Origin of the sequence: Methanothermobacter sp. K4 (assembly GCF_022014235.1) — an archaeon.
Taxonomy (GTDB): Archaea; Methanobacteriota; Methanobacteria; order Methanobacteriales; family Methanothermobacteraceae; genus Methanothermobacter.
Window position 1 is genome coordinate 539,499 of sequence record NZ_JAKLTD010000001.1, and the last position, 115,343, is coordinate 654,841.

112 protein-coding genes, 7 tRNA genes and 1 CRISPR repeat array (1 of these 120 only partly in view) are annotated in these 115,343 nt (G+C 48.1%); of the genes, 56 read left to right on the forward strand and 63 right to left on the reverse strand.

The window, feature by feature from the left end; translation table 11 throughout:
- Window positions 1-43 precede the first annotated feature (43 nt).
- From L5462_RS02960 to hmd, 4 genes are all read right to left on the reverse strand, one after another.
- The gene (locus L5462_RS02960) at window positions 44-805 is read right to left on the reverse strand and encodes a DUF1188 domain-containing protein (protein ID WP_237779319.1); all 762 of its coding nucleotides are present in this window, start codon (window positions 803-805) and stop codon (window positions 44-46) included.
- A complete protein-coding gene (locus L5462_RS02965; RefSeq protein ID WP_237779320.1) occupies window positions 802-1,281 on the reverse strand; it encodes a DUF3236 domain-containing protein in 480 nt (159 codons plus the stop codon). Before L5462_RS02965 ends, L5462_RS02960 begins: the two co-directional genes overlap by 4 nt.
- Window positions 1,282-1,415: 134 nt before the next feature.
- Window positions 1,416-2,447 (reverse strand): 5,10-methenyltetrahydromethanopterin hydrogenase cofactor biosynthesis protein HmdB, encoded by a 1,032-nt coding sequence (gene hmdB / locus L5462_RS02970; RefSeq protein WP_237779321.1) that lies wholly within the window; start codon window positions 2,445-2,447, stop codon window positions 1,416-1,418.
- 100 nt (window positions 2,448-2,547) lie between these two features.
- On the reverse strand, window positions 2,548-3,582 hold the full coding sequence (gene hmd / locus L5462_RS02975; protein ID WP_237779322.1) for a 5,10-methenyltetrahydromethanopterin hydrogenase: 1,035 nt from the start codon (window positions 3,580-3,582) through the stop codon (window positions 2,548-2,550).
- Window positions 3,583-4,190: 608 nt separating this feature from the next.
- Here hmd and L5462_RS02980 point away from each other — a divergent pair.
- The 13 genes from L5462_RS02980 to mcrA all read left to right on the forward strand — a co-directional run bounded on the left by L5462_RS02980 (window position 4,191) and on the right by mcrA (window position 17,759).
- On the forward strand, window positions 4,191-4,550 hold the full coding sequence (locus tag L5462_RS02980; RefSeq protein ID WP_237779323.1) for a hypothetical protein: 360 nt from the start codon (window positions 4,191-4,193) through the stop codon (window positions 4,548-4,550).
- A gap of 8 nt (window positions 4,551-4,558) precedes the next feature.
- On the forward strand, window positions 4,559-5,584 hold the full coding sequence (locus L5462_RS02985; RefSeq protein WP_237779499.1) for a molybdopterin-dependent oxidoreductase: 1,026 nt from the start codon (window positions 4,559-4,561) through the stop codon (window positions 5,582-5,584).
- Window positions 5,580-6,728 (forward strand): Coenzyme F420 hydrogenase/dehydrogenase, beta subunit C-terminal domain, encoded by a 1,149-nt coding sequence (locus L5462_RS02990; RefSeq protein ID WP_237779500.1) that lies wholly within the window; start codon window positions 5,580-5,582, stop codon window positions 6,726-6,728. The genes L5462_RS02985 and L5462_RS02990 overlap by 5 nt, the downstream gene beginning before the upstream one ends.
- Before the next feature lie 10 nt (window positions 6,729-6,738).
- Window positions 6,739-7,149 carry a hydrogenase iron-sulfur subunit gene (locus tag L5462_RS02995; RefSeq protein WP_237779324.1) on the forward strand — a complete coding sequence of 137 codons (411 nt, stop codon included), beginning with the start codon at window positions 6,739-6,741 and terminating at the stop codon, window positions 7,147-7,149.
- 115 nt (window positions 7,150-7,264) lie between these two features.
- Window positions 7,265-8,782, forward strand: coding sequence for a 5,10-methenyltetrahydromethanopterin hydrogenase cofactor biosynthesis protein HmdC (gene hmdC, locus L5462_RS03000; RefSeq protein WP_237779325.1), 1,518 nt, complete (start codon window positions 7,265-7,267; stop codon window positions 8,780-8,782).
- 168 nt (window positions 8,783-8,950) lie between these two features.
- Window positions 8,951-9,376 (forward strand): hydrogenase iron-sulfur subunit, encoded by a 426-nt coding sequence (locus L5462_RS03005; RefSeq protein WP_237779326.1) that lies wholly within the window; start codon window positions 8,951-8,953, stop codon window positions 9,374-9,376.
- Window positions 9,377-9,388: 12 nt separating this feature from the next.
- Window positions 9,389-10,315 carry a F420-non-reducing hydrogenase subunit MvhG gene (gene mvhG / locus L5462_RS03010; protein WP_237779327.1) on the forward strand — a complete coding sequence of 309 codons (927 nt, stop codon included), beginning with the start codon at window positions 9,389-9,391 and terminating at the stop codon, window positions 10,313-10,315.
- Window positions 10,316-11,734, forward strand: a complete 1,419-nt coding sequence (mvhA, locus tag L5462_RS03015) for a F420-non-reducing hydrogenase subunit MvhA (RefSeq protein ID WP_237779328.1) — start codon at window positions 10,316-10,318, stop codon at window positions 11,732-11,734. It abuts the gene before it with no gap.
- 24 nt (window positions 11,735-11,758) lie between these two features.
- Complete coding sequence (gene mvhB, locus L5462_RS03020; protein ID WP_237779329.1) at window positions 11,759-12,997, forward strand: polyferredoxin protein MvhB; 1,239 nt, start codon at window positions 11,759-11,761, stop codon at window positions 12,995-12,997.
- A gap of 451 nt (window positions 12,998-13,448) precedes the next feature.
- The gene (gene mcrB, locus L5462_RS03025) at window positions 13,449-14,780 is read left to right on the forward strand and encodes a coenzyme-B sulfoethylthiotransferase subunit beta (RefSeq protein ID WP_237779330.1); all 1,332 of its coding nucleotides are present in this window, start codon (window positions 13,449-13,451) and stop codon (window positions 14,778-14,780) included.
- A 19-nt stretch (window positions 14,781-14,799) separates the two neighbouring features.
- A complete protein-coding gene (gene mcrD, locus L5462_RS03030) occupies window positions 14,800-15,285 on the forward strand; it encodes a methyl-coenzyme M reductase operon protein D (RefSeq protein ID WP_237779331.1) in 486 nt (161 codons plus the stop codon).
- A gap of 15 nt (window positions 15,286-15,300) precedes the next feature.
- Window positions 15,301-16,098, forward strand: a complete 798-nt coding sequence (gene mcrG, locus L5462_RS03035; RefSeq protein WP_013296303.1) for a coenzyme-B sulfoethylthiotransferase subunit gamma — start codon at window positions 15,301-15,303, stop codon at window positions 16,096-16,098.
- On the forward strand, window positions 16,098-17,759 hold the full coding sequence (gene mcrA / locus L5462_RS03040; protein ID WP_237779332.1) for a coenzyme-B sulfoethylthiotransferase subunit alpha: 1,662 nt from the start codon (window positions 16,098-16,100) through the stop codon (window positions 17,757-17,759). Before mcrG ends, mcrA begins: the two co-directional genes overlap by 1 nt.
- Window positions 17,760-17,873: 114 nt before the next feature.
- Here mcrA and L5462_RS03045 read toward each other — a convergent pair whose 3' ends face one another.
- Together L5462_RS03045 and pyrC are read right to left on the reverse strand one after the other, a co-directional pair.
- A complete protein-coding gene (locus tag L5462_RS03045) occupies window positions 17,874-18,056 on the reverse strand; it encodes a CooT family nickel-binding protein (protein ID WP_237779333.1) in 183 nt (60 codons plus the stop codon).
- A gap of 67 nt (window positions 18,057-18,123) precedes the next feature.
- Complete coding sequence (gene pyrC, locus L5462_RS03050; RefSeq protein WP_237779334.1) at window positions 18,124-19,413, reverse strand: dihydroorotase; 1,290 nt, start codon at window positions 19,411-19,413, stop codon at window positions 18,124-18,126.
- 47 nt (window positions 19,414-19,460) lie between these two features.
- On the opposite strand from pyrC, the gene L5462_RS03055 reads away from it, so the two are divergent.
- The 3 genes from L5462_RS03055 (at window position 19,461) to L5462_RS03065 (ending at window position 22,577) form a co-directional block, all read left to right on the forward strand.
- Window positions 19,461-20,558 (forward strand): nucleotidyltransferase family protein, encoded by a 1,098-nt coding sequence (locus L5462_RS03055; protein ID WP_237779335.1) that lies wholly within the window; start codon window positions 19,461-19,463, stop codon window positions 20,556-20,558.
- Window positions 20,549-21,280: a peptidylprolyl isomerase gene (locus tag L5462_RS03060; protein WP_237779336.1), complete on the forward strand. Its 732-nt coding sequence runs from the start codon at window positions 20,549-20,551 to the stop codon at window positions 21,278-21,280. Before L5462_RS03055 ends, L5462_RS03060 begins: the two co-directional genes overlap by 10 nt.
- A gap of 151 nt (window positions 21,281-21,431) precedes the next feature.
- Window positions 21,432-22,577, forward strand: a complete 1,146-nt coding sequence (locus L5462_RS03065; RefSeq protein WP_237779337.1) for a sensor histidine kinase — start codon at window positions 21,432-21,434, stop codon at window positions 22,575-22,577.
- A 63-nt stretch (window positions 22,578-22,640) separates the two neighbouring features.
- Here L5462_RS03065 and L5462_RS03070 read toward each other — a convergent pair whose 3' ends face one another.
- Genes L5462_RS03070 through L5462_RS03085 form a run of 4 tightly spaced genes read right to left on the reverse strand, consistent with a single transcriptional unit; the run spans window position 22,641 to window position 25,655 of the window.
- Window positions 22,641-22,997: a hypothetical protein gene (locus L5462_RS03070; RefSeq protein WP_237779338.1), complete on the reverse strand. Its 357-nt coding sequence runs from the start codon at window positions 22,995-22,997 to the stop codon at window positions 22,641-22,643.
- Window positions 22,998-23,011: 14 nt separating this feature from the next.
- Window positions 23,012-24,553, reverse strand: coding sequence for a serine--tRNA ligase (gene serS / locus L5462_RS03075; protein WP_237779339.1), 1,542 nt, complete (start codon window positions 24,551-24,553; stop codon window positions 23,012-23,014).
- 40 nt (window positions 24,554-24,593) lie between these two features.
- Entirely contained in the window at window positions 24,594-24,836 is a 243-nt protein-coding gene (locus L5462_RS03080; RefSeq protein WP_237779340.1) for a KEOPS complex subunit Pcc1, read from the reverse strand.
- Between the two features lie 36 nt (window positions 24,837-24,872).
- Entirely contained in the window at window positions 24,873-25,655 is a 783-nt protein-coding gene (locus tag L5462_RS03085) for an AAA family ATPase (RefSeq protein ID WP_237779341.1), read from the reverse strand.
- 169 nt (window positions 25,656-25,824) lie between these two features.
- Between L5462_RS03085 and rplJ the strand changes: the two genes are divergently transcribed.
- The 4 genes from rplJ to L5462_RS03105 all read left to right on the forward strand — a co-directional run bounded on the left by rplJ (window position 25,825) and on the right by L5462_RS03105 (window position 30,432).
- Window positions 25,825-26,307, forward strand: coding sequence for a 50S ribosomal protein L16 (rplJ, locus tag L5462_RS03090; RefSeq protein WP_013296292.1), 483 nt, complete (start codon window positions 25,825-25,827; stop codon window positions 26,305-26,307).
- A gap of 58 nt (window positions 26,308-26,365) precedes the next feature.
- Window positions 26,366-28,636, forward strand: coding sequence for a phosphoenolpyruvate synthase (gene ppsA, locus L5462_RS03095; RefSeq protein ID WP_237779342.1), 2,271 nt, complete (start codon window positions 26,366-26,368; stop codon window positions 28,634-28,636).
- A gap of 40 nt (window positions 28,637-28,676) precedes the next feature.
- A complete protein-coding gene (gene mfnA, locus L5462_RS03100; RefSeq protein WP_237779343.1) occupies window positions 28,677-29,822 on the forward strand; it encodes a tyrosine decarboxylase MfnA in 1,146 nt (381 codons plus the stop codon).
- A gap of 112 nt (window positions 29,823-29,934) precedes the next feature.
- Complete coding sequence (locus L5462_RS03105; RefSeq protein ID WP_237779344.1) at window positions 29,935-30,432, forward strand: fumarate hydratase C-terminal domain-containing protein; 498 nt, start codon at window positions 29,935-29,937, stop codon at window positions 30,430-30,432.
- A 214-nt stretch (window positions 30,433-30,646) separates the two neighbouring features.
- Here L5462_RS03105 and upp read toward each other — a convergent pair whose 3' ends face one another.
- Genes upp through cobZ form a run of 4 tightly spaced genes read right to left on the reverse strand, consistent with a single transcriptional unit; the run spans window position 30,647 to window position 33,431 of the window.
- Entirely contained in the window at window positions 30,647-31,282 is a 636-nt protein-coding gene (upp, locus tag L5462_RS03110; RefSeq protein ID WP_237779345.1) for a uracil phosphoribosyltransferase, read from the reverse strand.
- The gene (locus L5462_RS03115; protein WP_237779501.1) at window positions 31,257-31,817 is read right to left on the reverse strand and encodes a tRNA (cytidine(56)-2'-O)-methyltransferase; all 561 of its coding nucleotides are present in this window, start codon (window positions 31,815-31,817) and stop codon (window positions 31,257-31,259) included. Before L5462_RS03115 ends, upp begins: the two co-directional genes overlap by 26 nt.
- A gap of 24 nt (window positions 31,818-31,841) precedes the next feature.
- A complete protein-coding gene (gene cobS, locus L5462_RS03120; protein WP_237779346.1) occupies window positions 31,842-32,585 on the reverse strand; it encodes an adenosylcobinamide-GDP ribazoletransferase in 744 nt (247 codons plus the stop codon).
- Window positions 32,586-32,597: 12 nt separating this feature from the next.
- Window positions 32,598-33,431, reverse strand: coding sequence for an alpha-ribazole phosphatase CobZ (cobZ, locus tag L5462_RS03125; protein ID WP_237779347.1), 834 nt, complete (start codon window positions 33,429-33,431; stop codon window positions 32,598-32,600).
- A 132-nt stretch (window positions 33,432-33,563) separates the two neighbouring features.
- On the opposite strand from cobZ, the gene L5462_RS03130 reads away from it, so the two are divergent.
- The 4 genes from L5462_RS03130 (at window position 33,564) to L5462_RS03145 (ending at window position 36,386) form a co-directional block, all read left to right on the forward strand.
- Entirely contained in the window at window positions 33,564-33,896 is a 333-nt protein-coding gene (locus L5462_RS03130) for an MJ1244 family protein (RefSeq protein ID WP_160322990.1), read from the forward strand.
- A 16-nt stretch (window positions 33,897-33,912) separates the two neighbouring features.
- The gene (larC, locus tag L5462_RS03135; protein WP_237779348.1) at window positions 33,913-35,124 is read left to right on the forward strand and encodes a nickel pincer cofactor biosynthesis protein LarC; all 1,212 of its coding nucleotides are present in this window, start codon (window positions 33,913-33,915) and stop codon (window positions 35,122-35,124) included.
- Between the two features lie 121 nt (window positions 35,125-35,245).
- Window positions 35,246-35,917 carry a 7-cyano-7-deazaguanine synthase QueC gene (queC, locus tag L5462_RS03140; RefSeq protein ID WP_237779349.1) on the forward strand — a complete coding sequence of 224 codons (672 nt, stop codon included), beginning with the start codon at window positions 35,246-35,248 and terminating at the stop codon, window positions 35,915-35,917.
- Window positions 35,918-36,086: 169 nt separating this feature from the next.
- Window positions 36,087-36,386, forward strand: a complete 300-nt coding sequence (locus tag L5462_RS03145) for a hypothetical protein (protein ID WP_237779350.1) — start codon at window positions 36,087-36,089, stop codon at window positions 36,384-36,386.
- 269 nt (window positions 36,387-36,655) lie between these two features.
- Here L5462_RS03145 and oadA read toward each other — a convergent pair whose 3' ends face one another.
- Window positions 36,656-38,362, reverse strand: coding sequence for a sodium-extruding oxaloacetate decarboxylase subunit alpha (gene oadA, locus L5462_RS03150; protein ID WP_237779351.1), 1,707 nt, complete (start codon window positions 38,360-38,362; stop codon window positions 36,656-36,658).
- 174 nt (window positions 38,363-38,536) lie between these two features.
- On the opposite strand from oadA, the gene L5462_RS03155 reads away from it, so the two are divergent.
- Window positions 38,537-38,722, forward strand: a complete 186-nt coding sequence (locus L5462_RS03155; protein WP_237779352.1) for an ATP-binding protein — start codon at window positions 38,537-38,539, stop codon at window positions 38,720-38,722.
- Window positions 38,723-38,812: 90 nt separating this feature from the next.
- Here L5462_RS03155 and L5462_RS03160 read toward each other — a convergent pair whose 3' ends face one another.
- The 5 genes from L5462_RS03160 to L5462_RS03180 form a co-directional block, all read right to left on the reverse strand.
- Window positions 38,813-39,910 carry an inositol-3-phosphate synthase gene (locus L5462_RS03160; protein WP_237779353.1) on the reverse strand — a complete coding sequence of 366 codons (1,098 nt, stop codon included), beginning with the start codon at window positions 39,908-39,910 and terminating at the stop codon, window positions 38,813-38,815.
- A 121-nt stretch (window positions 39,911-40,031) separates the two neighbouring features.
- A complete protein-coding gene (locus L5462_RS03165; RefSeq protein WP_237779354.1) occupies window positions 40,032-40,889 on the reverse strand; it encodes a hypothetical protein in 858 nt (285 codons plus the stop codon).
- 36 nt (window positions 40,890-40,925) lie between these two features.
- Window positions 40,926-41,705, reverse strand: a complete 780-nt coding sequence (locus tag L5462_RS03170; RefSeq protein WP_237779355.1) for an MBL fold metallo-hydrolase — start codon at window positions 41,703-41,705, stop codon at window positions 40,926-40,928.
- Complete coding sequence (locus L5462_RS03175; RefSeq protein ID WP_237779356.1) at window positions 41,677-42,279, reverse strand: thymidylate kinase; 603 nt, start codon at window positions 42,277-42,279, stop codon at window positions 41,677-41,679. Before L5462_RS03175 ends, L5462_RS03170 begins: the two co-directional genes overlap by 29 nt.
- Entirely contained in the window at window positions 42,276-42,935 is a 660-nt protein-coding gene (locus L5462_RS03180) for a diacylglycerol/polyprenol kinase family protein (protein WP_237779357.1), read from the reverse strand. Before L5462_RS03180 ends, L5462_RS03175 begins: the two co-directional genes overlap by 4 nt.
- A gap of 115 nt (window positions 42,936-43,050) precedes the next feature.
- Here L5462_RS03180 and L5462_RS03185 point away from each other — a divergent pair, with 115 nt between their 5' ends.
- A complete protein-coding gene (locus L5462_RS03185) occupies window positions 43,051-43,899 on the forward strand; it encodes a UbiA family prenyltransferase (RefSeq protein ID WP_237779358.1) in 849 nt (282 codons plus the stop codon).
- Window positions 43,900-44,113: 214 nt separating this feature from the next.
- Here L5462_RS03185 and L5462_RS03190 read toward each other — a convergent pair whose 3' ends face one another.
- The 7 genes from L5462_RS03190 to L5462_RS03220 form a co-directional block, all read right to left on the reverse strand.
- On the reverse strand, window positions 44,114-44,590 hold the full coding sequence (locus tag L5462_RS03190) for a pyridoxamine 5'-phosphate oxidase family protein (RefSeq protein WP_237779359.1): 477 nt from the start codon (window positions 44,588-44,590) through the stop codon (window positions 44,114-44,116).
- Window positions 44,591-44,592: 2 nt separating this feature from the next.
- Window positions 44,593-45,939, reverse strand: coding sequence for a rhodanese-like domain-containing protein (locus L5462_RS03195; RefSeq protein ID WP_237779360.1), 1,347 nt, complete (start codon window positions 45,937-45,939; stop codon window positions 44,593-44,595).
- A gap of 152 nt (window positions 45,940-46,091) precedes the next feature.
- Window positions 46,092-46,445 carry a hypothetical protein gene (locus tag L5462_RS03200; RefSeq protein WP_237779361.1) on the reverse strand — a complete coding sequence of 118 codons (354 nt, stop codon included), beginning with the start codon at window positions 46,443-46,445 and terminating at the stop codon, window positions 46,092-46,094.
- A gap of 28 nt (window positions 46,446-46,473) precedes the next feature.
- Window positions 46,474-48,447 (reverse strand): MEDS domain-containing protein, encoded by a 1,974-nt coding sequence (locus tag L5462_RS03205; protein WP_237779362.1) that lies wholly within the window; start codon window positions 48,445-48,447, stop codon window positions 46,474-46,476.
- An 11-nt stretch (window positions 48,448-48,458) separates the two neighbouring features.
- The gene (locus L5462_RS03210; protein ID WP_237779363.1) at window positions 48,459-48,737 is read right to left on the reverse strand and encodes a circadian clock KaiB family protein; all 279 of its coding nucleotides are present in this window, start codon (window positions 48,735-48,737) and stop codon (window positions 48,459-48,461) included.
- Window positions 48,731-49,645 carry an ATPase domain-containing protein gene (locus L5462_RS03215; RefSeq protein ID WP_370637007.1) on the reverse strand — a complete coding sequence of 305 codons (915 nt, stop codon included), beginning with the start codon at window positions 49,643-49,645 and terminating at the stop codon, window positions 48,731-48,733. Before L5462_RS03215 ends, L5462_RS03210 begins: the two co-directional genes overlap by 7 nt.
- Window positions 49,531-50,139, reverse strand: a complete 609-nt coding sequence (locus L5462_RS03220) for an ATPase domain-containing protein (RefSeq protein ID WP_370637001.1) — start codon at window positions 50,137-50,139, stop codon at window positions 49,531-49,533. Before L5462_RS03220 ends, L5462_RS03215 begins: the two co-directional genes overlap by 115 nt.
- Window positions 50,140-50,279: 140 nt before the next feature.
- On the opposite strand from L5462_RS03220, the gene L5462_RS03225 reads away from it, so the two are divergent.
- Together L5462_RS03225 and L5462_RS03230 are read left to right on the forward strand one after the other, a co-directional pair.
- Entirely contained in the window at window positions 50,280-51,218 is a 939-nt protein-coding gene (locus L5462_RS03225) for an ATP-binding cassette domain-containing protein (RefSeq protein ID WP_237779364.1), read from the forward strand.
- 50 nt (window positions 51,219-51,268) lie between these two features.
- Entirely contained in the window at window positions 51,269-52,033 is a 765-nt protein-coding gene (locus tag L5462_RS03230; RefSeq protein WP_237779503.1) for an ABC transporter permease, read from the forward strand.
- Here the strand turns inward: L5462_RS03230 and L5462_RS03235 are convergent, their stop codons facing one another.
- The 3 genes from L5462_RS03235 to L5462_RS03240 form a co-directional block, all read right to left on the reverse strand.
- A complete protein-coding gene (locus tag L5462_RS03235) occupies window positions 52,034-53,404 on the reverse strand; it encodes a hypothetical protein (protein WP_237779365.1) in 1,371 nt (456 codons plus the stop codon).
- A gap of 113 nt (window positions 53,405-53,517) precedes the next feature.
- The gene (locus tag L5462_RS09260; protein WP_255772412.1) at window positions 53,518-53,652 is read right to left on the reverse strand and encodes a hypothetical protein; all 135 of its coding nucleotides are present in this window, start codon (window positions 53,650-53,652) and stop codon (window positions 53,518-53,520) included.
- Window positions 53,653-53,726: 74 nt separating this feature from the next.
- Window positions 53,727-55,928, reverse strand: coding sequence for an MrcB family domain-containing protein (locus L5462_RS03240; RefSeq protein WP_237779366.1), 2,202 nt, complete (start codon window positions 55,926-55,928; stop codon window positions 53,727-53,729).
- A gap of 245 nt (window positions 55,929-56,173) precedes the next feature.
- On the opposite strand from L5462_RS03240, the gene cas6 reads away from it, so the two are divergent.
- The 15 genes from cas6 (at window position 56,174) to L5462_RS03315 (ending at window position 72,350) form a co-directional block, all read left to right on the forward strand.
- Entirely contained in the window at window positions 56,174-56,860 is a 687-nt protein-coding gene (gene cas6, locus L5462_RS03245; protein ID WP_370637008.1) for a CRISPR-associated endoribonuclease Cas6, read from the forward strand.
- A complete protein-coding gene (locus L5462_RS03250) occupies window positions 56,857-58,671 on the forward strand; it encodes a hypothetical protein (RefSeq protein ID WP_237779367.1) in 1,815 nt (604 codons plus the stop codon). Before cas6 ends, L5462_RS03250 begins: the two co-directional genes overlap by 4 nt.
- On the forward strand, window positions 58,671-58,988 hold the full coding sequence (locus tag L5462_RS03255) for a cytochrome P450 (RefSeq protein WP_237779368.1): 318 nt from the start codon (window positions 58,671-58,673) through the stop codon (window positions 58,986-58,988). The genes L5462_RS03250 and L5462_RS03255 overlap by 1 nt, the downstream gene beginning before the upstream one ends.
- 1 nt (window position 58,989) lies before the next feature.
- Entirely contained in the window at window positions 58,990-60,159 is a 1,170-nt protein-coding gene (gene cas7i / locus L5462_RS03260; RefSeq protein ID WP_237779369.1) for a type I-B CRISPR-associated protein Cas7/Cst2/DevR, read from the forward strand.
- A 1-nt stretch (window position 60,160) separates the two neighbouring features.
- Window positions 60,161-60,970 (forward strand): type I-B CRISPR-associated protein Cas5b, encoded by an 810-nt coding sequence (gene cas5b / locus L5462_RS03265; protein ID WP_237779370.1) that lies wholly within the window; start codon window positions 60,161-60,163, stop codon window positions 60,968-60,970.
- On the forward strand, window positions 60,970-63,453 hold the full coding sequence (gene cas3 / locus L5462_RS03270; RefSeq protein ID WP_237779371.1) for a CRISPR-associated helicase Cas3': 2,484 nt from the start codon (window positions 60,970-60,972) through the stop codon (window positions 63,451-63,453). Before cas5b ends, cas3 begins: the two co-directional genes overlap by 1 nt.
- 56 nt (window positions 63,454-63,509) lie before the next feature.
- A complete protein-coding gene (gene cas4 / locus L5462_RS03275; protein WP_237779372.1) occupies window positions 63,510-64,034 on the forward strand; it encodes a CRISPR-associated protein Cas4 in 525 nt (174 codons plus the stop codon).
- A 95-nt stretch (window positions 64,035-64,129) separates the two neighbouring features.
- Complete coding sequence (gene cas1b / locus L5462_RS03280) at window positions 64,130-65,098, forward strand: type I-B CRISPR-associated endonuclease Cas1b (RefSeq protein WP_237779373.1); 969 nt, start codon at window positions 64,130-64,132, stop codon at window positions 65,096-65,098.
- A gap of 2 nt (window positions 65,099-65,100) precedes the next feature.
- Window positions 65,101-65,364 carry a CRISPR-associated endonuclease Cas2 gene (gene cas2, locus L5462_RS03285; protein ID WP_237779374.1) on the forward strand — a complete coding sequence of 88 codons (264 nt, stop codon included), beginning with the start codon at window positions 65,101-65,103 and terminating at the stop codon, window positions 65,362-65,364.
- Between the two features lie 217 nt (window positions 65,365-65,581).
- Entirely contained in the window at window positions 65,582-68,014 is a 2,433-nt protein-coding gene (gene cas10, locus L5462_RS03290) for a type III-A CRISPR-associated protein Cas10/Csm1 (RefSeq protein ID WP_237779375.1), read from the forward strand.
- Window positions 68,011-68,421: a type III-A CRISPR-associated protein Csm2 gene (gene csm2 / locus L5462_RS03295; protein WP_237779376.1), complete on the forward strand. Its 411-nt coding sequence runs from the start codon at window positions 68,011-68,013 to the stop codon at window positions 68,419-68,421. The genes cas10 and csm2 overlap by 4 nt, the downstream gene beginning before the upstream one ends.
- An 11-nt stretch (window positions 68,422-68,432) precedes the next feature.
- Entirely contained in the window at window positions 68,433-69,137 is a 705-nt protein-coding gene (gene csm3, locus L5462_RS03300; RefSeq protein ID WP_237779377.1) for a type III-A CRISPR-associated RAMP protein Csm3, read from the forward strand.
- A 5-nt stretch (window positions 69,138-69,142) separates the two neighbouring features.
- Entirely contained in the window at window positions 69,143-70,054 is a 912-nt protein-coding gene (gene csm4 / locus L5462_RS03305) for a type III-A CRISPR-associated RAMP protein Csm4 (RefSeq protein WP_237779378.1), read from the forward strand.
- Complete coding sequence (gene csm5 / locus L5462_RS03310; RefSeq protein WP_237779379.1) at window positions 70,055-71,155, forward strand: type III-A CRISPR-associated RAMP protein Csm5; 1,101 nt, start codon at window positions 70,055-70,057, stop codon at window positions 71,153-71,155.
- Entirely contained in the window at window positions 71,148-72,350 is a 1,203-nt protein-coding gene (locus tag L5462_RS03315) for a TIGR02710 family CRISPR-associated CARF protein (RefSeq protein ID WP_237779380.1), read from the forward strand. Before csm5 ends, L5462_RS03315 begins: the two co-directional genes overlap by 8 nt.
- 1,005 nt (window positions 72,351-73,355) lie before the next feature.
- A CRISPR array of direct repeats spans window positions 73,356-74,121; the repeat unit is 30 nt; unit sequence GTTAAAATCAGACCAAAATGGGATTGAAAT.
- Window positions 74,122-74,139: 18 nt separating this feature from the next.
- Here L5462_RS03315 and csx2 read toward each other — a convergent pair.
- The 3 genes from csx2 to L5462_RS03330 all read right to left on the reverse strand — a co-directional run bounded on the left by csx2 (window position 74,140) and on the right by L5462_RS03330 (window position 76,508).
- On the reverse strand, window positions 74,140-75,378 hold the full coding sequence (gene csx2 / locus L5462_RS03320; RefSeq protein WP_237779381.1) for a TIGR02221 family CRISPR-associated protein: 1,239 nt from the start codon (window positions 75,376-75,378) through the stop codon (window positions 74,140-74,142).
- Window positions 75,379-75,474: 96 nt separating this feature from the next.
- Window positions 75,475-75,828 (reverse strand): hypothetical protein, encoded by a 354-nt coding sequence (locus tag L5462_RS03325; protein ID WP_237779382.1) that lies wholly within the window; start codon window positions 75,826-75,828, stop codon window positions 75,475-75,477.
- Window positions 75,829-75,854: 26 nt separating this feature from the next.
- Window positions 75,855-76,508 carry a class I SAM-dependent methyltransferase gene (locus L5462_RS03330; protein ID WP_237779383.1) on the reverse strand — a complete coding sequence of 218 codons (654 nt, stop codon included), beginning with the start codon at window positions 76,506-76,508 and terminating at the stop codon, window positions 75,855-75,857.
- 230 nt (window positions 76,509-76,738) lie between these two features.
- On the opposite strand from L5462_RS03330, the gene L5462_RS03335 reads away from it, so the two are divergent.
- Both L5462_RS03335 and L5462_RS09295 read left to right on the forward strand, forming a co-directional pair.
- Window positions 76,739-79,681: a DUF11 domain-containing protein gene (locus L5462_RS03335; RefSeq protein ID WP_237779384.1), complete on the forward strand. Its 2,943-nt coding sequence runs from the start codon at window positions 76,739-76,741 to the stop codon at window positions 79,679-79,681.
- A gap of 5 nt (window positions 79,682-79,686) precedes the next feature.
- On the forward strand, window positions 79,687-81,201 hold the full coding sequence (locus L5462_RS09295) for a DUF11 domain-containing protein (RefSeq protein ID WP_237779505.1): 1,515 nt from the start codon (window positions 79,687-79,689) through the stop codon (window positions 81,199-81,201).
- 22 nt (window positions 81,202-81,223) lie between these two features.
- Here L5462_RS09295 and L5462_RS03345 read toward each other — a convergent pair whose 3' ends face one another.
- Window positions 81,224-82,165 carry a calcium/sodium antiporter gene (locus L5462_RS03345; protein ID WP_237779385.1) on the reverse strand — a complete coding sequence of 314 codons (942 nt, stop codon included), beginning with the start codon at window positions 82,163-82,165 and terminating at the stop codon, window positions 81,224-81,226.
- Window positions 82,166-82,257: 92 nt separating this feature from the next.
- Here L5462_RS03345 and hypD point away from each other — a divergent pair, with 92 nt between their 5' ends.
- The 6 genes from hypD to pscS are packed head-to-tail and all read left to right on the forward strand — an operon-like array spanning window position 82,258 to window position 87,940.
- Window positions 82,258-83,313 carry a hydrogenase formation protein HypD gene (gene hypD, locus L5462_RS03350; RefSeq protein WP_237779386.1) on the forward strand — a complete coding sequence of 352 codons (1,056 nt, stop codon included), beginning with the start codon at window positions 82,258-82,260 and terminating at the stop codon, window positions 83,311-83,313.
- Window positions 83,313-83,984, forward strand: a complete 672-nt coding sequence (locus L5462_RS03355; protein ID WP_237779387.1) for a phosphoglycolate phosphatase — start codon at window positions 83,313-83,315, stop codon at window positions 83,982-83,984. The genes hypD and L5462_RS03355 overlap by 1 nt, the downstream gene beginning before the upstream one ends.
- The gene (locus L5462_RS03360; protein WP_237779388.1) at window positions 83,984-85,276 is read left to right on the forward strand and encodes a TldD/PmbA family protein; all 1,293 of its coding nucleotides are present in this window, start codon (window positions 83,984-83,986) and stop codon (window positions 85,274-85,276) included. Before L5462_RS03355 ends, L5462_RS03360 begins: the two co-directional genes overlap by 1 nt.
- Before the next feature lies 1 nt (window position 85,277).
- Entirely contained in the window at window positions 85,278-86,270 is a 993-nt protein-coding gene (locus tag L5462_RS03365; protein ID WP_237779389.1) for a radical SAM protein, read from the forward strand.
- Between the two features lie 12 nt (window positions 86,271-86,282).
- Window positions 86,283-86,801: an NTPase gene (locus L5462_RS03370; RefSeq protein ID WP_237779390.1), complete on the forward strand. Its 519-nt coding sequence runs from the start codon at window positions 86,283-86,285 to the stop codon at window positions 86,799-86,801.
- Window positions 86,802-86,803: 2 nt separating this feature from the next.
- On the forward strand, window positions 86,804-87,940 hold the full coding sequence (pscS, locus tag L5462_RS03375; protein WP_237779391.1) for an O-phospho-L-seryl-tRNA:Cys-tRNA synthase: 1,137 nt from the start codon (window positions 86,804-86,806) through the stop codon (window positions 87,938-87,940).
- Window positions 87,941-87,970: 30 nt separating this feature from the next.
- On the opposite strand, the gene L5462_RS03380 is transcribed toward pscS, so the two are convergent.
- From L5462_RS03380 to L5462_RS03395, 4 genes are all read right to left on the reverse strand, one after another.
- Complete coding sequence (locus L5462_RS03380) at window positions 87,971-88,378, reverse strand: transcriptional regulator (protein WP_237779392.1); 408 nt, start codon at window positions 88,376-88,378, stop codon at window positions 87,971-87,973.
- 18 nt (window positions 88,379-88,396) lie between these two features.
- Complete coding sequence (locus L5462_RS03385; protein ID WP_237779393.1) at window positions 88,397-88,843, reverse strand: universal stress protein; 447 nt, start codon at window positions 88,841-88,843, stop codon at window positions 88,397-88,399.
- Entirely contained in the window at window positions 88,843-89,316 is a 474-nt protein-coding gene (locus L5462_RS03390; RefSeq protein WP_237779394.1) for a TIGR00288 family NYN domain-containing protein, read from the reverse strand. Before L5462_RS03390 ends, L5462_RS03385 begins: the two co-directional genes overlap by 1 nt.
- Window positions 89,317-89,397: 81 nt before the next feature.
- A complete protein-coding gene (locus L5462_RS03395; protein ID WP_237779395.1) occupies window positions 89,398-90,051 on the reverse strand; it encodes a TetR/AcrR family transcriptional regulator in 654 nt (217 codons plus the stop codon).
- Window positions 90,052-90,193: 142 nt separating this feature from the next.
- Here L5462_RS03395 and mtrA point away from each other — a divergent pair, with 142 nt between their 5' ends.
- A complete protein-coding gene (gene mtrA, locus L5462_RS03400; protein WP_237779396.1) occupies window positions 90,194-90,739 on the forward strand; it encodes a tetrahydromethanopterin S-methyltransferase subunit A in 546 nt (181 codons plus the stop codon).
- A 72-nt stretch (window positions 90,740-90,811) separates the two neighbouring features.
- On the opposite strand, the gene L5462_RS03405 is transcribed toward mtrA, so the two are convergent.
- From L5462_RS03405 to L5462_RS03510, 22 genes are all read right to left on the reverse strand, one after another.
- Window positions 90,812-90,896 (reverse strand) — tRNA-Ser (locus tag L5462_RS03405).
- Between the two features lie 36 nt (window positions 90,897-90,932).
- Window positions 90,933-91,017: transfer RNA gene (locus L5462_RS03410), tRNA-Ser, on the reverse strand.
- An 82-nt stretch (window positions 91,018-91,099) separates the two neighbouring features.
- Window positions 91,100-91,408: a 30S ribosomal protein S10 gene (gene rpsJ, locus L5462_RS03415; RefSeq protein WP_237779397.1), complete on the reverse strand. Its 309-nt coding sequence runs from the start codon at window positions 91,406-91,408 to the stop codon at window positions 91,100-91,102.
- Between the two features lie 35 nt (window positions 91,409-91,443).
- A complete protein-coding gene (tuf, locus tag L5462_RS03420) occupies window positions 91,444-92,685 on the reverse strand; it encodes a translation elongation factor EF-1 subunit alpha (protein WP_013296239.1) in 1,242 nt (413 codons plus the stop codon).
- A 110-nt stretch (window positions 92,686-92,795) separates the two neighbouring features.
- Window positions 92,796-94,988 (reverse strand): elongation factor EF-2, encoded by a 2,193-nt coding sequence (locus L5462_RS03425; RefSeq protein ID WP_237779398.1) that lies wholly within the window; start codon window positions 94,986-94,988, stop codon window positions 92,796-92,798.
- A 17-nt stretch (window positions 94,989-95,005) separates the two neighbouring features.
- Entirely contained in the window at window positions 95,006-95,566 is a 561-nt protein-coding gene (gene rpsG, locus L5462_RS03430) for a 30S ribosomal protein S7 (RefSeq protein ID WP_013296237.1), read from the reverse strand.
- A 5-nt stretch (window positions 95,567-95,571) separates the two neighbouring features.
- Complete coding sequence (locus L5462_RS03435) at window positions 95,572-95,997, reverse strand: 30S ribosomal protein S12 (protein WP_237779399.1); 426 nt, start codon at window positions 95,995-95,997, stop codon at window positions 95,572-95,574.
- A gap of 21 nt (window positions 95,998-96,018) precedes the next feature.
- A complete protein-coding gene (locus tag L5462_RS03440) occupies window positions 96,019-96,450 on the reverse strand; it encodes a NusA-like transcription termination signal-binding factor (RefSeq protein WP_013296235.1) in 432 nt (143 codons plus the stop codon).
- 6 nt (window positions 96,451-96,456) lie between these two features.
- Complete coding sequence (locus tag L5462_RS03445; protein WP_013296234.1) at window positions 96,457-96,753, reverse strand: 50S ribosomal protein L30e; 297 nt, start codon at window positions 96,751-96,753, stop codon at window positions 96,457-96,459.
- Between the two features lie 10 nt (window positions 96,754-96,763).
- Entirely contained in the window at window positions 96,764-98,119 is a 1,356-nt protein-coding gene (gene rpoA2, locus L5462_RS03450; RefSeq protein WP_237779400.1) for a DNA-directed RNA polymerase subunit A'', read from the reverse strand.
- 9 nt (window positions 98,120-98,128) lie between these two features.
- Window positions 98,129-100,741: a DNA-directed RNA polymerase subunit A' gene (gene rpoA1 / locus L5462_RS03455; protein WP_237779401.1), complete on the reverse strand. Its 2,613-nt coding sequence runs from the start codon at window positions 100,739-100,741 to the stop codon at window positions 98,129-98,131.
- A gap of 38 nt (window positions 100,742-100,779) precedes the next feature.
- Window positions 100,780-102,591, reverse strand: coding sequence for a DNA-directed RNA polymerase subunit B (gene rpoB, locus L5462_RS03460; RefSeq protein ID WP_237779402.1), 1,812 nt, complete (start codon window positions 102,589-102,591; stop codon window positions 100,780-100,782).
- Between the two features lie 23 nt (window positions 102,592-102,614).
- Window positions 102,615-104,159, reverse strand: a complete 1,545-nt coding sequence (locus L5462_RS03465; protein WP_237779403.1) for a DNA-directed RNA polymerase subunit B'' — start codon at window positions 104,157-104,159, stop codon at window positions 102,615-102,617.
- A gap of 59 nt (window positions 104,160-104,218) precedes the next feature.
- Window positions 104,219-104,452 carry a DNA-directed RNA polymerase subunit H gene (locus tag L5462_RS03470; RefSeq protein ID WP_013296229.1) on the reverse strand — a complete coding sequence of 78 codons (234 nt, stop codon included), beginning with the start codon at window positions 104,450-104,452 and terminating at the stop codon, window positions 104,219-104,221.
- Window positions 104,453-104,494: 42 nt separating this feature from the next.
- A tRNA-Lys gene (locus L5462_RS03475) sits at window positions 104,495-104,568 on the reverse strand.
- Between the two features lie 8 nt (window positions 104,569-104,576).
- Window positions 104,577-104,648: transfer RNA gene (locus L5462_RS03480), tRNA-Asp, on the reverse strand.
- Window positions 104,649-104,776: 128 nt separating this feature from the next.
- Window positions 104,777-104,849, reverse strand: a tRNA-Tyr gene (locus L5462_RS03485).
- 44 nt (window positions 104,850-104,893) lie between these two features.
- A tRNA-Pro gene (locus L5462_RS03490) sits at window positions 104,894-104,968 on the reverse strand.
- Between the two features lie 7 nt (window positions 104,969-104,975).
- Window positions 104,976-105,049: transfer RNA gene (locus L5462_RS03495), tRNA-Thr, on the reverse strand.
- 91 nt (window positions 105,050-105,140) lie between these two features.
- Complete coding sequence (locus L5462_RS03500; RefSeq protein ID WP_237779404.1) at window positions 105,141-106,361, reverse strand: phosphoglycerate kinase; 1,221 nt, start codon at window positions 106,359-106,361, stop codon at window positions 105,141-105,143.
- Between the two features lie 10 nt (window positions 106,362-106,371).
- Window positions 106,372-107,040 carry a triose-phosphate isomerase gene (gene tpiA, locus L5462_RS03505; protein WP_237779506.1) on the reverse strand — a complete coding sequence of 223 codons (669 nt, stop codon included), beginning with the start codon at window positions 107,038-107,040 and terminating at the stop codon, window positions 106,372-106,374.
- Between the two features lie 184 nt (window positions 107,041-107,224).
- Window positions 107,225-107,887, reverse strand: coding sequence for a transglutaminase domain-containing protein (locus L5462_RS03510; RefSeq protein WP_237779405.1), 663 nt, complete (start codon window positions 107,885-107,887; stop codon window positions 107,225-107,227).
- Window positions 107,888-108,462: 575 nt separating this feature from the next.
- Here L5462_RS03510 and twy1 point away from each other — a divergent pair.
- The 3 genes from twy1 (at window position 108,463) to L5462_RS03525 (ending at window position 111,589) form a co-directional block, all read left to right on the forward strand.
- A complete protein-coding gene (gene twy1, locus L5462_RS03515) occupies window positions 108,463-109,374 on the forward strand; it encodes a 4-demethylwyosine synthase TYW1 (RefSeq protein ID WP_237779406.1) in 912 nt (303 codons plus the stop codon).
- A 130-nt stretch (window positions 109,375-109,504) separates the two neighbouring features.
- A complete protein-coding gene (locus tag L5462_RS03520; protein WP_237779407.1) occupies window positions 109,505-110,365 on the forward strand; it encodes a DUF1002 domain-containing protein in 861 nt (286 codons plus the stop codon).
- 138 nt (window positions 110,366-110,503) lie between these two features.
- The gene (locus L5462_RS03525) at window positions 110,504-111,589 is read left to right on the forward strand and encodes a hypothetical protein (RefSeq protein WP_237779408.1); all 1,086 of its coding nucleotides are present in this window, start codon (window positions 110,504-110,506) and stop codon (window positions 111,587-111,589) included.
- 60 nt (window positions 111,590-111,649) lie between these two features.
- On the opposite strand, the gene L5462_RS03530 is transcribed toward L5462_RS03525, so the two are convergent.
- Together L5462_RS03530 and L5462_RS03535 are read right to left on the reverse strand one after the other, a co-directional pair.
- The gene (locus L5462_RS03530) at window positions 111,650-112,030 is read right to left on the reverse strand and encodes a 4Fe-4S dicluster domain-containing protein (RefSeq protein ID WP_237779409.1); all 381 of its coding nucleotides are present in this window, start codon (window positions 112,028-112,030) and stop codon (window positions 111,650-111,652) included.
- A gap of 5 nt (window positions 112,031-112,035) precedes the next feature.
- Entirely contained in the window at window positions 112,036-114,405 is a 2,370-nt protein-coding gene (locus L5462_RS03535) for a 4Fe-4S dicluster domain-containing protein (RefSeq protein WP_237779410.1), read from the reverse strand.
- A gap of 63 nt (window positions 114,406-114,468) precedes the next feature.
- Between L5462_RS03535 and cdhB the strand changes: the two genes are divergently transcribed.
- Window positions 114,469-114,978 (forward strand): CO dehydrogenase/acetyl-CoA synthase complex subunit epsilon, encoded by a 510-nt coding sequence (cdhB, locus tag L5462_RS03540; protein ID WP_237779411.1) that lies wholly within the window; start codon window positions 114,469-114,471, stop codon window positions 114,976-114,978.
- A 66-nt stretch (window positions 114,979-115,044) separates the two neighbouring features.
- Here the strand turns inward: cdhB and sucC are convergent, their stop codons facing one another.
- Window positions 115,045-115,343, reverse strand: the final stretch of a protein-coding gene (gene sucC, locus L5462_RS03545; protein WP_237779412.1) for an ADP-forming succinate--CoA ligase subunit beta. It continues 802 nt past the right edge of the window; the window shows 299 of its 1,101 coding nt (coding positions 803-1,101); its start codon lies beyond the right edge, outside the window; the stop codon is at window positions 115,045-115,047.

The window sequence follows — 115,343 nt, forward strand, 5'->3', positions numbered from 1 at the left end:
TTCTATTCCGATGGTATCACCTTCAAACTGCTAACAGAATTTGTTATTCAGGGATTATCCTTGATTTTATCATCTCAAGGTTTCCTTCTATGATCCCATCACAGTCAAGGTCTTCAAGTGATGAAACCACGAGGGCAGGCGATTCAAGGCGTTTCAGGAATCTTTCAGGGTCCCTGTCCTTAAAGAGTATCCTCTCAAAGAATTCAAGGGTTGCTGTTGCATAGAGCACACCTTCAAATTCAAGTGCATCGGCCATTGACCTTCTCATAACATCCACGGTAAGCGTCATTGTACCTGAGGTCTTGGAACCGATACCATAGGTGTGGAGGACCCCTGAAATGTCAGATTCAACCATCCTGAGCCTTTCATATGTCCTGTTGAATTTCCTTATCGTGTCATCGCTGCCATCTGATGTTGGGTCCTCAACGATGAACGCTTTCGCAGTGATGCCCCTCAGTTCATCCTCTGTGACACCCCCAAGGCCCGTTGTATCAACCAGGAGGTCCCAGTGACCCCTGAGGTCCATAATACCTTCCTGGAAATCCACTTTATCATCAAGGATAAAACGTGTCTGGGGGTTTATATCTGCAACGGTCACGTCACAGTCAAGCGCACCTGCAATCGCAGCACCTGTGAAGTATGAGCCTATTATAAGGGCCCTTTCAGGGTTCATATCGATTTCAGTGAGCCATTCAATAACCGCCGCCGATTTAACTGCGGATATGTGCATGATTATGTCGTGTACCCTGTATGTGGAGAAGAATGTTCTAACTGTCTCGGTTATGCCTGTCTCATGGTGTTTCATTCTGATCCTCTGGTAAAGCCTATACGCTCAAGGGCATGGGTCATCTCTGATCTCACGGCATCCTGAACTCCCATTTCATGTATAACATGTGGAGGTGACATGGCAGCTGAAAGTATCCTCCCCCTGGAGTCCATGATTACAAGGAGCGATCCGGAACCAGGAACCCCCAGCCGTCCGCGGGCAATAACAAGATCTGCCCCTGATATGTCCAGTGCCATGAGGGCCTTTGTAACGGCAGGCATCCTTGTGAGGTCCGCCCAGTTGGTGTTGAACTGAAGGTGCTCTGCCTCGTGGAGTTTGAAGGATCTGAGGACCTCATTTATCACATCAACCTTTTCACGGTTCCAGTTTGGCACGACAATCTTCTGAGCGCCGATGATATAGTCCCTTACTTCTCTGACTTCCTCCTCACGGTCTCCTCTACGGCGATCCTCTGCAGATTCAAGGTATGCGCTGGCTATTATATCCTCTAACATGACCACACCACTGCTTGTTGATAAGACTCAGGGGTTATTCAATGGCTATTAGTTAATGACCCGACCAGTTATTAATAAGGTTAAGGGCATGCACAGGCTGCTGATCTGATGACTACAGCCTCGCCATTAATGAATCAGAGCAGGGCAAGCCCATCCGCAGCGGGTTTTGCCGATATCTGGGGCTTCAGCCCCAGTTCATCCACAACCCTCAGCACATCGTTGAGGTTCCCGTACCTAGGGGATCCGACCCCCTTGACATCATGGGGGTAACCGTCGGGTATAACCGTTGCAAGGTTATCTGCCCCTGCCATGAGGGAGAAACGGACATTTTCAGGACCTATGGTGGGCGTTGGAACCGTTATCCTTATATCGGGGTACATGATACGTGTGATGGCTATGGTCTTCATCTGTTCCTCAAGGGGGCAGGGAGGATGGTTCTCCATTGGAGTTCCAGGGTAGGGGTTGAATCCCATGATGGGTATCTCTCCAAGCGTTTCAAATTCCCCAAGGAATCTCAGGTGCGCAAGGCGGTCAGCGTAACTCTCACCAAGACCTATGAGTAGACCGCTTGATAGTTCTATTCCACTTTCACATACAAGTTCACAGACTCTTATCCGGTCCTCTATCCTCTCTCCGGGTTTAACGCGCATGAAAAGTTGCCTGTTGACGGTTTCGAGGTTACAGCATACCGTATCAGTACCGTAATCCGCAAGTTTCTCCACTGAAGCCCTGTTAAGGTCGGATCCAACGTTTATGAGCAGTTCAAGTGAAGTGTTCTCCTTCACTATTTCCGCCGCCTTAACAGCGTGTTCACCGTTGAATCCATGGGCGCCTGAGCAGCTGACCCTGGGTATTCCAGATTTTTCTATTATCCGGGCGGCTTCCAGGATCTCATCATCGGTTTTGAAAAATGAACTGTAGTATCCATTACGTGATGTTCCGGCGGCAAATCCACAGTAGCCGCACCTTGGCCTCACCTGGCACATATTTGTTATGTGGACTGTGGATGTGAGCTTGATAACCCCTCTGTGCTCCTTCATGATGCTGAATGCTGTTTCCATGAGAAGGGCAAAATCTTTCGGGCCGTTTATCTGGAATAGCTGCATAATCTCGCTATCATTAAGGGGGCATCCCTCAGCCGCCTTTTTGAGTATTTTATCCATCAATTTAACACCAGTTTCAGCTGCTTGGGAACATAAAAGTCAGGTGGATCAGTATAAATCAGTTGGTTAAAAAAATAAATAAATTTTTTGGGTCGTGGCCCGGTTATTTCTTCCTCTTCTCGAGGATTTCAAAGACGGTTGGGAGTATGTCTGCTGATGCTCCGAAGTTCATGGAGTCAGCTGTACCCAGGAGTGCACCGGGGTCGAGGTTCTCTTCCATCTTGTCTATTCCAACCTTTTCCATGAGGGCTGTTATCTGCTCGAGGGACTCCTTGGCCATCATCTGTGCGAAACCTGCAGGTGCGCCGAGTACCTGTGTAACTGAGTCCCTGTAGGAGAGTATACCTGCGTAGGTTATCGCTGTCAGTGCTGAGCACATGTCACAGACAGGTCCTAGGAGTTCTGCTGGTAGCCTGTATGCGTTACCCCTGGCCTTCTGTCCGAGTTCGAAGAGGGTGTTTATTGCGTCCTCTGAGGCGTAGCCCTCTGCAATGTATACCTGTCCCTTCATTTCAGGAACGGCACCTGGGTGGTAGGATGTTACGTTGAGTGTTTCAGGTTTGGTTACTAGGTCGCCGTGTTTTTCTTCAAAGATCTTGTAGAACTTGGTGGTTGGAATTGTGCAGGCGTGTGTGACTATTGCGCCAGGCTTTATGTCGTCTATGAACTTGTTTATTATGTCTGGCTGCATGTCACCCTTTGGGAACCAGGTCATGATGAAGTCTGCGTCTGCGATGGCCTCTTTGTCGTCTGTTGTTATTTCGAATCCAAGGTCTTCAGGGTGTGTGAAGTGTATTGCACCTTCTGGTGGTTTTGGGAGCTCCTTGGCGACTTCGTTGACCTTTTCCCTGATCTGTGGCATTATTTTTTCAGGGTCCTCCTTGTGGGCCTCTATGACGTCCTCGTAGGCAAAGTCGTCTATGACTGTGAACTGGTTGTCGAATACAGGGTCTGCAACAACGACTTCGTCGACACCTGCCAGTTCTTTAAGCTCAGCACCCATTGTTATTGTGGAATGGGTCATGGCTATTTCTGGTTTTCCAACCATTTCAGCGACTTCGCAGGCCCTGGAAAAGTTTGTTATTCCACTGGCCGCGTGGGTCCTGTAACATCCTGCACCTAGTATTGCAAGTTTCATATCTATCACTCCATTTCTGTAATACTACTCATATTATTAGTAGTACAGATTAATCGGTTTCCAATATAAATATATTTTTTGATAATTTTTAAACCAAAAAGCTTATAAATGGAATATTTTATGGAGGCAACCTTTCATGGCGGGTCCTATATAGTGTTATCCATAAGAAGGTCGTTCATTGTGGACATGTTTTTCTGCAGGTACCAGATCGCAAGATGTTCATAAAATATTAATATTAAAATTTCTCACATACTGGTTTCTAATTTTATTCAGAAGATCGGGGAGGCGCCCTTAAGGTTAAAGTGAGGTGCCTTACCCTTATTTTTCGGGATTTCCCTCAAGAAAAGCATAAATAATAAAAAATAAATATTTATTATGAATTGATTTTCAGAACCCAAAATATTAATTTCATGTTTATAAGGCATTTTAATGGTATTTTTAGATTTTTAATCATTTAAAGGAATTTAATTCAAAAAATAGGCATAAAAAATCCATATAAATCTTTTTAAGGCGTTTCAGACACTTTTTTATTTTAGAAACATTTATATATGTAATACTTATTAGCAGTTAATTATGATGAGCATAAAACCGGAGGTTGTGGTGAAAGTATGGAAATCCAGATTCAGAGAATTGGACTTTTTCGTCCCGAGAAGAATCCAAAATCGTGTGCCCTGAGCCTTGACATGGACTGGAAAATTGACTACACAGATTTTGGGAAGGATTCAGTGGGATACACATTTTATGTGGAATCAGGAAGCGGAATACCATTGAAATTCAAAATAGAGGGAAAGGTTGTTCTTGAAGATTCTGAAAAACTGCCCGGAAACCTATCAGAACTTCTGCTCGACAGGGGGCTTAACATCATGGTTGAGTTATTCAACATAACCCGTGATAGGACCATCAGCGTCCAGAATGAGCTTTTCAGTATTGATGAGTTCCAGGGTAAGGTGAAAAATCTGGAGGTTTAGATAAAATGATGGTGAAACACACTTTATGCCCTTCCTGCAGTGCAGGCTGCGGCGTGAACCTTGTGGAGATGGGGGGCGCACCTGTTGGGACCTACCCTTACAGGAGACACCCGGTCAATGAGGGAAAGACCTGCAGGAGTGGTAGGGACTGCTATGAAATCCCCTTGATGGACAGGGTAACATCCCCCGAAATTAAAAAATCAGGGAAACTCAGTGAAGTCAGTTGGGATGAGGCGCTGGATAAATTAACAGAACTTCTTTCATCAGAGGACATATCCATCCTGACAACAGGAACCATCACCACCGAGGAGGCACTTAAACTCAGAGAAATCATAGAAGAGTTTGATGTAAAAAAATCAGGTGTAATCACGGTATTTCCTGAATTTGATTATCCTGAAATTGATATAAGAAAAATCAGGCACTATGATAACATTGCGGTCATAGGAGATGCCATAACCTGCGCCCCACTCCTAGGCAGGAGGATATTCCATGCGATGGCCGCCGGGGCAGAGGTGAGATCCTATGACAGAAGAGATGACACGAGGATGGCAGTAAATTCAGGGTTTCACAGAACCTTCTCAGATGACAGGGAGCTCCTGGATGATCTCCAGCAACTTCCAGGGGGGTCTCTGATTATAATAACACATGAAATGCCTGAAATCATAGGACCTGTTCTTGAGGTCTCATCTGAAAATGAATTTGATGTTCTACCCATCTTTGAGGACTTCAACACAAGGGGTGTGATGCAGCACCTGCCCCCGGTTCATGCAAGGGAATTTGATTCTGTCTGGTTAATAGATCCCGGTGCAGTTGCAGAGCCAGTGGATGTATCAGGAGAATTCATTCTCCAGTCCATAAGAATTGAAGGTCTGGCACCTGATATTTTCCTTCCAACGGCAGCATGGTGTGAAAAAGCGGGTTCATACACCAGCACAGCAGGATACACGGTGAAACTTGAACCCGCACTGCAGGCACCCGAAGGGGTCCTCTCAGACATGGAAATATTTGAAAGAATACTCAGGGCAGGTGATTGAGATGAAGTACCTCCTTGCAAGGGCTACAGATGAGGAGATTCAGAGAAGAGGAGAATGTGGCGGAGCAGTGACAGCCATATTCAAGTACATGCTGGATAGGGAAGTCGTGGATGCAGTACTAACACTGGAAAGGGGAGATGACGTGTACGATGGGATCCCCGTCCTCCTTGAGGATTCATCGGATATAGTGTCGACATGTGGTTCGCTGCACTGCGCACCCACCATGTTCGGGGACCTCATCTCCCGCTATCTAAGTGACATGAGGCTGGCTGTCGCTGTAAAACCCTGTGATGCAATGGCCATAAGGGAACTTGAGAAGAGGCACCAGATAGACCCTGATAGGGTATACAAGATAGGTCTGAACTGCGGCGGGACCCTCGCCCCGGTATCCGCCAGGGAAATGATAGAGACCTTCTATGAGATAGACCCTGATGATGTTGTGAGTGAGGAGATCGATAAGGGTAAATTCATAGTGGAACTCAGGGATGGAAGTCACAGGGAGATATCAATCGATTACCTTGAAGAGGAGGGTTTCGGCAGACGCGAGAACTGTCAGCGCTGCGAAATAATGGTACCACGTAACGCTGACATAGCCTGTGGAAACTGGGGTGCAGAGGATGGATGGACCTTCATAGAGGTCAACACTGAAAGAGGTCAGGATATCATTGACGGTGCCCGCAGCAGCGGATACATTGAGGTGAAGGAACCCTCTGAGAAGATGGTAAAGATAAGGGAAAAAATAGAAAATGCAATGATCAGCATGGCCAGGAAGTTTCAGGATAAATACCTTGATGAGGAATACCCATCACTGGATGAATGGAATGAGTACTGGAAGCGCTGCATAAACTGCTTTGCCTGCAGGGACGCCTGTCCAGTATGCTTCTGCAGGGAATGTGAACTTGAAAGGGATTACCTCAGGGATTCAGATGAAAAGGCACCGGACCCCCTCACATTCCAGGGGGTGAGGCTCTCGCACATGGGCTTCAGCTGCATAAACTGCGGCCAGTGCGAGGATGTCTGCCCAATGGACATACCCATTGCAAGGATCTACCACAGGATACAGAAAAAATACCGTGAAAGAACAGGATTCACAGCAGGGGTGAGCGAAGAACTGCCCCCAATGTACAGCGGGGAGAAGGATTAGAGGTGATAAGATGAGTTTCGAGCCAAAGATAGTCGGGTTCTGCTGTAACTGGTGCTCCTATGGTGGAGCGGACACCGCGGGAACAGCGAGGATGCAGTACCCCCCCAACGTACGTATCATAAGGGTGATGTGCTCTGGAAGGGTCAATGCCTCGATGATACTAAAGGCCTTCAGTGAGGGTGCAGACGGTGTCTTTGTGGGAGGATGCCACATAGGGGACTGCCACTATGATTCAGGAAACTATAAATGGAAACGAAGGGCCCGTTTCATTGAGGATATCCTCCCTGAATTTGGTATAGATAAAGAAAGGTTCAGGTGGGAGTGGATATCGGCATCAGAGGGTGAAAAATTTCAGAAAACAATGCAGGAGTTCTATGAAACTGTAAAATCCCTCGGGCCACTGAGGAGGGCAGGAAAATAGCAGGTATTAAAATTATGGGTTAAAGCCGCATGTTCTTATTAACCCATAATTTTTGTCAAAATTTATAACATCCAGTATCAGAGTGAATCACAGTGACCTATAAAGGTGAAACAATATGCACGATATCATCAGGGAAGCAGTGGATAATCCTGAAACTGCATGGGAAATCATGAAAATGGACAGGGATATCACCGCGGTGGTGGATGCAATTTCTGACCTTTCAAGGGAGGATAAGATTAAACTGGGAGCCACCTTCAAGAGGTTCCCCCTAGGCTGTGACCTCACAGAGATCATTGTGGGCACCTGTGCATCTGACCTTGAGAGGATGGATCTTATTGGAAACTGCATCCTTTCAGACACGATAGGTGCAACGATACACGTCTGTGCCTATGCATTTGCAGATATAGCCGAGAACTATGGCATGAGGCCTGTGGATCTCATGAGGGAGGTGCGGGAGACCACCGAGGTCCCCCTGGACCTTGACCACTTTGGAAGATACGGCCCCATGAGGTTCCCCAGATCAATAACCGGCTGTGGAGGTCAGTGTTACCTAGAGGGGCCCCCATTTGAGGGCTGTCCCCGGGAAAGGATACATTCAAGACTCCTTGAAAAGGAAAAGGAGGGCCTACCTGACAGGGATGAATGGGTTGAACTTGCATCCTCTGTTGCGGTTAACCTTACACCTGTTCAGGGGGCTGAAACCCATGCAGCACCACTTGATGAGGCAAGCGAGGTCCTTGAACTTGCAAGGAAGCATGGTAAGGGTGTTGAGGCCATAATGTTCGTTGGAGACGGATACGATGACCTCATATCTGGCTTTGAGGCAGGACTTGATATGGGGGTCGATGTGTTCGTACTTGAGGGCGGCCCCTTCAACCTTGCATCTGACAGACTTGACGCCTTTGCAGGGGCGGTTGCAGCAGCAAGAATACTCACACCAGGTAGAATCGTTGCAACCAACGGTGCATATGAGGATGAGTGCCGTATAGGGCTAAGGGCAGGGCTGAATGCCATAATAACAGGTTTTCCAAAGAACCACCATGGTTACATGTGCGGTTACAGTCCCGGCTCAGCAAGAAGGGGCAGGTTTGGCCTCCCAAGGGTCATGAAGATAATGAGGGAGGAGGTTGAGGCTGCTCTAACACCCGTGCCAGTACAGAAGCCCCAGCTTGAGGCCCTTGCAGCTGCAGTGAAGGCTTCAGGAAGAGAAAATGTTTATCCAGAAACCATAGGGTATACATATGTGGGTGATGCCCACTGGGCATGCCTCCCCTCAACTCCGCTCTATGAGCGGGTGAATATAAAGAGGGACGTGGATATGCTTGCTGAGATGACCAGAAACGGTGAAATACATGGAACAGTGGCAATCTTCGGTGCAAGATTCGTATCATGGGTGATTGCAAAGAAACTTGATGGAATGGTGGATGAATTCGTACTTGTGGACAGTGACCCCTGGGTTGAATGGGTTAGCGTGGATAACCTCAGATCAGAAATTAAAACAGAGGTTCGCTGTGGAGGTTCCAGTGACGCGGATGCGTACAGGGATTCTGATTCAGCCATAGTGTCCACAACCATCCCGGAGATCGCTGCAAAAATTTCCGGGAAATTCAGAGACGCTGTGACACTTGTATGAACATCATCTAACGGTTTAATGGGGAGATGGCGGTATTAAAAATAATAAAAATTTTAACCACATATATAAAATTTTCGAAATTGTTTCATAAGTAACCTTTATACTTGCCACTCCTAAACCATATACCAAGTACAATTATAAGTACAACCCAAGCAAGGAGGAAACTCTATGGCTGAAGATGACATAAAAATTGTGATGTTCTGTTGTAACTGGTGTTCCTACGGTGGAGCGGACACTGCGGGAACAGCGAGGATGCAGTACCCTACAAACATTAGGGTTATCCGTGTGATGTGCTCAGGAAGGATAGAGCCACAGTTTGTTCTCAAGGCATTCAGGGAAGGCGCTGACGGTGTCCTCGTAACAGGATGCCACCACGGTGACTGCCACTACGACGCAGGAAACTACAAGCTAGACAGGAGAATGAGGCTGATCTACAAACTGGCAGATGAGCTTGGAATTGGCAGGGAAAGGATCCACCACGACTGGATATCCGCATCAGAGGGTGAAAAATTCGCCGAAACCGTCAAGATGATGGTTGACAGGATAAGGGCCCTTGGTCCATCACCAATCAAAAAACAGCTAGCTGAAGCATAAGGAGGATGTTAAATGGCTGAAAAGGCAAAAATAGGAACAATGTGGCTTGGAGGATGCTCCGGGTGCCACCTGTCCATTGCAGACTTACACGAAGCACTTCTGGATGTCATGGAACTTGCTGACTTTGAATTCAGCCCTGTTTTAATGGACACAAAATACGATGAAATTCCTGAACTCGATGTTGTTATCATCGAGGGTGGAATCGTAAACGATGAGAACAGGGAATTCGCAGAGGAGCTCAGGGAAAAGGCCAAATTTGTCATAAGTTACGGTACATGTGCTGTATACGGCGGCATACCCGGCCTCAGAAACCTCTGGGACAAGGAGGAGGTCATAGAGGAAGCCTACATCAACTCCATATCAACACCAAACGAAGAGGGTGTCATACCATCCGAAGAGGTACCACACCTTGAGGGAAGGGTTAAGCCACTTGGTGAAGTCATAGACGTTGACTTTGAAGTTCCAGGATGCCCACCAAGATCCGATGTTGTCGCCGAGGTTGTTCTTGCACTCCTCAAGGGCGAAGAAATAGAACTGCCGAGCACAAACCTCTGTGAGGTCTGCCCAAGGGAAAAACCACCAGAGGGCCTTGCAATGGACTTCATAAAGAGGCAGTTCGAGGTTGGTAAACCAGAGGATGACCTCTGTCTCATACCACAGGGACTCATCTGCATGGGCCCAGCAACCATATCAATCTGTGGTGCAGAGTGCCCGAGCATAGCCATACCATGCCGTGGCTGCTACGGTCCAACAGCACGTGTAGAGGACCAGGGTGCCAAAATGATAAGTGCTATAGCCTCTGACTACAAGGTCGAGGAGGACAAGACCGTCGACCCAGAGGAAGTGGCTGAACAGCTGGATGACATTGTTGGAACATTCTACACATTCACACTTCCAGCAGCACTCATACCAATGAAAATAAAGAAGGAGGGTAAATAGATGGTTAAACTCACAATGGAACCTGTGACCCGTATTGAAGGTCACGCCAAGATTACCGTACACCTCGATGATGCAGGTAATGTTGAGGACACAAGGCTCCATGTTATGGAATTCCGTGGATTCGAGAAATTCCTCCAGGGAAGACCCATAGAGGAAGCCCCAAGGATAGTTCCAAGGATCTGCGGTATCTGTGACGTGCAGCACCACCTGGCAGCCGCAAAGGCTGTTGACGCCTGCTTTGGATTCGAACCTGATGATGTCCTTCCTGCAGCCTACAGGATGAGGGAGATCATGAACTGGGGCTCATACATGCACTCACATGCCCTGCACTTCTACTTCCTTGCAGCCCCTGACTTCATAGCAGGTAAGGACAGGAAGACAAGGAACGTCTTCCAGATAATAAAGGACGCACCTGATGTTGCTCTTCAGGCCATAGAGTTACGTAAAAATGCTCTGGAAATCGTCAGGGCCATAGGTGGAAGGCCAATTCACCCAACCTCCTCAACACCAGGGGGTATATCAACAGAACTGGACGATGAAACACAGAAGGACCTCCTTCAGAAGGCCCAGAGGAACGTTGAACTTGCAGAGGCCACCCTTGAACTTGCAGTTCCAATATTCGAGGAGAACATTGACCTCGTGAACTCACTGGGTAACATCGAGACATACCACACAGGTCTTGTTAAGGACGGTGTATGGGACGTCTACGATGGTATAGTGAGGATAAAGGACAAGGAAGGAAACATGTTCAGGGAGTTCAAACCAGCAGACTACGCTGACACCATCGCTGAACACGTTAAACCATACTCCTGGCTCAAATTCCCATACATAAAGGACCTGGGCTACCCTGATGGTGTCTACCGTGTCTCACCGCTCTCAAGGCTCAACGTGGCAGACAAGATGCCTGATGCAGCTCCAAAGGCACAGGAACACTTCAAGGAGTTCCAGGACAACTTTGGATACGCACAGCAGACACTGCTCTACCACTGGGCAAGGCTCATAGAACTCCTCGCATGTGCTGAATGCGCAGTCGATGCACTTGAAGGAGACCTATCAGGAGAAAAATTCCCTGATTCCCTTGAAAGGCAGGCAGGCGACGGTGTGGGTATAGTTGAGGCACCAAGGGGAACACTCACACACCACTACACATGTGATGAGAACGGCCTCATAACCAAGGCAAACATCGTTGTTGCAACAATTCAGAACAACCCTGCCATGGAGATGGGTATCCAGAAGGTTGCCCAGGACTACATCAAACCTGGTGTTGAAGTGGATGATAAGATATTCAACCTCATGGAGATGGTCATAAGGGCATACGACCCATGTCTCTCCTGCGCAACACACACCATTGACAGTCAGATGAGACTTGCCACCTTGGAAGTATACGACAGTGAAGGCGACCTTGTAAAAAGGATCTAATTTCACCCGGGTAAAGGTGGTAAAATGATAGTTGTCAATAAAGAGGACTGCATAAGGTGTGGTGCCTGCCAGGGGACCTGCCCTACCGCAGCCATTGAGGTAACACCGGAGGATGTTATCTACTGTGACATCTGCGGCGGGGAACCCAAGTGTGTCGATGCCTGCCCAACTGGCGCCCTCAAAATTGAGGACCTGGTGGTTGATGAGGCAGGTAACACGCAGGGCAGGATAGTTTTCAACCCTGATAAGTGCAATGAGTGCGGGGACTGTGTGGAGGTCTGCCCTCCACAGATCCTCAAACTCGACGGTGGCAAGGTCAAGAAGATTCCGCTTCAGGGCTTCTGTGTCATGTGCCAGAAGTGCGTTGACATCTGCCCTGTGGGTGTCATAGGCGTTGAGGGCATCAAGGAACCAGCAAAGGTTGAACTGGAAATCGAAGGACCCATATTCATTGCTGACTGCGTCGGCTGTGGAATGTGTGTCCCTGAATGCCCTGTGGATGCCATAACCCTTGAAAAGGTGGGCGGAGTTATAGAGATCGATGAGGACACCTGCATAAAGTGTGGTGTCTGTGCACAGACCTGCCCATGGAACGCCGTCTACATCTCAGGCAAAAAACCAGAGAAGAGGGCCAAGGAAATCAAGAAGTTCGAGCTGGATGAAGAGGCATGTATAGGCTGCAACACCTGTGTGGAGGCATGCCCCGGTGACTTCATAGTTCCAAAGTCATCAAACCTTACAGTTGAACTTCCAGCCATCTGTACAGCTTGCGGACTATGTGAACAGCTCTGTCCAGTGGATGCCATAGACCTTGAGGTGGAACTCGGACCCGCCAAACCTGCAAGTGAAGAGGGCCTTGTCTGGGATGAAGGAAAATGTGACTTCATCGGTGCATGTGCCAACATCTGCCCCAACGATGCAATAAGGGTTGTAACGAAGGAGGGCATGAAGCTCCCTGACAATGAGAAGGTGGATGAGGAGCCATCATTTGCCATGTGTACACGCTGCGGTGCATGTACCATGGCATGTCCAAAGGGCGCCCTCAGCCTTGTGGATATGGACAAGGTCATTGATGGTGAGGTTGTCAAGAGGAAGAGGATCCAGTACAACCCTGCCCTCTGTGACCAGTGCGGTGACTGTATAGAGGCCTGTCCATACGACATGCTGAAACTCACCGATGAGAAGGTTCCACTTAAAGGGTTCTGTATACTCTGTGACCAGTGCATACCTGCCTGTCCAAAGGGCGCACTGTCACTCAAATAAACCCACTTCTTTTTTTGTTTTCAGGATGATCCTTAACTTCACACACCACGTGTTATTATCCAGAATAATATTTTTATGAAAAATATTTTTTCATATTTAAAATTTTTCTTTTTTTTCTTTTGAAAACATTTATATTATCCTTCTTTCTTATTCAATAGAGTCATAGATGTCCAGAAAATGAAGCATAAGCGGTTATATCTGGATTAATACAGATTAATACCGATATGTGCAGTATGGCTTGTTCTATAATGAGCTATGCTCTGGAGGTTGGAGGATGAACTTCGGTATAACCTGAAGGCCCATTTCGAGACATCGAATCTGGGATGAACACATTTAAAACCATGAAACCCTGTCAAGTCACTTAAACCCTGATCCCATAACCCCCTCACATTCAATAATAAATTAATAAATTTTATTAATAAACAAATAAAAACCAAGAGGTGTGAATACCATGCCAATGTATGAAGACAGAATAGATCTCTATGGGGCAGATGGTAAGCTCCTTGAGGAGGATGTTCCTCTTGAAGCAGTAAGCCCCCTTAAAAACCCGACAATAGCAAACCTGGTAAGCGACGTGAAGAGGTCAGTTGCAGTGAACCTCGCTGGAATCGAGGGAAGCCTCAAGAAGGCAGCTCTTGGAGGAAAGTCCAACTTCATCCCTGGAAGGGAAGTTGAACTTCCAATCGTTGAAAACGCAGAGGCAATCGCTGAAAAGGTCAAAAAACTCGTCCAGACCTCAGAGGACGACGACACAAACATACGCCTCATAAACAACGGTCAGCAGATCCTGGTGCAGGTCCCAACAACAAGGATGGGTGTAGCCGCAGACTACACTGTCTCAGCACTTGTCACAGGGGCGGCCGTTGTACAGGCAATCATCGACGAATTCGATGTGGACATGTTCGATGCAAACGCGGTTAAAACAGCTGTAATGGGAAGGTACCCACAGACAGTGGACTTCACAGGAGCCAACCTCTCAACACTCCTCGGACCACCAGTGCTCCTTGAGGGACTTGGATACGGTCTCAGGAACATAATGGCAAACCACGTCGTTGCCATCACAAGAAAGAACACACTCAACGCATCAGCACTATCATCCATACTCGAACAGACAGCAATGTTCGAAACAGGTGACGCTGTCGGAGCATTCGAAAGGATGCACCTCCTTGGACTTGCATACCAGGGACTCAACGCCAACAACCTCCTCTTTGACCTGGTTAAGGAGAACGGTAAGGGTACAGTCGGTACAGTGATAGCTTCACTGGTGGAAAGGGCAGTCGAGGACGGAGTCGTTAAGGTGGCCAGGGAGATGAACTCAGGCTACAAGGTCTACGAACCAGCCGACTGGGCGCTCTGGAATGCATACGCAGCAACAGGACTCCTTGCAGCAACAATAGTCAACGTGGGAGCAGCAAGGGCAGCCCAGGGCGTTGCATCAACAGTGCTCTACTACAACGACATACTTGAATACGAGACAGGCCTCCCAGGTGTGGACTTCGGAAGGGCCATGGGTACAGCAGTAGGATTCTCATTCTTCAGCCACTCCATCTACGGTGGAGGAGGTCCAGGTATATTCCACGGAAACCACGTCGTAACAAGGCACAGTAAGGGATTCGCCCTGCCATGCGTGGCTGCAGCCATGTGTCTTGACGCAGGAACACAGATGTTCTCAGTTGAAAAGACATCAGGACTCATAGGATCCGTTTACAGCGAAATAGACTACTTCAGAGAACCAATAGTCAACGTTGCAAAAGGTGCTGCAGAGATAAAGGACCAGTTATAGGCTTAAATGGGGAGTTAAAATGCAGGAAACAGGATTCGTCGATGTTAAAATATTTCCCCAGAGGCTCCTGAAACCAGAAACCGTTGAGAAACTGCTGAACAGAATCTACGGGCTTGAAGGTATAGTCAGGGTACTGGTTCATGGACCGTCGATACCCGACAGGGTATACTATGGACCTGCCAGGGGCACCGAGGTTAAACACAGCGACCGGAGAAGGATAAAGGTACGTGGAGAGGAGGTTGAACTCCGCGTTAAGGTCGGTGAGGTCATAGTCGGGATACTCCCGGAGGCCCTGGAGGAGAACATGAATAAAATCGATGAAATCCTGAATGAAGTGCTCCCCTGCCCCTATAAGGTATTCATAGGTGCCTTCACAAAGAAGGACATCACCATATCCGATTACCTCAAATACGGTCTCAACTTTGAGGACAAAATCGATCCCAGGATAATAGGTATGGCTGATCCAAGTTCAAGGGTGAAGGACACCGTTGTTAACATAAAATGATTGTGAGGTTATGATATGTCTTACAAAGCCCAGTACACTCCTGGAGAAACCCAGATAGCTGAAAACAGAAGAAAACACATGGACCCTGATTACGAATTCCGTAAATTAAGGGAAGTATCAGACGAGGACCTGGTTAAGGTCCTGGGACACAGAAACCCTGGTGAAAGTTACAAGTCAGTGCACCCACCACTGGATGAGATGGACTTCGAGGAGGACATCGTCAGGGACATGGTTGAACCCATACAGGGTGCAAAGGAAGGTGTGAGGGTCAGGTACATCCAGTTCGCAGACTCCATGTACAATGCACCTGCCCAGCCCTATGACAGGGCAAGGACCTACATGTGGAGGTACCGCGGTGTTGACACAGGTACACTCTCAGGAAGGCAGGTCATTGAAATGAGGGAACTGGACCTTGAGGGAGTCTCAAAGGAACTGGTTGAAACAGAACTCTTCGACCCTGCAACAACAGGTATAAGGGGCGCAACTGTCCACGGACACTCCCTCCGACTCGATGAAAACGGTCTCATGTTCGACGCCCTCCAGAGGTACGTCTTTGATGAGGAGAAGGGCCACGTGGTCTACGTCAAGGACCAGGTTGGAAGGCCCCTTGACGAGCCAGTGGACATGGGCCAGCCCCTCGGTGAGGATGAACTCAAGAAGATCACCACAATCTACAGGAAGGACAACATCGCTATGAGGGATGATAAAGAGGCAATTGAAGTTGTTGAAAACATACACACCGGCCGTACCCTGGGCGGATTCGGTATGGACGTATTCAAGGATGACCTAAGAAAAAGGCTAGGTGATGATTAATGGATGAAAAGAAACTATTCCTTAAGGCTTTAAAGAAGAAGTTTGAGGGGGAGGACCCTGACGAAAAATACACAAACTTCTACTGCTTCGGCGGATGGGAACAGTCCGCACGTAAAAAAGAATTTACAGAGTACGCCAAGAAGGCGGCTGAAAAGAGGGGTGGAATACCATTCTACAACCCAGACATAGGTGTGCCACTGGGTCAGAGGAAACTCATGGCATACAGAGTCTCAGGAACAGACGCCTATGTTGAAGGTGACGACCTCCACTTTGTGAACAATGCAGCCATCCAGCAGATGGTGGACGACATAAAGAGGACAGTCATAGTGGGTATGGACACAGCACACGCAGTCCTTGAGAAGAGGCTGGGTGTGGAGGTAACCCCCGAGACAATCAACGAGTACATGGAGGCAATCAACCACGCCCTCCCAGGAGGTGCAGTGGTCCAGGAACACATGGTGGAGGTTCACCCAGGACTCGTGGAGGACTGCTACGCCAAGATCTTCACAGGCGACGACAACCTGGCAGATGAGCTGGACAAGAGGATACTCATAGACATAAACAAGGAGTTCCCTGAAGAGCAGGCCGAGCAGATCAAAAGCTACATTGGAAACAGGACATACCAGGTTAACAGGGTCCCAACAATAGTCGTGAGGACCTGTGACGGAGGTACAGTTTCAAGATGGTCTGCAATGCAGATCGGTATGAGCTTCATATCCGCCTACAAACTCTGTGCAGGTGAAGCAGCAATCGCTGACTTCTCATACGCTGCAAAACACGCAGACGTTATAGAGATGGGTACAATAATGCCTGCCAGGAGGGCAAGGGGACCAAACGAGCCAGGTGGAGTGGCATTCGGTACCTTTGCAGATATAGTTCAGGCCTCAAGGGTTTCAGATGACCCTGCGAACGTTTCACTTGAGGTCATAGCCGGTGCAGCAGCACTCTACGACCAGGTATGGCTCGGATCATACATGTCAGGTGGTGTTGGATTCACCCAGTACGCAACAGCAGCCTACACCGATGATATCCTGGACGACTTCGTCTACTATGGTATGGAGTACGTGGATGACAAGTACGGAATCTGCGGAACAAAACCAACAATGGACGTAGTCCGGGACATCTCAACAGAGGTCACACTCTACAGCCTCGAACAGTACGAGGAATACCCAACACTCCTCGAGGACCACTTTGGAGGATCACAGAGGGCAGCTGTTGCAGCCGCGGCAGCAGGATGTTCCACAGCCTTTGCAACAGGAAACTCAAATGCTGGTATCAACGGATGGTACCTCAGCCAGATACTCCACAAGGAGGCCCACAGCAGGCTCGGATTCTACGGCTACGACCTCCAGGACCAGTGCGGTGCATCCAATTCACTCTCAATCAGGAGCGACGAGGGACTCATACACGAACTCCGTGGACCTAACTATCCAAACTACGCCATGAACGTGGGACACCAGCCAGAGTACGCAGGTATAGCCCAGGCACCACACGCTGCAAGGGGAGACGCCTTCTGTACAAACCCACTCATAAAGGTTGCATTTGCAGATAAGGACCTCGCCTTTGACTTCACATCACCAAGGAAGTCAATCGCAGCAGGTGCCCTCAGGGAGTTCATGCCAGAGGGTGAAAGGGACCTCATCATACCAGCTGGAAAATAATTCCAGCATAAAACCCTTTTATTTTTAAAAATAAATTTCAAAAGCTAATTCTGATCTCTAATTTTGTGTCAGTTAACTGACCTGTTTTAGTTAAATCTGTGTCTGAAGAAAAAGTTATTTTTTCTGTTTTATGTAAATTCTGTGCTTATCGAGGTCCAGCCTTGTGAGTTTTCCTTCAAACTTCCTTGTTGAGTTAAGGACATCCGTTGCTTTGATTCCATCTTCAAGGACCTCAATTAATATAACGTCCTCCATGAGGAGTTCTCCATCCTCTGAGTACAGGTTTGATTCACACATCGTTTCACCATCCAGATGCATCGAGATTTGGGGTTATCTTTATTATCAGATATAAATTTTTTCATTATTAATCATGTTCTTTTTTGCTGTGGCACGCAATATACCTTCCCCTCCCACCAGGGACCTCACCATCATCCATAACAACCTCTCCACGGACAATGGTCATCACAGCATCCCCCCGGTACCTGAAACCCTCAAATGGCGTGTAATGGGCCCTGCTGTAGAATTCATCGGCACTTATCTCCCCTTCTCTCCTCAGATCGACAACAGTGAAATCGGCGTCCATCCCCTCCCTTATGAATCCCTTGGAAGCCAGTCCGAAGATCCTGGCCGGCCCCTCTGCAAGCATTCTCCTTATGGTTGAAATGTTCATCCTGCCCTCTGAAACCAGCGTGAGAAGAACTCTGAGGACAACCTCAAGGTTTGGTATACCTGGAGGCGCCTCCCAGACACCCATCTCCTTTTCAGGTAGTGTATGGGGGGCATGATCGGTTCCAATTATATCTATATCAGGAAGATCCCCTGGGGATAATCCAGTTTCAGCTGACCTCAGGGGGGGATTGGTCTTTGCAAGATTACCGAACCTCCTGAGATACCCTGAGTCCAGGAGGAGGTGGTGTGGTGTAACCTCGCAGGTAATATACCCCCTGAAGGGTTCAATGAACCGGAGGGCCCTCCTGGTGCTGAGGTGACATATGTGGACGGGGTGCCTGTAATGGTATGCGAGCGCCGCCGCCTCTGCAACCGAGACCTCCTCTGCGAGTGGTGGCCTTGCCAGGGAGTAGGCGTAGGGTTCCTCCACTTCCCCGAGATTTTCACGGGAATGCCTTATTATTTCCCTGTTTTCACAGTGCAGGGTGATGGGCACCCCCGACCCGAGATCCCTGAGTCTCCTGAAGAGGACATCAACCTTACCCATTTCAATGGAGTCCATGAAGACCTTGAATGAGGCCGGACCAAATTTGAGTATCCCCTCAACCTCTGAGGGGTCAGAGTAGCCTGCGTGAAGCCCAAAGTCAACCACACTCTTACGCTCACCAATCTTTATTTTCCTTTTAAACTCAGATGTGGTGTCTGCTGGCGGCACGGTGTTTGGCATGTCAATGACGGTGCTGAAGCCTCCACGGGCAGCGGCCATTGAACCGGACCTGAAATCCTCCTTGTACTCCAGTCCCGGGTCCCTGAAGTGCACATGGGCATCTATGAGCCCTGGGAGCACATGATAACCCCGAAGGTCAATCCTCTCAGATGCATCCATCCTCCCACGGGTTATCTTAACTATCCTTCCATCATCAACACCTATATTGAAGGTTCCCCTCTCGGTTCTGCAGTTTTCAAGGAAGAGGTCAACTGGCATGGTATCATCCACTTAAATTATTTACCCCCCTCTTTATATTAATTAACATGCCTTCAGAGGAATTTCTCGGGAGTATAATTGAAAGGGACCTTGAACTCATCAGGGCGGACTCCATCAATGAACCGGAATACGGTGACCATGCATCTGAACCAGGGATCATGGCAGACTTCACAGAGTACTCCCCCTTTCACAGGGGCCACAGGCACTGCATGCTGGAGGCGAAAAGGCTCAGACCGGGCGCCCTCTTCGTTGCTGTAATACCGGGACCCCTTGAGAGGAGTGGGAGGGGCGTCCCCTACATAATGACCCGCCAGGCAAGGGCGGAGATAGCCATCAGGGCAGGGGCTGATATAGTGGTTGAGGGCCCTCCCATGGGTGTTATGGGTTCGGGCCAGTACTCCCTCTGCCTTGCAAGGATGTTCAGGGCACTCGATGCTGACTGGATACCCCGCGGCTACAGGCCGGTTGATGGATTTGATGAGGTCCTTGAGAGGATAAGGAGGGGCCACAGGGTTGTGCCAAGGCCCTACAGGATAGTGGACCTTGACACCTCTGAGACCGTACTTGAGGGTAAACTTGAGGAGGACAACTATGTCATAGCATCCCTTGCAGGGGCCCTCGGGAAGATCGGATTCAACTTCAGAAATAAGTTCATATTCATAAGAAGACTTGAGGGTGTGAGCGGAACCAGAATACGGGAGGCGGTATCCCGGGGCGAAATTGGGGAAGTCGCAGATATGCTACCTGCCGAGACGGTTGAGGTCCTTGAAAGGGAAATTTCAGAGGGAAGGGCGCCCCTACATGATATGAGGCTCTCAAGCGAGATACTCAGAAACGCCAACAGCCTTGAAATTGAAGAACTCAAGGATCTCAACCTCTTCGATGATGTAACAGCATCTGCAGTAGTAAGGAAAAGACCATACCATTCAACTGCTGAGGTTGAGGCCGCCATACCCCCATCATTCAGCAGGCACCACAGGCAGCGCATAATCTCGGTCCTCGAGGCAAAGGTTCATAAGGGACTGGTCCATAAATATATAGAAAATTATCCATCTGTAATTCGAATTCTTGCATTTAAGGATAAAGAGATCCTTGGAGAATTTAAGGATAGAATACCACACAGGAGGCTAGAGATATGGCAGTGAATAAAGGAGACTTTATAAAAATCGAATTCACAGGTAAGGTCAAGGAGACCGGTGAGGTCTTTGACACAACAGACGAGGAAGTGGCTAAGGAGGCTGGACTTCAGATAAAGAAGACCTTTGGCCCCATACCAGTCGTTGTTGGAGGAGGACACCTCATAAAGGGTCTTGATGAGGCCGTTATCGGAATGGAGGAAGGCGAGGAAAAACACGTTGAAATTGAACCAGAGGACGCCTTCGGTAACAGGGACCCAAAACTTGTCCAGCTCATACCCATGGGCGAATTCAAGAGGCAGGGAATAAAGCCCTACCCTGGAATGCCCCTGACTGTTGAGGGACATGAGGGCAGGGTCCTCAACGTCTCAGGTGGACGCGTGAGGGTGGACTTCAACCATGAACTTGCAGGTAAAATCCTCGAATACGACCTGAAGGTCACTGAGATAATCACAGATGATGTTGAAAAGGTAAAGAGCATGATACAGCTCCACTACCCATCCCAGAACATGGACATCGACAAGACAGAGGTTGAAATAGATGATGGGCGCGTGAGGATCTGCATGGATGAGATGACACGCTTTGATAACAGGTCCTACATGGATGTTACCCTCACAAGGTTCAGGATAGCGAAGGACGTCTGGGAGAACATTGAGGGCGTCACCAAGGTTGAATTTGCCGATGTATTTGAGAAGAGGGAAGAGGAGAAAGATGAGGATTCAGAGGAATAACTTCCTCAGAATCCACAAATACTTGATTGATTCTTGTAGAGAACATAACTTCAGAAGGAATTGCTGATTCTATTTTCATTTCACTGATGAGCTCACGATAAGAACTCACTTTTCCAAAAATTATTAGGACCCCTAAAGAGAACAATATAATATGGATCCCCAGAGAGATGCACTCAGAATAGCACTCTATTATGCAATCTTCAGCCTTCTCTGGATACTCTCATCAGACTACATCCTCTATCTCATAGCACAGCCCCACGCTGTCATACAGCTTTCAATCATCAAGGGGTCCCTCTTCATACTCCTGACCTCACTTTTTCTTTTCGCGGTTCTGCGCCTCTACCTGCGGTCACTGAGCGATAAGGAGGAGTCACTGAGGATCAGTGAAAGGAAGTTCAGGTCACTCTTCATGGAACTCCCCGTTGGGGTGGTCCTCATGGATTCCGATGGAAGGATAGTGGAGTCAAACCCCACCGTCCGGGAGATTTTCAGGCAACCTGCAGATAACAGATTTATAGGTGAACTCCACGGGGACCTTGCAGCTGTCAGAAAAACTCAGGGGGAGTTCATGATAAGGCAGGGGGATAGATGGATACGGGTGCTCATAAGAAGGATTGATGGGGGGTTCCTGGGAATCTTTGAGGATCTAACAGATATAAAGAGGTCCGAGGAGAAAGCAAGAAGGTCCCTTGAGGCCAACAGAACACTCCTATCAGAACTCCACCACCGTGTCAAGAACAACCTTCAGATCATCTCAAGTCTAATAAACCTCCAGGCACGGGGAATGGAGCATGATTCATGTGAACTCATGAGGGCTCTGCAGCTTCGGATAAGGGCCATGGCACTGGTCCATGAGCTCCTCCTCTCCAATCCAGAGGCCAGCACAGTAAACCTTGCATCCTACACAGAGGGGCTCCTGTCATACCTGCGCGACATGTACAGGTCCAGTGTCCAGATTGAGGTTGATATCGGTGATGTGGAATTTGACATTGAGACGGCAGTTCCACTGGGACTCATTCTAAATGAACTTGTATCAAACAGCCTGAGACACGCATTCGATGATGGTGGAACTATCAGGGTATCCCTTGAGGATACCTCTAATGGTTTCCTTCTCAGGGTCAGTGATAATGGGAGGGGCCTTCCAGATGGCTTCAGCCTTGAGGAAGACGCAGGTCTTGGCCTGGCTATTGTTCTGGGTCTTGTGAGGCAGCTTGAAGGGACACTCACATTTGAGTCGAGGGAGGGCACATCATTTCTGATAGAGTTCAGGGAGCCCAGCTACCCCCGGAGGGTTTAGGTATAGATCCTTTCCCAGGAACCGATCAGGGGTGTTATTAAATCTGTTTCACTTCTGATCAGTTTAAGTGGAGATCCTTGTTCCCAGAAAACGGATTATCCTTTCAGGGTCATTCATGAGTATCCCGAGCACATTTTCAGGGCTGCCATAATAGGGTGCAAGGTACACGGTGTAAATCAGGTATGATAGAACAGCAAGGATACCCAGGATTATGAGGACGGCAATGAGTATCTTAACACCGAGACCCATTCCCTTCCTTTCCCCTTCACCGGACTCAACCCGCTCCCTGAAGAGCTTATCAGCACACCTCTCACAGTAATTCTTCCCTCCAAGCTTCAGACGGCACTCCTCGCAGAGTATCCTCCCGCATATAATGCATGACGCCACACCTTCACGTTCAGGGTGCCTGTCACAGTTCAAATGACCACCTCAGATCAGTCCTTGCCGGGCCAGGTAACTATACGGGGCGCCTCAACACCCTCAACCCGCTCCCTTATGAATTCCGGCCATTTCCCAGTATCAAAGCCCTTCTGGGCCAGGAAACCGTATATCCACCTTGAAAGACCTATACCCGTGCATCCAGTCCATATGTTCATGTTACGGGCCTCCCTGATTGAGAATCCCTCAATGAAGTGTGTACCGTGGACATTGGCAGATACAACTGCCACACCCTTCTCCTGCCCTGGCAGTGAGAGCCTCATCTCATATTTGGGGACATCAGGAAACTCTATTCCCCTCTCCTCAACCCTTCTGCCCTCAAGGTAGAATGGGTCATCCCCCACCTCGGTGTACCATTCAAGTTCCAGTTCATCGGCGGCGTCATATGAGAGTTCAACGGTGCGGTCACGTATCTCCTCGGTGTCCTGGGGGGATGCCAGCCATACAAGTTCTATCCTCTGGAACTCATGGACCCTGTCGAGGCCCTTGGCTCCCCCCGCCTCCCACCTGTAGGTCCAGCCGCTCCTGTCAAAGAACTTTATGGGGAGGTCATCCAGATTCACCACCTCATGTGAGAGGAACTGGTAGAATGGCTCGCACTGGGCCGGTGCAATAACGTAACCGGGATCCTTCAGACCCCTCCTGAGGAGGTCCATTGGCACCTCCCTGTTTATGATGAGTTCATTCTTGAACTCCTCAAAGGTTTCAGGGTCCCTGCGTGGCGCACTGCAGTAGTACATCCCCTCAGGCAGGCCCTCAAGGTACCTCATCCTGTTCATAACATCCAGAGGTATGAGCTTCGGGAAGAGACACTCAACGAATCCCAGTGGCTTCACGATTCTTTCAATGAGGAACTCCTCCAGTGCACGGTGCAGGGCGGTTATCTGGGGCCCGTAGAACCACTGTCCACGCCCTGGAAACTTTTTAACCCACCCGAGCCTCACGGCCTCCTCTGTGGGGTCTCCATCAAATAAGAACTCCCTTTTTTTGCTTCTTGCAACTATCTCCCCAGGTGTTGCCCTTGTGACCCTGGTTGTGAGGTCCGGTGATGATTCAACGAGGCTGAGGGCGTGCTTCACAACCCGGTCCACAACGTGTTTCCTGAGGTCTGACTCATCAAGGGGCTGGAATCTCACCATTATGGTGCCCTCTGAGATATTCGCGTCCTCCACAAATGGCAGGTCCCTGAGACCGGGGATTTCTGATACCCCGGGGGCGTCCATTTCAAGGGTGTAGTCCTCCACATTAACACCCCTCACACCGACCCTGTAACGGGGCCCAAGGAGCTGTCCCAGGGGCTTTTTGAGTCTCAGAAGGCCATCATGGGCCCTCACACGTCGCCCTGATTCCATTTCAAGTTTCAGGGTGTCCCCCCTGAGCTCCCATGATTTTACATGTGAAGCCTCCTTCTCCTGGCCCTCAGGGACTCCCCTCCTGAGAATGTCTTTTTCAGCCTCTTTCAGGAACTCTTCAATGTCATTCTCTGCCTCTGGAACCTCTTTACTGAGTTTTATTATTCCCTTAAGTTTGAACTTCATCCAATCACCACATGCTTAAGCCTGATTAAATCTGAATTCTTCAATTCTCTGAATTCTGTGATTTAAATCCCATCATATTTTCGACTATCATTTCAGAGAATATGAGGTCATCTGCGGTGTTCAGGGCTGTTCCAATGGAATCTGATTCCATGGTGAACCTTAATGTTGATCCTTCAATTTCAGATTCAACGTATGTCCTGTTTTCGGGTTCAAGTGCCTTCATAACTATCCTGGCTTCCTCCTCTGATTCGTATTCCGCTTCTATGGTTACTGATATCCTCATTTCAGGCCTCCTGTGTTATGTTACCACCCATCTAATTTATCTCTCCATTGAGGCTATCCTCTCGGAGATTTCTCTTATGGCCCTGAAGGCAGCTGATTCCGGGTGCATGGCAAGGGGCTCGCCCCTCATATCAGCCGCCACAACGGTCTTATCTGCGGGTACACAGCCAAGCACGTCAATTCCAGCTGCCTCAAGCCGTTCACGCATGAATTCTTCATCCCCTCTCCCGGAGACCTTGTTGATTATGGCCATTATTCTCTTAACTCCGATATCGGCCGCCAGCTTCTTTATTCGGGATGCTGTTTCAAGTGATTTGAGGCCTGGTTCAACCACCACCACCATCAGATCAACGGATTCCGCGGTCCTCCTCCCGAGGTGCTCTATTCCGGCCTCCATATCAAGGATCACCATCTCATCCTTTCTGAGTATCAGGTGACGGAGCAGGGCCTTGAGGAGCACCGAGGCAGGGCAGACACAGCCGTCGCCACCATGCTCCACGGTACCCATCACCATCACCCTGAGGTTGGGTCTCCGGGGGTGCTGGATGGAGAGTGAATCTGGAAGGTCACTTATCCTTGGGTTGAGCCTGAATACCTCACCGAAGGATGAACCCGGCTCTGCCCCTGTTCGCTCCCTTATAATATCCCTCATCCGGGATATGGGTGTTATCTCCTCATCTATGCCTATACTGGATGCAAGGTTCATGTCGGGGTCGGCGTCGATGGCGAAGACCCTGAATTTCCCAGAGAATATGCAGGCCAGGGTGCCGGCTATGGTTGTCTTGCCCACCCCACCCTTACCGGTTATGGCTATCTTCATGATGACACCATGGAAACTTTTAAAAACCATCCCTGCTAATTATATGTATCCTTATATTTTTCAGGTTGGATCTATTAACTGTTTGGCTTCCAAGACAATATTTATTAATGGTTACCGAGATACTCATTTCATAGTTATTCTCATGGACATGATTACAGGAGGATTATTCATGGTTCGTGCATACACAAGAAGAGAGTACATCAAGAAGATTCCAGGTTCAAAGATAGTTCAATATGATATGGGTAACCTCTCAGCTGAATTCCCGATTTCACTGAGCGTTGCTGTTAAGGCACCCACCCAGATAACCCATAATGCCCTGGAGGCAGCCAGGATAGCCTCAAACCGTTACATGCAGAGGAAGGCCGGTAGGATGGGTTACCACCTTAAGATAAGGGTCTACCCCCACCACATAGTCCGCGAAAACCCCATGGCGACAGGGGCAGGGGCTGACCGTGTTCAGGACGGGATGAGGAAGGCATTCGGGAAACCTGTGAGTACAGTGGCCCTTGTTAAGAAGAACCAGAAGATAATCACAATCGAGACAAACAAGAAGAACTTCAAGGATGCCAAGGAGGCCCTCAGAAGGGCTGCAATGAAGTTCCCTGTTCCATGCAGGATTGTGATTGACAGGGGCGAGGAACTCGTAAAATAAAATTCTAATTTTTTCCATATTCACATTTTTAATGACACCAACTAGTTCAGGGGATAAAATGGTTAAGTATGTGGCGTTTTTTGAGGAACTCGGTAAGGATGATGTGGGAATCGCTGGTGGAAAGGGTGCAAACCTGGGTGAACTTACACAGGCAGGCATACCTGTCCCCCCGGGATTCGTGGTTACAGCGGCAACCTATGACAAATTCATGACAGACACGGGACTTCAGCCCATTGTAATGGACATGCTTGAAAACCTTGACGTCAACGATACAAAGGAACTGCAGAAGGTATCCGCTGAGATAAAGGATATAATAACATCCACAGAGATACCAGAGGATATACAGACACTCATAATAGAATCATACAACGCACTCTGCCATAGGATAGGGAAGGATGATGTGTACGTCGCCATACGTTCCTCAGCCACAGCAGAGGACCTCCCCGAGGCATCATTCGCTGGTCAGCAGGACACCTTCCTCAACATAAGGGGCGCCGAGGATGTCATGGAGTATGTCAGGAAGTGCTGGGCATCCCTCTTCGAGGCCAGGGCCATATTCTACAGGGAGGAGAACAACTTCGACCACTCCCGGGTCTACATAGCGGTTGTTGTCCAGGAGATGGTTGACGCTGAAAAGGCGGGGGTCATGTTCACAGTCCACCCATCAACAGGGGAGGATAAGATCCTCATTGAGGGTTCCTGGGGCCTCGGTGAGGCCGTGGTGTCAGGTTCAGTGACCCCTGACACCTACTGGGTTGATAAGAGCACAGGTAAACTCCTTGAATTCACTGTCGGCGAGAAGAATGTCATGTTCACAAGGGAGGATGGCAGGACAGTGAAAAAGGAGGTCCCCCCTGAACTTCGAAACAAGAGGGTCCTATCTGATGAGGAGATAGCCGCCCTCTCGGAGATGGGCAGAAGGATACAGGAACACTATGGCTCACCACAGGATACCGAGTGGGCCATAATGGATGGGGAGGTTTACATGCTACAGTCAAGGCCCATAACAACCCTCGGGGAAGCCGTGGAGGAAGGAGAGGTTAAGTCAAAGGACATCATACTCAAGGGCCTCGGGGCAAGCCCCGGCCTTGCATCAGGTAAGGTCAAGATAATAAGGGAGATCCATGAACTGGATAAGATACAGCTCGGCGACATCCTCGTCACGGTAATGACAACCCCTGACATGGTTCCTGCAATGAAGAGGGCAAGCGGTATAATAACCGATGAGGGCGGTGTCACCTGTCATGCTGCGATAGTATCAAGGGAACTTGGAATACCCTGTGTTGTCGGTACCGGAAATGCAACTGAGGTTTTAAGGGAGAACCAGGTTGTCAGCATCGACGGTAACAAGGGACTCGTCTATGAGGGTCGCGTCGTAGAAGAGGAGAAGAAGGAGTCTGCCCAGGAATCCGTCACCGTCGAGTCACCCATACTCACAGTTACAGAGGTCAAGATTAATGTGAGCATGCCCGAGGCTGCAAGGAAGGCCGCAGCAACAGGTGCAGATGGGGTTGGACTTCTGAGGACCGAGCACATGATGCTCACAACAGGCGTACACCCAAGGAAATTCATTGAGGACGGACGTGAGGATGAACTTGTGAGGATCCTCGCAGAGAACATCCTCAAGGTTGCAGATGAGTTCTACCCACGCCCAGTATGGTACAGGACCCTTGACGCGCCCACAGATGAATTCAAAACCCTTGAGGGTGGTGAGAATGAACCCTACGAACACAACCCAATGCTGGGCTGGAGGGGTATACGCAGGGAACTGGATGAGCCAGAGATCCTCAGGGCAGAGTTCAGGGCCATAAAGAAACTCCATGAACAGGGCTACACCAACATAGGCATAATGATACCCCTGGTACAGCACCCTGATGAACTCAGGAAGGCCAAGAGGATAGCAGAGGAGGCGGGCCTTAAGCCCCACAGGGACGTTGAATTCGGTATCATGGTGGAGACACCTGCAGCTGCACTCATAATCGAGGACTTCATTGCAGAGGGCGTCGACTTTGTGAGCTTCGGTACAAATGACCTCACCCAGTACACCCTTGCAATAGACAGGAACAATGAACACGTGGCAGACCTCTACACGGAGGGTCACCCCGCGGTCCTCAAACTCATTGAGAGGGTTATAAAGAAATGCAATGAGGCCGGGGTTAAAACCAGTATCTGTGGCCAGGCAGGAAGCATCCCACGGATAGTCGAGAAACTGGTGGAGCTCGGAATAAGCAGTGTATCCGCCAACACAGATGCGGTTGCCGAGGTGAGGAAGACAGTTGCAAGGGCAGAACAGAGACTCCTCCTTAAGGCGGCAAGGAAACTTCTCTAAAACCTCTTTTCACATATAAATTAATTTTCTGGGCGTAAAAATGGATGAAAAGGGCCTCCCCGAGGAAAGGGTCCTCGAACTTCTTGAGGAATTCAGGTCAAGGGACATGACCTACACCTCAGGCAGGATACTTGGATCCATGTGCACATCTTCACACCCCCTGGCAAGGAGGGTTTACTGTGACTTCCTGGAGTCCAACCTTGGCGACCCCGGACTCTTCAAGGGAACCAGGGAGCTCGAATCCCGTGTTATAGGCATGCTGGGGGAACTCCTATCAGGACCAGGTGCAGCGGGTCACATAATAACAGGGGGCACCGAGGCCAACCTCATGGCCATGAGGGCCGCCAGGAACATGGCAGGAGTGGATAAACCCGAGATAATCGTCCCTAAATCCGCCCATTTCTCCTTCAGAAAGGCCTCAGATATAATGGGTCTTGAGCTCAGGGAGGCGGAGCTGGACAGGGACTACCGTGTTGATGTGGGGTCTGTCAGGGAGATGATATCCGATAACACCGTGGCCGTCGTGGGGGTTGCAGGGACAACTGAACTCGGGAGGATAGACCCCATAGCAGAGCTCTCAGATATCTGTATTGAGGAGGACATCCACCTCCACGTGGACGCAGCATTCGGGGGCTTCATAATACCATTCTTACGGGATGCAGGTTTTGAACTCCCTGAATTTGACTTTAAACTCCCTGGTGTCTCATCCATCACCATAGACCCCCATAAGATGGGTCTGGCCCCGATACCCAGTGGATGCATACTCTTCAGGGACGAAACCTACCTCGACGCCATGAGCATAGAGACCCCCTACCTCACAGAGAAGCAGCAGTCAACGATAGTCGGCACAAGGACAGGGGCCTCTGCAGCTGCAACATGGGCGGTCCTCAGACACATGGGACGTAGCGGGTACCGTGAACTCGCCCTGAGGGTGATGGATGTGACCTCCAGGTTGAATGAGGGCCTTAAGGATCTGGGCTATGAACCGGTAATTGAATCGGAACTCAACATAGTGGGATTCAATCATCCATCCATCAGTCCAGAGAAACTTGCCTCCAGACTCGAGGAGATGGGGTGGGCTGTCTCTGTATCAGCATGCCCCCCAGCCATAAGGGTTGTTGTCATGCCCCACATCAAGAGGGAGCACATTGAACTATTCCTTGAGGATCTCAAAACCCTTATTTAGAAGTTAAACTTGATGGCTCTGCCAGTCTTAAGATTCTGAACTTAACATGGATTCCTGATGTAATTATGAGGATATCTGCAACTTGTCAAACAATGGATTCTGGATGGTAGTAATGATGAGGATATCTACACCAACAACGAGAAGGGAACTTGAGGGGCTCAGTCCCGGAGACCGTGTTATCATAGATGGGATCATATACACTGGAAGGGATGCGGCCCTCCCCAAACTTGTTGATGCCCTTAAGAGGGGTGAGGAGCCATTTGATGTGAGGGGTGCTGCGATAATGCACACCGCAGTAAGCCCGGCGGGGATAGCCCCCACGAGCAGCAACAAGGAGGACATAGAGGAGAGCATGCCCTACCTGGCATCAAGGGGGGTGCTGGTTCACATAGGTAAGGGAAAACTTAAGGAGGAAACCGTGAGGGCGCTCGGTGATGCCGGGGCGATTTTCATTGTAACACCACCCGTCGCCGCACTCCTAACAAGCCGTATTAAATCAAGAAGAGTCGCAGCATTCGAGGAGGAGGGGATGGAGGCCATCTTTGAGCTTAAGGTTGAGGGAATACCTGGTATAGTAGCGGCAGCCTGTGGAAGGTCAGTCTACGATTGATGATCAGTTACTCCAGCCACTCTTTCCTCAGGGATCAGTTTATATCAATTCTCGTGATACGTCTTATTCTTATTCGTTTTTAAGAAGTTTAGATCTGTTATTTTGGTTATCTGACGGCTTGGGGTAACTCTACCCTGGCTGTTTTGTTTGGGACAATGACAGCAACAGGGTGACAACAGGGGGTAACTCCACCCCAGGGTCGTTTTATTCTTATCTATTCTGATGGTCTTCCAAATGCAAGGTCCCCTGCATCCCCCAGGCCCGGGACTATGTAGCCCCTGTCGTTGAGTTCCTCCTCCACACTGCAGGTGTAGACCTCCATATCCATTTCAAGAACCCTCTCAAGGCCGGGCCTTGAGGATATAACATTGAAGAGTACGGTCCTCTCAGGGTTGCCGTATGCCTCAAGGGCCTCGAGGATCCCCATAATCGTGTTACCTGTTGCAAGCATGGGGTCCGCTATCACCATTATCTTATCATCCAGTTCAGGGACCCTCAGGTAATCGACTGAAACATTGAAGGGAGGATCATCTGACCTGCAGGCCCCCACTATACCCTGTTCTGCCTCGGGGAAAACCCTCATAACACCCTCTGTGAAGGGTAGTGAAGCCCTGAGGATGCTCAGCACAACGATCCTGTTTCTATCTGTGATCTCAACACCCGAGACAACTCCCAGCGGCGTTTCAACATCAACCTCACGCCACCTGAGGGTATCTGCGAATTCATAGGCCAGGTAGCGGCCTATATCAGATATTCCCTTCCTGAAACTGGAGGGGTCAATCCCCTTCCTCCTTATACCTGTTAGAATCTCCCTTACAACCAGGTTATCTATCACCCTCAGCATCAGCATCACCTCCCCTCTCAATCAGCTTCTTACCGTGGGCCTGGGGCACAACCTCTATCAGGGGGTTCTCAAATTTGAGGTCGAATTCGCCTCCATCAAGGAGCATGTGAAGGAAGACTGCAAGGGATGAGACCTCTGAGTGGGGCTGATTAGTCACCCCAACATTGTAATCTGCAAGCCTGTAGACCTTCCCGGGGACCCTGGCGCCCCCGACAACCACCATTTTACCTGCCGGACTTTCCCTTAGATCCGGTATAACGTCCCTTGCAGGGAGACCGTACATTGTGAGGTGCACAACCTCCCCACCCATCTGCTTCCAGGACTCAATGACTCCCTGCCAGTTTCTCCTGTAACTCACCCTGAAGGGTCCGCCCCACCTCTTAACAACATCATCAACGCCCTCCATGAGTTTCGGGTCCTCCTCACCACTCAGTATAACCTCAGATGCCCCGAAGGCCCTTGCGGTGAGGCAAACGTGTGTTGTGATCCTTGCATCCCGTGACTTCCTGTGACCTAACCTTAAAACCCTGATGTCCATTATAATGACCTCCATAAATCAGTATAATCATGTTAACTGGATGGCTGCAGCAATCGCCAGGAGACCCATCATCCTCCCGATCTCATTTGAGGCCCCGAGAACATCACCTGTGCTCCAGTAGAAGTTTCTCCTCGCAGTAAATCCGATGAATACTCCCGAGGCAGCTGCCACGGCAACACCAAGAGCGCCGGGGATCCCGAGTAACAGGTAGGCTGCAGCTGACCAGAGGATCCACACAGGAGCCATCAGGGGGCTCCTGGCTGCAACTATGAAGTGCCTTCCTGTGCCACTGTCAAGGGGCCTTGAGACCAGTGCACACCCTGTAAGGCATATCTTTGCAGAGACCTCTGAAATTAAAAGGCCCTGAAATATGATATTCGATGGAAGGGAATATACTGATGCCACTGTCAGTGAAGAGACTACAATGAGAAGTCCCAGTCCACCGGTACCGATACGGGGGTCCCTCATTATCTCTATCTTCCTCTCGAAGCTCCCATGGGACATGAGGGCGTCCCCCATGTCTATGAGGCCATCAAGGTGGTGGAAGCCGGTGAACCATATGGCAAGGGCATATGCGGCACAGGCAACCACCGGGTATGGGAGTATGAGGGATGCTAAAAGACCCCCTGAACCCACAATGGCCCCTATAAGTGCCCCCACGAGTGGCCAGTGGATTGTGAGGGAGGCTATCTCCTCAACGGTCGCCTCTGAACCCACCGGGAATACGGTTGAAAATGATATGAGACCAGCGAATTTCCTCAGAAAATCCATGAAAAACCACCATCACTCAAAGAGCCTTGACATGCAGCCTGCTATGAGTCCAGCGACTGCATCATCCACCATGGGTCCGAGATCCCCTATCACACCTGGTTTCTCCTCATCGTAGCGCTTGAAGTTGAATATTGCCTTGGTGCCCGCCACCTGATTGGCAACCGCCATGCCCATCACCTCATCACTGTAGAGGTAGGCCGGGTCATCTGTGAGGTCAACTCCAAGCAGCCTCCTTCTTCTGATGTCATCCTCAATATGCAGTGCCGCGGCAAGAAGCACACGAACGTTCAGATCCCCCAGCGCACGGTTTATCTCGGATCGCAGCCTCTCCCTCAGTTCATCCGTGACCTCAGCTCCAACCACGAGCTCCATACCCGCCTCGACCATGGCCTCAGCTGTCACACCGTGCAGCTCCAGGAGTTCCTCAACCCTCGGGCCCTCAAGGAGCATGTTCTGAGATGAAAGCCTCAGGGACTTCTTCAGGTCAGAGGCACTGAACCCTTCATCACCGGGCATGGAGACCACGGTTACCCTGGACTCAAGGATTTCTGCGAGTAACCCCAGGGCTGATGTCACTTCCCTTACAGCAAGCTGCAGGATTTCAGGTATACGGTCGCCACACCTCTCCCCACACACCACAAGGACATCGAGGAAATCTCCAGCAGAGAATACCGAGAGCACGTTACCCACACGTGAAACCTCAGGGGGTCCTGGAAGTTCATGGGTAACCTTGGATGCTGTGCTGATTGTCTTGGAGGCAGTTATAAGCCCTGATTCTGCGCTCACCCTCACAAGATCAGATTCGATTACAATTTCCGTACCGTTAAGATTTAACTTTCCATTCAAGGGCTTCACCTTCAGATATAAACACCATTTTATTCCTAATGAGATTTATTATCCGCAACCCAGTATCTTCACCATTTTATTCCTCATCAGATTTATTATCTACACACCACATATCTATATAGGGTGATATTAATGAAGGTGCATCTACGGGTATTCGTGGAGGTTGAGAACCTTGGTCGCGTCATGAACATACTGGCAGATGAGGGCGTCACGGGTTTCTACATAGTTGAATACAAGGGCGTCTCCCCAACAGAGTGGAGGGGATTCTCAATCAAGGAGGACCCCGAGTCAGCAATCTCACTTATACATGACTATGCAAGGGACGCAGTCCTGGTATGCTCGGTGGTTGACGAGGAGCTAGTGGAGCCCATAGTCGCGAGGTTCAGCAGGGAACTTGGTGATGAGAAGTACACCATAATAGAGATACCCATAAGGAGAATAATAGTCAATTCACCACCAGAATGATCTGAACGGTGCTTGAATGGTAACAGTAATAGACCCCCAGCTTGCAGGGGTATCAGGTAACATGATGGTGGGGGCCCTCATAGACATGGGAGCCCACCCTGAGCGTACAGCTGAGGTCATGGAGGAGGCAGCATCCCACTTTGGCGGGGCAACGGTGGAGGTGTCGGAGGTTAAGAGGTCAGGCCTCAGGGCAACCCACGTGGATGTGAGGGCAGACGACTCCCTCAGCATAGGTTACATGGAATTTTTAAAGCGCCTTGATAGGATCAGCCATCCTGGCATTGACGATGAGATGCTATCAATGGCAAGGGCGGTCTTCCATACCATGGCACAGGCAGAGGCAACAGTGCATGGTGTGAAACTGGATGAGGTCCACTTTCATGAGGTTGGGGCTGCCGATGCAGTTGCAGATGTCCTGGGGTCTGTATTTGCCTACTTTGACCTCAACCTCCACAGGGATACGGTCTACACACTACCTGTGGCGATTGGGGGAGGTACAGTGAGTGGCGCCCATGGAAAGATACCTGTCCCTGCACCGGCCACCGTTGAGATACTCAGGGGTTTTCCTGTGACTGGGGGCCCGGTTGAGATGGAGCTTGCAACCCCCACAGGGGCCGCGCTCCTTGTTAACATGGTCCGGGGATACAGGAGGTTCCACCCTCCAATGGAGATACAGGCCACAGGTTACGGTGCAGGGGACATGGACCCTGACTTCCCGAATGTCCTGAGGGTGGTGAGGGGCTCAGAGGCGGTGCACCATGACATGGTAACTCTACTTGAGACCAATGTGGATCACCTCAGCGGCGAGGTCCTTGGCAACCTCTTCGAAAGCCTCATGGATGCAGGGGCTCTTGATGTGACGCTCACGCCAGTTATAATGAAAAAAAACCGTCCAGGACAGTTAATAAGAGTCATATGCAGGGAAAATGATCATGAAATGATACTCAAGCGCCTATTCTCTGAGACAGGAACCCTTGGTGTGAGGATATTCCCCCAGGTTCACAGGGGCGTCCTTGAGAGGAGGGTCATGGAGGCAGAGGTTGATATAAAGGGGAGAAGAAGGGCCAGGTTCAAGGTGGGCATCCTGGGCTCAAGGGTTGTTAATGCAAGGATAGAATACGAGGATGCAAGAAGGATATCACTCGAAACAGGGATACCCCTCAGGGACGTCATTGAAATGGCCGAGAAACAGTTCAGAAACTTCATGGAGGATAAGAATGGAGAATAAAATAATAGCGGGGAGGCCTGAGGTGATAATGTCAATCAGCATACTGGTAGAACATAGGGAGGCTTCTGATGATTAGGTTGATCAGCATACTGGTAAAGCATAAGGGATGGGGAGGTCTGAAATGAGCAAGGCTATCAGCATACTATCAGCTGGCATGGACTCTGCAGTTGCAACAGCACTGCTAGCATCTGAATATGAGATCCACGCTTTAACATTCGATTACGGCCAGAGAAGTGCCTCAATGGAGATTGAACACGCCAGGAAACTTGCAAAGCACCTTGGCATTGAGCACACAACCATTGAACTCCCCTGGCTTGGAAGGCTTGGTGGTTCCGCCCTCACAGCGGGTGGTGAGATACCCTCACCAGCGGATCTTGATGACAGGGAGGAGTGCCTTGAGACGGCAAGGAGGGTCTGGGTACCCGGGAGGAACATAGTCTTTACAGCTATTGGTGTTTCCTTTGCAGAGGCCCTGGATGCAGATGCGGTTATAGTGGGGTGGGACCTTGAGGAGGCCGAGACCTTCCCTGATAACTCTGCAGAGTTTCTTGATGCATTCAACAGGCTTCTGGGTATAGGTACGCTCCGGGGTGTTGAGGTGAGGGCGCCACTTATAGGTATGACCAAGAGGGAGATCGTTGAGGTTGGTTCTGCTCTGGGTCTGCCCTTTGAGTTAACCTACTCATGTTACAGTGGAGGTGAGGTCCACTGTGGGGTCTGCGAGTCCTGTATGAGGAGGAGGAGGGCCTTCAAGCTTGCAGGTGTTGAGGATCCCACAGGATACCTTGAATAGAGGGTTGATCCTCACACTGGAGGCTTATTATAGTTTTTTTCTGACCACAGACTTTTTTTAACTGAGGGAAGGGTGGGGGAACATATGTTTCTTCTTAACCCAATACTTCTTTAACTGAGAGAATCAAGGAATACTTTTTTATGTATTCATATTATATTATCACCCTGAGGTGATGGTGAATGCACATACATGGTGGTTTTATCCTGCATGGCAGCTGGTATTCTACAATGTAATTGCAACTGTGGTACTCGTCCTGAGCATCGCATTGGTGATAAGGGGCCTTCTGTCCATGAAGAGGGATGAGGGAGCATATGTAGACCTTAAAGGTTATCTCCTGATCATGTTAACTGCACCACCTTTAATATTCTTAATTCAGACTTTCTGCATACCTGTACCTAGCAGGTTTATTCCCCATCATGAGGTCGGTGGTGAGCATGGGGGTCTATTCAGCAACAGGGGGTCTCCTTGAGGGTTTACTCACGGCCGCTGGCTGCATCATCATGTCATCATGGATTGAACGGATCTGGAATCTTCAACGATAGCTTTTCACTGATTTACAGGGATCAGTTATAGAGAGATAATAGCAGAAAAAAGCTTCTAGAAAATGAGTACGCTCTCAATGCTAGTGGAAAAATGCAGATGTAAATGACCCATGGAACTCACAGTTGGGGGATGCTGCTCTTGAAGCAGAAGCTGGAGGTGCCTGTGATGGCTGCAGTGTAAAAAATATAAAAATTTTTATTTTATGACCATGAGGATGTCACCGGCTTCAACCCTTTCACCCTCATCGGCGTATATCTTCTCAACAACGCCACCATGGGGTGTCTGGATGTCGTTCTCCATCTTCATGGCCTCAACAACAGCCACAACATCCCCTGCATTAACATGGTCACCCTCACTGACCTTCAGCTTCACAACCATGCCCTGCATCGTTGACCTGACGGCACCCTCAACGTCCACGGGTTCCGGTTCAGCCTCCTCGATGGTCATGTATCCTGTGGGTACAACCTTGACGTTGAATTCGTCACCGTCCACCTCAACATGGAATACAGTTGGCACATCACCGCTGGGCGCCCTCTCCTCCACGGGGGGCTCGAGTGGTTCCTCCTCCACCTCTCCCCTCAGGAATCTGGGTGCTATGGCTGGGTAGAGTGCAAGGGTCAGTATGTCCTCCTCCTTCTCTATGATGCCCATCTCCTCACCCCTTTTCCTGCACTCCTCGTACTGGGGCTTGAGGATGTCTGCGGGTCTGCAGTCGATGGGCTCCTCATCGCCGATGACCTTCCTTGCAACCTCCTCATTTACAGGTGCAGGTGGTCTACCGTAGAGTCCCCGGAAGTAGTCCTTCACCTCATTGGTGACCATACTGTACCTTTCACCGCTCAGGACATTCATAACAGCCTGTATACCCACTATCTGGCTCGTTGGGGTTACAAGTGGTGGGTAACCCATGTCCTTCCTGACGCGGGGCATCTCCTCAAGGACCTCCTCGTACCTGTCAAGGGCGTTCTGTTCCTTTAGCTGGGAAACAAGGTTTGATAGCATACCCCCTGGTATCTGGTATATGAGGACATCCGTGTCGATCTGCTCGGCGATTGGGTCCAGTATGCTGCTGTACTTCTTCCTGATCTCCTCGAAGTACTTCTTGATGTTCTTCAGGATCCTGAGGTCGAGTCCAGTATCATAGGGGGTGTCCCTGAGGGCAGCAACAAGGCTCTCTGTTGGAGGCTGTGAGGCACCCCATGATAGGGGGGATATTGCAGTGTCAAGTATATCAACCCCCGCCTCACAGGCTGCATAGTAACTCATGGGTGTCATACCACTTGTGCAGTGGCAGTGAAGATCCACCATGAGGTCTGTCTCCTCTTTAAGGGCGCTTACAAGTTCGTAGGCGTCGTGGGGTGATATTAAACCTGCCATGTCCTTAATGGCAACTGAGTCACATTCAAGGGCCTCGAGTTCCCTTGCAAAGTCCACGTAACTTTCAAGTGTATGGTATGGGCTTATGGTGTAGCAGATAACCCCCTGCACATGGGCGTCCTGTTCCCTGGCAACCTTTATGGCGTACTCCATGTTGCGGAGGTCATTGAGGGCGTCGAATATCCTGAACACATCAACGCCGTTTTCATAGGACTTCTCAATGAACTTCCTTACGATGTCATCGGGGTAGTGCTTGTAACCCACCAGGTTCTGACCACGGAGGAGCATCTGTATGGGAGTCCTCTTTATGTGCTCCTTGAGTTCCCGCAGCCTCTCCCATGGATCCTCGTTCAGGTAACGTATGCATGTATCAAAGGTTGCGCCTCCCCATGCCTCCAGTGAGAAGAAACCAACCCGGTCCATCTCCTCTGCGATGGGTATCATGTCCCCTGTCCGGAGGCGAGTTGCAAGAAGTGACTGGTGCGCATCCCTGAATGCTGTTTCAACGACCTTTATCCCTTTCATCGTGACCCTCTCATGAGATCAGTTAATTCTTTATATACATAGTAGGAACTTCCTTAAATACACAGCAGATGTATTAATTATCCATAAATTTATCCCACGGCTGGAAATGGTTATAAGGAATGAGATCCTAATCCTAACCATTAAATTTACAACGAATTTTAAGGGAGAATCAAAATGGCAAAGATAATCATAGATTATGATGAATGTGATGCATGCGGAGAATGTGTCGATGTATGCCCTATGGAGGTACTCATAATAGTTGATGGTAAACTCAAGGTCCAGCACCCTGAGGAGTGCAATGAATGTGAGGTATGCATGGACGTATGTCCAAGTGAATGCATAGAGGTTGAGGAGGACTGATCCTCAACCAGGTAACTCCTTTTTATAAAAATAGTTTGATTGAAGATGGTTTTTTTCTTTTTATCCATCCACAATTAATAATTATGCGGTTTACCTCTCTCTTTTACCCTCAATGAACTCATCCACCATACCGGCGGCCACATCATCGGTGTACTGCACCGGAGGATGCTTCATGGTATAGGCGGATATTGATGTGAGGGGTCCTCCCACTCCACGGTCAATTGCAAGCTTGCAGCACCTTATGGCGTCAATGACGCATCCAGCAGAGTTGGGTGAGTCCTCAACACTCAGCCTAAGCTCAAGGTTCATGGGGACATCCCCGAAGAGTCTACCCTCCATCCTGAGGAAGCAGATCTTATTGTCCTTCTGCCAGGGTATGTAGTCGCTGGGGCCTATGTGGATGTTCTCCTCGTCCAGCCTTTCCTCGCCCAGTATTGATTGAACTGCTTCGGTCTTGGATTCCTTCTTTGAGTCAAGCCTGTCACGGTTAAGCATGTTGAGGAAGTCAGTGTTTCCACCGGTGTTTATCTGATATGTCCGATCAAGCCTGACACCCCTCTTTTTGAAGAGGTTTGCCAGGGTTCTGTGGGTTATGGTGGCCCCGAGCTGGGCCTTTATATCATCACCAACCACAGGTATCCCCCTGTCTTTAAATCTTGCAGCCCACTCAGGGTCACTGGCTATGAAGACAGGCATGTTGTTTATGTAGGCAACCCCTGCCTCAAGGGCGCACTCAGCGTAGAACCTTGCAGCCTCCTCTGATCCCACGGGTAGATAGTTGAGGAGTATCTCAGCCCCGCTTTTCCTGAGGACCTCCACAACATCAGCGGGTTCGTCATCTGCGACAATGAAGGTCTGATCTTCAGGGTAATCCTTCATGTGGGGCGCCACACCATCAAGGACGTGCCCCATGGATACCTCGACACCCATCCTGGGTATATCATCACAGAATACCGTCGTGCAGTTGGGGGCTGCGAATATGGCCTCACTCAGATCCTTACCAACCTTCCTCTTATCCACATCGAAGGCCGCCACAACCTCAATGTCCCCCGGCCTGTAACCTCCTATATCCCAGTGCATGAGTCCTATTGAATCACGGGCATCCTTGTTACGGTAATAGTATATCCCCTGAATCAGGGAGCTGGCACAGTTTCCCACACCGACTATTGCAATTTTTATCTTATCCAATTGAAACACCTTTCAGAGATTTGTGATAATCATAAAACCAAGGCTATAAATTGATCAACTTACTTTTTAAGATTTGCATATTAAACTATTAAATGTTTCGCCCATATTCTGGCGGGAATCATTAATTCAGAATTGAGGCCCTTAGAATAATTAGTATTATCCATGAGGCAAGGAGGATACTTTCCCTGAACTTACTGTATCCTGGAAGCCCCTTATCAAACCTCCAGGTCAGTATAATGATTAAAATCAGTGAAAGGTTAATGAGGTTTCCCATTATATTCAGGGAGTTTCTGAGGTGGGTGGGTATCCACCCTGTAACGATTAAAAGAATTCCTGCCCAGAGCATCCATCTGATGTCCCTGTATTCATACTCTGAAAGGTAACCGCGCCATGAAAGGAGAAGAAGCACAAGGAATGACCCCATCCCCATGGCCATACCCAGAAACTGGAGGATGTTAAGGAATACGGGAACACCGAAAACCTCTGACTTCAGGATGGGGAGAATGAAAATAGCGTTCAGGGCCCCATCCGGGGGGAAGGATTCAGCCTCCCCCACAGCAAGGACGTAACTCCCCCTGTTATTCCGGTTACTCACCCTGAGGTAGTATGTGCCCGCCCCAACGGTCCTGTTGAATTCAGGGCCCTTAAAGTAACTGTCACCACCAAACTCCTCGAAGTAGGGGCTCCAGGAACTCAGGTTACCATCAAGTGTCCCTATAACCCTACCATCCCTTATTATATCCACAGAGACAGCCTCTGCATCAGGGGAGAGCGGAACCAGAATATTAATGTAGAGCCTGAAGGGTCTACTGGAATCAACCCTGAAGTAGACGGGTTCCCCCTCAAGTTTACCATAGAATGCCTGTGACACCTCTGGGTTCTTGACTGTAACCTCATCATCACTCACAAGGCGTGGCTGGTGTGCATGCGCCCCCTGAATGAGTATTAGTATTAGAATAACGAGGATGGCCCGCTTCATACTATTATATCTAGAATTCCTCTTTAATAATATCTCTCATGCGATGATCTCTGTACCGGTCTGGAGTGGATTGACGTTAACTAGACCTTCAGCCAGACCCAGCCGTGCTTCCTCTGAGGTGCAGTGGCCAGTGTAGACGGGGCCTCTAATAAATTCTCCGAGCCGGGATGCAACCCCCTCCGAGGATCCTTCGAGGTGAAAACCACCCACAACAAGATCTAGAGGCCCATGAAAGATATCATAGGCTTTTCTGACAATGTTGAGGATGCCGTTATGGGAACAACCCGTTATGAGGCTCAGATAACTCCCCTCTTCAATGACAAGCGCCAGTTCATCGGAGAAGCTGTCAGGGACAAGTTCACCCTTTGAACATGCAAAGAGTGTTCTGTTACCAGCTGGTTTCTCAAAAAGATCCTCGAAGTCCCGTATTACAGTGAAACCCTGAAAACTCTCAGTTTTGCACAGGAATTTTATCCGGTCGTCATGGATTTCCTCGAGGCCTATGAACCTCCAGTCACCATTAATTGCATAGCGTGGTGTGAATGCCCCCTCCCCCATGAGGACATCTGCAGAGTCATTGATTTCGAGGAAATGTCTGAGCCCACCCCCATGGTCATAGTGGCCGTGTGAGATAATCGCCACATCCACCTCCCTGAGGTCAACGCCCAGTCTTCTGGCATTCTCTGCAAAGAGTCTGCTCTGCCCCATATCAAAGAGTATCCTGATGTCAGACTCGATGTACAGTGAGAGGCCATGCTCCCCCATCAATGGGGCTTTTGCGGTGTCCTCAACAAGGCAGATAATTTTCAGAGGCATCACCATCCAGAAGGTCAAGTATCTCGTCTATCCTTCGCTGCACATCAGCTATGGGGTCCTCTGTATTTATTATGTACCAGCCACTGGCAAGCCTGAGTGCCTTCTCCCTTGTTTTCGTGAGGTCCTCCAGGTTCTCGAACATTTCATGTTCATCCCTCTCCATCAATCTTCTCAGGGACTCCTCAGGGGATACGTCAAGGAAGAACATGTACTCCGTGGTCGGAAGGACCCTTGAGAGCAGGCGGTACAGTATGGATGCCAGGGGCCCTGGGAGGTAGGCCACACCCATGAGGTACCTTGAGAATATCAGGGTGTCAGGGCCTGGATTGGAGCGCCAGTGGTAGAGCCAGAGGGACCTTATGACGTCCAGGGCATAGAAAACCGCGGCCTTGATGTGGTTAACCTTCCCACCCATGAGGAGGGCCTTCTTGGCTCTTCGACCGTAGGGGTTATCCTCCTCAGGGTGGGACCTGAATATTACGCGCTCCCCACGCTCAAGGTACCTCCTTCTTATGAGTTCGGCGTGGGTGTCCTTACCTGCCCCGTCAAGGCCATCAATGACTATGAACCTCAAACAGCCATTCCCCCGAGGATTAGGTAGGCTGCAACTGCCCCGAAGCATGCTGTAAGGTTGTCAAGGCCCCGGGGGGTGAGGGCCTCCAGTACCGTTGATACCAGGGCAATCCCCACTATGACCAGCGGGGCAATATTCTGTGAGTAGTAGATGAGGACGACGGGCAGCGTCACCAGGAGTGTCAGGAACATACCCAGGGAGCCCTCCAGGCTCTTCCTATCCCCCAGTACACTGAAGGTTGTCCTGCCGAACCTCTCACCTATCAGGCTTGCAAGGCCGTCACCATAGGACATGGCGGCTATACCTATACCCGTGACCCAGGGGGCCTTAAAGAACAGGTAGGCCAGCACGGTCCAGGATATGGAGTAGTAGACGAGGCCAAGGCCGTGGCCATAGGAGGAAGCCCGGTGTTTTATCTTCAGTGGGGAGTAGGGGCTTATGAGGAATGTTAGGGGTATGAATGGCGCCGCCGCAAGGAATGTTATAACCAGGCGGCTATCAAAGAGGGGTAATATAAATAGGATGTTACCAACCATTATATGTACAAATTTCCGGCTCAGGTTTGGCCTATCACCGAGGAGCCTCTCAGATACAATCAGTAAAACCGCAACATACAGATATACCATCAGAAGTCCAAGAATGTCACTGCCGCTCATAGGAATTATGGAGTAATTCAAGGTATAAGTGGCTTTTGATTTATCATGATTGATACATGTAAAAGCTGGGAGTAGTTCAAGTCTTTTATATGATAGAGCTGATGGAGGTTTTGGCATGAACCCTTACATTGAAATACTGAGACCCGTAAACGCTGTCATGGCTGTAATAACCGTTATACTCATGGCCCTCATTGCCGGCAGATTTGATGTTGATGTTCTCCTCGCATGCATAGTTGTTTTCACCGCCACAGGCGCAGGTAATGTGATAAATGACTACTTTGACCATGAAATCGACAGAGTTAACAGGCCATCACGTCCCATACCCTCAGGTAGGATCACAAGAGGGGCTGCCGGTACCTATTCTGCCTTACTTTTTGTTTTGGCTTCAGCACTGGGATTCTACCTGGGCCCTCTACCGGGTCTTGTGGCGGCTTCCAGTTCCCTGCTCATGGTATACTATGCCTGGAGCCTCAAGAAGAGGTGCCTTGTTGGCAACATAACCATATCCTTCCTCACAGGGATGAGTTTCGTCTTTGGTGGCATAGTTGTGGGTGAAATCTCTACGTCCATCTACCTTGGAATCTACGCCTTCCTCATGACCATGGCAAGGGAGATCGTCAAGGACATGGAGGACGTGGAGGGGGACCTGGTTGAGGGTGCAACAACACTCCCCATAACACATGGCATGAGGGTTTCAGGGATCCTTGCGGCCGCTTTCATGTTATCCGCAAGCCTCACAAGCCCAAGCCTTTACATTACAGGGATATTCTCAATCCTCTACATCCCTGTCCTTGCTGTTGCAGTGCTTTTCTTCCTGAGGGCCGCCTTCATGATACTCAGAGCACAGGATAGGGAAACAGCATCACGTGTTTCAGGACTCATAAAGGTGGGGATGGCAGTGACTTTCCTGGCATTCGCTGCCGGAAGCGGCACCGTAACAGGCATGGCTGGCATGTTACTTTAGATGTCACAAAAAAGATGCGAATGGGTGAAATTATTCACAAAAAACCTTTAGTGTATGTGAATGGTAGGAAAGGATAGGGTAGGTGAAGGAGTAGATGTTCATCCCCCCAACCTTCATTTAAACTCCTTCAACACCCTAAAACTTTTTCTACATTTAACCCCCCTAACCTGTTCCGGGTGGCCAGCCACCTGGAACCACTTATTCTTATTGAGGCCTACTCACCGCTTTTTATGCCCACAATATCAACCACATCAACCAGTTTCCATACATAGGAACGGTCCATCTCCACAAGGCATGTCAGGGGATCCTCCGGTGAATGACCAAGGGCCTTCAGGATGTTCCTGGATAGACCGTGCTTCTCTATGAGGTCAGCGAACATCCCCTTAACCCTCTTCCTGGTTGAGGGGTCCTTCTCCTCAACTATCTGCCCCTGCAGTGTAACGAAGCGGTAATCTGATAGGTCCTCCTCGTAGTGTTCTATCTCCACTGCGACGTAGGGGTTTTTCTTGAGGAGATCTATTTTCCTGCCGTACCTTGTTGATAGGAAGTAGATGTGTTCCCCATCGAATACATAGAGGAAGGGGGCTATGTATGGATATTCACCGTTGAAGGCTATCCTGCTCATGAAGTTGTCCCTTATGAACTCATCGTACTCCTCCCTGCTCATGAGGGGAATCTTAACTATACCCATACTCACACCTCCACGACGGGGTAACCTGCCCTCAGCCAGGCCCCGATACCCCCAAGTACAGTTGTGGCACTGAAACCATGCCTCTCAAGTATACTGGCGGCTATCGTTGACTTGTAACCTGAGTCGCAGTATATAACCACGTCCTTCTCGGGTATCATGTCAATGTTATCAGGGAGATCCCCCACCCAGATGTGCTCTGAGCCCTCAATGTAGAACCTCTCCCTGTCTGTGATCTTACGCACATCAAGCAGGAAGAGGTCACCCCTGAGTTCTCTGAGCTCATGGACGCTTATGGCACTTATGGCGTTGAACTCGAGTCCAGCCATGTACCAGGAGGGGAATCCCCCTGCAAGGTAACCTGCCATGTTATCATAGCCCAGCCTTATAAGGGACCTTCTCACAGATTCGACGCCACGCCCATCATCCACCACCAGCACAGGGTCGTCGTAGTTGAGGAAGTACCCTGCAAAGGCCGCGAAGCCGTCCTGCCAGATGTTCAGGCTTCCGGGTATGTGGCCAGATGAGAAGCTTGTGGGGTTCCGGACATCAACCACCTGGGCCCCCTCATTCAGGAGTTCCCTGAAGTCAGGGACAGGGAGGGCTTCAAGGTTGGGGTTCTCCACCGGTGCGCCCCTAAGGTTGTTCTCCTCCATTCTCCTGAAGTATGGGGGTGTGTAGAGCCTCTCGGACATCTTGTGCTCAATGAACTCATCCCTTCCCATCTGGAGGTAGGGGTTTGTGAGCCTCTCATACCCCACCGTTGTTGTGTCCATGTCCCTTATATCCGCACCGCAGACCGAACCCGCCCCATGGGCCGGGCAGACCACAACATGGTCCCCCAGGGGCAGTATCTTTTCATGTATACTCTCATGGAGTAAACCAGCGGTTTCAGGGATTTTTTCAGGTCCAAAGAAATCAACACGTCCAGTTTCACCTGCAAATAGCACATCACCCACGAATACCATCAGATAATCATCTGAAACGCTCCGGTCTCTCACAGCCACAGAGATGCTCTCATAGGTGTGGCCAGGTGTCTCCAGGACCTCCAGTTCAAGGTTTCCCAGCCTGAAGGTGTCACCCTCCACAACAGAGGTACCATACCTGAAATCAAGATTCGCCCCGTGGAGTATCTCAGCATCCACATACCGCGCAAGTTCCATGGATCCGATGGTGTAGTCCTCGTTCCTGTGGGTCTCAAATATGTACCTGATGTTCACGCTGTTTTTCTCTGCGAGTTCAAGGTACACATCCACATCCCTTCTTGGATCCACAACAGCAGCCTCACCACCGGATGCAAGAAAATAGGAATTATGGGATATCCCCTCAGACTTTATTATCTCAAATATCATGCACCTCACCGGATAATAATATGTAAACCGGCTTATTTATCATTTTCCAGAGGAGGGGAATACTTCGGAGAAAGGCCCTTGGGAAGTTTAAGCTGGTTTCTGGCGGGTCAGCTCTTCACTCCAGGCCATTAGGGCATGTTCTGGTCCACAGATCACTCCCGCCATGAAAGGTACGCCCATGATAGGATCATCGTGATAACCATAACCGATGCAGTAAGGCCGAGTATCTCAGCAGCACCGAAGATTCTTCCAGCGTAATTAATGGAGAAGGCAAAAAAACAGATGAAAACAAGGCTCACATACCACCCGTATGCCGCCCCCATCACAGCAGGCCCATCTTTAACTGATCTCTGTGGCATGAAGCCAGCTGCCACAAGAAGTCCGCCGACAAGGAACAGTATTGCAGAGACATCGTGGGTCCCGTCCACCACACTGACGGCCGCCAGGATGATCACTGCGAGTCCAGAGACCATGGTTGCAGTGTAAGTATCAACTTCCATCTTCAAATCGGAGCCCCCTTAACATTCAGTTCTTCTAAAGAGGGAAAACAAGGCTCACCAGCACGCCGTCATCACCGCTGATTCTGAGTTCACCATCAAGCTGTGCTGCAAGGTTTCTCATAAGGTCCATGCCAAGGCTACCGCCTGTATCCGTATCAAAGTTGGCTGGAAGACCGGGTCCGTTATCCTCAACCTCCACATGGACCATGCCCTCCCTCAAAAAGAGGCGTATGATGAGGTCGCCCTCTGATTTGAACGCATGCTTCATGGCGTTTGTGACAGCCTCGTTGACTATTAAACCTGCAGGTATGGCCCTGTTTATGTCGAGGTGCACTTTATCTATATCATAGGTTACTGAGATCCTCTTTTCAGGATAATTTGATCTGATCTCAGATACAAGGTCAACTATGTAATCAGAGAATGGAAGGTCAGCCAGGTTCTCTGACTGGTATAGCTTCTCATGTATCATGGCCATGGACTTGACGCGGTTAACACTATCCATGAATACATCAGCCACCATTTCATCATCAATACGATATCTCTGGAGGTTCAGAAGGCTGGATATTATCTGGAGATTATTCTTAACCCTGTGATGTATCTCCCTGAGCATCACCTCCTTCTCCCTCAGCGAATCCCTCAGGGACCTCTCATATTCACGGAGGCGTGTGATATCATGCAGCCTTATAAGCATCGCGTCTTCACTTTCCCATTTAATCTCCGTGACGCTCATCTCCGCTGTTTTCACAGAACCCTCAGGGGACACGATCTTTATCTCCTGAACATCCCCTTTCAGGGGGACTCCAATGGTTTCACCAATCGAGTTCAGGGAGAGGTAGTCCTCTGCAGCGGGATTGAAGTAGAGTATCACCCCCTCAGAGTCAACTATTATGATGGGGTCGGGGCTGCCCTCAACAACACCCATGAAGTTATTCCTTGAGCTTTCAAGTTCCATCTCATACATCCTCTTGGGTGTCACATCCACCGCATACCCACCAACACCCACGCCCCCATCAGGAAGTTCAATGGAAAACTTGGTGACCTCATAGATTCTACCACCAAGAACATCTTCTGAGTGGTATAAACCATTTTCAATGGCCTTCATGTCTGATTCATGGCACTTCCTGGCTGAATCAGCATCCATTATATCATGATCGCGTTTTCCGATGACATCATCCCTCTCCATACCAATGGATTCGCAGAAACTCTGGTTGACAATTATATACCTCAGTTCAGAGTCCTTGAGGAACACTATGCTGGGACTATTGTCTATGAAACTTTCACCGATGTACTCGAGGTTTTCGATGGTCCTGATTAGTTCGCTTTCACGTTCAATGTTCCTCAACCAATTTTCAACTTCAAGGTCCTCGCTAACATCAACGGGAGCATTTTCATGTTCAAGGTGGTAGGGGTTCCACTGAACCCTGGATTTCCACACAATGAACGGGTGGGTCAGGAGCACACCCTTCAGGGTCTCTGCCCTGAAGCACGGCCTGTGGTACTGGCACAGGGCTATGCATTCATTTTCACTGAAGAAATCTTTCAGAAGGGCCTCATATTCCATGATACGTTCACTTCCCTCCACGTCCCTCAGAATCCAGGTAGCCTCACCGGTGACACGGAGACCATGGAAACCATCAGCAATGGCCCTCTGAACCTCTGATTCAAGCAAACTTATCATTTCTTCAGGTTCAAAAACGCCTGATGGAGCGTAGACACTCCTATCCTTTATGATAAGCTGTCCACTGGCCTCCAGTGAGGGGGTATCCGGTATTGAATTCATCAGGACCCTTCTCACATCATCGGTGCTGTGTTCGTCACTTATGTAGATGCACCTCTCACCAGCCTTAACTCCGTGCATGATGAATGGAATGACCGCATCAAGCCATTCCTCTTCATCCTCATAGATGAGGCAGAGATGATCCCCCCTCTTCATATCCCCCATCATGGAATTCAGGTCGGGAAGTTTAAGCCTTGAAAGCCATCTGGCCCTGTATTCATCAAGATTCAAGTGAACACATCCTACTTCAGGTTTTCACTTAAATGGGGGTAGCCAAGGAATTCCATCAGCGCATTTCTGTCTGAAAGGTCACCGATGACCCTCCTCACAGGTCCGGGTTTCAGTCTCTCAAGGGTGGGGATGGCTATAACACCATTTTCACGTGCAAGGCTTGGCTTTTCACCGACATCTATAACCTCCACCACCGCCTCATCACCAACAAGAGACCGGATGTTCATGAGGGCAGCATCAGATAGCTGGTTGTCACCTAACACATAGAGCCTCAGGTGAAGTTTCACCATGATCCCCCCTTAAGGAGAATACCCCTTTCAGTGAATCTCAGCTCTGCGATGCTACTTGAATGGTTCATCCCCCTGCTCTTGAGTATACGGAGGAGCCTCTTGTAGTCACCGTTGGTCCTCACATGCTCCAGGACAATCCATGTATCGATCAGTGAGGAGATCTCAAGTTCAGTCTTGGTTGCGGTGGCAGGTGACCTTATGAGGTATGTGAAGAGTGAGGTCACACCCCGTGACTTCAGGAAATCCGTGAACCTTATGAAGAGGTTCTTTGCATTGCTGGCCCTGTGGGAGGGGCCACCTGCAGCTGCAAGGCCAGTCACAGGGTCCACAAGTACAGTATCCGGTTTGAAGTCCAGTACAAGGTCCTGCATCTCGGTCAGGTGGGATTCAAGTCCCAGGGATGTGGGCCTATCAGCGTGTATCATGAGGCCCTCACCAATATAGTCCTTGAGGTGGATACCCACAGATTCCATGTTCCTGATGACCTGATCTGAGGGTTCCTCATTGGCAAAGTAGAGGCAGCGTTCACCACGACGGCATGCCTCATATGCAAACTTTGAAAGCAGGGTGGTCTTACCTGCCCCCGTGGTACCGGATATCAGCACACTTGAACCCCTATATATACCCCCACCCAGCATATCGTCAAGGTCAGGTATGCCTGTTGATATGACTTCCCGGCTGACACTGTAATCAAGTTTGAGGGATGTTATAGGGAAGATGGAGATTCCCCTCTCATTGATGAGGAAGGGGTACCTGTTGAGGCCGTGAACTGAACCACGGTACTTGACTATTCTCATGTGCCTTGTTCCAATCTCCCCATCGAAGGTGTGGGTGAGGTGTATGACACAGTCAGAGATGTAATCCTCGAGTCCATGGGTCGGTTTGCCCCCGAGTCCCCGGCGGTGAATACGCTTGTAACCCCCATCCCCTTCAGCCAGGATATGAGATGGCGTAGTTCCATGTGGATGGGCCCCATATCTGATGCACCATCAAAGAGACTGTCAACCTTATCAAGGACAACCCTCCTGGCACCGATGGTTTTAACAGCATCCTCAATCCTTATCTTAAGGGCATCCAGGCTGTAAGACCCTATACTGGGGTCAAGTGCCCCTGAAACATCCTCAATAAAGATTTTTCCATCTTTCATCAGTTTTTCAAGGAGCCTCTCATCTGACTGAAAGTTCTCAACTATATTATCCGCCGGTTCATCAAAGCTCACAAGGACACCTGGCTCGCCATAATAGAATGCCCCGTTCAGAAGGAACTCAACTGCAATGAATGTCTTACCGGTACCAGGGCCCCCGTAGATGAGGGTGTTCCGCCCCTCGGGGAAACCACCCCCTGTTACCATGTCAAGACCCTTTATGCCGGTAGGTGACTTTTCAATGGACCTGAACCTCAATCAACCACCCCACACCTGAGGAATGTTCTCTGAAACCATGATGGAATCTCAACACCAGATTTCCATTTAATATTATATTAATCACGGAAGGCATAAAATACTTGTGATAATCAGAACATGGATCAGCTGAAGGGGTTTCTATGGGTAACATAATCGAGACAGAGGGTATAAGCAAGAGATATGATGATTTCCTGGCGGTCAATTCCGTTGATCTGGAGGTCCCTGAAAACTCCATTTACGGGGTCCTGGGACCCAACGGTGCAGGTAAAACCACACTGATATCAATGCTCTGCACCATACTCCACCCAACATCAGGTAGGGGCATGGTAAACGGCTACGACATTGTGAGGGAGGCAAGGAAGGTGAGGGAGTCCATAGGCATAGTCTTCCAGTCAAGGGCCCTGGACGACATACTCACAGGAAGGGAGCACCTTGAAATGCACGCCGCCCTCTATGGGGTCCCCAGGGATATAAGGGAGAGGAGGATAGATGAGGTCCTTGAACTCATAGCCCTGGGTGATAAGGCCGATGAGTATGTTAAGACATACTCTGGTGGTATGAAGAGGCGCCTCGAGATAGGCCGCGGCCTGATACACCACTCCAGGGTCCTCTTCCTTGACGAGCCAACCCTTGGTCTCGACCCCCAGACAAGGGAGAGCATCTGGAGGTACATAGAGAGGCTCAACAGGGAGGAGGATGTTACGGTGCTCCTGACCACCCACTACATGGAGGAGGCAGATAAACTCTGCGATGAGGTGGCCATAATGAGCCGTGGGGAGATAATAAAGGCTGACAGCCCCTCAAACCTCAAGAGGGAACTTGGGGCAGACACCATAACGGTCAGGGTTGACAGGGCGGAGGAATTCCATGAAATCCTGGCTAAACAGGAATACGTTAAGAAGACCTACCTGGTGGATGACGAGGTCAAGGTGCTGGTTGAGAGGGGCGAAAACCTGGTTCCCGAGATCGTTAACCTTGCAGCGAGGACTGGATTCTACGTGAGGTCAGTGGAACTGGAACACCCCACCCTTGAGGACGTGTTCATAAGGTACACCGGTAGGGGTATAAGTGAGGCATGATATGGTAGAAATGGAGGGTGTATACCGGGGTATAGGTGAGGTTTGATACCATGGCGGAACTTGAGGGCATATACACAATATGGCTGCGTGAGATGAAGAGGTTCTTCCGTTACCGTTCAAGGATAGTCACATCGGTCGTAACCCCCCTCCTCTGGCTCATAATATTCGGTACAGGCCTGGGGGCTGCTGTGAGGTTCGGTGGAGTGGCTGGGGGCTACAGGGCCTTCATCTATCCGGATATAATAGGTCAGACAATACTCTTCACAAGCATATTCTCGGGGGTCTCTGTGATCATAGACCGGCAGTACGGGTTCCTGAAGGAGATACTGGTAGCGCCCATATCAAGGCCCTCCATAGTGATCGGAAAGGCTTTGGGGATAAGCACTGCTTCGATGATACAGGCGGCCATCCTGCTTGTCCTATCCTTCATAGTGGGAGTTACAATGTCCCCCATCTGCTTCGCTGTTAGCATGGTTATAGCATTGATAATATCCATGGGCCTTGGTGGTCTCGGACTCATGATAGCGGCCTTCACAGACAGCATGGAGGGGTTCAACCTCATAATGAGCTTCATAGTGCTACCAATATTCCTTCTTAGCGGGGCCCTCTTCCCAATAACAGGACTCCCAGCCTGGCTTCAGGGCGCAGTTTATATAAACCCCCTCACCTATGCAGTAGACGCCCTCAGGTTCACAATACTGAGAGATTCGGTGCTCCCACTTGAGGTTAACGTTGCAGTGATATCGGTTTTTGCAGTTATAGCCGTCCTTGCAGCGGCCTTCCTCTTCAACAGGAAGGAGCAGAGTTTAATGTGATTACCTAAACAACCCAAATTCCCTGTTTGATGTGTTAAGCGGAAAAACATGGATATGGCTGCCACTCTGCGAGGAGGGAACGGTAACTGGGCTCACCATTCCAGGGTATACCAGGAGCCCCTCAAGATCCCATCCTCTGAACAGGGGGGATTTCCTGAGATCCTCCACATAACTGAGAACCTTATAGACTGATTCAAGACGCGGAAGTCCGGTATCTGTAACTGAAAATTTAACATCCCCCACCAGAGCCCTCTTATGACCTTCAGATTCATAAAGAACGGTTATATCAGGTTTTATAACACTTCCACCTCCTCCAAAGGCCTGCAGGAGGTCACCATAGTATGTTGAGTGTTCAATTGCATTTAGCTTCACTTCCCATATTATCATGGCACTTTCATTGCCCCTTTCCATCCTGATGGACATTTTAGAGGATGGAATACGCGGAAGACTTTTTTCAACGGATTTAATATGAAATCCCATCTGGCGGAATTTATCCCATATTCTTGAGATTGCCCAGGTTTCATATACACTGTAAAATTCCTGAAGGGGCATCTCCACCCCATCCCCCTGCAGAGGGTGGATGAGGTTGAGGTAAATAACAGTGTCCCTTATAATCCGGAAGATACTGTAAATTTCATTGTAAAGCCTGTTTCCCTGTGATATTAGTCGCTCGATCACCCGTGATTCCTCAAGAATATCGATGGTGAAAAAGGCCCAGAGATGGTACCTGTCCATGATTCCAGCCGCTGATCTAAAGAGAGTCTGGCATAATTCAGACCTTTCACCATCAACCATTCCACCCACAAGTTCAGCTGCACACATAAGGTAATATGCTGTCTGGGATATCATCCTGTTGAGTATGGTTTCATGGTCATGCCAGCTTTTAATATAGATCCTGTAGGGTGATAGATTCATTGATGAGCCAGTGTAGAGGCGTGAACCATGGTAATCTCTCCTGGAATGCATTTCCCTGTGGATGGGACCTGTCTGGAATAGTTTTTCAAGAGCAATCCTAAACCTGGAGACAGACTGTTCAAGAAGGTTTATAATGAAAGAGGGGCTGGGTGGAAAATCTTTCTGTAGCTGGTGTGAGAACGTTTCGGTTAACCTGAAGTTTTCATTTAATAGGGGGATGATGTGGCCGATGAGGAGGTTTATATCCTCAACTACGGTCTCTTTTATGTATTTGTAGACTTTCTGTGGATTTCCTTCCCCACCTGAGATCTTCCATGGCACGACCCGTATTTTATCCGTGACTTCATCACACCTTTTCACAACCAGATCCCCGAATTTATCAGTAAATTCAAGTGAAATGGACTTAGGGGACCCCAGATACAATCTTGCAGCCCTTCTTACCAGCAGATCCCTCAAACTCGTGCCGTTCACGAAAATATTATTAAGATCATAATCTGTGCTGAAAGAGAAGATGCCTTCACCTGAAAGTTCCCTATCCCAGTGGTAACTCCATTGTTCAGGCATTGGGATCACTGAAGCTGAATGTTCATGGCCCTGAGTTTTTCAATGGAAGCTGAAAGCCCATGGGTCTCGAGCACATCCATGACGTCAGGGTATCTCATATCATTTTCAAAGAAGGGGATAATTTTTGCTGCAACGGCCATATCAATGGCATTCTCAGAACGGTAGTATCTGCTGTACTCTATGGTTTCCTTCAGAATTCCGATACCCAGAGGTTTTATATTTTGATTTTACTGAAGATTTCAAGTATCTCCATAAGAACATGTTTATCATATTCACAGAGGCTCATGAATCTCTCCGGCGAACCTGATATACTCTCGATTATGCGGGGAGTCGTTGTTATGTCAATGAATGTGAACCTTCTCTTCAGGGCATCTCCAAGTTTAAAGAGGAAAATCTTATCATAGACGTTCAGTGTTCCCACCACCCTGAATCGGGAAAGGGCCTTCCTCAGGTATTCTATGGGGGGAGATTCGCCTATTTCATTTAGGAGGATGTCCCTGATTTTGGGGGCATCCTGGACCCTGTGAATTCTCTCAAGGTAGGTGAAGAATATGCCCAGGGCAGTGTCTATCTGTGTCCTGTTAAGTTCATCAAGTATTAGCACACCCCCTGAGAGGAGAGCATCCAGAAGGAACCTTTTTTCCTTAAAATAGACCAATTCACCATTTTCACCGGTCTGCGGCACAATACGGCAGACAAGGTCATAGTAATCGGTGCCTGAATGTACAGTGTACAGAACATAGGAGCTGTTCCCGAGGTATTCCGTGCTCAGAATCTTCGCAAGGACGGTTTTTCCCGACCCTGGGGGTCCACTGAAGATAACATTACGGCCCGCTTCAAGTTCAGCAAGGGCGATCCTCAACTCCTCACCGTAGAGCTCTTTCATGAAACTGAGAAAACTGTTCTCTATCATTTTATCATAGATTTCAAGGGCTAAGCTGAGGTCCATTTCGAGTTTATCCCCGGCTGGCAGGTTATCTGCATTATATTCGGTTGCACAGATAATAGCATCTTCGTATAATCTGGCAGCGGAAGAGGAGCCCAGTTTCACATCGGGAGCTTCACTTATACCATTTCCCTTTCTTAACTCCTCAGATCTGCATCTGAGGTACCTGGGGTAATCCCTCTCTTTTCTATCTCTTCTAACGCCCTGTGTTACTGTAAGATAAATAGCGTCTTGTGTGAAAATGTAGGAGACAAATAATCCATCATTAAGCCCAGACGAGGCACTGTGATTCATTATGCCCACCATGTCGCAGGGAAAGCCATCGTCCACGGAGGCTGTTGATATCAGGTACTCATAATGCGTAAGTTCCCTGAGAACTGCGGGCAGTTCCTCATGAAGAAGGCGTTCTGTCCTTTCATCAGTATCAGATTCGACCCTGTAGAGTTGTATCAGCTCTCCAAGGATTCCCCTGAGGTTCCTGCGCCTTTTTTCAAGGTAATCAAAGATTGGCCTGTATTCTTCTGACCTCCCAATGTAAGCCTCCTTTAAAGACTTCCACTTTGGTTTATCAATTGATGAAACAGTTCTGATATCAAATAAAGGCTCTGGAAGGTCTATAGGGTCTGTGATAACCCATTCCACCTTCCTCAGGTGGTTTAAAATTCCATATTCATGGAGGCCTGATCTGGGGGATTCATAGGGGGGTATATAATCTCCCCTTACAATTCCTATTCCCAGAACACCACTGGCACCATTACTGGCCACAATAATGTCCCCCGGCTTCATCACATGCACGAAATTATATGCCATTCTTGTAACAGTACCCACGGTTGGTCTTCCCAGACACTCCTTGAATTTTTTTCTCAGGGACTCAAAGGTTTTATATCTGGCATAGGACTTCTCCTGGAATTCTTCACAGCCAAAATTCCCTATACCGATGTATCCATTCCTTTTAAGCACTGGCCATAACTTTTCCCTGAGGTCCGAGGTGCCCGGCGATACCTTCCATATGTTTCTGTCCCCTCCCAATCTTTTTATATCTCCTTTTAGTTGAGGATTCTTTCCTGTAATGAGGTCTTTGATCGCTTCAAACTGTTTTTTTGAAAGTTTAAAGTGGGATCGCCTCATATTGATTTTGACTCCGACCCATTCACTTAGAACGGCCTTTTTCTTCATTTCAGATATTTTCACAGGATTCGGAATTTCCACAATCTTTTTGAGTTTTACCGCGGGGTTACCCCACCTCTCCCTGATACCCGGATCCTCGTATGGGTCTGTAGTCGCCCTCATAATGAATTCAATGCCGCTTCGGGGTGCAGCCATGTAGAAAAAAATCAGATCACCCTTTCTGACACTCTCATCACTGCTCCACACCACTTCATCATTTTCTTTAACCTCAGAGTAATTTTCGATTCTGGATGTGAATACCCAGTAGCCGGGCTCTTCTGGATGATCATTGAATGAAGTCATCTAACACCTCCCCCTATATATATCCTTTGATTCAGTAGATATATACCTCTTAAGCCAGTTACCAGGAGCTGATCATTAATCTGTTCAGTGCCTCTGTTAGTCCTTAATGCCATCCATGGAAATTATTACCAAAACAAAAATGGATAAATTTATATACTATAATGTAAACATTACACATTGACATCACAGGGGGTATTGAATTAAGGATCAAAATAGAGTTAAAATCAGATAAAAGGCCATTTAAGATTCCCTACAACTACAATCACGTTGTTTCTGCCATCATTTACAGGAGGATAGCGGACCTTGACCTTGCAAGCCAGCTCCACGGCGGGAAGGGCTTCAAGTTCTTCACCTTCTCCCAGCTCAACATACCAAGAAGGAAGGCCTTCAAAAATTTCCTCCTATCCGAGGATGGGAGGTTCTATTTCTTTATATCCTCACCCAACGTAGAGCTTATCAAGAGCCTTGTGGAGGGCTTCATAGACAAACCGGAGATTGATTTCCTCAGGGGTAGGGTTAATGTTGAGTACGTTGAATTTCTGAAGCCCCCGGAATTTCAGAGGAACATGAAGTTCAGGACACTCTCACCAATCATAGTGAAGACTGTGAAGGAGGAGGATGGGGTGCTCAGGCAGTGGGACGTGAACCCCAATGACCTGAAATTCTATGAGAACCTCCAGAAGAACCTTGTAAGGAAATACTCAGAATTCCATGGGGGCTACGATGGTGACGAGTACCTCAGGGTCATCCCCTACCAGAGGTCCATAAAGAGGAAGAGGATCATGATCCCCAAGGAGGACGCCGAGACCTACCACAGGGCATATCACATGAAATTCAGGGTAGAGGGCGACCCGAGACTTATAGAGTTCGGCTATGATTGTGGATTTGGTGAAAAAAACAGTATGGGCTTTGGAATGGTGGTTCCATCATGAATTTTGAATTCAAAGAAGAATCCGGACTTGAATTTACAGGTAACTGGTTCATTGACTCAGGGGTCCTGGGTTTTGTAAGGTTACTTGAGGACATATACGGTATCGAACTTCAGGAAATCAGGGAAATTGCCAGAAGGAAGGAAATACTGTACTTTGGCCTCTTTCCATTTGCATATATCTGCAGCGAGATAAACAGAAAGGCCACAGCTCACTCCAGGGTCCCAAAGGATCTGATAAACGAATTCAGATTTGAACTCCTGAACTCTGATTGGGAATCAGGAGAGGAAATCTTTGAATTCACCTGGAATAATTATGTCACAAGGGCCGCCATGAAGGTCTGGGTTGAAAGAAAACTTGAATCAGTGCTCTTCAAGAAAAATGGTGTTGATGAACTACCCTCAGATTTAAAAGATTCTGTAACTTCGATCAAAAAGGATGCTGATGAACTTGAGAAGAAACTGGTTGAGAAGCACGCAGATGATCTAAATAAGATTCTTGGACATAGATCCAAAAGATTCAAATCTGATGATATTGCTAAGATCCTTTCAGTAACTGACGATGACCTCCGGGAATTCCCTGAAGATCTTTCATATTCATTTAAGGAGTACAGGGACTGTCTTCTGAATCTCATGGGCTTGTTTGAGGAAAAATGGAAAAGGGACGTTGTTGGTAAGGAGAGGGTTCCAGAGGCTCTTGATCTGTTCTACAGGCTTCCCATAGATAACAAGTTCTATAAGAACTTCCTGTTCTTTCAGTACTCGGCTGCACACCAGAAACAGAAGGAGAGCCTACTTGATATCATAAGTTTCAGGGTCGAAGACCTGGAAGTACTTAAAAAGGTGGATAAGACCATCAACAAGTTTTTAACATCCTACAAAAAGGCAGAAAACACTTACTACGCCCCATTAACAAGCAGGCACCTGAAAAGTTTCAGTGAATACCTCTTCGTGTACCTCATATCATTTGACAGGGCATTCGAGTTCTTCAACAGGATGGGCTATGTTCTGTTCTATTCAAACGATCTTGATATAACCTACAGGGTCAACAGGAAACTCAGAATCAGAAAGTCAAAGATAGAAGACCAGAGTGTCCTCCTTAGGGTTACATGGCAGGAGATCATAGATTCCCTCATTGAACTTAAATCTGAGTGGGCCCTCGAAAACATGTACATCATAAAGTACAGGGACGTTAACAGCCAGACCCAGAGATTCGTGGATGTTGAGTACATAGGGATCTCAAAGATGCATGCGGCAATCCTCCTTGATGATGTGATAAGGGAGAACATCAACCATACACTGCAGGTGGGCAAGTCAGAGTACGTGTGGTTGCTTGAACATTTAATCCAGAATAAACCGCTGAAGCCAGTGGTCATGCGCCACCTTGTTATGAGGGCCAGCGGGAGGACGGGTCAGATGAGTATCAAGCCCCTCATCTACGCCCTGGCGATAGACTCGGAGGTGTTCTCTGGCTTAAAAGCCTGCGTATTTGAGGATCCCCTTGAAATTTCACCGAGAATGGAAGAGGTTGTTTTCAGGATAAAGGAGGCATATGGGGAGATGAATACGGCCCGAAGGAATGTCACTGAACTTATCCCCAGGGGCACCAGGGAAAATACCTTAAATCATCTCATGTCAATTCTCAGGAGAAATAACAGGTACCTCTTCGTAAATACTCTTCTGAAGATCCTGATGCAGGAGAACGAGGCATTTCACAGGCTCAAGAATTACCTGTTTAACAGGATACTTCAGAATGATGAGACATGGGATATTTACGCTGCAGCTCTTTTAACAGGATTTTTAGGAGGCAGATGATGCATAAAAAGTTAAAACCCCTCTCTGAGGTGGACTACTGGCAGATAAAGAAATATTCAAGGTCAGCATTTGAGAATATAGGCTCTGAAAGCTACAGACAGCGCCTGGTCTATAAACTTCTGAACACTGCGAGGGTCAATAACCAGTCGGACTTTTTCTCGTTCCTTCTGAGGACTCTGAACTCAAAAAAAGGAGATGAAAATGTCAGGAAACTCTGCAGAAAACTTGAATGGGTCTACCCATTGAATCCTGAAAATTTTGAGAAGGTCGCATACTCAATAATCATTGGTATAATGGCAGCAGGTAAAGGTGAATGAAATGTCAAGGCATATAGTAATGGATCTTGTATTCTATGGAAACTCCCTCAACTATGACCAGGGTAGTGGAAACTACCAGGAACTAAAGAAGATAACAAAATGGGATGGGCGGCAGTACACACTGGTGAGCAGATATGCCCTCAGGTACAGCATGCTGGACACCGCAGAGAAGGTGGGATTATTTGAACTTGCAGACGCCAGCAACCTGCTTAAGTCAGGTAAGGGTGACAGCACAGTTATACAGCCAGCCACGGAATTCCTCCTCACAGGAGACATACTTGAGTACCCTGAGTTTGACCTCTTTGGCTACCTCATAACCGAGACGACACCACAGAACTTCAGAACGGCTCCAGTAAAGGTGGGACACGCGGTTTCAATGACCCCCTTCATGTATGACGCCCACTTCAACGCCAATATAGGTCTCGCCAACCGCATGCGCAAGCGCCACGGCGAGATGAAGCCCAACCCCTTCACAGCAGAGGAACATGAAACCTTCTACCAGTACTCTATTGTTGTTGATGTTGACAGTATAGGTGAAATTGAAATTTACATTGCCGAGGGCAGCGACGTAACAGTTGCCGAGGGCAAATACAAACTTGAAGGAATCGAGAGGGTAACCGGTCTGCATGGTGACGGACTCATCATCCAGCTTAAAAAGGGAAGGAATAAAAAGGAGATATTCCAGTCAGAAAAGGTCGAATTACTTGAATTTGAGAAGATAGATAAGGTTTACAGGATAAAATACAGACTCAAGGACGATGAAAAGATAAAGGAACGTATCAGGAGCCTTTTAAAGACTGTAATGAATCTTAAAAGGACAATAAAGGCCCGTAATGAGGACCTATCCCCAAAACTGCTGGTCCTTGGACTCTACAGGGATTCACCCTACAGGACATTCAAGGACAGGATAGCCCTTCTCGATGAGTACACAGAGGAAGAGTACGATGAAATAGAGGAGCAGGAAACAGATAATGGCCGAATACTCAGGGTTAAACATGTCACAAACAAACAGAGAAAACCTGTTTTTGAAGTAAGCGGTCTTGATGCAGAAACACGGGAAATGGATAATGTGGAGGAATTCGTAGAGAAAATATTCGGTGAAGGTGAATTATCTCAGGTGGCCGTCTTCACAGATCCAGCCATAGAGTTAAAGAGAAATTCAGGGGATTAGGATGGATACCCTTGCAGTTGAGATCTTTCAGCCGTTCGCCCAGTTCAGAAACCCCTTCACATTCGACTACGCCCAGACATATCCCCTGAGCCCAAAGTCAACTGTAACAGGGATGTTACAGAATGCAACAGGCAGATACTACGACCAGGAAATCAGCAGTATCAGCATGAGCATCCACGGCCTCTTTGAGAGCACCTTCTGGAACTACCAGAGCTTCATAATGGGTGATATCTCACTTAAATCCCACCGAAATAAACTTAAACTATGGAATAAGGGCTATCCGCTCTACAATGAAAATAAAAAATCACAGAGAAGCCCATCATATCAGCAGGAGCTTTTCAACGGCCACTACTATATATTTCTGAGGGGTGATGGGGAGATCCTTGAGGAGATAGAGGAGGCCCTCCTGAAACCCTCAAGGACGCTTTATCTTGGAAGATCAGAGGACATCATCTTCATAAAGGGTATTCACAGGGACCTTGAGGCTGAAGAGAAGAAGGTTAAAAAGAGCCTCTGGCTCACATATCCAACCTATATAAAGCTCAGAAATGGTGATGCACACTTCCCCCTGAGAAATGAGAAATTCCCGGTTTACTCAATCCCTGAGAGGGTCCTATTCAGAAACGGTGATCGCATAATATCAAATAAGGCCGAACTAGGCCCTGAAACCGAAAGAATCCCCTCATTCCAGACAGTTATCTACACAGGGATGAACCAGGTCCTGTTTTTAAGGGACACCATAAAGACTGAGGTATACAGACTTGAAGACGGACCAATCTTCAAGATACCGGCAGATTTCGGGTGGCTATGATGGAACTGATTGACTTAATAAGGGCAAAATCTGATGACCAGCCCTCATATCTCTTAAAGGATCATCTGATGGAGACAGCGGCCAGGGTGGAAGCCTTCCATAGGTTTTACATGGAAAACATTGGGAACTTTTCCCACAGGATTGAAGGTGAAACCTTTGAGGCTCTGGCAGCGGCTGCAATAATACATGACCTCGGGAAAATTGACTACAACTTCCAGAAGAAACTCAGGAGCGAGGAGGATGATGGGTCATGGAAAATTCTTGAGGAATTCCTCTCACCCCTCAAACCAATGAAAAGGTCCCCAAGACATGAGATAATCTCCATAATATGGAGTACATTTCTCCTGGGAAATGATGAAAATGACGCTGTAATGAGGACAGCCATACTGCTCCATCACTATAATGAATATTTCATTAACGAGAAGGACCTCATGGAACTCATATTCACATACAGGGACGCCTTTGAAACCTACCTTTCATTCATAATTGAAAGAAGAGATGAACTTGAGAGGTTCCTCGAGGACCTCCTTGGTTACATTAAAGATTCAATCCAGTCTGAACTCATAGATTCAGCGGTGAAAAGGATAAAAACTACAATGGACTTTGATAAGCCAGAGATTCTCCTTACAAAGATAAGGGAATACGACGACGACATATCCGACTTCGCCTTTCTCTATGAACCCGAAGAGAAATCACTGGATTTCCTTGTAATATCCGGGCTTCTCAGAAAGGCGGATTACTCAGCAAGTGCTGGTGTTGACATTGAAATGTTCAGTGAAGATGTTTTCCAGGATATTGAGGAGAAAATAAAATCAAGAATCGGAGGGGAACCCTGGCAGATAGGTTTAATTAACGATTTCGGGGATTCAGAGAAACTTGTTCTGGTGGCGCCCACAGGCTCCGGGAAAACAGAGTTCTCAATTCTATGGGCCTCACGCCAGCGAAGAAAATTCATCTACACCCTCCCCCTGAGGGTTGCCCTCAACGATATATTCATGAGACTGAGGGATTCTGACGGATATTTCAGATCTGATGAGATTGATATACTCCATTCAACAGCATTCATAGAGTACCTCAGGGAGGAGAGGAGGGGACGGGACACGGACTTTGATGGAATGCTCACCTCCGCCAGGCTCCTGGCATCCCCTGTACTTCTCACGACACCCGACCAGGTTCTAATAACCTCACTCAACTATTTCGGTTCAGATAAGGTGATCTCAGCATATCCATTCAGTTCAATTGTTATAGATGAGGTGCAGACCTACAATGAGGAAATGGCCGCTGTTATCATCAAGACCCTGCGGATGGTAAGTGAACTCGACGGCAGCATACTGGTCATGACAGCCACACTACCCCCCTACTTCAGGAGGTTCCTTGATTCAATGGACTTCAAGGTACTTGACGTTTCAACCATCCCGGGACATGATATAAAGAACCTCGACATGAGGAGGCACGTCCTCAGATTGATGGAGGAACCCCTCTTCAGTGATGAACTTGAGGTTTCAGGTGAACTGGACGGACTCATTGAGGAAAACGCAGGTAAAAATATCCTCATCGTTGTAAACAATGTTCAGAAGGCGGTTGAGCTCTACAGGAACTACTCAGACGACCCTCAAGTTTACCTCCTCCACTCCAGACTCCTTGAGAAGGAAAAATCACGGAGGATAAGGGAAATAAAGGAAAAACAGAGGGAAGATAAGGGCCTCATGGTGATATCAACCCAGATAATAGAGGCTTCAGTTGACCTGGACTTCGATGTTATGATAACAGAGATCTCAACCATAGACAGCCAGATCCAGAGATGGGGCAGGATCTACAGAAACAGGGACCGGGATTATAGCTCCACTGAGCCCAACATAATCGTCTTCACAGGCACAGACCGGAGGACATCGCTCATATACGATAGGAAGGTCGTTGATGCAACCAGGAAAGTGCTCAGAAGATATGAGGGAAGAGCCCTTGACTATCAGATGGAAAAAAACATGATTGAAGACGTTTTCAGGGAGGACTTCAATGGCATGAGCCTCAGGGAAGTCTACGAAAACAGGATAGATGAGATACTATCCGACCTGGACTACTTCACGGTTGAGAAGAGAACCCAGGCACAGCGCCTCTTCAGGAACATGGCAGGCTACAAGGTCTTCATACCAGACGCTGTACTCCGTTACTCAGAATCCGAAATAGAGAGGACCTTCGCCGAACTCATAAAGGGGGATTACAGGCTCTGGAAGAATATACTGACTGAGATTGAGGAGAGAACAGGTGAAAAAACCACCATGTGGGACCTCCGGAGGGTCCTCTATGAGTACTCCATCAATTTACCGGTATTCTATGAGGAAAAGAGTGACTTCTGGAATAGAACAACCGGGGAGTTCAAGGGATTCTACGTATGGGGCAATATTGACGATGAGGAAGTGGAACTCATAGGTGAACTCGGACTTGACAGTGTATTCGGTGAGGTTGAATCATCATTCATATTGTAGTGATGAGCGGGCGGGCATTGCTGGCAGGGTAGAATCATCATATTTTAGTGATGAAGATGAGCATGATTTCTGGACTGGAGGGAAATCCAGCTGTCAGGGGGCTGCAGATAAACTACTATTTCATCTGCAGAACCAAACTCTGGTTCTTCTCCCACAACATCCAGATGGAGAGGGAATCTGAGCTCGTTAAACTTGGGAGACTCCTCCACGAGGAATCCTATAGCCGCGAGAAAAAGGAACTCATAATCGACGACCTTATAGCCGCAGACTTCGTTAAAAGGAAGGACTGCCTTGAGGTCCATGAGGTTAAAAAGAGCAACACCATGGAGGAGGCCCACAGGTTCCAGCTCATCTACTACCTTTTCTACCTTAAACATGTGAAGGGAATAGAGAATCTGAAGGGATTCATTGATTATCCGGCTCTCAAAAAGAGAACAGAGGTTTCTCTAAATGATGAGGACGTAGAGGAACTTAAAAATGTGATTAAGGATATTGATGGGATAATAAGGGGGCCGCCTCCAGCGCCCCAGAGGAAACCCATCTGCAGGAGCTGCGCCTACTTTGAACTTTGCTGGATCTGATCCCTTATCCTAACAAGGTTGCAATAGGACTGATCTGATCCCAACTGAAATTTGAATACAACCTACGGATTATCCCTGATTCTGCTGGAGGTATCATGACAAGAAAGAACTATTACCTGACAACAGACGGGTTACTTAAAAGAAAGGAGAATACAGTGTATTTTTTAAACAAGGATTCAAAGAGACCCATACCCATAAACAAGATCTACTCGATATACGCATATGGGGCTCTCAGTATCTCCTCCCAGGTGCTGAACCTCCTGTCAAGGGAGGGAATACCTGTACACTTTTTCAACCGCTATGGATTCTACACTGGCAGCTTCTACCTCCGTGAAACCCTGCTCTCAGGGGACATCATCATTAAACAGGCTGAACACGTCCTGGACAATGAGAGGAGAATGGAACTTGCAAAATCATTTGTACGCGGGGCCGCACTCAACATGAAGAGGGTTCTGGGGTACTACGGTCTTGAGAATGGCATATCAGATACACTCAGCGACCTTGAATCATCAGGTTCAATCACAGAGGTGATGAATGTTGAGGCAAGGATACGCTCAGACTACTACAGTGCCATTGATGGGATCCTCCCTGAGGGATTCAGGATTGAAAGGAGGACAAGGAGGCCCCCTGAGAATATGACGAATGCGATGATAAGCTTCGGGAATTCCCTTCTCTACTCCACAGTCATAACTGAACTCTACAATACCCAGCTAAACCCAACCATATCCTATCTCCACGAACCCTTCGCAAGGAGGTATTCACTGGCACTTGACCTCAGTGAGATATTCAAGCCAACCATAATTGACAGGATGATAATCTCCTTAATAAAGAAGAGGGCGATTAAGGTTGAGGACTTTGAGCATGGAATGAATCAGTGCCTCCTCAACGACTCAGGGAAAAGGAAATTCCTTGCAGAGTATGACAGGAGACTCGGAAAAACGGTTAAACACAGGGAACTGGGTAGGAAGGTCTCCTACAGGCGCCTCATAAGACTCGAGGCGTATAAACTCATAAAGCACCTCATTGGCCAGAAGAGGTATGAGCCGTTTGTGATGTGGTGGTGAGGGTGTACCTTCTAATAGTATATGATGTTGGAGTGGAGAGGGTTAACAGGGTTAAGTCCTATCTGAGGACAGAACTTCACTGGGTCCAGAACTCAGTATTTGAGGGCGAAGTTACTGGAAGCCAGTTCAAACGCATAGAGATGAACCTTAAGAGGATCATAGATGAGGATAGGGACTCAGTGGTTATCTACTCATTCAGGTCAGAGAGTGCATTCAAGAGAAATGTTCTTGGGGTGGAAAAATCCCCTCTTGATGTGATACTTTAATTACATGGGGGTTCTCTGGGGGGGGGTCTTGATTTCGCCTATGAAGCCTGATGCGATACTTCAATTGCATGGGGTTTATCTGGAGGCCTTGCTCTCACCTAGGTTCAGGCACCATAAGAAAAACCCTTTTATAAACCTTTTCATTTGAGCTGTAATGAGAAAATATATATTAATCATAATTTCAACTATATTAAAATATTCATTTCCGGTGTTCTACATGAAACTTGAGGATATACAGCTAGCCGCCCTTCTACATGATATAGGTAAATTTTATCAGAGAACATCTTCACCTCACAGTGAAAAATATGCGGGCCTCACCCAGTCTGATTTTGGACAAACAGGGGCACATGGTAAATGGTCGGCGACATTCGTCCTTGAAAATGGACTCGGCGAGGACATGGAGGACCTTGTACTCCACCACCACAACCCATCAAGATCAAAAAATCCAGAGTACGCAGAGATAATAAAGGATGCAGACCACCACTCGGCAAGTGAAAGGCACAGATCAGAATCAAAAAGGAAAGTTAATGAATACCCCCTCATATCGGTGTTCTCACAGGTCAGCATAGGAGAGAAAAGGGAAACACAGGATGAATACTACCTCCCCCTCATGGAGCTCAGACCCTCCAGCCTCGACATGATAAAACCTGAGAGGTTCAGAAGGGCCGTGATGTCAGGCTGGAACCTTGAAAAGGAATACAGGCGCCTCTGGAACCTCTTCATATGGGAGATAACTGAACACGGGAAAATGGATATTAACACCATGTACCATTTACTGAAAAAATACACCTCGCTCATGCCATCAGCGGTCTACATGAGCGTACCCGACATCTCACTCTTCGACCACCTCAAAACCACCGCGGCGCTGGCTGGCTGCCTCTACCTCCACAGAGAGGATGGCGGGGAAGGGAAACCATACCTCATAGTATCAGGGGACATATCAGGTATCCAGAACTTCATAACAGGTGTGGCGTCACCTGAGGAGGCCCAGAAGGGTATGAGCAAGAGGCTGAGGGGAAGATCCATTTCAATAAGCCTGATAACAGATGCGGCTGCAAACAGGATAATCTCTGAGGCGGGTCTCTCCCAGGCAAACATACTGTTCTGTGGCGGCGGCCACTTCACACTGATCCTCCCAAACACTGAAAGGATGAAGGGGATAATTGAAAACGTTTCCCTTGAGGTTAACAGGAGGTTCATAGAGGCATTCAATGGGGAACTCTACCTTGCACTTGCGGTGAGGGAAACAGGCCCTGATGAAATAGCGGACTTCGGAGCGGTACTGGATGACCTTGCAGCAGAGAACCTTAAAAATAAGAGGTCAAAGTTCAGGGGACTTCTTGATGAGTTCTTCAAGCCAGAAACTGAACCACCTGAGGGTACCTGCGCTGTATGCGCCCTACCATCAGCTGCCACAATATGCAGCTCATGCAGATCCCACGAGGAACTCGGGGCGAGGATAGCCAATGCAGATTACATGATACGGGTCTATGGTACAGTGGATGCGGATTTCAGTGAAGCAGGAATATCCTACTTCTTTGAAAACTCCAGAACAGTGATTTCAAGGATAGATGAACTCGCATCCAAAAATCATAGAATCGATGTGCTCAGACTCAACAGCACGGACTTCCTTGAGATCAGTGATAGAATCCAGGCAGATAATGTGTCATTCGGGTTCAGCCTCATGGGTAACACGGTCCCAGCGGTCAGTGAGGGTTCAAGATTCAGGGCACTGGACTTCACAGAGATAGCATCCACAGCCAGGGGCGCAGATAAACTGGCTGCACTCAAGATGGACGTGGACAACCTCGGGAGGATATTCGCAGAGGGCCTCCCCAACAGGTCAGTGTCAAGGATCTCAACCATGAGTTCATTCCTGGACCTCTTCTTCCTTGGCTACATAAACCAGGTTGCATCAGAGTTCTCCTTCATAATGGATCCATGTGAAGGCTGCAGGGGTAATCTCGTTGAGATAAAAAGTTCTCGCTGGACCATATACAGGGGGGAGCTATGTGAAAGATGCCAGGAAAACTCCATTCCATCAATCTATATAACCTACTCTGGAGGAGACGATGTACTGGTATTCGGGCCATACGATGACATTGTCGAGTTCGCAGGGAGACTCAGAAACGAATTCAGGGAGTGGACATGCTCCAATCCATCCATAGATGTTTCAGCTGGAATATTCATGGGAGGACATAAATTCCCGGCAGGAAAGGCGGCTGAAATTGCAGAGAGGCAGCTTAAAACATCAAAGGATCTGGGCAGGGGTAAGATATCCCTCTTCGGCGAGACAGTTCAGTGGGACACAGACAGGTTTAAGGGATTCAACGAACTCCTTGAATTTGCCCTGAAACTTGAAAAACTCCACGAAGCCGGTAAATTGTCCAAGAACTTCATATACTCCCTCCTGAAACTGTGGGACTCCACTTTCCATGAGGATGTCAGGGACGATGAGAGCTGGATTAGGTGCCAGGAGATAAGACTCTCCAGAAAGGACTATGTGCCCTACTATGTCTATAAGCTCAGAAACATATCCGATGGGGAGCTCAGAAGGGAACTCTTCAGGGAGGGCATCAATTTCATCCCATGGATCAGGATACCCGTTTCATGGGTCAGTTTAAGAACAAGAAATGGTGATAGGCCATGAGTAATTCAATGAGCATTGAGGATGTTAAAAGGGATATAAACACGCTTGAAAAACTCAGCGACCTTGAGGTGAAAAAATACGCAGATACAGGGGGCTATGCGGATATCATAGCCCGGGCAAATAAAAATCTCAAGACCACACAGCTCAGAAAATTTTTCGGAGCTATAAGGAACATGGAGAAAAATGCAGATTCCTGGAAGAATATAGAGGCTGACTTCTACCTCTTGAAGCCCCAGCTTGCAAACGCCCGTGGAAGGGACCTCATACCGAAGGGCTTCTATGATATAATGATGAGTATCATGGATAAGGTTGACAGGGGAGATGATAAAGAAAAAATCAAAAACTTCAAGGTCTTTGTAAGTTTTCTTGAATCAATAGTGGCCTATCATAAATTCTACACATCATGAAGGTGTTTTAAATGAAATTCCAGAAAAATTATGTGATCTCCGGAGAAATCATCTGCAGGACAGGGCTTCATATCGGGGGCTCAAAGGACTCCATTGAAATTGGCGGCTCAGACAACGTCATAATAAGGGACCCGGTAACAAGACTCCCTTACATTCCAGGTTCATCAATCAAGGGAAAGATGAGGGCACTCCTTGAGCTTGCACTTGACAGGGTAACCAATGGGGGTCCATGCAAGTGTGGAGAATGTGATGTCTGCAGGGTATTTGGAAGTGCCGCAGATAACACCAGCGTCTCAGGTCCCACAAGGATAATTGTAAGGGACTCCTTCCCAACAGAGGAAACAATGGAAATGTGGAGGAAAAGCACTGATGTTGTTGAGGGGGCTGAACTTAAGTACGAGAACTCACTTGACAGGATAACCTCAAGGGCAAACCCCAGAAACCAGGAACGGGTTCCAAGGGGCTCCAAATTCGGATTTGAGATAATAGTTAGTGAATATGAGGGGGACAGTGACAACCTCGGCGTAGTCCTTGAGGGACTCAGACTCCTTGAGGATAGCTACCTCGGCGGTAGCGGAACCAGGGGTTACGGTAAGGTGGAGTTCAGGGACATAACAATCACAGAGAGGCCCTCTGAATACTACCGTGGAGAGGCCAGTGAAAACACCCTGGGAAACTTTGAAGCCCTCGCAAATATCCAGCTTTCTGAAGAGTGAGTTAAATGCTCGTCTACCTGAAACCAGAATCTTCAATCCCTGAGCTATCATCGGATACAATATTCGGCTCCATAATCTACAGTTTCAGCCAGCTGTATCCAGATGAGCTGGATGACATAATGGACCTCTTCATATCGGATCCACCATTCCTAGTATCATCCAGTTTCCCCTACATTGAGGATGATGAAAGGGTTCGATTCTACCCTAAAATCATCACAGAACCAGAGAAGCGATACGACCCCCAGAAATTCAAGAAATATAAAAAGACATCCCACATCCAGGAGGAGATCTTTCTCTCATGGGTATCAGGGGAAATCGGGGAGGCAGATATTGTGGAGTCAATCGATGATTACAGGGTCTACAGGGGCCTACTCTTTGACAGTGAACTGGACCTTAAATTCGGTGAAGGGGAATTTGAGGAACCACACAATGTTGTAAACAGAATCGAGAGAAAAACAGAGAACATATACCATATAACAAGGGTGTTCTATGAGAACATGGGCAGGTTCTTCCTTGTGAAATTCAGGGATGAATCATTCAGACCATACCTTAAATCAGCCCTGAAATTTCTCTCTGACAGGGGCATGGGACCTGATGTCTCAACAGGGAAGGGACATTTCTCCTTTGAGATTGCTGAAAATAGACTCCAGGACAATGGAGGCGAAAGGTTCCTGACCCTCTCCAGGTTCATACCAAACCCTGAGGAGGTCAAGGCACTGGGTGCTGATGCATGGTTTGAACTCGGATCCAAAAGGGGTAGGGGCCCTGACGGTGAGATAAGAAGACAGGTCAGATTCTTCAGGGAGGGCTCAACCTTCAGGGACACCGGAAAGGAGTACTATGGGACCATCATAAGGTCAGGGAAGTCTGCAGTGGAATATGGACTGGCATACAAGCTCTCACTGGGTGGTGGTTAATTGAAATGCACTCTTAAGGTCATAACCCCAGTTCACATAGGGAATGGTTTAAAGTATGGTCCTCATGAATTCTACACAGGAAAGGGCAGGTCTGGGGAGAGGAAATTTGATATTTTCTCACGGGTCGATACCACGAAGCTTTACTCAAAACTTGATGAGAAAACACAGGAGGAGTTCCTTCATAATCTGACAACGCCAGAATTCGACCTTAAAGGATTCTTCAAGGGATCTCTAGCTGCTAAAAAGGCGGCAAGGGAATCTGTAAGATACAGGGGTGTCCTGAGGACAAAATCAGATCATATAAAAGAGGTCAGTGAACACATCAAAACCTCCGATGAACTCTACATACCCGGTTCATCAATAAAGGGGTCCATAAGAACAGCACTACTCTACAAAACCCTCACAGACTCGGATCTTGATAGAATTTCTGATAGAATTTCCAGAGTTGGCCATAGAAGAAACCCTAATTTCCAGAACTTCATCAATGGATTCTTAGCAAGCGAACCCAGAGACGCTGCAAAGAAGAGTGTAATGAGGTTCCTGCAAGTCACTGATACAAGCACAGTGAAAACACCCCATCTGTATGAAATGAAAGTTCTAAATGCAAAGATTCTAAATGATGGAAGACGTTCAGTTGGTTATAAAAGTTTCCCTCTCCATATTGAATGTATACCCAAGGTAGGGCTGGAATTTGAGATCAAATTCACATACAATAGGATATACGATGACCTAGGCTTGGGGAATCTCAAGAAACTTTTAGATCCGGAAAAAATAAAGGAGTCCCTACACAGATTCAGTAGGGACTACATTAAACATGAAATCGAATTCGCGTCAAGATACGACATAGATTTTCTTGAGGAATGTTACACAAAACTTTGGAAGAAAAACTCTCCCAAAACTCCCCTCATGAGGATAGGTTATGGTAGTGGATTCCTTGCAACCACAATTGCCCTGAGGTTTAAGGAGGAGGATCCATCAACCTATGACTCAATAAGAAAACTTGCCGGGAAAAGAACGTATCCATACGAATTCCCAAAGACAAGGAAACTTATAAACGGTAGAACCCCTCCAGGATGGGTTAAGGTGATCTTCAATGAGTAACAGGATACTCTTCATGACAGTAGGTACCGGTGTCGGCGACTCTGAGGAGAGGGTGAGGAGCCTGGCACATGGACTTCTAAGTTCAATACACCACAACCGACCAGACAGGGTCATCTTCTTCGGGTCAGATAAGAGCAGGAAAACAGTTGAGTACATATCAGAGGAAGCAGAGCGGGAAGGAAAGGTTCTACCGGAATATGAGTTCGTTGAGGTTAATGATATTGACCTTGTGGGTGAATGGTTCACGAGTATCGATGAACAGATGAAAAGATACAGTGATGATGAGATAATAGTCGACTATACATCTGGAACCAAGACAATGACATCAATAGCCTTCATAATGGCTGTCCTCTATGGAAAGGAACTTTCAGTGATATCAGGTTTCAGGGATAAAAACGGGACAGTTCAGAGTGGTACAGAGACTGTGATAAAACAGAACGTATATCAGATTTACGATAAACTCAGAATAAGAAGGTTCAGGGAACTCTTCAACCTTGGAAGGTTTAAAACGGCCCTGGATGTCCTTAATGAAGTTGTTCAGCATGAGAGAAAGGACGCATACATCAAGCTGACAGAAGCATATCTCCACTGGGACCTCTTTGACCATGAGAGGGCAATGGAGTGCCTCAACAGTGAGGAGGTAAAGGAACTTGAGGAACTTGAGGATGTGGTGAGGAGGAATAAGAATATACTGGGTCAGATTGTGAGTTCACGTAAGGGGAAGAGAAAATTCAGGTACAGACCATTCCTCCCGGATCTTTTTGCTAATTCTAAGCGTAGAGCCTCTGAGGGACGGTATGATGATGCTGCAGCCAGGCTCTACCGTGCACTTGAGCTGATAGCCCAGATAGTCATTGAGGAAGAGTATGGTGATGAAACCGACAGTCTGAACCCTGAAAATTACAGCCTGAGTACAAGGTCGACGCTTAAACTTGGCGCTAAGAAGCATGTGGCCCTTAAGAATGCCTACAGGTTACTTGAATGTGAAGGTTATGAGGTTGGGAAGACCTTTGGGGAGGATAAGGAGATAATGGATCTTCTTAGGATACGTAATTACTCCATACTGGCCCATGGACTTGATTCGGTTACAGAGGAGAATTACCTGAAGTTTTATGAAAGGGTACTTGGGTATGCACGCATCATAGATGATAAGATAGACTCAAAGATAGAGGACGCCACTTTCCCTGAACTTTGATTATTTTTTAATGGTTTTCATGAGGTCAGAAAGTGAATGATTTTTATCTGATATGTTCAATATTTTGAGGATTGTAAGATGGAAGCCGAAACCGCTCTTGTAATTGGGTTTCTGATTGCTCTTATTGTAAACCCCTTAGGTGCACTTATACTGTTGCTGATATTTATAATATGGTGTATCATTGATTAGCCATAGGGTACCTTTTAATTGATTATGGCCTGGTTAATGATTCCTGCAGATGGTTTTACTGCTGCATATCATGATTCATTGCGTTGGGGAGCAGGACTTGCTGGTTCTTGAGAGGAAAGTTTTACTGCTGCATATCATGACTCATTGCAGATGTAAAATCTGATTTTTTTATTGCTATGGAATTTATATGGATCAGTAGCCTTTGAAGGACTATACTATCTTTAGTTTTTTTTCTTTAGATTTCACAACCCATCTTAAAAGAATCTAGAGGCATCAAACTGCTTTTATTGTATACTATATCTTCTAAGCGACCCATTATCTCATTTAATTATTTAAAGCTATTGAAATCACCTGATTTATAATATGGGATATTAATGGGGCTTTAGTAAGGTTTTGATGATTGCTTATAGATTTGAATATAAAAATTAGGAATTAAAACTATTTATTGTACTTATATCAAGCTAAAAGGTTTTAAATTATAATTTAAATACTTTATATCTCTTTTATTTCCATTCAAAGTCTTTTTGGAGGTTCGTTTTTGACAGGTTTTTCAACGTCGTATTATAATAACTAAATGTTATTTTAAGGTTCTTTTATAATTAAGAGACACCACATTTGATTCTTGAGTTTTTATCTTGTTAAAATCTTTTTTATATTAGTTTAGATTTATTTAGTGCTTTATTTTTGAATCCAGAGCCTTTACAGTAAGTCGTCTGTCAATATAAATGAACTGCATTATTGGGGATCGACAGATTTATAAGTCTGAGAGGAGAAATTTCAGAGTGATATAGGTCAAATAGAGAAAAAATCCGCCCTGTTAAAATCAGACCAAAATGGGATTGAAATGCGTGATGGTTTCTTGAATCCTTGCCAATCCAGGCGTGTTAAAATCAGACCAAAATGGGATTGAAATTGCTCTGCATCATAACCGTCCTGTTATCCATGCAGGGGTTAAAATCAGACCAAAATGGGATTGAAATGGATAAGTACAGGTATCAGTCCACTGAGTTCCAGGTTAAAATCAGACCAAAATGGGATTGAAATGGAATGGGTTATCACGGAACGTGGCGGGGATGAAATGCGCGTTAAAATCAGACCAAAATGGGATTGAAATGAGGACGACTCCCTATATTCGTCCATAGAATATGCGTTAAAATCAGACCAAAATGGGATTGAAATTTCAACTAATGAAACAAATTTGACCTAATTTCGTTATAGTTAAAATCAGACCAAAATGGGATTGAAATGGTTTTACTTCCTTAAAATCTGTGTTGTCCATTTCAAGTTAAAATCAGACCAAAATGGGATTGAAATAATAGTGGTTCAAACATGGAATGGGATAGCAAGCACGTGTTAAAATCAGACCAAAATGGGATTGAAATGTTATAATTTTGCAGAGAAGTAGTTTCTCTGCAAAATGTTAAAATCAGACCAAAATGGGATTGAAATATGCTGCAGTAGAAGTATATGCTGTCTATTATTTCCCGTTAAAATCAGACCAAAATGGGATTGAAATATTTTTTATGGTGATTTAATTTCGCTATATCGATATGTTAAAATCAGACCAAAATGGGATTGAAATGTGTGGCATCTATTCATTTTAAAAATCCGTTTTAATAATATTGCGAAATCTTTGTATGAAGTCCTGAAGTTTATTTTTAAATTTATCGGCTTTATGCATGTTATTGGTCCATCCAGCATGATTTATGTCGTTTCTGTATTCTATAAGTTCATACCACAGATTTCTGATTTCTTTCGGAAGAATTTCGTTGCCCCTGAGCATATTTTCAGCTTTTTCTCTTGTTTTTCGATCTTTAAGGTCATTTATGTTCAGAAAATTTGTAATTACATAATTCACTATGGTCTCTCTTAATACCGTAAAGCCCTGCTGAATCAGGTTCTTCTTCAAACACCATTCTGATATTTCCAGACCTAGTATCACATCGTCCGCAGTATTCATAGAAAATTCTTCCTGTATTTTACCAAAAAGAGGTTTAAATGGTTTTAGTAATTCTAGATCCTTCTCTGCTTGGGGTATTCCTTCTGAGATGTCCCTCATATTTCCTTGAAGTTCAGGTGCTCTGCAGGTTGAAACATTCCTGGAGAATCTGTCAAGTGATTCTATAAGATGTCTTATTTCACCACCCCTTTTCCCCTTTGTGTCTGCTAAAAGGGGTTTCAATTCATTCATCCCAATATCCTTTATCATTTCAGCGTTTCCAGTTTCTAAAAAACGTTCTATTGCTATTGTCCAGTCAAATAAAACTGTAAATGGTGTCAGGTCAAATATTGGCACATTCCTTTTTTCTAGGGGCATATTTTGAACCTCTGGAGGTGACCCAAGGGCTTCCATTGCCCCATATAAAACTCTCTCTACCCTCACGTTTTTCAGAAATTTAGCATAATTCAGTACGATTAGTGTCAGGAGTGGAAGGGATCGAAAACTGTGGGTTATGTCAAGTATTATCCTGTCATTTTCATCTATAACTTCATTCATTTTTTCAAAGATGGTCCAGAGCTCCTCTTCGCTTCTACCTTCAGGTATTCTGACCCTTTTGACTTCTAAATCGATATTGAACTTACTCTGAAACTCTTCAAGGCTGTCACGTAAGCCTTTTAGGAAATTTGCATTTTTATTCTGATTTCTATTTAACCAGTTTTTATTTTCAGCTTCTTCAGTTAAAAAAAGGATTACCTGACCATCTTTTAACTCATCATGAAGTAATTCAAGTAACGATATTTGAACAAATCTGGCTGGAAACCTTGATGTGATGCTCCTGTAGGTATAATATACTTCTTCATAGGGTGTGGTTCCAAGGAAGGTCAATAACTTATACATGATGATACACCTATACGTTATTTCCTATATTTGATACTATATGATATTAGATCCCCCTGACTTTCGTAATATATAGCTATAACGAATAAAAGGAGGTCATCCGGCCCCACAGAGAAACCTTCCGCTTACAGCGTCAACCCATGCCTCTCCAATCACCATTTTATATGTGGAACTGGATGGATTCCAGTCATAGACAAGGATATGGTAGACGGGCCTCTTAATTCTAAGACGGACAATCTTCCCCTTCACATTAAAACCTGAGATGTACCTTGGGGGCTTCTTTATTAGTTTCGCCTTCAACTTCAACTTGCTGTAATCCCCGGGAACGGATTTTTTAACAACCTTAATGGCCTTTGATGGGGATATAAGGCCATAGGGAGATTCACTGAAGGTCATAGACCCTACAAAACTAATTGCTACAATTAAAGCAGCTATGGTAACTCTTCTCACGGAAACACCTCCCTTATAGTCATGAATCAGATCGATTTTATAATCAACATTTCATTACAACCTGTCTCCTCATGGTATGGGACGCGCTGGATAATCATTTCATGATCAGCAAATTCTTCCATTATTCCCTCAAGGTATATGGATCTCCTCCTTCTGTGAATGTTGGTAACTGGAAATATCCTCACCTCTCGTCCCACCCTCAGCATCTCCTGCACCGCCTCAACATGGAAACTGTAACCCAGCTTTTCCTCATAGAGGAAAAGAAGATTTGCAGAGAGTACAAGATCGAAGTGGAGGTCATTGAATGGTAGATGGGGCAGCTCACCAGCAATGTAACCCGCAGGGTCTTCCCTGTAGTCCCTCAGGAACTCCCGGAACACGGCCCTCCTGTAATCTTCAAGTGGCTCACCTTTAACCTTAATGTCCATGAGGAAATCACCGTGGAATCTTCTGTGCCTCTTAAAATTCTCTTCTGCTAAAACTTCAAGTTCATCTGGGTTTTTAATGTAAATTGGGTCAACTGCAGTTACACTGAAACCTTTTCTCTTCATTTCACTCCTGAAGGAACTCACACCGGCGGCACAGTCGAGTATTCTTTTTCCTGCAAGTTCATGGGTTTTAAGGTTGAACATGTCAGTGTACTCTGAGAGGCCCCTTCCAAGGAGAAGTACAGAGTTCATAAATATGTGTTTAGTTTTATTATATAAGTATTCGTGAAAAATCGTCAGATTTCGACCGTCCCATGTATATCAGGACACCAAGATATGTGCTTTCTGTCAATTTTTTTCAGTTACAGTTTGAAGCCGTATCTTAAGGATTGTCATGTAATACTGGGATCATTTAGAACATTATAAATACAGCGACTTACATAATAAAAGTTTATGTTAAAAAAACTAAAGGGGGGTGAAAAATGAGAAAATTTACACTGACACTGGCGATTCTTATTCTAATGGTTGCAGCTGGAACTGCAAGCGCTGCAGACACTGACAACCAGACCGACTCGGATTCAATTATAACAGGTACTGTGACATACTGTAACAGTACTGAACCATTTGAGGGTGCAGTTATAAATGTGGCGGCCATGAATGGCTCTAATCTTGCTTCAGGTGTAACAGGTCCTGATGGGAGATACTCTATAGGTCTACAGTCACCTGATAGGATATTTGTTGTCTCAGCGGTTGCACCAGGGCATGTGATACCCTCAAAGACCGTGACACTTGATGAGACTGGAAGGGCAACAGCAGACTTCAGACTCGGTACACTCCAGCTGACCAAGGGTTCATGGGATATTCTTGGACTCGACCACAACAACGTGAATGTCGGGCCAAACCAGTACCTGATCCAGATCAGGGTTAAGAACAATGCCCTGACAACAGCAAACAATGTAACAGCAAATTTAACCTTCACTTCAACCAATCCGTACATTTATCTGGCGGCAAATGAGACTTCAAACAAGTACCTTGGTGATATAGCCCCAGGGGTCACTGTGGATGTGTTCTATCTCGTGGAGGTGTCAAGGAATACCCTTGCGTATCTAACATCAAGGAACTACACAGTAACGGTTGGGGGCACCAATACAGGATCAGCAGACACTATAAATGGCACACTCTATGTGGAGAAACTTGTATCACAGAACCGTAATGATGTGGTCTCTATAACCGTGAGCAACCCCACACCGGCCATAGGGGATGTTATAGCGGTTACTGTTGTGTCAACGACTGCATCAGCCACCTATGACATCGTTAACCTTCCACTTACAAACTACAACCCTGCTATTCTTCAGCCGCTGAATGTGACAGTAACATATGGACCCAACACCAGTAACAATGTACGCCTTGACTCACCAGGGCAGACAAACTTCGTATCAGTTTGGCTCTTCAATGTGACGGGCGCCGGCGTAACAAGGCTCTTCGGTCTTATAACGGACAGGAGCGGTTCAAGTTATCACTACAACTCAGACTTTGGTGATAACATAACCATAAGGGCTGTTGAGAAGGCTGACCTTGCCATAGCAAAGGCGGTTAACAGTACAGCACCCAACATCGGGGATACGGTTAAGTTCACACTTACGGTTGTGAATTATGGACCCAACAATGCCACGGGAGTTTATGTGGTTGACAACCTTCCAGCACAGCTCCAGTTCGTATCAGCAGTGGCATCAAAGGGGACCTACAATAATAACACGGGCATCTGGACCATAGGAAACCTCGACTACTTTGAAACGGTGACCCTCAACATCACAGCAGTGGTCACCTCAACCGGACCCATAGTCAACAATGCCAATGTGACGGGTGATGTGTTTGACCCCAACATGGCAAACAACTATGCATCAGCAGAACTGAATTCTCCACCAGCTTCAGACCTTACCATTGACAAGTCCGTGAGCAATTCCGAACCCTATGTGGGTGATACAATCCAGTACACAATCACAGTGAGCAACAGGGGTCCTGATAATGCAGCCGGAGTTGTGGTGGAGGATATTCTACCAGCGGGACTCATACTGGTCAGTGCAACACCATCCAAGGGTGCCTATGTCATGGGAACATGGTACGTGGGGACACTCAACTACCTTGAGGTGGCAACACTCACCATACTCGCGAAGGTAAACGCTACCGGCGTCTTAACAAACTTTGCAAATATAACATCACCGAACTTTGACCCGAACCCTGATAACAACAATGTGACAAGGGACGTGGTCGGGATTCCTGTGGCGGATCTCCGCATAATAAAGAACGTGAATAACGCGAGGCCGAACTTCGGATCCAATGTGACATTCACAGTTTCAGTTACAAATCTGGGCCCAAGTACAGCCACGGGGGTAACAGTGACTGATATACTGTCACTTGGACTCGTCTACCTCAGCCATGCGGTTACACAGGGTTCATATAACCCATCAACAGGGGTATGGACCATAGGAACACTGAACTATGCAGCATCAGCCCTGATGAACCTCACGGTCCTTGTTAACACCACGGGGGATTCAAATAACACGGTCTCAGTGACCGGTAATGAATACGACCCTGACAGGACCAACAATAATGCCATATCAGTCCTGAATGCGGTATCAGCCGACCTCAATATCCAGAAGACCGTTGACAGACCCGTTATAAACAACGGGGAAACAGCAACCTTCACAGTAACCGTGAGGAACGCTGGCCCTGATACACCATCAAATGTGGTTGTAACGGATCTTCTCCCGGCAGGTTTATCCATCATATCATACACGGTTACCCAGGGAACCTTCAGTGAGGCAACCAGCACATGGAATGTGGGATCACTTCCAGCTCTATTCGAGGCAACCCTCACACTCCTTGTGAGGGCAACCCAGGCAGGATTCCAGACAAACATAGTCAATGTATCATCAGAGCTACCTGACCCAATGCCACAGGACAACGTTGATGCGGTGACAGTCGATGTGAGGCCATCAGCGGATGTTAAGATCACCAAGACCGTGAGCAACACCTCACCGGACTTCGGTGAAACCGTGGTATTCTATATCACGGTAACGAACCTGGGACCCGACACCGCCACAGTTGTGAGGACAGTTGACGGACTGCCAGCGGGTCTTGTCTACCAGTCCCATGTGGCATCTGCAGGGGTTTACTTCCCAGAGTTCTATGTCTGGACGGTTGATTCACTTGCACCTGGTGCCTCAGAGACACTCAACTTGACGGCCCTTGTTAACGCAACAGGTGAACTCATAAACACAGTCTCAGTAACAGCAACGGAATATGATCCTGACATGACCAACAACTACGCTGCAGCTGCTCTCAACGGGCGTGCACTTGCAGACATCGGTGTTCAGAAGACGGTCCACTTGCAGACATCGGTGTTCAGAAGACGGTCCTTTTAACACCCATCAATAATGGACAGAGCACCAACTTCACCGTTATTGTTACAAATAACGGGCCAAATGATGCAACAGGTGTTGCGGTAACCGATATACTGCCAGCAGCACTCACACTGATCAGCGCAACTCCATCACAGGGAACATTCACTGGAGGGGTCTGGAATGTGGGTAACCTCGCAAATGGGGCATCAGCAACCCTTGTACTTGAGGTGCTTGCAAATGCTGCTGGTATCTTCACAAACTATGTGAATGCATCAGCAGACCAGTACGATCCGATTATTTCAAACAACAATGCCACAGCGGTCCTTACAGTGAACCCATCTGCAGATGTCTCAGTGACGAAGACTGTCAGTAACAGCACACCGAACTTCGGTGATCTGATAACCTTCTATGTGACTGTCATGAACAATGGACCTGATAATGCAACAGGGGTCACTTTAACGGAGAGATTACCTGCAGGACTCGTCTATGTCTCCCACGTGATATCACAGGGGATATGCTATCCACTTGCTTGTATCTGGATAGTTGGGGATCTTGCGCCTGGTTCATCAGCGACTCTGAACTTCACTGTTCTTGTGAATAGGACGGGTGATGTTGTAAACAGGGTTCTTGCTGTTGGCGAGGAGTTTGATCCGTACCCTGAGAACAATACTGCTGAGGTTACGGTGAGAATACCTGCGGCTGCTTATCTTGTGATAGATAAGCTGGTCAATGCGACTGTTGCTAACTTCACTGATACTGTGAGGTTCACGGTTACGGTGAGGAATGATGGGCCTGATACCGCTGCGGGTGTTGTTGTTACGGATCTGCTTCCGGCTGGTCTTGAGTATCTGAGCCACAGTGCTAGTCAGGGTACTTATGACAGTGTGACTGGTGCTTGGATGGTTGGTTCACTGGTTAAGGATGCTGTTGCGACGCTTGAGATTGTTGCGAGGGTTGCTGTTAGTAACAGTACTCTCATTAACATTGCGGATGTGACGGCGGATACCTACAACCCGAACCCTGATACAAGCGCCAACGCCACTGTAACGGTGAACCCAAGGGCAGAACTCACCATTAACAAGACAGTGGATAGAAGGGCTGTGCGCGTGGGTCAGAACGTAAGGTTCACCATAACAGTAACCAACAATGGACCCGACACAGCACTCAACACAATGGTTACCGACAGGCTGCCTGATGCCATGAGGTACATATCCTCCAACGCCACCAGGGGTTCATACAACCCCACAACAGGTGTATGGATGATAGGTGACCTCCCAGCAGGCTCAAGCGCGGTTCTTGACATCGTGGTCCAGCTCATAAGGCGCGGCACATTCGTGAACGTTGCAACTGTGAGCTCAGGTTCAAGCGGAGGCAACAACACGACAGACGTTGAAATAGATGTCACGGAGCCATCTCCAGCCCCAGAACCTCAACCAGGACCTGGAAAGGTCCCGATGAAGCCAACAGGAGCACCTTTAACTGCACTTGTTGCAGGAATGCTTCTTGTGGCAGCAGGTTCAGCGATATCCAGGAGGAAATAAACCCTTTCTTTTATTTTTTTATTCAACTTGTGGTTGCTATTCTTAAGGCAGCATAAATTATGTATATAATGAGAAGCACGACCCCCTCTACTCTTCTAAGCTCCATATCCGTCCACATGAAGTACATTACAATAACTGTCACAGCTATCAAAATGGGGGCATCAAGCACCACGGAGAGGGGCTCAACGGGAATTTTCACGAATAATGAGGGAACCCCTATGCCTATGAGGATATTGAATATGTTGCTCCCGAGTACAGTGCCCAGTGAGAGGCTGCACATGTGCTTCCTTGCGGAGTTCACAGCGACAACAAGTTCAGCAAGGCTTGTTCCAATGGCAAGGGCAAACAGGCCGACTATCATCTCAGGAATGTGGAGAACCCCTGCAATTTCAACTGCACTGTAAACCAGTACCCTGCAGAACACCACAAGGCCTACGAAACTTAAAATTGCGGTTGTGATGGTCTTCCAGCCAGCGTCACCACCCTCTATGAGGTGGCTTGTGTAATATTTCCTCTGCTTCTTTATGAGAATTAAAAGGTAAACTCCATAGACGCTAAGGAGAACTGCACCTGTAAGAGGGCCGATGGGCCCCATCAGCATGAAATATGAAAGTATCAGGATGCTCAGAAGCCCGAATAATCCATCTCTCCGGATCTCATCCCTGTTTGTTGTAACAGCACAGGAGAGAATGGCAGATATCCCTATGATACCCGCAATGTTCCATATGTTTGAACCTATCACAACACCCACACCGAGTTCAGGACTACCTGTAAGGACAGAGATCATGGCAGACCCGAATTCCGGAAGAGATGTCCCTGCAGCTGCAACCGTAACTCCCAGTATTATCTGGGATATTCCAAGTGCCCTCCCGATATCAACGATCCGGTCCACAAAGATATCCGCGGATCTTATAACACCAATGAGTGAGGCGCAGAAAATCACTATTAAGATGATAGGTGACATGATTAATAATCCCCGTGCTTGATTGATCTTGGTTGCCAGTTACATATATGGATCATGATAAATAGACCTTAACTGTAATTTGGTGGTAGCCTATGAAGAATCTTTCAAGGGAACTGGTTTCAAGGATACATGAGATATCACGTCCTGTTAAGATAATGCATGTCTGCGGTTCACATGAACACACTATAATGCAGCATGGAGTAAGATCGCTCCTCCCTGATGAGGTTGAGGTGGTGGCCGGTCCGGGGTGCCCTGTCTGCTGTGTCCCTGCAAGGGAGATCGACGAGTGCATCGAACTTGCAAGGCAGGGCGTTACAATCACAACCTTCGGTGACATGCTCCGCGTCCCCGGCTCAGAGGGTTCACTCGCAGATGCCAGGGCCGAGGGCGCTGATGTCAGGATAGTCTACGGGGTGGGAAATGCGGTGGAGATAGCAAGGAAAGTTGACAGGGAGGTCGTCTTTATGGCGGCTGGCTTTGAGACCACCGCACCAACAACAGCAGCTGAGATACTATCGGGCCCACCAGAGAACTTTTCAGTCCTGTCCTGCCACAGACTGATACCCCCGGCACTCAAATTCCTCATAGAATCAGGAGAGGTTAACCTCAACGCCCTCATAGAACCCGGCCACGTATCAACCATAATAGGGATGAAACCCTATGAACCATTCTCAAGGGACTATGGCATACCACAGGTCATAGCAGGCTTCAACCCCCTTGACATACTCATGGCAGTGTACATGATACTCAGGCAGATCGAGAGGGGCGAGGCAAAGGTTGAGAATGAATATAAGCGGGCAGTGAAACCTGAGGGCAACATCAAGGCCCAGCAGGCTATGGATGAGGTTTTCCGCATAACCGAGAGGGAGTGGAGGGGATTCCCTGTCATACCGGAATCTGTATATGAGATCAGGGATGAATTTTCAGAGTTCAATGCAAGGGAAAAATTTGATATTGATGTTAGGGATGCCCTTGAGGCGCCCACGGGCTGTATATGTGGCGCAATACTGAGGGGTGTTGCAAGGCCAGAGGATTGCTCCCTCTTTAAGACCCAGTGCACGCCCACAAACCCTGTGGGGGCCTGTATGGTTTCAAGGGAGGGGACCTGCAACATCGCCTACCGCTACAGTTCATTCAGGGTGCAGTGATGAGGGCCATTGCAGTTGACATAGATGGCACTATAACCGACAGCTCCAGAAAACTGTGCATCAGCGCTCTCAGGGCCCTCAGGGGCGCTGAAAGAAAAGGAATCCCTGTTATAATCGTCACAGGGAATGTCCTGTGCTTTGCAATGGCAACATCGGTCCTCATAGGGACAGGTGGTGGTGTTGTGGCTGAAAATGGTGGTGTGATATACGTTGATGGGGATATAAGGGTTCTGGGTGACATTGAGAAGGCTGAAGCAGCCTACAGTTACCTTGAAAAAATATACCCTGTCAGAAAGGTTCAGTTCTCTGATCTGAGGTTATCAGAGGTTGCACTTACCCGTGATGTCCCTGCTCAGAGTATCAGGGATGCCCTTGAGGGATTTGATGTTGAGGTCTATGACACAGGCTTTGCAGTGCACCTTACAGACCCCCAGGTGAATAAGGGATCTTCCCTGAAACTTGTGGCAGAGTCGATGGGGATTGAAATGTCTGATATCATGGCCATAGGGGACAGTGAGAACGATATTGAATTCCTTGAAAGGGTGGGGTTCAGTGTGGCCGTTGCCAATGCAGCCCCTGAGCTCAGGGAAATGGCAGATTATGTGACTGAGGGTGAATATGGTGATGGAGTTAGGGAGGCTATCCATAAATTTGCGGGGGTGGATATCTGATGTTTGGTTTTGCCGAAAAGGCCCTCAGGCTGTCCTTAAGGAGCGTTGAGATGGCCGAGGTCTACATTGAAAGGGAGCATACAGTTGAGGTGCAGGTTCAGAGGGACCTCATAGACTTTGGGAAGATAGAATCCATGACAGGTATCGGTATAAGGGTACTTAAAGGGGGCAGAATGGGCTTTGCATACACCTCAGATCCATCGAATCTCCAGCGAGCCGTTAAAACGGCCACAGAGAATCTCAGGCTGGCCGATCCAGATGAAAATTTCGGATTCTCCGAACCAGCAAGTTACCCCACCGTGAAGGGGATCTTTGACACATCATTCATGGAACTGGATGTTGAGGAATCTGCCAGCATAGCAGAGGTGATGGTTGATAAAACACTTGATGAGGGCTGCAGACCAACAAGCGGGGGGTTTTCAGCATCCATGGTTGAAACATTCATCATGAACTCGGAGGGCGTTGAGGCCTCATCAAAGTCAACGGGATTCTCAGCATATATATCGGTGAATGCAGAGAAAAATGGGTCCAGGACAACGGCATATGAGTCTGATTCATCATGCAGCATGGACATAGACCCTGAATGGATAGCTGGAAGGGCATGCAGGATAGCAAGGGATTCACTTGGCGGTGAAAATGTTGAGAGTGGAAGGATGTCGGCCGTACTCGATTACCATGCAGCTGCAGGGTTGCTCGGCACATTTGCCGCTGCATTCAGCGCAGATAATGTTCAGAGGGGAAGGTCAATCCTGGCTGATAGGATCGGCACTGAAATAACATCCCCTGACCTAAGCATATACGATGATGGCACACTGAGGGGTGGCCTTGGCTCCTCACCCTTTGATGGGGAGGGCACACCGTCCCAGAGAACACTCCTTGTTGCTGATGGAGTCCTTGAGGGCTACATCCACAGCATCTACACCGCATCGAAGGGTTCATGTGAGAGTACAGGTAACGGGTTGCGAAGCTACTCTGACATACCCCTGGTTTCAACCACAAACTTCGTCCTTGAATTTGGGGATGAGGTTTCAGTTGATGATTTCAGCGGGATATATGTTACTGATGTACTGGGTGCCCACACAGCAAACCCCATATCAGGTGACTTCTCGGTTGAGGCCAACAACGCCTTCCTGGTGGAGGGTGGCGAATTCACGCCGGTGAAGAAGGCAATGCTCTCAGGTAACATATTCGACCTCATGAAGAATGTCTCATCAACCGACCTTGAGAGGAGGCAGATTGGAGACTTTGTAACAGCACCCCTCCTTGTTGAGGGAATCCAGGTAACAGGTTAAAATGTCACTGAAAGATGCTCTTGGCCACTACCTTGCTGTGAGGGATGGAAGGAAGGATGCAAAATTTCTTGAGGCAAAGGCAACCCCAGCATCCTTCAGCAGGGATTCAGAGACCAGTGAACTCTGGAGGGAACATGAAAGAATAGAGCAGGGCTTTGAGTGTTCAGGGGAGTGCAGGAAATCATTCCTTGATCTGAAAATTGAAATTGCAGAGAGGATTTTCAGGAACTGTTCACTGTGCCACTGGCGATGTGGTGTTGATCGTAACCGGAACCCTGGAAGATGCGGTGTTACATCACCCAGGGTTGCATCGGAGTTCCTGCACTACGGGGAGGAGGCACCGCTGGTGCCCAGTCACACTATCTTCTTCTCAGGCTGCACAATGAACTGTGTCTTCTGCCAGAACTGGGATATATCACAGAACCCCTCTGTGGGTGTCAGCATCCCTGAGGATAAACTCGCAGCAGTCATAGAGGAGAGGAGGCGGATGGGTTCAGCCAATGCCAACTTCGTTGGGGGAGACCCTACCCCTGCACTACCCTACATTCTACGCGTCCTCCAGTTGATATCCATAAGTGTACCCGTGGTATGGAACAGCAACATGTACCTCTCACAGGAATCCATGAGGCTCCTGAGTGGTATCGTGGACCTCTACCTCACTGACTTTAAATTCGGCAACAGTGACTGCGCATTGAAACTTGCCGGTGTAAGGAATTACTTTGAGGTCGTATCAGAGAATCACCTCAGAATAGGGGGAGAGGATATGATAATAAGGCACCTGGTGATTCCAGGGCACCTTGAGTGCTGCACAAAACCCATCATATCATGGGTCGCAGATAACCTAGGGGGGGAAACTGTGATTAACATCATGGGCCAGTACAGGCCACTCTACAGGGCATCATGGTACCCTGAACTGAACCGTTACCCATCCATGGAGGAGCTTGAAGAGGCAAGGCAATGGGCCCTGAGGGAGGGTATTGAAAATCTTATCTGATGATCAGTTGAGGTGAGCCCTTTGAAGATTTTAATAACAGGAAGACCCGGGAGCGGGAAAAGCACCCTTATTGGGAGAATAAAGGATCACCTGGAACTTAAAGGCCTTTCTACTGGAGGTATATTCACGCCAGAGGTGAGGGAGGGCTCATCAAGGGTTGGCTTTGAGGTTGTTGATATAAAATCAGGCAGGAAGGGCCTTCTTGCCTCATTGAATACCAGGGGGCCGCGGGTTGGAAGGTACGGTGTAAACGTTGACGTGATTGATGAAATCGCTGTTCCAGCGATAATGAGGGCTCTGAGGGAGGATGACTGTGTCATCATAGATGAGATAGCGCCAATGGAGCTTAAGAGCGAAGGGTTCAGGAGGGCTGTGGATGAGGCACTGGCTTCAGAGGTTCATGTGGTTGCAGCGGTCCACAGAAAACTTGTTCAAAGTATAAGAAAGAGGGGTGACATAAGAGTATTTGTTGTGGATCCTGAGAGTCGTGATCATGTTTATCGGAGGATCATTGATTTACTGGGTGATTGATCATGGAATGCGCTGATTATGGTATTACAAGGGCACTTGAAAGGGATAACCTCAACCTTAACCCCCTCCAGAGGGGAGGTGTTTTACCTGCAGCCGCCAGGAAGGCCCTCTATGAATTCGGGGATGGTTACAGCGTCTGTGATTACTGCGAGGGGCGTCTGGACCAGGTTACAAGGCCTGCTGTGAACAGCTTCCTGGATGACCTCGCAGATTTCATAGACGCAGATGCGGTCAGGACGGTTCATGGGGCAAGGGAGGGTAAATTTGCGGTGATGCATGCCCTCTGCGAGGCTGGTGACACCATAGTTGCAGATGGAAACGCACACTACACCACACACCTCGCTGCAGAGAGAAACGACCTTGAGATTGTGGAGGTCCCATCAACGGGATACCCTGACTATGAGATAAAACCTGAGACCTATAGGGAGGTCCTTGAGGAGGTCGCTGACAGGGTTGATGTTAAACTTGCAGTTCTAACACATGTGGATGGTAATTACGGTAACCTAACCGATGCAGAGGAGGTGGCCAGGATATGCAGAAAGATGGGTGTCCCCCTCCTCCTGAACTGCGCCTACTCCATGGGCCGCCTTCCTGTTAAACTCAGAAAGATGGGGGTCGACTTTGTTGTTGGAAGCGGACACAAGAGCATGGCGGCCTCTGGGCCGATAGGTGTTCTTGGGTTGAGGTCTGAATGGGAGGACACCCTCCTAAGGAGGTCAGGGAGACATGAGAAGAAGGAGGTGGAGATGCTTGGCTGCACATCACGGGGCGCACCACTTGCAACCCTCATGGCTTCCCTCCCACACGTTGTGGAGAGGGTTTCCCGGTGGGATGATGAGATTAAAAAAACCCGTAGATTTGTCTCTGAACTTGAGAATATGGGGGGCATAAGGCAGATTGGTAAGAGGCCCAAGGAACATGACCTTGTGAGGTTTGAAACCCCAGTATTCCATGATATTGCATCTTCACATCCAAGGAAGGGTTTCTTCCTATATGAGGAACTTAAGAAGAGGCGGATTGTTGGTATAAAAAGGGGTCAGACCAAGTGGTTCAAGTGCAGTGTCTATGGAATGACCGATGGGCAGGTTCAGTATGTTGTTGACTCCTTCAGGGAGATCATTGAGAAGAACAGGAATTGAATTTGTTCATGATAGGGGGGCTGTATTTTCTTATAGTATAACAGGGAACTGTATTTCCCTTACCTTTTCACGGTATATCTCCCGTGGGGCCCCTATTATGTCAATTCTGTTCTCCTCTGCGTAACCTATGAGCTCCTCATAGGCTTCCTCCCGGTTTTCACTGTATTCTTTAAATATGACTGTGTGTTTGGGGATTGTAACAATTTTAATGTCGCCGGCACCCCCTGATTCGCCCTTTACTGGTATTCCTGCGTCATATCGACCATCATCCTTGAGGGGGCTTGTGTAGAATATCACCAGTGGGTCACCGGCTATTTCAAGGTTTTCTGATGAGATGAATTCTCTCACCTCCTCAATGAGTTCACCGGTTTTGCTTAAGGGTCCGCTGAAGGTTATAAGCGCCAGTTTCTCATCACTTAACGTTCTTTTTCCTATCATTGAATCACCTTTACTTATTCAACCAACGACCAGTATGGGGGTTTCTGCAGATTTCAGAACCTTACGTGTTATGCTTCCGGATATTATGCGGTCAAGGCCGTGTTTACCTGAACTACCCATGACAACGAGGTCCACATCCTCATCCTCCATTGTCTCAAGGATAACCTCTGCAGGGTTGCCCTCAAGTATCTGGGTATCGAGTTTGCACTCCTTCATTCTACCATTTTCCTGCATTGATGAAAATTCGTCCTTGAGGATGGATATTGCCTTCTCTGACTGTTTTCTAAGTATCCTTTCAATGCGCCTGCTGATATCCTCATCCCAGACTTTCCTGTAGGATGTATCAACTACACTTATCCCGAGTATATCGGCACTGCTCATCTCCGCAATTCTGAATGCGTGTTCTGTTGCCTTCCTGGCGTCGTCTGAGCCATCCGTGGGTATCAGTATTCTCCGGTACACCATCAGACACCTTCACTTATGAGCTTTATTGAGTCATCTGCCGAGTTCTGGAGTGCTATGCTGAACCCTGGCTCTGCACCTATAACAAGGGTTTCCTTTCCGTTCTCCTTTGCTATGTTTATCAGGGGGAGGAAATCTGCATTCCGGGTCATCAGTGCAACCACATCAATGTAGGGGTTGTGTATGAGTTCAAAGGCCTCCACTGCAAGCTGGACATCCACGTCCCCGGCGACTATCATTGGTGAGAATCCCTGGTTTACAACTGCCTCGATGAGCTTATCTGAGGCGTACTGGTTGAGGAGGACCTTACCCACCCTGAGGTTTCCCCTGTCAACCAGGAGGTCCTTAACAAAGTCAAGATCTGAGCAGAATTCCTTTCTGAGCATGTTTGGACCATCCACGAGAAGTCCAAGATTCTTTTTATCGTCCTGACTGTTATCTATTATCACGAAGTTAGCTTCATCATCCATATTCATTCTTTTCCTCACGCCTTATCGTTACTTTAAATACAGATTGTATCTAAAACCTTATATAGTTATTTATGTTGTGGCTACTATTCATGGGTCTCTGCTTTCCGGCTTCTGATTTTTTAGGGCCGATTCAAGGAATATCTCAAGGTCCCTCCAGAATCTGTCCCTCCCGATTTCTCTGGCCTCAAGGACCATCCTTGATGTGAGGTCGAGGTTTAGGGAATTTATGGCCAGTGTATGGATGTATATGGATAGCTCAACCGGGTCGAGGTCACTGCGAATGCTACCGTCCTTCATACCCTCTATGATTGCCTCAACCATGAGCCTCCACATCCCTGTGCGGAGGTCCACTATTTCCCTTGCATCCTCACCCTCGCTCATCTCAAATCTCTCTGTGCCACTGTAGCAGTATATCCTGAAGTAGTCAGGGTGTTCCTTTGAGAATCTGTAAAGGGCGTCCACCATGGCCTTAACCTTACCGTAACCGTCTGTTTCAAGTTCTGAACATTCGGAGTACATCCTGTGGAGTATTCTTACACCGTAGAGGTTAACTGCGAAGAAGAGGGCCTCCTTATTTTTGAAGTAGTAGTAGAGGAGTGCCTTGTTGACCTCTGCCCTTTCTGCTATTTCATCCATGGTCACATTGTCGTAGCCCCTCTCGAAGAATGCCTTCTCAGCAGCCCTTATTATCTGCATCTGTCTTTTCTGCCTTTCACGTTCTCTCCTGGAAGATGGGGCCATCTTGATTCACCTTTTCTGTATCTGTAGGATATCTGTTCTGGGGCTTTAAAAGACTTTTACCGGAAGATTTATATATTTTTAACCACAAGTTAAATTTTAACCAGAAGTTAAAAATTAACTGATGGTTAAGGAGGTGTTTGTAATGGTTGACAAGAAACCGGTACCTGAGGACTGGCCCCACATAGTTGGGGACTATGTGGTTGGTGATGCCGAAAGTCCGGTTGCGGTTGTCACCCTCGGGTCCCACATGGAAGATGAGCCTGTAAGGGCAGGCGCGGCAATTTCAGGTCCACTGCACACAGAGAACCTTGGAATAGAGAAGGTGGTTGGTAATGTAATTGCAAACCCCAACCTCAGGTTCCTCCTTGTATGCGGTGCAGAGGTCATGGGTCACATCACGGGTCAGAGCATGAAGGCCCTCCACAGCAACGGGGTTGATGGAGAAACCAGGAGGATAATCGGGGCCACCGGAGCCATCCCCTACATAGAGAACATGCCTGATGAGGCCATAGAGAGGTTCAGAAGGCAGGTGGAACTTGTTGACATGGTAGATGTTGAGGACCCCGCTGCAATAAGAGAGAGAATAGGTGAATGTGTGGTGCATGACTCAGGGGCAATTGATGAGGAGCCCCTCATTTTAAGGCCCCCTGAGGATCTGGATAAAAAGAAACCTGATGAAAACACATGATTACTTTTTTAAGGGTCCAGACCGCCACCCTCAAGGCGGTCTCTTCCTCCTATATTTTAGATTCTTATTCTACGCCGGGACTGGGATTTGAACCCAGGCGGAGCAGAGCTCCACAAGATTTCCAGTCTTGCGCCTTACCTGGCTAGGCTATCCCGGCAGAATAAGCTGTTAGTTTCAGAAAAAGGTTTTTAAGCGCCGGGACTGGGATTTGAACCCAGGCGGAGAGAATCTCCACGGGATCTCAAGTCCCGCGCCTTACCTGGCTAGGCTATCCCGGCAGCATCAGATAAAAGAGATTGATAAACTCTCATTTATATAGTTTTTGGTCCCTGAATTTGGTTATAGGGGTTTGCACCCCAGTTAACTCTTGAGTTCTATTTCTATGCTGACGTTGTCAGGTACATTGACCTTCATGACCTGACGCATTGCCCTCTCATCGGCCTCTATACCCACAAGTCTCTTGTGGATCCTCATCTCCCATTTCTCCCAGGTTGCGGTTCCCTCACCATCAGGTGATTTCCTTGTTGGGACCACAAGTTTCTTGGTTGGGAGGGGTATTGGGCCTGACATGTCCACGCCTGTCCTCTCAGCGATCTTCTTCAGCTGGTCACAGACGTATGCCAGTTTTTCAGGGTCTGTCCCTGTGAGTTTAATCCTTGCTTTGTGCATCTGAATCCTCCTTTAAAAAAGGGAAGGGATGGGGTTTATTTGGCTGGTACAAGGTCTATACACATTCCAGCAGCCACTGTCTGTCCCATGTCCCTTATGGCGAACCTTCCCATGTGTGGGATGTCCTTTATCTTTTCAATGACCAGTGGCTTGGTTGGTTTGACCTTCACTACAGCAGCGTTACCTGTTTTGAGGAAGTCAGGGTTTTCCTCTTCAACCTGACCTGTTGCAGGGTTCATTTTCTGCACAAGTTCAAGGAATGTGCAGGCAACCTGTGCTGTGTGGCAGTGGAATACAGGTGTGTAACCGACTGTTATGACACCTGGGTGCTGGAGAACGACTATCTGTGCGGTGAACTCCTTGGCAACCTTTGGTGGGTTGTCCAGGTGTCCTGCAACGTCTCCCCTTCTGATGTCGTTTTTACCTACACCCCTGACGTTGAAACCTATGTTGTCACCGGGCTCTGCCTGGTCGATCATCTCGTGGTGCATCTCGATGGACTTGACCTCTCCACTGACACCTGCTGGTTCAAATATGACGTTTTCACCCTTCTTGAGTGTACCTGTCTCCACACGTCCAACAGGAACTGTACCCACACCTGTGATGGAGTAGACGTCCTGTATGGGTATCCTCAGTGGAAGGTCCACAGGTTTTTCAGGTGCTTCAAGTTCGTCTAGTGCTTCAACGAGTGTTTTACCCTTGTACCATGCTGTGTTGTCGCTCTTGGTTGTTATGTTGTCACCCTCGAAGGCTGAGAGTGGTATGAATTCAACGTCGCTTGGCTTGTAACCAACTGTTTTGATGAGGGCTGCAACCTCATCCTTGAGGGCGTTGAATTTTTCTTCGTCGTAGTTAACGAGGTCCATCTTGTTGATGGCCACTATGAGCTGGTTTATACCCAGTGTCCTTGATAGGAAGACGTGCTCCTTGGTCTGGGGCATTACACCGTCGTCAACTGCCACCACAAGGACTGCGGCGTCTGCCTGGGATGCACCTGTAATCATGTTCTTAACGAAGTCACGGTGTCCAGGGCAGTCCACGATGGTGAACTCGTACTTGTCTGTTTCGAATTTTGCGTGTGCAAGGTCGATTGTAACTCCCCTTTCCCTTTCTTCGGAGAGCCTGTCCATGACGAACCTGAACTTGTCCTCACCGTCAGCCAGCTGCTGCTCGGCGATTGCCCCTGCCTGGAGGAGCAGGTGTCCCACTAATGTGGATTTTCCGTGGTCTACGTGTCCAATAAACGCCAGGTTCATGTGTTCTTTTTCTTTAGCCATATTATACCTCCATATGTGATGATTTAGCCTGATCTAGATTCAACACCTACACGTGTTGTTTGTCTAAGGTAATTTCCTATATTCCTTTTAATTATATAAGTTTAATGGGGTTAACCCAGGTAGTGGTCTGCCCTGTATGGCTCAGGACTTAGACCCTTCCTGGTCCTCACTTCCCTTATTATTGTGTGCTGCAGTTCATTTGGCAGCTTCTCGAATCCAGCGTTCTCTGTTGACCAGAGGCATCTTCCCTCGGTGGCTGACCTGATATCCCCTGCGAATCCGAACATCTCTGCCACAGGCACCACGGATTCAACGGTTACCATGTCACCCTCCTGGGTCATGTTGACGATCTGCCCGCGCCTGTTCTGTATTTCACGGGTTGCGCTTCCCATGTAGTCCTGGGGCACGTTGATGAACACCTTCTGTATGGGTTCAAGCACCGTGGGCTCGGCAGACATCATGGCACCGAATATACCCTTCCTTATGGCGGGTAAAACCTGGGCCGGACCCCTGTGGACTGCGTCCTCGTGGATCTTGGCGTCCATGAGCTTTATCTTAACACCCATAACCTTTTCCTTGGCTATGGGGCCGTTGTCCATTGCGCTCTCGAAACCATCAAGGAGGAGCTCCTTGATCTCGTCGAGGTACTGGATACCACGGGTCATGTTGATGAAGAGGTTCTTCTCATAGACGTCCCAGACCCTTCTGGCCTCTTCCTTGTCCATACCTGCATCTATGAAGTTCTTTGCCATCTCCTTACCCTTGACGCGGCCCTCCTTTATCTTACCTTCCTGTATTGCCTGCATCACTGATTCTTCGACAGGTTCAATTTCTATGTAGAATCTGTTGTGCTTGTTGGGTGATTTACCCTCAACTGGCCCTGCGGTTCCTGAAACCGTTTCCCTGTACACCACTATGGGCTCTGAGGTCTCTATCTCAACACCCTTCTCGTTTATCCTGTAGGCTATGATCTCAAGGTGAAGTTCACCCATACCTGAGATGAGGTGCTCACCGGTCTCCTCGTTGATCTCAACCCTTACTGTTGGGTCCTCCTTACCAACCTGCCTGAGGACCTCTATGAGCTTTGGAAGGTCCTTTGTATTCTTTGCCTCAACTGCAACTGTAACCACAGGTTCGGATATGTGTTCGAGGCCTTCGAAGGCCTTTATCTTCCTTCCTGTGTCGCAGATGGTTTCACCTGCAACAGCGTTTTTGGCACCTGTTATTGCGACTATGTTACCTGCTGGAACCTTATCGGTGTTGACCCTCTCAGGGCCCATGTAGACACCGACCTGCTGGACACGTGCCTTGCTGTGTGAACCAACAAGGAAGACCTCGCTTCCCTTCTCTATTGTACCACCGTAGACACGTCCGGTTGCAACTTCCCCTGCATGTTTGTCTATACTGACATCTGTAACCATAACCGCAAGGGGACCATCGGGGTCTGTTTTGAGCATGGCCTGCCCTTCCTCGCTCTCAAGGTCCCCGGACCATATTATGGGCACCCTGTATGCCTGGGACTTGGCAGGGCTTGGCAGGTGCTCAACCACCATTCCAAGGAGCACCTGGTGGAGGGGTACCTTCTGGGCGAGTTCCTTCTGGTTGTCATCCTTACAGTACTGGTAGATGTCGTTGAAGTTTATACCTGTCTCCTGCATTATCGGGACATTTATGGCCCAGTTGTGATATGCTGAACCGAAGGCAACGCTTCCATCCTCCACACGGACCTGCCACTTGTCCCTGAATTCCTCAGGGGCCATGTTCTTGATGAGTTTGTTTGCGTTGGCAATGATCTTTATGAACCTCTCCTGGAGCTCACTGGCGTCCAGTTTGAGTTCATTTATGAGCCTGTCAACCTTGTTGATGAAGAGGACGGGCCTCACATTTTCCTTGAGGGCCTGTCTAAGCACGGTTTCTGTCTGGGGCATTATACCCTCAACTGCGCATACGACAACAACAGCACCGTCCACAGCCCTCATGGCCCTTGTAACGTCACCACCAAAGTCCACGTGACCGGGGGTGTCTATGAGGTTGATGAGGTATTCTTCTCCGTCATAGGAGTGGACCATTGAAACGTTTGCCGCGTCAATGGTGATACCCCTTGCCTGTTCCTGTTCGTCGAAGTCAAGGAAACGCTGATCCCCTGCCAGTTCGGCGGAGATCATCCCTGCACCAGCCAGGAGGTTGTCTGAGAGGGTTGTTTTACCATGGTCGATGTGTGCCACTATACCGATGTTACGGATATATTCCGGCTGGTACATGAGCTCCTTAATCTTGCTAATCATTTTTGCACGTCTGCTCACTAAAACCACCTGTAAGTTTAATGTGCGGATCTGGCTATCCTTTCTTTCTCTTCCTTCTTCTGGATTGCGAAGCTTCTGGTGTCGTACTCTGCAGCCAGCATTATCTCGTTTGCCAGGCACTCCTCTATGGATTTCTTGTTCTTGAATGCCGCCTGCATTGCACCCTTGGTTATGAATCCGAGGGACAGGTCCACCCTTCTCTGTGGGGATATGTCAACCGCAACCTGGTAACCTATACCACCGTACTTGATCCTTGTGGTCTCCTCCCGTGGGGAGGTGTTTTCAACGGCCTTTACAAGGATCTGGACCGGGTTCTCCTTGGTCCTCCGGTTTATGATTTCAAAGGCTTCCTTCACTATCTTATAGGCCTTGTTCTTTTTACCTGAGTTCCTCTCGGTCCTCATAACCTTGTTTATCAGTCTCTCAACTATTGAAACCTTTGATTTTGCAAACTGCCTCTTAACGTGTCTTCCCATTGTGTGGGGAACCAGGATACTGTCAAGGCATATGTACTTTGCGAGGCCCATATCCTCAACCTTGACTTCCTCAAGTTCCCATTTATCAAAAACTAAACTCATAAGGATTACCTCACAGGTTTTTCTATTTTCCCTTTAACCATTTCCTGCAGGGACACATTGTTGACCTTTGTAACCTTCCACCTGACACCGGGAATATCACCCATGGACCTTCCTGATGGTCCACCAATACCCTCAACAATGACCTCATCGTGTTCATCAATAAAACCAATAGCGCCGTCTCCAGGTGCGAAGGCCGTGATCTGTTTACCGTTTTTGATTAACTGGACCCTCACACATTTCCTTATTGCTGAGTTTGGCTGTTTTGCCTCTATACCCACCTTCTCAATCACTATACCCCTTGCCTGGGGTGCGCCTTCAAGGGGGTCAGCCTTAACATCAAGGCGGAGTGATCTCCTCTTGTAGTGGGTGTCTTTCCATCTGAATTTCTGCCTCTTGCTTTTGAGTTTTTTTGCTGCGAATAATCCTGGCAAATAAGATTCCTCCTATAAGATTTATTTTATTATAATATTGCTTATGTTGTGCTGTCTTCTGGCCAGTAACCTGGCCCTCTCAATGTTCTGTCCGCCGCGTCCAATGGCGATTCTCTTATTCTTTGGATCGGTTTCCACTGTGGCTATCTTTTCACCGTTTTCCTTCTGGAGTATCCTGATGCTCCTTATCTTGGCGGGCGCCATGAGGTTCTTTATGAACTCCACGGGGTCACTGGAGTGTTCGATTACCTCAACACCCTTGTCGAGCGCCTTCTGAACCTTGGCCACTGTACTTCCCTTTTTACCGATGGCAAGGCCCATATCACCCTTTTTCACGAGGAATGTTACCTTGCCGTTTTCGTCATCCACAATGCAGTCCTTCACCATTGCACCGGTCATGCTCTCAAAGAGTGCAATGTATCTTATCTCGTTTGTGGTAAATTTGATGGTCACAGCAACCTACCCCACCATTTCCAGTATTGTTGAATCACCCGGGTCCTGGATTAAGAGCGCCCCCACTGTGAAGGGTTTACCGCAGACAGATCCCAGTTCAACGCTGGTGCCCTCATGGGTGTAAACCGGAATATCTGATAGCTCTGCATAGTATTCTATGTCCTCTCTGAGGTCCTCTGGAATGTTACTGGCCATTACCACCAGCTTACCCTTACCCAGTTTGAGGCCCTGAATTGTCCTCTTTGATCCAAGGATAACATTACCAGTATCTACAGCCACTCGTATTCCTCTATCTATGTCCATCTACTGCCTCCTATTTTCTTTCTTTCATCACAACACTAACGGAACCTGTACCGAGAGGTATAGGCTGTCCTATAATAATGTTCTCTATGATACCAGTGAGATGGTCCACCTCTCCCCTGATACTTGCTCTCAGAAGGTGCTTACCTGTTTCCTCAAAAGAAGCCCTTGCAAGAACGCTTGCCTTTTCACCGCTTATACCATGTCTTCCAATGGATTTAACAGAACCATCAGCAGTCATCATATCTGCAACAAGCATTATGTGACGTATGTCCACTGTGAGACCCTGCTCCTCCATGGTTCTCTTTGCTTCGTGTATTATTGCGTTTCTCGCTGCTTCTATGCCCAGAACGGTTTCTATTTCGTGTATGTCGTTTGTCGTCGTCCGGACCTTATCCACACCCTCTTCTTTAAGAACAGCTCCAAGGTTTGAACCCTCTGTATGGATTACCCATTCATCATCCTCTTTACGGATAACCACCTTTCCTATATTTTTAACCCCGCTTATCTGGAGTTTCCTCACCTTATCAGCCAGTAACCTGAGCTCCCTTATGGTGGGTTTCTGGGGTTCAAATCTCAGTATGCTGTTATCTATTTCTACTTTCTTAAAAGTTTTTTCCACCTTTGCTATTATATCATCATATTCAAGGTGTTTTTCAAGGATCTTCTCCTCGTCCAGTTCTGCAACCACTGCCATATCTGCGTACTGGATGCTGAAGTTTTTGAGGACATCGTTGAGGGTGCTTTTACCTATCTTGTTGGCCTTTTTGCGCACAAATTCCTCATCATATCTGAGGTCACCCTCAAAGTAGATGCTCATGGTTGGTGTGGATATCTTCTTCCTGGCATCCACGATTTCGATGAGCCTTGGGAGACCCAGGGTAACGTTGAGTTCAGCCACCCCTGCGTAGTGGAAGGTACGCATTGTCATCTGGGTACCTGGTTCACCGACTGACTGGGCTGCAACTGTCCCAACCGCCTCACCTGCCTCAACCTTCGCCCTCTCATATGCCCTTCTGACCCTTCTTATGAGTTCATCCAGTTCATCGTCGCTTAGGTTATGTTTCTTAATTGCATCGGCTATTTCTTCAATGAGTCCCGGCGGAAACTTCGCCCTCTTCCTTTTAACAAGTTCCTGGACCTTCAGGATCCGCTGGTATTCGTCCTCAACGGCATCGAGGAGATCGTCTCCTTCAAGGCCCCGGTTTCTCTCTGAGATCCTGCTGAAGAGTCTCACCATTTCATAAAGATCCGCTTCCTTCAGTTTTTCCTCCTCAGCGATCCTGGCAACATATTCCATCACAGGATCTGGAAGCAGGATCCCGTTCTTTGAGGAGTAATCCTCTATTTTAGCTGTAATTTCCTGCACAGAATCACCTTACCCCTTTGATTTGAGCCTTATTTCCTCTACGAGTTTGTCGAGGTCCACGATCTTTCCGTAGTCGCTCTTGGCAGGGTCAACGCCGTCCTCACCGAATCTCGTCTGTATTATGACTCCCCTGTTGTCAACGACCTTCCCGTCCTCGTTGACTGTGAGGTCCTGGAGGGCGTTGACAAGACGCCTCTGCATGTAACCGCTCTGGGCTGTACGTATGGCTGTATCCACAAGCCCCTCTCTTCCCCCCATGGCGTGGAAGAAGAATTCTATGGGGTCTAGGCCCTCCTTGTAACTTGAGTGTACGAATCCGCGGGACTTGGCACCGAGTTCACCCCTCTTGAAGTGGGGAAGTGTCCTGTTATCGTATCCCCTGCTTATCCGGCCACCCCTCACTGACTGCTGCCCCACACAGGCTGTTATCTGTGTGAGGTTGAGCATTGACCCCCTTGCACCTGTGAGTGCCATTATTACTGCGTGGTTTTCATCCATGTCAAAGTAACTCTCTGCTATCTCCCCTGATTTGTCCCTGGCCTCACCCAGAACCTGCATTATCTTCATCTCCAGGGTTTCCTCAAGGCTTCTACCAGGGAGTGGTTCGAGTTCTCCGTTCTCGTAGGCCTCAATCAGCTGGTCAACCCGGGCCTCAGCGTTCCGCAGGTGGGCCTCTATCCTTTCACGGGCCTCTTCAGGGATCTCCTCATCGTTGGTACTTGTGGTGAAGCCCGCATGCATTATACCGGCAATGGCAAGTTTTGTTGCGGAGTCAAGGAATTTTCTGGCAGCATCGGTACCGTATTCCTTGACGATGTGGTCAAGTATTTTACCGGCGAATGCACCGTAGGCCTTCTCATCAATAACGCCTGATATGAGCTCCCCGTTCTCTATGACCACATAGGCATCGTTTTCACAGTCCATCTCAAGGCATTCCTCACATTTCCTGCATATCTCGGCCCGGTATACCATGTTGAGGTCATCAGGGAGGACCATGCTGAATATCTCCTTACCTGTCCAGTCACGACCCCTCCTGTCAGGTAGGGGCAGCCCCGCCTTCTTGAGGATCTGGAACACCTTATCCTCACTGAACACAGCCCTCTTCCTTGTAAGGAGATAGGCACCTGATATGTGGTCGTGTATCCCGCCGATGATGGGACCCCCGAACCTTGGGGAGAGTATGTGTTCCTGCACACGCATGAGTGTCTTGGCCTCCGCCCTTGACTCCTCGGTCTGGAATACGTGCATGTTCATCTCGTCCCCGTCGAAGTCTGCGTTGTATGGTGGGCAGACGCAGAGGTTCAGACGGAAGGTCTTGTAGGGGAGGACGCGGACCTCATGAGCCATCATGGACATCCTGTGGAGTGATGGCTGACGGTTGAACAGGACTATGTCACCATCCTTGAGGTGCCTTTCAACGATGTAACCTGGTTTCAGGTTCTCGAGGACAACATCCTTGGTCTCATTGTAGATCCTTATCTTGCGGCCGTCTGGCCTTATGACGTAGTTGGCTCCTGGGTGTACGTCGGGCCCATTTTCTATGTACTCCCTCATGCGGTCTATGTTCCATTCTGTAACGTAGACTGGTACTGTGACCTCCCTGGCTATGATCTCAGGGACTCCCACCTCGTTTATGCTTATGTTGGGGTCCGGTGAGATGACGGTACGGGCAGAGAAGTTAACCCTCTTACCTGAGAGGTTGCTCCTGAACCGCCCCTCCTTACCCTTGAGCCTCTGGGCAAGTGTCTTAAGGGGTCTGCCGGAGCGGTGTCTTGCAGGTGGGACACCGGAGGCCTCGTTGTCGAAGTAGGTTGTCACGTGGTACTGTAGGAGTTCCCAGAGGTCCTCTACGATTAGCTGGGGGGCCCCTGTCTCCATGTTCTCCTTGAGGCGCTGGTTTATCCTGAGGATATCAACGAGTTTGTGGGTCAGGTCGTCCTCTGATCTTTCACCGGTTTCAAGGGTTATCGATGGCCGTACAGTTACCGGGGGGACCGGGAGGACTGTGAGGACCATCCATTCGGGCCTTGCAACCTCGGGGTTGACTCCGAGGATGAGGGCGTCGTCGTCGGTTATCCTCTCAAGCCTTTCCCTAACCTCGCTGGGTGTTAGTTTGTAGTCACCCTCAACGATGGAGACCGGTTTATCCAGTTTTATTTCCTCCTGTTCCTCCTCACAGTGGGGGCACTTCTCGCGTCTGGCCTCGGTGTATATCTCCTTTATTATGGGTGTGAGGCTCTCCTCCTTCTCCATCGCCTCAAGTATCCGCTGTCTGTACTCTTCAATCTCCACCTCTGTGAGCAGGACCCTGCTGCATTTCCTGCAGATTGACCTGAGGATCTTGTGTATTGTATCCGCGAATCCCACGTGGATAACGGGTCTTGCAAGGTTTATGCTTCCAAAGTGCCCTGGGCACTCACCACCCTTGGCCCCGCATGTCCTGCACCTGAGGCTCGGGTCTATGACACCAAGCCTCGGGTCCATGAGTCCGTTCTCGATGGGGTACCCGTCCTCGTCATAGGTGTCCGGTGTCACGACCTGGGTAACGGACATCTTCCTTATATCCTCAGGGGACATGAGACCAAAATTTATCCGGGAAATTTTCTTTAAAATTCCTCTCAAGGTATTCTCTCCTTTGCTTTATTCCCTCAAATCCGTAATCATGCCTTGTCTTCCAGTATGAGTTTCGGGAAGATGCATAGACTCTTAAGCTCATCAAGGAGTAATTTGAAGGCGTATGATATCTCCACAGGGAATGACTCTGAGTCCTCACATATTGGACAGTACTTCTTATCCCTTATCTTGTCGTAGATTGCTATCATACCGCACTCGGTGCATACCAGTGCCTCGTATTTATCTGATTCATCAAGAAGCCTTTCCTTAAGGGCGAGTGCTGCTCCATGGGCAATCAGACAGTCCCTTTCCATTTCACCGAATCTGAGACCACCTTCCCTGGCCCTTCCCTCGGTTGGCTGTCTTGTGAGGACCTGCACAGGACCCCTTGATCTTGCGTATACCTTGTCTGTTGTCATGTGGTGGAGTTTCTGGTAATAGGCCACTCCTATGAATATCTCAGCCTCTATCCTTTCACCGGTTATTCCATTGTAGAGTGATTCCACACCGGCACTTTCAAATCCGTTGGCCCTGAGGGCCTTCTTTATGTCCCTCTCGTCCTCTCCGGTGAATGGTGTTCCGTCCACCCGGCGGCCCTCCATGCATGCGGCCTTACCTGCAAGCATCTCAAGGACCTGCCCCACAGACATCCTTGATGGTATGGCATGGGGGTTCACTATGAGGTCTGGCACAACACCGTCCTCTGTGAATGGCATGTCCTCCTGGGATACCATGAGGCCCACAACACCCTTCTGACCGTGCCTTGATGCGAATTTGTCACCGAGTTCTGGCTGCCTCTGTTCCCGCACCCTTATCTTGGCGAGTCTGCTACCCTCAACTGTTTCTGTTAGGAGAACAGCGTCAACTATACCCTTCTCCCCGTGCCGCACTGTTACTGAGGTTTCTCTTCTTCGTTCCGCCACTGTTCCGAACTCATCGATTTCCTCAAGGAACCTGGGTGGTGATGTTTTACCTATGAGGACGTCACCTGAGGATACCACTGCCTCGGGGTTTATTATGCCGTCCTCGTCAAGGTGCCTGTAGTCGCTCTCTGACCTGTAGCCCCTGACCCCCTTCTCAGGTATCTCGAAGCGGTCCTCCTGACCACCAGGGTACCTTCGCTCTGCGGCCTCGTAGGATCTGAAGAATGATGATCTTGCAAGTCCCCTCTCAAGGGATGCCTTGTTGAGTATCAGTGCGTCCTCCATGTTGTAGCCCTCATAGGACATTACAGCCACAACGAAGTTCTGCCCGGATGGCCTCTCATCGTAGCCAGTCACATCTATTATCCTTGTCTTGACTATGGGGACCTGGGGATGGTGGAGGAGGTGTGCACGTGTATCTGTCCTGAGGTCATAGTTGGATGCATAGAGACCAAGGGCCTGCTTGGTCATCCCTGCCTCCATGGTGTTCTTCGGGGATGAGTTGTGGTTTGCGAATGGAATGATACCTGCACATATACCAAGCATGGTGGAGGGGTCTATCTCAAGGTGGGTGTGTTCATCTGTAAGGTCCTCTGGACTCATTGCTATGTAGGCGTTTTCCTCTTCCTCAGCATCCAGATACTCTATTATGCCCTCCTTTATGAGGTCATCCCATTCCATTTCCCCTGCTTCAAGTTTTTCAAGGTGTTCATCCTTTAAAAGAGGTTCTCCGTCCTTTACAATGATAAGGGGTCTTCTGGCCCTTCCCGGGTCTGTGAATATGTATATCTCATGGTTTTCAGGGTAATGGGTTATGTTCATCTCAGGGGAGACCTCTCCGGATCTCCTCTTCTCCCTCATCTCCTGTACGAATTCTTCAGGGTTTTCACAGGTCCCTATAAGTTTCCCGTTAATGTAAATTTTGGTTTTACTCACTTAACAGCCTCCCGGTGGAAAAATTAGTTCAGAACCCCCATTTTTCTGATTACCTCCTCAACCTCCCTGGCATCTGAACCCTCTGATATCTTTGCAAGGAGGGCGAGGTTCTTAACAAGACCACAGTTTGGACCCTCAGGGGTCTCGTTGGGGCATATCTTACCGAACTGTGTTGGGTGAAGGTCCCTTGCCTCGAAGTGTGGCTGGCTCCTGCTGAGGGGGGAGACAACCCTTCTCATATGGGACAGTGTACCCATGTAACTTGTCCTGTCCAGGAGCTGGCTCACACCTGCCCTTCCACCAACCCAGTTACCTGTCGCTATGGCGTGTTTGAGGTTCTCTGTGAGGACATCTGACCTCACAGCCTGTTTGACTGAGGGCTCCTTACCCCTTGCAAGGCTTCTCTCCAGCTGGTAGCTCATGTCCCTGCTTAGACTTGTGAAGGCAACCCTGAGGAGGTCCTCCATGAGGTCACCTGAAACCCTGAGCCTCTTGTTGGTGTAGTGGTCCTTATCGTGGGGCTTTCGCTCACCGGATATAACCTGGAGGAGCATCTCGGTCATCTCAGCCAGATATATTGCCTTTTCCAGCCTCTTATCTGGTTCTGTTCCTATGTGGGGGAGGAGGTATCGGTCTATGACATCCTCAGCCCTTTTTATCCTGTAGTCCTCGGTCATGCCCTTGGCGACCCGGTTACCAATGTACCTTATGGCGCTCCTTACAAGGTACTCCCTTCTCTCCTCCTCATCCATTTTCTCCATTTCATCCTTTTTGAGGTTCAGCCTGTCCAGTGAGACCTGTATGTCGTCGGCCGCGATCATCTGGTAGTTGAAGTCATCTGATATGCTTGTTATGATGTCCTGGTCAGTTGCAAGTCCAAGGGCCCTTAGCAGTATCACCAGCGGGAGTTCGCCGGGAACGTATGGGAATGATATCCTGAGGAACACTCCGCTCTTCCTGGGCTTCCTGTATTCAAGGGATATCCTGGCCCTGAAACCACTCCTTATAGATGTGACTATCGCCCTTGCCCTGTTTTCATCCTCTTCCCCGATCCTCTCAAGTATTATCTTGTTCGGGGCTATTTCCTCCATGGTGACTATTGATCTCTCTGAACCGTTGACTATGAAGTAGCCGCCGGGGTCCGCGGGGTCCTCGCCCTTTTCAATGAGTTCATTTCTGCTGAGGCCATGCAGGTGGCATATCTCGGATTTCAGCATAACAGGCAGTTCACCGATGTAGACCTTTTCGAATTCTGTTTCAGGACCCCCCTCCTTTATGAGTCTCATCTCCAGGCTCATGTGGGCCGAGTAGGTTAAATTCCTGAGCCTGGCCTCTGTCGGGTATATCTTGCTCTTTGAGCCGTCTGCCTCCTTGATGAAGGGCTTTTCTATGCTTACCTTCCCTGTCTCCACACGGTACTTTCCCTGTTCCAGCTCTATGGGTTCGCTTGTGTCGATTATCTCCTGTATACGGTTACTCACGAAGTCATTGTAGGAATGTATGTGGTGGTCCACAAGGTCGTATTTATCAAAAAACGCGTCTACCAATCCCCATGCACTTTTTTTCATGGACTTCCTCCAAAACAAATTAGATGATCAGATTATGAGCTTACGGTTTACCCGAAAAATTAGTCCTGCACAAGTCTATAGGTAATGAATTCTTCGGCAGTTGGACTCTTACGGATTATTTTCACGATATCCCCCCTTTTAGCACCTATGGCCTTCACCACAGGGTCTGTTGTTTTTATTTTTGGAAGCTGTTCTGGATGCGCATCCAGTTCTTTCAGCACCCTTTTTGCTTCAGAATCATTTAAAACCACATGTTCCGGAACCAGATGGTGTTTCAAGATTTCCCTCTTCACAATTTAGTCCTCCAGATAAAAAGTCACCGTAAAATTAGATAGCGGGCCCGACGGGAATTGAACCCGCGACCACTTGGTTAAAAGCCAAGCACTCTGCCAGACTGAGCTACGGGCCCTGAAGGAACGCCCTGGCCGGGAATTGAACCCGAGTCGCGGGCTCGACAGGCCCGCATGATAGCCCCTACACCACCAGGGCAGGTCTCCAGAATGAGAGCATTACTGTGTTCTCTCGTTACCTGCATATATACTTTACTATTGCCGTATGACATACATGTTATGAGTTCTATTTTTCTAGTATTTAAAGCTTTCACACTGTTGGTGAAGTCCCGCCTGCCGGACTTGAACCAGCAACCCTCGGATCTACAGTCCGATGCTCTGCCAATTGAGCTAAGGCGGGTTGATATACATCATTGGGGGTGATGTATATTTAAGCTTTTTGGATGGGACCACCCGGATTTGAACCGGGGTCTCAGGCTCCCAAAGCCCAAAGGATCGACCAAGCTACCCTATGGTCCCCGTACGAAGCCCCGGACGGGAATTGAACCCGCGACCACGAGATTACAAGTCTCGCGCTCCACCAGACTGAGCTACCGAGGCATTTCCAATGTTAGTAACTACTCATTTATATAGTTTGTGGTTGATCCCGGGGGCACCATGGAGGGGAGGTTCAGCACCTCCCATTATGGGGTTAGTGGGGTGCGGACTCCTCAAGCACCCTCACAGCAGGCAGTTCTTCACCTGCGAGGAGACTTATACTGGCACCACCACCACTGCTTATGTGCCCTATCTTATCCTCAAAGCCCATTTTGGCAGCTGCAGCGGCAAGGTGGCCCCCACCTATTATTGAGAAACCCTCAGATGAGGAGATGGCATTGAGTATATCCTCGGTTCCTATGCTGAATTCAGGGTTTTCAAATACACCTGCAGGACCATTTGCAAACAGGGTTCTGGCCTCACGTATCCTCTCAGCATAAAGTTTTATTGTCTCCATACCTATATCCTGTATGGGGTGGTTGGGTATCCTTTTCACAGGCACATCCACACGTTTTCCATCCCGGCTGATTGCAACATCAATGGGAACCAGTATCTTCTCAGGGAACCTCTTTTTCAGCTTCTTCGCCACCTTTATGAAGTCACAGTAGCCCCTGTTTCTGATGAACTCCATGTTCACCTTCCCGATTTTAACACCACAGCCTGCAAGGAATATGTTGGCAACAAGGCCCGTTGTGAGTACAAGGTCTGCACTGCCATTTTCAAGGACATTCTTCATGACCATGATGGAGTCATCCACCTTCACACCACCCAGCACATAGACACAGGGTCTTTCAACATTTTCAAGGGCGCTCCTGAGTGTTCTGAGTTCACGCTCCATGACCCTCCCCGCCGCTGATGGTACCCGCAGGGCAAAGCCCACCAGTGATGGCTGTGATCTGTGGGCAGCTGCAAAGGCGTCGTTGATGAAGTAATCAATGAGGGGTGTGAGTTTCCTCACAAGGTGGGTTTCAGCCTGTTCCACAGGGTCCCTCTTAAGCACCTCCTCTGAGTAGAACCTTACATTCTCGAGGAGAAGTATCTCGCCGTTCCTGAGCTCTCTGATGTTCTCCCTTGCTGCGGATCCGAATATGTCCTCCACGTACCTGACAGGCCTTCCAAGTATCTCTGAGAGTTTATGGGAGTGCTGTTCAAGGGTTGTGAAGTCCTTCTTTCCTGGCCTGCTCTGATGGGCCATTATGACTGTCCTGGCACCCCTATCTGAAAGCTCCCTTATGGTTTCTGCATGGAGCCTCATCCTTGTGTCATCGAGTATTGAGCCGCTCTGGGGATCCACCGGCGAGTTTATGTCAACACGTACAAGAACAGTTTTCCCCTCAACCTCAAGGTCATCCATGGTTCTGAATCTGAAGGACACAGGATCACCGTCACACTTTGCTTACGAGGTCCAGGAGTGCGTCCCTGGGGCTTTCTGCGAGTATGATGCCCGAGGCAAGAAGAACACCCTCAGCCCCAAGGTCAAGGGCAGCCCTCATATCCTCACCGGTGGATATTCCCGCCCCACAGAGGACACTGACATCAGGGTTTATATCCTGCACTGCACTGACGCTTCCTGTTATGACCTCGGGTTCTGCCTTTGAAACAGGTATGCCTGACCCTATGAGTTCAGGGGGTTCAACAGCCACAAAATCGGGTTTAAGGGCTGCTGCGGCTGCTGTAGTGCTTACATTGTTGGTGCATACGACTGAAGCCATTTTAAGTTCCCTTGTTCTTGATATGACACCCTCAATGTCTGCAAGCTTCATCCTCTTCTCTGAGTGGTTTATGAGGGTACCTGCTGCCCCCGCCTCCAGGGCACATTCTGCAAGGACTCCTCCTGTGTGCCCCCCCGCGTCTATGGGGTCGATGTGCTGGGCCAGTACAGGTATATCCACGGCCTCAGCCACCCGCTGGAGGTCCATGTGCTGGGGTGCCACCGCGATGTTAACGCCTGTTTCATCTGCAACCTCCTGACAGGCACCTGCAAGTTCAAGGGCTCTTTTACCTGTGGACTCAATGTAGGTCTTAAAATTCAGTATGACGATAGGTGTTTCCATCAACTCCAAATCCTCCGGTATGATTCTGATGTTTCATAGGTATGGTTGATGTTTTATAAAAATATGCCATCCCTGGTTTTTTGCCGGGACTTTTCTTTTGGGAATAAAAAAGCAGGTAACAGATGATTTTTTCAGGCTTTCAGAGAAATTGCTACCGGGAATAAAAAAGGTAGTAAACATTATACTACATGTTGTAGGTCTGCACAACAGTCGTTGCGCGCCCACAGGTCGCAGTATAATGTTTACTTCCATAACGTTTGGTTACCAGTGACGGTTCAAAGCTGGTCCACCTTTCCTCGGAGTACACGTGCAGCCATCTGTGTCTTGATGATGCAGATGTGGCTCCCTGGACGACCTTCACCTTGTAGCCGTTTGCAGCAAGTTTCTTCGCTGCCCAGTCAGAGAGTCCCCAGCAGTCTCCGTATCCTGTCCTTTCAACACCCTCAGCGGTGTGAGGACCTCCTGATCGATGGTTGAAGTTTCTGTTGATGTATGATGCAAGTTTTTCAAGTCCCTCGTCACCCTGCAGATCATCCAGATCTTCGGAACTCGCTGCCCTGGTGTATGCCCTCTTGGAGGTTGTTGTGTAGGTTGCCTTTGTCCTGTACCTCTTGTGACTTGTGGTTTTATAGGTCGCCCTTGTCCTGTACTTCTTCTTTATTTTGGTGGTGTAGGTTGCCTTTGTCCTGTACTTCTTCTTTATCTTTTTCTTTGATTTGGCGTAGACCTTACTGTATTTCCTGTACTTTGAGGCCGCATCAACCTTTGGGGTGGATGCTGACTTTGTCTTTATCTTTTCGCCACCGGATTCCAGAAATTCCATCTGTCCAAATGGTATGGTACTCACTGCTACTGCAAGTGCAAGTAGAGCGAGGTAACGCGAGTGTCTCTTAATTTTACCGCCTCCGATGATGGCAGGCTATACCCGCCGGACCTTACCATGGACCTTAATCACATCAAGCATATATATAAACCTTTGTTTCCCGAATAAGACAAAAAGGCTTATATATGCCTTATTTCTGGATTTGGGAACATCTGGTAAAGAATTGACATTGGTCCCCCAATTCTTTTCTTAAATGTTTTATTTCACCCAAAAGGAAATTGTGGCGGCTTAAAAATGATTGAATGGCTTTTAAATCTGTTCAATAATTTTAGATAAAATATTCTCATTTCAAACGCTTCAAAACTCTTAAAACAGACTGAAAAGGCTTATGCGTATGAATGGAATTCTAAGAGACCGTTAAGGATCACAAATATTTAATATTGATATGCACACAGGTATTAATATTTCAGTTATGGAACATTTGTCTATCAGCTCATGTGACTCCCCATTCAGGATCAATCTTATAATAAAATTATATTACATAAATCAAAACGAAAATTAACATTGTATCAGCAAGGATCGTTTGAGATGGGTTGGCAATGTATGCGGAAGAATCTCAGAGAAGAATGGAAAAAATGGGATACCGTTTTGTAGGTGATAACAAACATTCAGCAGTTAAAACCTGCCTCTGGACAAAGAAAAGCTTAATCAATGAGGGAGTCTGTTACAAGGAGAAGTTCTATGGCATCAGAAGTCACAGATGCCTTCAGATGTCTCCCAGTGTACCCTTCTGCCAGCAAAAATGTCTTTTCTGCTGGAGGGACCTCTCCTCAACAGAAACAGCGTGGAATGGCCCCTATGATGAGCCGGCGGATATAATTGAGGGGGCGATTGAGGCGCAGAGGAAACTTCTCTGCGGTTACTTTGGCAATGAAAGGGCAGATAAGATAAAGGTCATGGAGGCCCAGGATCCCACGAATGCTGCAATATCCCTTGCAGGTGAACCCCTCCTCTACCCTGAAATGGATGGGCTTCTTGCAGAATTCCATAAGAGAAACTTCACAACATTCCTTGTAACAAACGGCCTTGCATCCACCAATCTTGAGGCACTCTCTGTTGAGCCAACACAGCTCTACATATCCCTTGACGCCCCCGACAGGGAAACCTATGAGAAACTCTGCAGACCCCAGGTCCCTGGTGCCTGGGATATTCTCAACAGATCCCTTGAACTCATACCATCCTTTAACTGCAGGAAGGTTCTGCGTATAACCGCTGTCAGGGACATCAACATGAAGAAACCCGAAATGTTCGCCAGGATGATAGAAGGGGCCCAGCCAGATTTTGTTGAGGTCAAGGCCTACATGTACATCGGGTACTCAAGGAAAAGGCTTGAAATTGACAACATGCCCCTCTTCTATGAGGTTCATGAATTTGCAGATAGCATTGCAGACAGCTGTGGAATGGAGATCGTTGACGAGTCAAGGGAAAGCAGGGTTGTTCTCCTGGCGTAGTTCATTATTTCTTTTGCTGTGGTTTTATATGGCGCGTATCATGCAATAAGAGAGCTTTTGATGCTGTTAGCCACAGATTAATACATATAAATATCTCCTCATGTATTAATTAATAACTGGAGGTATTGTTATGAGGCGACTTATCATTGCGCTTGTGATTGCATTCATGGTAACCGCACCGGTATTCGCGGTCTCAGGGTTCTCTGTGACACTCGGGGAGGCAACAGACAGCAACCCCTCATACCGGAATGCGGTGATGGACTACTTCAAGTCAAAGACAGATAAGGATATCAATAGCGCGAATATAAAGATTGTAACAGCATCTGAGGTGAATGAGGTCTCCAGGGGAGTTACAGGTCGTGTATATTCGCCATCACAGATACTATCCTGTGCCATGGTTGACCTCTCATACTCAGATGGAATCAAGGTATCTGTGGATACTGGTAAGATAAGGGTCGTGACCCCTGAGATGTATGCCAGTGCCCTCCGGTCATCTGGTATTGACCGCGGCTACGTGGTTGTAACATCCCCGGTCCCCGCCTCAGGAGAGGCAGCCCTTGCAGGAGTCCTGAAGTCATATGAGGTGGCTGTGGGTGAAAAGATACCTGAGGAGGCCAAAAAGGCATCTGTTGAGGAGATCTACCTCCAGAGCAGGCTTGTGAACGAAACCAATGCAACCGGTGATGAGGTGGCACAGCTCTTTGATGAGGTCAAGAACAGGACACAGGATCAGAACCTTCAGAACCCTGATGAAATAAAGAACATCGTCGTTGATGTTTCACAGCAGATGAATATCAACCTAACAGAAAATCAGGTTCAGCAGGTTGCAAATTCGGTTTCAGCATCTCAGAGGGTCCAGGGAAACCTCACGGAATTTAAACAGAGGCTTGAAAGTGTAAGTCAGCAGTTTGGAGGCTCGGGTATCCTTGATCAGATCTATGCATTTCTTCAGAGCATCTATGACTACATTGTGGGGATGACGTCCCCATAGGCTCTTTTTTGTTTATGGCCCGGTGATCGGGGGATGGCATCCTTTTAGTTACCTTCTTTGTCCATGGCTCGGTTCCATTAATTCAGATGGCCGCATCGGAGAATGATATATATTATAGGTTAATACAATATCCATATCATGTTTATAGCTCAGAATAACCTTCAGTTCATACTTGAAGTTGCAGTGATAATCCACGTCGGCATAATACTCCTCTTCAATGTTGTTGCAGTACCTCTGAGTCTTGTGATGTTCCTTGGAACGGTAATCACGGTTATACTGGCTCTCATATTCTCATTTGATGCCGCCTTTCTCCTCCTACCGTTCCTTTCACACCATGAGTTCACACATCCCTTTGGTCCATTCGCGGTTCTATTCTGGGTTACAATGGTGGCATCGTCAAATCTCCTCACAGAGGCAGGTATAAGGTCAACGTCGGTTAAGAAACTCTCTCTGTTCCTCTTCTTCATAATAGCCATTGCAGGGGGACTCATGCATCGTTCATTCCTGGTTTTATGGCTCCTTGGGTGGGCTTTTGGGTACTTGCTCATGTCAAAGAGTTTCAGGAGGAGCACAAGAATAACCAGAAAATCGGTTTTATCGTTCGTCCTTGCAGGTGCAGGGGCATTTGCACTGATGGAGTTCCTATCAAAGGTTCTACGTAAAAGTGTTCTAAGCCCAATGCTCAGGATCACAAGGCTCGAGGAGAACACCATCCCAAGCCTTTCGCTGGTACTTAAGAATACCATGTTCTGGGGTCATGTCCAGGGGTCCTGTTACTGGAAATCAGCCTGCCTGGGTGGCGCCGATGGTTACATCACACTTCCAGTCACCATGATACAGAACCTCGGGCTCCCCTACCACATATTCTATGGGGTTCTGGTTGTAAAGAAGGACTACATAGACTACATGCTGCCAGGGATATTCGCGGTGGCCTTTGATGCAGGTTTCTTTGGCCTGCTCTTCCTCCTTGCATGGGTCATGATAGTCACATTCTCTGGACTCAGGGTTCTTAAAAAATATCAGGAGCAGAGGCTCAACGGGAGCAGAATGTACCTGGGAAGGGAGGCCCTGCTCATAGGATCACTGGCGGCGTTCCTCTCACAGAGCCTCGTGGGTCTCTTTATATTCAACAGGTCCTTTAACTCATCGGCCCTGCTCACCTATATAATAATATCCGCCCTTGTAATGGCACATACCGTCACCGTGAAGAGGACCATTCAGTGATGTTTGCGATGACATGGTCCCCCTGTCATTCAACTCCCATGAGGCTGTGAAGAGGACCATTCAGTGATGTTTCTTGATTTCCACTCTGAGAAGACTGCTGGGGCATGCCTCAATACATGCCGGAATCAGAACGTCAGCATCAAGGCACAGGATGCACTTGTCTGCCATCAGATCTTCAAATATTATGCATCCTTCAGGACAGGCCTCAAGGCAGAGCCTGCATCCAACACACCTTTCAGGGTCAATAACAGGAATCTTATTTATTATCTTAACTGCACCAACCCTGCAGGCCCTTAAACAGGGGGCATCACTGCACTGTCTGCAGAACACCGGTTTTTCTGTGTACTTCATTTTTTTCTTACCGTGAACCTGCTGGCAGGCCCTGACACAGAGGCCACAGCCTGAACACATCAGTTCGTTCTTGATTACTATTCCACCCATGGGATTCACCTGATTATTGTGGGCTCCTTTACCGGCTCACGTGGCCTCCAGTTCTTTTCCCTCAGTATCTCCATTATCTCATCTTTATGCTTGTAGGGAATCTCCTTCTCATTCCTTACGAAGAGGTCAATATCTGCGGGTAAACCACCGTAATATTTCAGGTGGAGGTCAACGTAATTGCTGAGCTTCACCATTCGCCCTCTGGGGGTGTCGTTGGGTCTTATGCACATCTTTGAAGCCATTACAAGGCATTCATTGATACTCTCTGCTGCGTAGGTTAGGTGGGGTGGGGCTGGTTCAGATGGGACCATGCTGTCATCAGCCCTGTCCCTTATCACCCTTGGGCTGGATTCACCCAGGTAAAGCCTGCGGTACTTTGATGCATGGGGTCCGAGAACTGCGGGTATACCCCACCTGTTTGCACCTGTGACTATTGCAAATGCCTTCTGGGACATGGCACCCCATCCTATCACACAGACACCTATCCGGTTGAGTATGTAATCTGCTATTTCAACGGTGTTCCCCTTCATGGGCACCCTTGCGAATATATTCGCTATTTTTATGGCGCTTCCAATTGCATGGGAGTTCCCGACACATGGTCCGAGGTTGAGGAGCCCTCCCCTGTCGAAGTCTCCAGGGTATTTCTCATAGAGTGTTCTGCCCTCATCATCATGTGAGAGAGCTATATCCATGGCTGCACATCCTGCTGCAAGTACTATATAGCCCCTCTTAAGAAACTCCTCAGCAATTATCTGCACATCCCTTTCACCTGAGGGGTAGTTGGAGCATCCTGCAAGTGATATGACTCCTGGTATATCACCAAACACTATCGGGGCACCTACCCTCCTTATCTCTATATCCTGGACCGGTCCCCTGCCCGCCCTTATGAGGAATCTTTCAGGGGTTTCTCCACGTGATTCTCTTATGATATCCAGGATGGGCACTCCCACAGGGCACACCTCCATGCACCGGCCGCAGGCACTGCAGCCTTCATAGAGGGTCCTTATGGTGCGGAAGTCACCGTTCTTTGCCTCATTTATTGCCTCCATGATGGGTAGCATTGCCGGGCAGACACGGTTGCATTCTCCACAGAGTTCACAGTATTCCAGCACTGAATTCAGGTCAAGATCGTCCTGTTTTTTTGGTTTCCTGGATGGCGTGCAGTTTGAATCACAGGGTGAGCACCTCACACAGTTCACCCTGAAACGGTTTGATGTTTCGGGGTCCCTGCTACGGGTAAGCTGAAGTGCAAGGTTCACAGCGACCGTGGCAACCTTTTTTTCATCCTTTATAAGCACTCCTGGTATTTTTTCCTGCAGTATCCTGTTTATTATCCTGTAGGGGTTCTCTTCACTCATATCCTCAAGGCCCATACTGCATTTGTCACTTGTTGCGATCACAACCATCCCCATCTCACCGCACACCTCATATACATCTGACCGTATGCACTGTTCATCCAGTACAACAACATCTGGAATTCCTGATCTGAGGAATGTGAGCTGCCTTGATATGGGCCCAACTATCTTTGATGATTCTGAGTACCTGCCCATCTCCATGGCTGTGCAGCAGAGGCCACAGACCTCGATTTCCTCCTCAACACCGATATCCTCTGCGTAGTCTATTATCTCAGCTGAGGGCGCTATATTGTGTCCTATGCAGAGTATGACTGGTTTTGTACTGTCTATAACGTCCATTCCAATTTCCAGCATATGTGTATCTGCTTTACCTGTGGGGAGCCCATACTGGTTTATCTGTGCTATCTCAGCCACCTCAAGGGCCATGGTATCTAACATGCCGGCATGGAGGGCCTTTGACTCGAAATCGGTTACTTCCGCCTCCTGGCCGGTATGAACTGAGGCCATGAGATTTGTGAGCTCCCGTTCTATGTATGTCATTATCCTGTCGAGGTCCTCTGGTGTTTCAGGTTCTATACCAGTTACTGTGGTGGATATTGGTGTCTTTATATCTATTGAACTATCATAATGGAGTTCTGATGTGGGGTTTTTATCGATAAGGGTGTCCACCAGGTGCCTTGCATGGGCTGCATGGGCTGATGCACCTATAACTGCGGTTGATAGGGCCTCCCTTGCCTGCTGTTTCTCCAGGTTTATACCGCAGGCACCCTTCTTACCTAGAAGGTCGCATTTGCCGTAGGTGCACATGCAGCATAGGTCACAGAGGGGTGCATAGAATGGCTTGAAATAGGATAGGAGATTAAGGTCCCATTTTCTAAGCTCATCGTAATCCACAGATACCCTCTTACTCTCGTATGATTTTCTTTTGAGGTATTCGTCAATTTCACCGAATTCAAGGTGAAGTCCCTTAACATTTATTATATCCTTTGATGCTCTGGGCATGCTGTCACCATGTGCCATCAACTATAAATATCATTATTAATCATTATAATTGTAAAGGAAGTATTTAAATGTTGTGAAAGCATGACCGCATGGAACCCAGCTCTAACGTCAATAAGGAATGCAACCGTCATGCCCCCTGAAATGGTTGCATCGGCCATAAAAAAGTCTGAAAGACCACTTATGGTGGTGGGGTCACTGATAAATGACCTTCCACAGGATATAATGGACAGGATAGTTAAAATAATAAAAAAAGGAAAAATGGGGGTTGCTCTAACCGGAGGATCAAGTCTCAGGTTAAATGAACTGAGAAGGAAAAACATAATAGGGGTAATCGAACTTGTAAACAACCTCAAAGATCCTGAATGGGAGGGCTTCGATGGAAATGGCAACTATGACCTTGTATGCTTCATAGGTGTCCCCTATTACATAGGTTCACAGGGCCTTTCAACCCTCAAGGCCTTTGCACCTCACCTTAAAACAGTGACCCTCTGCAGATACATGCATCCAAATGCAGACATCTCATACCCCAGCATGGAGTACACGGAATGGCTCAGATGGCTCGATGAACTCATAGATGCCCTGGAGCAGTAGGTCATGGAAATTAATAGATGATGTGGTTTGATATTGCAGCCTGGTCATGAAAAATTAAATATTCTTTTAGAGGGCCTTTGATATTTCAACAGCCTTCTCAGCGGCCCTCTCAAGGGAGGTCTCAAAGGGAATCCCTGCATCGGTGAGGATCCTCTGTCCCTCCTCCTCATTGGTCCCGGTGAGCCTTATTACAAGGGGCACATCCCTCTCGGCATCCTTCAGGGCATTCACAACACCCCTTGCAACATCATCAGCCCTTGTTATACCCCCAAGAACATTCAGGAACACAACCTTCACATCAGGGTGGGATATTACCAGGTTTATGGCCCTCCTTATGATGTCCTCGGAGGCACCACCACCTATAT

Bases quoted from the DNA above. Each gene is read 5' to 3' on its own strand.
- L5462_RS02960 (WP_237779319.1), bottom strand. From the start codon at position 805: ATGAAACACCATGAGACAGGCATAACCGAGACAGTTAGAACATTCTTC.
- L5462_RS02965 (WP_237779320.1), bottom strand. From the start codon at position 1,281: ATGTTAGAGGATATAATAGCCAGCGCATACCTTGAATCTGCAGAGGAT.
- hmd (WP_237779322.1), bottom strand. From the start codon at position 3,582: ATGAAACTTGCAATACTAGGTGCAGGATGTTACAGGACCCACGCGGCC.
- L5462_RS02980 (WP_237779323.1), top strand. From the start codon at position 4,191: ATGGAAATCCAGATTCAGAGAATTGGACTTTTTCGTCCCGAGAAGAAT.
- L5462_RS02985 (WP_237779499.1), top strand. From the start codon at position 4,559: ATGGTGAAACACACTTTATGCCCTTCCTGCAGTGCAGGCTGCGGCGTG.
- L5462_RS02995 (WP_237779324.1), top strand. From the start codon at position 6,739: ATGAGTTTCGAGCCAAAGATAGTCGGGTTCTGCTGTAACTGGTGCTCC.
- hmdC (WP_237779325.1), top strand. From the start codon at position 7,265: ATGCACGATATCATCAGGGAAGCAGTGGATAATCCTGAAACTGCATGG.
- L5462_RS03005 (WP_237779326.1), top strand. From the start codon at position 8,951: ATGGCTGAAGATGACATAAAAATTGTGATGTTCTGTTGTAACTGGTGT.
- mvhG (WP_237779327.1), top strand. From the start codon at position 9,389: ATGGCTGAAAAGGCAAAAATAGGAACAATGTGGCTTGGAGGATGCTCC.
- mvhA (WP_237779328.1), top strand. From the start codon at position 10,316: ATGGTTAAACTCACAATGGAACCTGTGACCCGTATTGAAGGTCACGCC.
- mvhB (WP_237779329.1), top strand. From the start codon at position 11,759: ATGATAGTTGTCAATAAAGAGGACTGCATAAGGTGTGGTGCCTGCCAG.
- mcrB (WP_237779330.1), top strand. From the start codon at position 13,449: ATGCCAATGTATGAAGACAGAATAGATCTCTATGGGGCAGATGGTAAG.
- mcrD (WP_237779331.1), top strand. From the start codon at position 14,800: ATGCAGGAAACAGGATTCGTCGATGTTAAAATATTTCCCCAGAGGCTC.
- mcrG (WP_013296303.1), top strand. From the start codon at position 15,301: ATGTCTTACAAAGCCCAGTACACTCCTGGAGAAACCCAGATAGCTGAA.
- mcrA (WP_237779332.1), top strand. From the start codon at position 16,098: ATGGATGAAAAGAAACTATTCCTTAAGGCTTTAAAGAAGAAGTTTGAG.
- L5462_RS03045 (WP_237779333.1), bottom strand. From the start codon at position 18,056: ATGTGTGAATCAAACCTGTACTCAGAGGATGGAGAACTCCTCATGGAG.
- pyrC (WP_237779334.1), bottom strand. From the start codon at position 19,413: ATGCCAGTTGACCTCTTCCTTGAAAACTGCAGAACCGAGAGGGGAACC.
- L5462_RS03055 (WP_237779335.1), top strand. From the start codon at position 19,461: ATGCCTTCAGAGGAATTTCTCGGGAGTATAATTGAAAGGGACCTTGAA.
- L5462_RS03060 (WP_237779336.1), top strand. From the start codon at position 20,549: ATGGCAGTGAATAAAGGAGACTTTATAAAAATCGAATTCACAGGTAAG.
- L5462_RS03065 (WP_237779337.1), top strand. From the start codon at position 21,432: ATGGATCCCCAGAGAGATGCACTCAGAATAGCACTCTATTATGCAATC.
- serS (WP_237779339.1), bottom strand. From the start codon at position 24,553: ATGAAGTTCAAACTTAAGGGAATAATAAAACTCAGTAAAGAGGTTCCA.
- L5462_RS03080 (WP_237779340.1), bottom strand. From the start codon at position 24,836: ATGAGGATATCAGTAACCATAGAAGCGGAATACGAATCAGAGGAGGAA.
- L5462_RS03085 (WP_237779341.1), bottom strand. From the start codon at position 25,655: ATGAAGATAGCCATAACCGGTAAGGGTGGGGTGGGCAAGACAACCATA.
- rplJ (WP_013296292.1), top strand. From the start codon at position 25,825: ATGGTTCGTGCATACACAAGAAGAGAGTACATCAAGAAGATTCCAGGT.
- ppsA (WP_237779342.1), top strand. From the start codon at position 26,366: ATGGTTAAGTATGTGGCGTTTTTTGAGGAACTCGGTAAGGATGATGTG.
- mfnA (WP_237779343.1), top strand. From the start codon at position 28,677: ATGGATGAAAAGGGCCTCCCCGAGGAAAGGGTCCTCGAACTTCTTGAG.
- L5462_RS03105 (WP_237779344.1), top strand. From the start codon at position 29,935: ATGATGAGGATATCTACACCAACAACGAGAAGGGAACTTGAGGGGCTC.
- upp (WP_237779345.1), bottom strand. From the start codon at position 31,282: ATGCTGATGCTGAGGGTGATAGATAACCTGGTTGTAAGGGAGATTCTA.
- cobS (WP_237779346.1), bottom strand. From the start codon at position 32,585: ATGGATTTTCTGAGGAAATTCGCTGGTCTCATATCATTTTCAACCGTA.
- L5462_RS03130 (WP_160322990.1), top strand. From the start codon at position 33,564: ATGAAGGTGCATCTACGGGTATTCGTGGAGGTTGAGAACCTTGGTCGC.
- larC (WP_237779348.1), top strand. From the start codon at position 33,913: ATGGTAACAGTAATAGACCCCCAGCTTGCAGGGGTATCAGGTAACATG.
- queC (WP_237779349.1), top strand. From the start codon at position 35,246: ATGAGCAAGGCTATCAGCATACTATCAGCTGGCATGGACTCTGCAGTT.
- oadA (WP_237779351.1), bottom strand. From the start codon at position 38,362: ATGAAAGGGATAAAGGTCGTTGAAACAGCATTCAGGGATGCGCACCAG.
- L5462_RS03155 (WP_237779352.1), top strand. From the start codon at position 38,537: ATGGCAAAGATAATCATAGATTATGATGAATGTGATGCATGCGGAGAA.
- L5462_RS03165 (WP_237779354.1), bottom strand. From the start codon at position 40,889: ATGAAGCGGGCCATCCTCGTTATTCTAATACTAATACTCATTCAGGGG.
- L5462_RS03170 (WP_237779355.1), bottom strand. From the start codon at position 41,705: ATGCCTCTGAAAATTATCTGCCTTGTTGAGGACACCGCAAAAGCCCCA.
- L5462_RS03180 (WP_237779357.1), bottom strand. From the start codon at position 42,935: ATGAGCGGCAGTGACATTCTTGGACTTCTGATGGTATATCTGTATGTT.
- L5462_RS03185 (WP_237779358.1), top strand. From the start codon at position 43,051: ATGAACCCTTACATTGAAATACTGAGACCCGTAAACGCTGTCATGGCT.
- L5462_RS03190 (WP_237779359.1), bottom strand. From the start codon at position 44,590: ATGGGTATAGTTAAGATTCCCCTCATGAGCAGGGAGGAGTACGATGAG.
- L5462_RS03195 (WP_237779360.1), bottom strand. From the start codon at position 45,939: ATGATATTTGAGATAATAAAGTCTGAGGGGATATCCCATAATTCCTAT.
- L5462_RS03210 (WP_237779363.1), bottom strand. From the start codon at position 48,737: ATGGTGAAACTTCACCTGAGGCTCTATGTGTTAGGTGACAACCAGCTA.
- L5462_RS03225 (WP_237779364.1), top strand. From the start codon at position 50,280: ATGGGTAACATAATCGAGACAGAGGGTATAAGCAAGAGATATGATGAT.
- L5462_RS03230 (WP_237779503.1), top strand. From the start codon at position 51,269: ATGGCGGAACTTGAGGGCATATACACAATATGGCTGCGTGAGATGAAG.
- L5462_RS09260 (WP_255772412.1), bottom strand. From the start codon at position 53,652: ATGGCCGTTGCAGCAAAAATTATCCCCTTCTTTGAAAATGATATGAGA.
- L5462_RS03240 (WP_237779366.1), bottom strand. From the start codon at position 55,928: ATGACTTCATTCAATGATCATCCAGAAGAGCCCGGCTACTGGGTATTC.
- L5462_RS03250 (WP_237779367.1), top strand. From the start codon at position 56,857: ATGAATTTTGAATTCAAAGAAGAATCCGGACTTGAATTTACAGGTAAC.
- L5462_RS03255 (WP_237779368.1), top strand. From the start codon at position 58,671: ATGCATAAAAAGTTAAAACCCCTCTCTGAGGTGGACTACTGGCAGATA.
- cas7i (WP_237779369.1), top strand. From the start codon at position 58,990: ATGTCAAGGCATATAGTAATGGATCTTGTATTCTATGGAAACTCCCTC.
- cas5b (WP_237779370.1), top strand. From the start codon at position 60,161: ATGGATACCCTTGCAGTTGAGATCTTTCAGCCGTTCGCCCAGTTCAGA.
- cas3 (WP_237779371.1), top strand. From the start codon at position 60,970: ATGGAACTGATTGACTTAATAAGGGCAAAATCTGATGACCAGCCCTCA.
- cas4 (WP_237779372.1), top strand. From the start codon at position 63,510: ATGAGCATGATTTCTGGACTGGAGGGAAATCCAGCTGTCAGGGGGCTG.
- cas1b (WP_237779373.1), top strand. From the start codon at position 64,130: ATGACAAGAAAGAACTATTACCTGACAACAGACGGGTTACTTAAAAGA.
- cas10 (WP_237779375.1), top strand. From the start codon at position 65,582: ATGAAACTTGAGGATATACAGCTAGCCGCCCTTCTACATGATATAGGT.
- csm2 (WP_237779376.1), top strand. From the start codon at position 68,011: ATGAGTAATTCAATGAGCATTGAGGATGTTAAAAGGGATATAAACACG.
- csm3 (WP_237779377.1), top strand. From the start codon at position 68,433: ATGAAATTCCAGAAAAATTATGTGATCTCCGGAGAAATCATCTGCAGG.
- csm4 (WP_237779378.1), top strand. From the start codon at position 69,143: ATGCTCGTCTACCTGAAACCAGAATCTTCAATCCCTGAGCTATCATCG.
- L5462_RS03315 (WP_237779380.1), top strand. From the start codon at position 71,148: ATGAGTAACAGGATACTCTTCATGACAGTAGGTACCGGTGTCGGCGAC.
- csx2 (WP_237779381.1), bottom strand. From the start codon at position 75,378: ATGTATAAGTTATTGACCTTCCTTGGAACCACACCCTATGAAGAAGTA.
- L5462_RS03330 (WP_237779383.1), bottom strand. From the start codon at position 76,508: ATGAACTCTGTACTTCTCCTTGGAAGGGGCCTCTCAGAGTACACTGAC.
- L5462_RS03335 (WP_237779384.1), top strand. From the start codon at position 76,739: ATGAGAAAATTTACACTGACACTGGCGATTCTTATTCTAATGGTTGCA.
- L5462_RS03345 (WP_237779385.1), bottom strand. From the start codon at position 82,165: ATGTCACCTATCATCTTAATAGTGATTTTCTGCGCCTCACTCATTGGT.
- hypD (WP_237779386.1), top strand. From the start codon at position 82,258: ATGAAGAATCTTTCAAGGGAACTGGTTTCAAGGATACATGAGATATCA.
- L5462_RS03355 (WP_237779387.1), top strand. From the start codon at position 83,313: ATGAGGGCCATTGCAGTTGACATAGATGGCACTATAACCGACAGCTCC.
- L5462_RS03360 (WP_237779388.1), top strand. From the start codon at position 83,984: ATGTTTGGTTTTGCCGAAAAGGCCCTCAGGCTGTCCTTAAGGAGCGTT.
- L5462_RS03365 (WP_237779389.1), top strand. From the start codon at position 85,278: ATGTCACTGAAAGATGCTCTTGGCCACTACCTTGCTGTGAGGGATGGA.
- pscS (WP_237779391.1), top strand. From the start codon at position 86,804: ATGGAATGCGCTGATTATGGTATTACAAGGGCACTTGAAAGGGATAAC.
- L5462_RS03380 (WP_237779392.1), bottom strand. From the start codon at position 88,378: ATGATAGGAAAAAGAACGTTAAGTGATGAGAAACTGGCGCTTATAACC.
- L5462_RS03385 (WP_237779393.1), bottom strand. From the start codon at position 88,843: ATGGTGTACCGGAGAATACTGATACCCACGGATGGCTCAGACGACGCC.
- L5462_RS03390 (WP_237779394.1), bottom strand. From the start codon at position 89,316: ATGAATATGGATGATGAAGCTAACTTCGTGATAATAGATAACAGTCAG.
- L5462_RS03395 (WP_237779395.1), bottom strand. From the start codon at position 90,051: ATGGCCCCATCTTCCAGGAGAGAACGTGAAAGGCAGAAAAGACAGATG.
- mtrA (WP_237779396.1), top strand. From the start codon at position 90,194: ATGGTTGACAAGAAACCGGTACCTGAGGACTGGCCCCACATAGTTGGG.
- rpsJ (WP_237779397.1), bottom strand. From the start codon at position 91,408: ATGCACAAAGCAAGGATTAAACTCACAGGGACAGACCCTGAAAAACTG.
- tuf (WP_013296239.1), bottom strand. From the start codon at position 92,685: ATGGCTAAAGAAAAAGAACACATGAACCTGGCGTTTATTGGACACGTA.
- rpsG (WP_013296237.1), bottom strand. From the start codon at position 95,566: ATGAGTTTAGTTTTTGATAAATGGGAACTTGAGGAAGTCAAGGTTGAG.
- L5462_RS03445 (WP_013296234.1), bottom strand. From the start codon at position 96,753: ATGGACATAGATAGAGGAATACGAGTGGCTGTAGATACTGGTAATGTT.
- L5462_RS03465 (WP_237779403.1), bottom strand. From the start codon at position 104,159: ATGAAAAAAAGTGCATGGGGATTGGTAGACGCGTTTTTTGATAAATAC.
- tpiA (WP_237779506.1), bottom strand. From the start codon at position 107,040: ATGGAAACACCTATCGTCATACTGAATTTTAAGACCTACATTGAGTCC.
- twy1 (WP_237779406.1), top strand. From the start codon at position 108,463: ATGTATGCGGAAGAATCTCAGAGAAGAATGGAAAAAATGGGATACCGT.
- L5462_RS03520 (WP_237779407.1), top strand. From the start codon at position 109,505: ATGAGGCGACTTATCATTGCGCTTGTGATTGCATTCATGGTAACCGCA.
- L5462_RS03525 (WP_237779408.1), top strand. From the start codon at position 110,504: ATGTTTATAGCTCAGAATAACCTTCAGTTCATACTTGAAGTTGCAGTG.
- L5462_RS03530 (WP_237779409.1), bottom strand. From the start codon at position 112,030: ATGGGTGGAATAGTAATCAAGAACGAACTGATGTGTTCAGGCTGTGGC.
- L5462_RS03535 (WP_237779410.1), bottom strand. From the start codon at position 114,405: ATGGCACATGGTGACAGCATGCCCAGAGCATCAAAGGATATAATAAAT.
- cdhB (WP_237779411.1), top strand. From the start codon at position 114,469: ATGACCGCATGGAACCCAGCTCTAACGTCAATAAGGAATGCAACCGTC.